Raw genomic sequence first — 81468 nt, forward strand, 5'->3', positions numbered from 1 at the left:
TCATTACTTGTTATCGCTTTTTCGCTTATCCCGAAGGATTTGCGAGGCAGTTGTTACTCGTTGTTCAGTTTTCAAAGAGCAATCTTTTCTTTCGTGTCGGCCGTGTGTCTCATTGGCGACTTTTATAATATATCACAGCTGCCCAAGTTAATGCAAGTCTTTTTTTAATTTCTTTTTTCAAAGCTTGTTTACTTACTCTTGGCGCGAGAACTAATGTAGCATATAAACGATACGCGAGTCAACCTTTTACTTCAACCTTTTTACAAAGCCATCATATAACGACCCATTGGAGACCTACTATTAAAGCAATCCCAGGTACGCCTAATGTTATTACTGTTCCTATGGTAACCGGATTAAGGGGTATGTAAATACCGGGCAAAAGATCAGAGTAATTAAGCAAATAGAGCAATCCAGCAGCTAAGACAAGATGGAGCGTAAAGCTGCGAAGCAATCTCCACGACAGCTTGTTCTTGAATAATACAATAGCCAATAAAAGAGAAGATGCCACGAACAGAGTCAACCAAATCGCGTTCATATTCTAATTCCTCCCCAACGAGGCCATTTTTCACTTGTTTGTTTCGCCAATCGAAGCAGCATTTCATATCTCTTCTCTGCAGTAATGATACTATAAATAGCGTAATCGATTTGATCCTTTCCAACCGCATACTCAAAAAAACGATTAGCATTCTCCCATTCACGGTGTGCTTCCGATATTTCCTTTCGGATTTCCTCCATTAGCGCCGAATCTTTATGTACAGCTTCTTGCTGCTTTTTAATCAAGCCTATCCCCTCCCGCATATCTTCGTCATCGCAACCCATTACTATATGTATAGGCTTGGACTAAGGAATAGAACGGCAGATTGGACGACTGTGTGTCTGTCGAAACAACAAAAGCGGCGAGCCCAGTAAATACCGGGCCGCCGCTTTCGGAAAGATATATTTAATTAATTTCTCTTCGCCCTTCGAGCGCTTTCGATAACGTAACCTCGTCCGCATACTCAAGATCCCCGCCAACCGGCAATCCATGTGCAATGCGCGTCACACGAATGCCAAATGGCTTAATGAGCCTCGATAGGTACATCGCTGTCGCTTCGCCTTCAATGTTCGGGTTAGTGGCTAGTATAAGCTCCTGCACACGCTCATCGCTGAGTCTGCGCAGCAGCTCGGCAATTCGAATTTCATCCGGTCCAATGCCCTCCATAGGAGAGATCGCACCCTGCAGGACATGATATTGCCCCTCATAGTCTTTCATACGCTCGATGGCTACAAGATCCTTCGAATCCTGAACGACGCAAATGACCGACTGGTCACGCGATTTATCCTGACATATCCTGCATGGATCGGTATCCGTAATGTTGCAGCAAACCGAGCAGTAGAACAAATTACGCTTAACGCTCACTAGCGCCTTAGCGAAATCAATAACATCGTCTTCTTTCATTCGAAGTACGTGAAACGCCAGACGGGCGGCCGTTTTGGGTCCAATACCCGGTAATCGCGTAAAAGCATCAATCAACTTCGCTATCGGTTCGGGGTAATGCAAAACTGGGTACAGCTCCTTTCAAACATAAGCAAGACTGCTGCTCTAGAACAATCCAGGAATTTTCATTCCGCCAGTAAATTTACCCATATCCTTATTCGCAAGCTCATCTACCTTGGTAAGCGCATCGTTCACAGCTGTAAGCACAAGATCCTGCAGCATTTCTACATCTTCCGGATCTACAGCCTCAGGCTTAATGGTAATGTTAAGCAGCTTCTTATGGCCATTAGCCGATACCGTCACGACACCGCCGCCAGCTGTTCCTTCGACTGTTTTCGTTTCAAGTTCTTCTTGAGCCTTCATCATTTGATCCTGCATTTTTTTAACTTGTTTCATCATTTGGTTCATGTTATTCATTTCTATTCACCTCATCATTAGTATTTAATCATTATCCTTCACAACTACCAGGTCTTCGCCAAAAAGCTTAACGGCTTCCTCTACCCACACCGGCCTGCCGGGTGACTGAGGAGCATTGGATGATTCAGCTGACTCATGCTCGAGCTGCAGCGTCTCACTCTTCTGGGAAACCGCCCCCTGTGCGGCAGCCTGCCAGTCTTTCATCATGACTGTAACAATTCGGAACGATCCCCCCAGCACTTCGTGCATCACTTTTTCAATAATATCACGATTCGCTGGTTTTTCGGTCGTTTCCCGGTGCATGGTATTTTTGAATGCGACAAGGATAGCATCATCTGCTGAAGCAACTGGTTCTCCATCCTTCAACCAGGCATGAACGGTAATCTTGGCATCCTTCACACCTTGAAGGACATCATTCCATTTCATACGGAATTGATTGAACTCAGGGCTGCCTGCATTCGCCAAATACGGATCAAGCTTAACGGTTCTCGCCGCTCCCCCAGATCCGCCAAACGACGTGCGAACCGCGTTCGTTCGCGCTGCTTGCTTGCTTGCCGCCTGATCTGCAGCCGAAGATTGTCCTCCGCCCGCTATTCCATTCTGCATGGCCTGTTCCAGCTTGCGCTCAAGCGCCTCAACCTGCTGCCGCAATCGTCCCACTTCCGCGGCTTGCGCTCCGTTAGAAGCTGCAGACCCCGTACTTGAAGCAGCTGCACCGCCTGCGGATTGCTCATCGCCAAGCGTACACAGCTTCATAAGCGCTACCTCAAACAAGGTTTGGGGCTGGGAAGCGTGCTTTAGCTCGACTTGATAGCGGTTGAGCGTATCGATCATGGCGAACAACCGAGCTGGCGTGAAGGCATCTGCCATCATTTTGAAGCGTTCCGGATCAACAATTCTTTCTGTTACCGCGCCGCCCTGAGGTGCAAGCTTCATTACTAACAGATCTCGGAAGTAATAGATCAAGTTCTCGAGGCATTTGTCAGCACTTTTGCCCGCTTGCATCAAGCTCTCTACCAGAGGCATCACAGCCGAAACATTACGATCCTTGACCGCTTCCGCCAATTGATAGAAGTGATCCGCAGCCATGCCGCCAGTCACATCTACCGCAGCTTCAAGCGTAATACGATTATCAGCAAAAGCAGAGACCTGTTCCAGCAAGCTAATCGCATCTCGCATACCGCCCTCGGATAATCTGGCGATATACGCAATCGCGTCCTTATCCGCCTCGATACCTTCCTCCTGGCAAATCTTAATCAAGTGCTCCGTCTGCTCTTCCAGCGAAACCTGCCTGAAATCAAACCGCTGGCAGCGTGATATAATCGTAGCAGGCAGCTTATGCGGTTCGGTCGTCGCCAAGATAAATATCACATGCCCCGGCGGCTCCTCCAATGTCTTGAGCAAGGCATTGAACGCCTCAGCCGTAAGCATATGTACTTCATCTATAATATAAACCTTGAACCGCACTTCCGAGGGTGCATATCGCACTTTGTCACGGATATCGCGAATTTCATCAATTCCACGATTAGAAGCAGCATCGATCTCGATTACATCCATAATATGACCAGCGGTAATCCCTATGCAAGCATCACATTCATTACAAGGTTCCTCAGCCGGACCACGTTCGCAGTTAACCGCTTTCGCTAGTATTTTGGCAGCGCTGGTTTTGCCTGTTCCCCTTGGCCCGTTAAAGAGATAAGCATGTGACACTCGTTGTTCACGAATGGAATTCTGCAGCGTTTGGATAATGTGCTGTTGTCCAACCATGTCCTGAAACGTCTGCGGACGCCAGGCACGGTATAAAGCGATATGTGACACGCAGACCTTTCCTTTCGTGTTGCCTTTTATTGCAATAAAAATTGCCGCATTCCTATTATACAACAACTGTGTAGCAAGCAAAACTTTCTTTTACCTGCCAAATCCATATTCTATTACAAGAAGAAACGGCTTCGCAGTCCTCTGCAAGAGGAGGGTATCCGTTTCTCGTAGAAATAGAAGAATACGTTATCGCGTGAAACATATAAAGTCTTATATTTAAACAAAAACACCTGCTTCCGCTAATTCCGACTAGAGCATCGAACAGCGTAACCAGGTGTTGCTTCTGTTATTGATATTCAAGGTTTAAAAATGGTTAGTACCGTGCACCTACTCCTGATAAATGCGACCCAGGCGACATCCTTGCACTACAGCTCGAGTCAGGCACTCCCCCGGCACATGAACTAATTTGCTTATGGCTGCTTCCTTCCGGACCTGACCGGGTTCACAAACGTCCATTGCGGAGGACCCAACTGTCAACACTGCTCGCAAGTGCCAAGACCCTACATCAGCATAACCTCAAATAGGAATTCAACCTCGCTACAGCGGATTGCGAGTTACAGGGCACCGCTACCTCCCCATCTAGCACGGCAAAAATAAGTATAGCCGATTCGAGCACAAAGCGCAACTCGTACCGTAAATTGGAACCATATGGCGATTCTTATCGTTTGGCTTCCACATGAACGTTATAGCGCGGCATATTATGTTGCACAACCGACTGAGCCTTCGCCCGCAGCTGCTCAACTTGCCCGTCCGACAAAGAACTTGCCACATCCAAGTTTACATGCAAGTCCGTACCGTTGAAATAAATTCTCGTATGCTCTATGCCGTTAATAGGCTTAAGCACCTGCTCGATCATATCGCCATCTGCATTATAATTCAGATATTGAAGGCGGTTCGGCAAGTTTGGGTTGCTGTTCGAATATCCCATATAACCGTCATGACCATATGTTTTCATTTTGTCCTGCTTGCTGCTGCCGCATGCCGTAAGCGTTATGGCTAACAACAGCACGAGTAGCAGCATTAACGATATTCGATATGAAGCCAATCGATCCGTAAGAACCGTTCGTTTCTTTTCCAATCAAAAAACCTCCCTTCTAACCAATAGGATGGCTGAGGGAGGCTCTTGTATTCTGCCAAATAAAGGCGGAACGATTGAATGGATTAAATACCGTATTTCTTCTTGAAACGATCGACGCGGCCGCCAGCATCCAGGAACTTTTGCTTACCCGTGTAGAATGGGTGGCATTGGGAACAAACCTCTACGCGAAGGCTCGGTTTAATCGAACCAGTCTCGAAGGAATTTCCACAAGCGCAAGTTGCTGTAATGATGTGGTATGTCGGATGAATAGCTTGTTTCATCTCGTTCACCTCTTTCTGCCCTGAGTCGCATGCGGACCCAGAGTTAAATCACACATCTCGGATTATAGCATGAACTCTTTTACAGTTGCAATGAATAATCGCTCATATGTTAATATTAGCTAAAATTACCGAATAAGGAACTCTTATCGGCGCAAGGCGGCAGGCGGGACATGTGTATAGGAACCAATCACAACATCCGGCAGCTCCTCGCGAAAAATCTCCAGCATCTGCTTCATCCCATAAATTTCACCCTGGGCCTTTGGAATAATAGCCAAATAACTCTCAGGATCGATATTCAGATTACGCATTTGGATGAGCTTAAGTCCGGTTCGCTTAACGAAGCCGATCATCGCTTCAATTTCTTCCTCGCGGTCGGTAACCCCTGGAAAAATCAAATAGTTAATAGAGGTATATACCCCATTGTCAGACGCATATTTCAGCGACTTCTCCACATTCTTTAAGGTGTAGCCACGCGGCTTGTAATAAGCGTTGTAGTGGTCATCGAGGGCGCTAATCGTACTTACCCGCATCAGGTTTAGCCCAGCATCCACGATAGCACGCATGTAATCCGTTAAACCCGCATTGGTATTGATGTTGATATAGCCAAGCGAGTTCTGACTGCGAACGCGATTCATCGCTTCCACAATAATTCTAGCTTGCGTTGAAGGCTCCCCTTCGCAACCTTGTCCAAAGCTGATAATCGATTCCGGCTCACGAAGATGCTCCAGCATAATCTCCACAACCTCTTCAACGGTCGGTTTAAAGTTCATGCGAGTCTGCGGAGCGACAAAGCCGCTATCGTCAGGCTGCTCCGATATACAGCCAAAACATCCGGCATTGCAAGAATAGGACACCGGAACGGCTCCTTCCCATCTGCCAAGGAAGGTGTTCGAAGAGGTTAGGCATTCGTATCCCAATGCGCAATTGGATAAGTGCTTATACAGCCGATTTTCCGGGTATTTGGCAAGAATACGTTCGACTTGGATGCCTAATTCACCGCGGTCGCAATTGAGCGGATCCCATCTTTCCGGATCATCGCATTGCTCCGCCGTAACATAAAAGCCTCCATCCTTCCACACCACTGCCGTATATCCGAACAATGGCAGCTTCTCATTCTTATCGGCCTTCACGTACCCCGGCAGACATAGACGGGTAAAGCCTTGGGGCAGCAGCGCGCCAACCGCTTGCGCGCCGCCAGGCAGCATTTGCATTTCGCCGGAGTCCGGATTAAGACCAATCGGCCTAGTAAAAGGCAGGCTTACTAAAGTCGCGCCATTAGGAAGAGGAATCAATTCCTCCTCCATAATCTCGACAATCATATCGCCGCTTCTTCCAAGTGCTATAAAATCGGGATGGTCAAAAACATTGCCGTTCTCATCCGCATATACGAGATTCATGTTGTTCTCCCTCCTGCGGCCTTACGATCCGTGCGTCGTTCTAGGCGTTGGCCGCCTGCTGGTCGCTGTCGTGCTGCTTTTGATACCGGACCGCTCCGGCTTCGCTTCTACCGTTGTATCAAGAGACATGAGGAACTGTTCGTTGTTCTCGCTGTCTTTTAGTTTTTTCAAAAAGTTATCGACATAGTCAGGCGTATCCGTCATGCCCCTGCGGATGGCCCAAACCTTCTCAAGCTCTTCCTTTGTAAGGAGCATTTCTTCCCGTCTTGTGCCTGATCTGCGTAAATCGAGCGCAGGGAAAATACGTCGTTCGGAAAGCTTCCTGTCGAGATGGAGCTCCATATTGCCCGTACCTTTAAATTCTTCATAAATAATATCATCCATACGCGAGCCCGTTTCGATTAGGGCAGTAGCGAGAATCGTCAAGCTGCCGCCTTCCTCAACGTTTCGGGCCGAACCGAAGAACCGCTTCGGACGGTGGAACGCCGCCGGGTCGATACCACCGCTAAGCGTACGTCCAGATGGAGGAATAACTAGGTTGTAGGCTCTCGCTAGACGAGTAATACTATCCATTAAGATGACTACATCCTTCTTATGCTCAACCAAGCGAAGAGCTCTCTCGAGAACAAGCTCCGCTACTTTAATATGATTCTCCGGCAGTTCATCAAAGGTCGATGCAATAACCTCGCCCTTCACCGAGCGCTGCATATCAGTTACTTCCTCGGGACGTTCATCAATAAGCAGGACAAACAATTTGATATCAGGGCGGTTCTCTGAAATGCTGTGGGCAATTTCTTTGAGCAGCAATGTTTTACCCGTCTTCGGAGGAGCAACAATCAAGCCGCGTTGCCCAAGCCCAACAGGAGCGAGTAAATCCATCATGCGTGTGGATAGCTTCGACGATGTCGTCTCCAGAACCAGTTTCTTTTCTGGATAAAGAGGAGTAAGCGCAGGAAAATGCAGCCGTTCCGATGCTGTCTCCGGGTTCTCGCCATTTACAGCATTCACCTGGAGAAGACCGAAGTAACGCTCGTTTTCTTTAGGCGGACGACACTTTCCGGATACAAGATCGCCGCTCCGCAGATCGAATCTGCGGATCTGTGACGCCGAAATATAGATATCTTCCTTGCTCGGCAAATAGTTGATAGGCCGTAAAAATCCGAAGCCCTCTGGCAATATATCGAGCACGCCTTCCATGAACATGAGGCCGCTCTTTTCCGCTTGGGCACGCAAAATGGCAAAAATCAGTTCCTTTTTCTTGAGCGTTCCATAATAGGGAACCTGAAACTGCTTCGCTAATTTGTATAAATCAGTTAACTTCATCTCTTCTAGATCCGCGATCTGAAGGTCTGTCATGTTCTCACCACTTTATTCAATTTTCATTATGATTTCGTATATCTAGTAAAATCATAGAACTGATTAATCATCATTGCCGAATTAGACGCCGTCTATTCCACAGCGTCCGCATCATCTTATTCCTTAGGAGATGGCTTCTGTCTCACGCCACACTTCAGCACCTAATCGGCATAGATTTTCTACTAGATTATCATAACCTCGGTCAATATATTCAACGCCTGTAATTTCAGTAACACCCTCATCTACTGTCAATGCAGCAACAACTAACGCAGCGCCTGCACGCAAGTCTGCAGCCTTTACTTTAGCTGCATTCAGCTTGCCGCCCTCAATAACGGCGGAACGGCCTTCAACACGGATATTAGCGCCCATGCGAGATAGCTCCGGCACATGCTTGAATCTTGTGCCGTACACGTAATCCGTTAGAATACTGACACCTGTCGCTTGAGTAAGCAGCGTGGTCATGGGAGATTGAAGATCGGTTGGAAAGCCAGGATACACGAGCGCTTTTACATCAATAGATGAATATTCCGGTCCACCAATAATGCGGATAGACTCATCCATCTCAATAACCTGAACGCCCATTTCTTCCAGCTTCGCTGTCATTGCTTCTAAGTGCTTCGGGATAACATTATCAATAAGGACATCGCCGCGAGTAGCCGCAGCAGCTATCATGTACGTACCAGCTTGGATTCGGTCAGGAATAATGGAATGGCGGCAACCGTGAAGCCGATCGACCCCTTCAATCCGGATCGTCTCAGTTCCCGCGCCTTTGATTTTTGCGCCCATAGCATTGAGGAGAGTAGCTACATCTATAATTTCAGGCTCTTTTGCCGCATTCTCAATAACGGTTAGCCCTTTTGCCCTGGATGCAGCAAGCATAATGTTAATCGTAGCACCAACACTTGACACATCGAGGTAGATCTTCGCGCCGCGCAGCTCTTTCGCTGAGATTCGTATTGAACCGTGGTCATTGGTAACCGTTGCTCCAAGCGCTTCAAAACCTTTGATGTGCTGATCGATCGGTCTTGGCTCAAAGTTGCAGCCTCCAGGCATGCCAATCGTTGCTTCTCCGAATCTTCCGAGCATAGCCCCCATTAAATAATAAGAAGCGCGCAGCAGCTTTACCTTCCCATTAGGCATTGCCTTCGAAACAAGCTGAGATGGATCAATGCGCATCATATCCCCGTCGCGTTTCACAACTGCGCCAAGCTCCTGCAAAATTTCTCCGTAAACAGCTACATCACTTATTATGGGCAAATTGTCGAGCACAACTTCCGATTCTGCCAGAATCGCTGCAGGCACGAGTGCAACCGCGCTATTCTTTGCCCCGCTGATCTGGACAGTTCCTCGAAGCGGCCGTCCGCCTCGTATCATTAATTTCTCCATCTAATTATATTTCCTCCCGTAGATTGGAAGAGAATAAAGGAAGAACCGCCAAAGCAAGCGAGTGTTCTACCACTGGCCGGTTTGAGGCGGTTTGATTCCTTTACTCCTGTTATTGCGCTTGAATATGACTTATAAGACAAGCGTATGGCTTCATTGAATACCAGCCTACTTCGCATCGCGCAAGGGCTGAACATATATGCATCGTATAAGTACTTTGCCTTTGAGCATAAAAAAATCAAGGGTGCAGCTTGTCATTCTGAGCCATTATACCATACTGGAACTTGAAATAGTAACGCTTGTTTTCACGCTTCCAAAAAATGAAAAAAACGACATCGCCCCAAGCAAGCGACGATGCCGTTTTTATTGTATGAATTTAGGAGCCTATTGCAAAGCGGCTTGTGGAGTTTCCTCCGCGCAGCTGCATATTAACCGCAATCCGCATCTCGTCGATGTCGAAAGGCTTCGTAAAATGCATCAATGCGCCGAGATCTGTCGCTTCTTTAATCATATCAAGTTCACCGTATGCCGTCATCATGATGACTTTAATGTTCCGGTCAATCGTTTTCACATGCTTTAAAATTTCCAGACCATCCATGCCAGGAATTTTCATATCCAGCAGTACAAGATCGGGAGACTCGTTCTTCACGATTTCCAAAGCCAGCTTGCCATTAGACGCTTGGAACGTATTGTAGCCTTCGCTGCTGAACACTTCCATTAGCAATACGCGAATACCGTTCTGATCATCAACGATCAACACTTTCTTCTTATCCAACTCCAAATCCCCCCGCGACTGAGTTTACCTACAAAAATGGCCAACTCTTCCATAATCGTTAATATATTCGCTAGGTGGGGTATATAATCCTTCTCACTCCGAGAAAAAGTTATCAGTTGTTGTTATGGAATATGTCATAAGCAGAAGTGACGGTTAATTATTCGGAATAGCCAAGCGCTGCCTGTACGAATCCGCGGAATAAAGGCTGCGGACGGTTCGGCCTAGACGTGAATTCCGGGTGGAATTGAACAGCCAAAAACCATGGATGGTCAGCCATTTCCACCATTTCGACAAGACGTCCGTCAGGTGAAGTGCCCGAAATCGTCAAGCCCGCTTTCTCAATCATCTCGCGGTATTCATTATTGAACTCATACCGGTGACGGTGACGCTCATAAACAAGCTCATCGCCATACTCGCGTGCCGCAAGCGTGTCCGCTTTCAGCTTGCACGGATATAGTCCAAGGCGCATTGTGCCGCCCATATCTTCAATGTCCTTCTGATCCGGCAGCAAGTCGATAACCGGATACGGCGTGGACGAGTTAATCTCGGAGCTGTTCGCATTAGCTAGTCCAGCTACGTTGCGAGCATATTCGATTACAGCAACTTGCATGCCTAAGCAAATACCGAAGAACGGAATTTGTTTTTCGCGCGCATACTTGATCGCCGTAATTTTGCCTTCGATACCGCGATCGCCGAAGCCGCCAGGCACAAGAATACCGTGAACGCCTTGCAGCTGTTCCCCAACGTTCTCTTCCGTAAGCTCATCGGCGTGCAGCCAACGAATCTTCACTTCTGAATCGGAAGCAATGCCCGCATGCTCAAGCGACTCCACAATGCTCAAATAAGCGTCATGCAGCGCAACATATTTGCCGACAATCGCGATTTCCGTTTTCTTGTGAAGCGATTTGACACGCTTAACAAGCTCTTCCCACTCGCGCATATCCGGTGGATCGGTTTTCAGCTTCAGATGGTTCACGACGATCTCGTCAAGACCTTCCTCGCGAAGCATTAACGGAACCTCATACAATGTCGAAGCATCACGGCATTCCACTACGGCATTAGCGTCGATGTCGCAGAACAAGCCAATCTTGCGTTTCAAATCATCGGCCAGCGGATGCTCAGTACGGCATACGATTACGTTAGGCTGAATGCCGATGCTGCGCAATTCCTTAACGCTGTGCTGTGTAGGTTTGGTTTTCACTTCGCCTGCAGCCTTGATGTAAGGGATAAGCGTGACGTGGATATACATCACGTTGTCACGGCCGATATCGCTTTTAATTTGGCGAATCGCCTCAAGGAATGGCAAGCTCTCGATATCCCCTACCGTGCCGCCGATTTCTGTAATGACAACATCGGAGCCCGCTTCTTTGCCCGCGCGGAATACACGATCCTTGATTTCATTCGTTATATGCGGGATAACCTGAACCGTTCCACCCAAATAGTCGCCTCGGCGTTCTTTGGTAATGACGTTGGAATAAATTTTGCCCGACGTTACGTTATTGTTTTTGGAAAGATTAATATCGATGAAACGCTCATAATGCCCGAGGTCCAAATCCGTTTCTGCGCCATCGTCGGTAACGAAAACTTCTCCGTGCTGGTATGGACTCATCGTTCCCGGGTCCACGTTGATATAAGGATCGAATTTCTGAATCGTTACTTTGAGGCCCCTATTCTTCAGCAATCTGCCGAGCGAGGCTGCCGTAATCCCTTTGCCCAAGGACGACACTACGCCGCCGGTTACAAATATATATTTGGTCACTGTGATGATACCCTCCAAGCTCCTATGGTTAATGTTTAGGTTTGCCCATTTACTCGATAAACATGGATGCGAATAAGCTCCGCTCGTCCATCCAGTTTGTGGGAATGCATCCTACAGACCCATCCCTCACAAACAAAAAAAGTGACACCCGTAGTAACGGGGCACTTTTCCATTTTGGCATTTATAAAAATATAAGGAGCATTGTATAGCATGCTGCTGCGCTTATATTTCACCGCGCTGCGAGCTGGCTGCCTCAATTGAACGGCTCCAGTCGCCTGCGCTTGTATGCATTATTAGTTAACCGAATCTTTAGCCCATGAGATAGTTTACTCTGCGCTTGCAGCACCTGTCAAGCTAAACCGACAGGATGCAACGCGTATCCGTGTTAATTGCTAGAGGCAAAGCTCGTACGAACAAAAAGGATAGACATGCGCGAGCTGATTACGCCGACATGGCAGCCTTCAGCTTACTTCTCGTCGCTATCGTCTTCTTCGAAATCCTCATCGTCGGAATCCTCGTCATCCGCATCCAATTCGCCGTCGACCTCTTCCTCGTCAAGCTCCTCGTCATCGATGCCGACTTCCTCGTCCACTTCCGCTTCCTCTTCCGCTTCTTCGAAGTCCTCGCGGTCTTCGTCAAATACGTCGTAGTCCTCTTCGGCTTCAGCGTAAGTATCCTCTTCCTCGTCTGCGAACACATCATCGTCCTCAAGATCATCGTCATCGTTAATGATCCGGGTACGCTTCGCATTACCTACAGGATCTTCGGAACGCTCAACAGGATACCAGCGTTTCAGTCCCCACATATTGCTGCCGACACAAGCAAAACGTCCGTCAATGTTGATCTCCGTATAAACCTGTGCGATGAACTGGTTGATTCCCTCCGCGTTAAGACCGCGTATTTTAGCGATCTCCATCATGAGATCGCGATAGTAATAAGGTGTATTAGCCGCTTTCAGCACTTCAAAGGCCAAATCGACCATAGGCATTTCCTTCATACGTTCAGGATCCAGCTTTAACGTAAAATTGCTGCTGCTCATATGGACACATCCTCTCTTGCCAATCAAATTATGTACGCGTTCATTCCATTAGAAATGCAAGGACCGTGTACGTTTTCCTCGTATACACCGCTCACATATCATTGCGCGACGAGCGGTTGCTGCCAGTAGATGGCACCCGTCGATTACGCTAGTCAAAGTATAGTAAAACCTATTTCCTCTAAAAAAGCAAGCGGCCCTTGCCGCACCCGTACAGCTTGGACTTAAATGCAAAAAGCGAAAGGATCATCCTTCCGCTTTGACTGTATCCATCCGGCCATGACACGAGGTAACGCACCTTGGACGTAAGAGCTCCTGAGAACCCTTTGTTCATGGTATGTCACCAAGCGGATTTTGACACGGATTGTTGCCTAATTATGTGAAAAAAGGCAAGTGGCTCATGCGATATGGAGCGCTCGGTCATACAATAGTGCAGCACGGTCCGTCGGGAGGGGAAGCCAAGTTTGGACACCGCCGCTTTTATCCGCTTGTTGCAGGATACAACGGCTTGCACGGACAGATCAACTGTGAAACGAATCATTCGTTTCCAGCGTGCGAGCGACTACCGAAACTTCCTGGAACAATTGCCGCAGGTCGCTTCGTCATCATCGCCACATAAAAGCATAAGACAAATGCCAAGCATTCGCGGAATTGCATGCCGATTGCATCCCGAGGAGACGCTGGAGCGTTTCGCTGGCCGGGTGTGGATCGAAAAAGATTGCAAAATCAGCGTTCATTCTTCATCGCAAAAATCGATTACTGTAGATAAAGGCATTCCCTGGGGCGTTAATCAGATCAAGGCCCCGCAGGCGTGGGGCACAACAACCGGCCATCGCATCAAGATAGGCGTCATCGACACGGGGGCTGATTTCAGTCATCCCGATCTTCGCCATTCGCTCTCGCGGGGCATTAACCTATTGAACCGCAGCATGCTTCCGCATGATGATAACGGACATGGCACGCATATCGCAGGCACGATCGCAGCTGCCAATCAGCTTCAAGGCATGATCGGCGTTGCGCCGCGTGCTTTGATTTCGCCCGTGAAGGCATTCGACCATAACGGGAGCGCCTTCGTCTCCGATATCATTCTCGGAATCGAGTGGTGCATCCGCAATCGCGTAAACGTAATCAACATGAGTTTCGGCATGAAAACTAGAAGCAAGGCCTTGCTCGGCGCGGTTAACAATGCCCATAATGCAGGCATCATTATCGTAGCCTCCTCCGGCAATGACGGAAAACGGCGGTCGGTCGACTATCCGGCTCGCTACCCGCAAACCATTGCGGTTGGCGCAACCAACAAGCTGCGCCGCGTGGCAGCGTTCAGCAACAGAGGCGCCTACATTGATGTCTATGCGCCAGGCGATAAAATCGTTTCAGCTTGGCTTCGCGGCAAATACAATGAAATGAGCGGCACATCAATGGCTACCTCGCATGTCAGCGGAGCGATCGCGCTGCTGCTTGCGCATAAGCCAGGGCTTTCTCCAACTGAAATTAAGGCGATCATCAAACGCTCCGTACAGCCCCTTAGAGGCAACAAAGCCCGCCGAACGATCGGCGAGCTCGATGTGATGCGTATGATGCAGGCCGTGGACAAATCATAAGTCCATGGCTTGTTTTATTTGGATCATGCTACATCCGCTCCGGCGCGGATACGCCAACAAGGCGCAAAACGTTAGCAAGAGAGATGCGTACGGCAGCCAGCAAGGCAAGGCGTGCATGAGACTGCTCGGCATCCTCTGTGATGACGCGCTCTGCTCTGTAGTAGCTGTGGAACTGGGAGGCCAGCTCATATACGTAACGGATGAGGCGATGCGGCGCATATTGCGCGGCAGCTTCCGTAATTTCCTGAGGAAGCTCGCCGATTTTGCGCAGGAGATCGAACTCGCCTTCCGCTGTCAGTTTGCTGAACTGAATCTCGTCGGCCGATTTCAGCGTCAAGCCCTGCTCCTCGGCTTGTCTGAAGATGCTGCAAATACGGGCATGCGCGTATTGTACATAAAACACCGGATTCTCATTGGAAGTCGAGATGGCAAGGTCCATATCGAAATCAAGATGCGAATCCATGCTCCGCATGGAGAAGAAATAACGAATCGCATCAATGCCGACCTCGTCCATCAGATCCTGCATCGTGACGGCTTTCCCCGTACGCTTGGACATCTTCATTTTCTCGCCGTTCTGGAACAGGCTCACCATCTGAGCGATTAAGACAGTCAGCTTCTTCGGATCATTGCCGAGCGCCTCCATGGCCGCCTTCACGCGCGGAATGTAGCCATGGTGATCGGCTCCCCATATGTTGATCATTTGATCGAATCCACGGCCGTACTTGTCCCGGTGATAAGCAATATCCGGCGTCAAATACGTATATGAGCCGTCATTTTTCACGAGCACGCGGTTTTTGTCGTCACCGAAGGTCATTGTCGAAAGCCAGGTTGCGCCTTCTTCCTCATAAACATGCCCTGTCGCTTTCAATGCTTCAAGGCCTTGCTCGACTTGACCGCTTTCGTAAAGCGCGGTCTCGCTGTACCATACATCGAAGCCTACGCGGAACCTTCCTAGATCCCGTTTGATCTTGTCGAGCTCACGCTCCAGTCCGAATTGACGGAAAAACGCAAACCGCTCTTGATCAGGCAGCTCCAGCAGCTTGTCGCCTTCTTGCTCAACCAGCAGCTTTGCAAAACCAATAATATCTTCGCCGTAATATCCGTCCTCCGGCATGTCCGCTGTTTGTCCCAGAGCTTGGCGATAACGCGCCTCAATCGAGATTGCGAGATTCTCGACCTGTTTGCCGGCGTCGTTGATATAGTATTCCCGCGTCACATCGTATCCTGCATAATCGAGTACATTGCATAGCGCATCGCCTACAGCAGCACCGCGTGCGTGACCGAGGTGCAGGCTGCCTGTTGGGTTCGCGCTCACGAATTCAACCTGTACGCGTTTGCCGTTGCCTACCAACGTCCGGCCGTAGTTTTCGCCTGCTTCAATTGCCGCGGCTACTACGGGATAAAGATAGCTGTTATCCATGCGGAAGTTGATAAAGCCTGGTCCTGCAATCTCAGCGGACTGAATCGATGCTTCCTTCATATTCAAATGCTCGATAATCGCCTCTGCGATTTGTCGAGGATTTTTCTTCGCCAGCTTCGTTAGCTGCATCGCTGCGTTTGTCGCCAAATCGCCGTGCGTTTTGTCCTTCGGCACTTCGATTACGAACGCGGGAAGCTCTTCCCGCAACGCAAGTCCTGCCGCTACCGCTGCATCCGCGATAGCTGCCTTAACCTGCTCGTACATGTTTTCCAATACATTTGCGCTCATTGATTTTTATCCTCCTGTATATGGAGCCTGATATGGAAACGGCCCGACTTTTGTTGTCCTACATGCATCTCATATTCCCACTCCAGCGTGAAAGGCAGCCGATCCGGAAGCGATTCATCGTTCTTTCCCGAATTGTCAGGCTCCTTCAGCGATAGCTGCAGCGTATCCGTTTCAAGCGTAAACGAAGTCATCGAAGAATGATATTTCCCCGTTCTTCGGAGACCGGGCACGAACAGCTGCTCCGACTCAATCACGCCGCGCCTCGTAATAGACAGCTCGCCCTGCCTATATTTCACGAGTGTTCGCACCTCGCCGGCGTTCGGATCGCCTTCGACGGCAGGCTCGATGTATCGGATAAAGATGGAGCGTTCCTTCCGGAACCATTCGCCTTCATAAACGTGGATGTGCGAGCTTCCATCCTGTATGCTCTCTAATGTAATTCGCACTTTCCTGTTCTCTGCCATTATCTTGCTCCTGTTATCAGTCTAATCTTATGTAACTACTATATACAGGTAGACTCTTAATTTCAACGATAGAACGCGGTTAGTTTGTCGCATAAGGCACGATGGCGCTCCATGCGCCTACGCGGTCCTCCAGCGTTCGCATTTTTGGAGTAGGAATCGGACTGGAAGAAGGAAGCTTCAACAGCGTGATTTGCTTAAAGCTTTCATGCCCCCGGTAAAACTTGTGAAAGGTGTCATATGCCTTCGCTCCGTTAAAAGCAAAACAGCGCAGCTCCGGATAATCAGCAACAAGCTCCGGCAATTTCTGCGGCACTTCCGCGCGTATATTCACGTCCAAGCTGCCTTCGCGCTCGCAGGACTCAATGACGTCCCAAAGCGCCAAACGGTGCTCCTTTAGAAAAGCGAGCCGGTTTTCATACACGGGATCCATGTCCGAATTGTTGAATAATCGATATATAATCCGCCACATAAAGTTTTGAGGATGCCCGTAAAACTGCTGGTGCTCAAGTGATTTCACGCTTGGTGCCGTCCCTAAGATAAGCACGCGAGCACGTTCATCAATAACGGGCGGAAACGAATAAATGCGCATAATAATCCCCCTTTATGTCCATTCTTACTAAGATTCATGCAATAGAAATTCATTAAGTCCCTGTTTAGTTTACGCATTGAGGCCTTTCCTTAATCGCATGAACGCCAGACCGGACAGCGAACCTTATCAGATAATATCAAAGAGGCTGTCTTCCTCCGGCATTTCGCCCTTTTGCAATAGCCGTATTGGATCAACTGACGCTACGGCTGAGACTGTCGTGATTCGATCACAAATAGAAACTGTCGTGATTCGATGCTCATATAATTAGCTTGTGTTCTTCAAATAATTATAGCACGTCGACTTCTGCCGCTCTTTAAGCTCAATCGCCGCGAGAACAAACAGAGTGCTTATTACATGATTTCGAAAGTGAATTTCGAATTTTGTCGAACGAACCAAGGAAACGCAAAAAACCGCTCAGCTGCTGCCGGCGGTTTATGATCTTTATCGCTTTTATGAGGTGAGGTACATATATTGAAGCTTCTCCCGATCTGACAGGGTGAGACCCAGCCCCTGCTCCCAGTACTGCTCGAAGCCGCCATAGCGCGCGTCCATTTCATCAAAGGATGCCTGCAGATACGCCGGCCTTGCTTCCATGAGCGCTTGCGCTACTTCAGGCGAGAGCCTGCTTATCATCGACGCATGGGCCTGGCTAGCGCCCTGCATTTGCTCTTTGAAGCGATCGGCGAACATATTCGTCAGTGCATAATCATTCAGCACCGTGCTGCGCGGAACGCCAATCGCTTGCAGGATGACGGCAGACACAAAGCCAGTTCTGTCCTTGCCTGCCGCGCAATGGAATAAGGCTGGAGCACCGCATGCGACGACTCAAACGACTATGGCCTCTTATATTAATTACAAGTTGACCCCTCATATTAAGCACTATTCGGCCAATAAGCTGAACAAATCGATTTACGATGCCCTAATGGCGGGCAACGATGATGAGGCTAAGCATATAGCAAAGAGTGCTTATGTATACGCGCGCAGCCGCATGTTCGACAACGGTCGTTTCTAACGACAGCAGCAACCCAAGCGTAAACGGCTGAAGCCGTCCTCTGGCGGCTAAGCTTACGTTTCGCGTAGTAATATAGAGAAAGTTGGCGAAAAGATATACTTTCCTATATTTTAAAAAAGGCTTCGCCTCCAAGCGGAATGTTTACCGCTGGCGGCGAAGCCTTTTCTGAATATATGGTGTGAAGCGAATGGCTATTTCAAAAAGCCGAGCAGCATCTCGCGGATAATCTTAGCCGCTACGATCTGCGTTTGCTCCGTCGGATCATAGGCAGGCGCTACCTCAACGAGGTCGAACCCGACAATGTTCACGCCGGAACGGGCAATCGCATGAACCGATTCGATCAGCTCTTTCGACGTAATGCCGCCTGCTTCTGCCGTGCCTGTACCAGGCGCTGCAGAAGGATCAAGCACATCGATATCGATGGTCAGGTAAACGGGACGGCCTTCAAGTTCTGGAAGCACCTTTTTCAAAGGCTCCAAAACCTCGAATGGATGGAAATTAATGTTCTCGCGCGCATATTGCCATTCTTCGCGTGAGCCTGAACGGATACCGAATTGGTAAATGTTCTGGCCGCCCATTAGGCCAGCTGCTTTGCGAAGCGGCGTAGAGTGCGACAACGGCTCACCTTCGTACGATTCGCGCAGATCCGCGTGCGCGTCGAAGTGGATGATCGCAAGATCGGGGTACTTCTTGTACACCTCTTGGAAAATCGGCCAAGAAACGAGGTGCTCGCCGCCGAGTCCAACGGGGATTTTGCCATCGTCCAAGACGCCGCGTACGAATTCACCGATAATTTCAAGGCTGCGTGCTGCGTTGCCGAAAGGAAGCAGCAGATCGCCAGCGTCGAAATATTCAATATCCTCCAGGCTGCGGTCTAGGTAAGGACTGTACTCTTCAAGCCCGATGGACACTTCGCGAATGCGCGGAGGCCCAAAACGGGAGCCTGGGCGGAAGCTGACCGTGAAATCCATCGGCATGCCATAGATGACTGCTTTGGAGGCTTCATAGTTGTCCGAGCTCAGAATGAAGACATTGCCGGAATATTTTTGATCCAATTTCATGAGGGCTTGTCCTCTCTTTCGTATAGCGTAGCCGCTGGTTACTTAATCAGGTCTTCAACGAATTTCGGCAGCACGAATGCTGCTTTGTGAAGGCGCGGCGTGTAGTATTTGGTATCGATTTCCGGAATTGCTGTCTCGTCAACAGCTGTCGGATCGTACTTCTTGCTTCCCATCGTGAACGTCCAAAGGCCGCTTGGGTAAGTTGGAATATTAGCGCCGTATACGCGAACGATCGGGAATACTTCCTTCACGTCTTTGTTTACGCTTTGGATCAGGTCAGCCTTGAACCAAGGGTTGTCCGTTTGCGCTACGAAAATGCCGTCTTCCTTCAACGACTCGTAGATGCCTTGGTAGAAGCCTTTCGTAAACAGGTTGGCAGCAGGGCCAACTGGCTCTGTGGAATCAACCATGATGACGTCATACGTATTTTTATGATCATGAATATGCATAAAGCCGTCGTTCACAAGCACTTCAACGCGCGGGTTGTCGAGCTCGCCAGCGATGGATGGCAAGTATTTTTTGGAGTACTCGATTACTTTACCGTCGATGTCGACCAGAACAGCCTTCTTCACCTTCGGGTGCTTCATTACCTCACGAATGACGCCGCCATCGCCGCCGCCTACTACAAGCACGTTCTCCGGGTTCGGGTGCGTGAAAAGAACAGGATGCGCAACCATCTCGTGGTATACGAACTCATCCTTAACTGTAGTCATAACCATGCCGTCAAGCACGAGCATCGTTCCGAACTCTTCCGTTTCGATCATATCCAGCTGTTGAAAATCCGTTTGTTCATTTACATAAGTTTTCGTAATCTTCGCCGTAATGCCGAAGCTATCTGTTTGTTTTTCCGTATACCACAATTCCATGTCGTAAAATCCCTTCTTTCCTTCAATCGTTCAACCTGTATTATATGCAAATTATTCATTCACTACAAGTATTCCTTGGCACGCTTTTTATTAAGGTTTTCCGAACGTTTTAATGGTTGTTGGATTGGTAATTGCGGTATGCCGGCTTTAAAAGTACTGCCTCAAGGCAAAAAAAACGTTAGATTTAAACGTTGGCCGTTTGTAGCTGCTATGTAGCTAATATTCTCGACGATGCCTGCTTCTCTAGCAGCGATCTGCTTCACCTTGATCTCGGCAAATCGATCCCGCACAAGCTTTCGCAAAGCCTCCATAGGCGTGTGTCCGCTCGCTTTGCAACCTTCCTCGAACTACGTTTATGAAGACCATGACATGGACTTCTCATCAACCGCATCCCCCTGTCCCCCGTCTTTACACGGATCGGGTTATGAATTAGCTAAGCGCAAACGATTGGGTTTCTCTTTCGGCACTCCTATTTTCCAACTTCATCTAACAAATATTTGCACGAATACGCGTGGCGTATGAATAGGGAGCCCCCCCTTTTTCCATACTAAGGAAAAGCGAAGCATTGCATTGAAGGGAGTCCGCTCCATGACCAAATCATCCAAACGGCAGCGCAAGACATGGCGTCGGCCTGCTTTTCCCATGTTATCCGAAAGGTTCCTTCCCCAAATGCTGCATATGAAAAAATGGCTTCGATGGTCGATTGCCGCAGTCTGCCTGCTGATCCTCCTTATGGCTGGCACGCTGATTTACCTTCGCACGCAATCGCTGCCGGTCACTGCCATTAGCCAAACCTCGCAAATAGTTGATCTGCAAGGCAACGTCATCGATACTTTCCATGCGGGCGAGAACCGCCGTTCCGTTCAGCTCTCGGACATCAACCACTATGTCCTTGACGCGACGCTCGCCATTGAGGATAAGCGTTTCTATGAGCATCGCGGTTTCGATATGAAAGGCATGGCGCGTGCGGTTGTCGTCAATGTCCAAAGCCTCTCTAAACGGCAAGGTGCCAGCACGCTCACCCAGCAGCTTGCGCGCAACCTGTATTTGACGCATGAGAGAACGTGGCAGCGCAAAATGAAAGAGGCCATGTATACGGTACAGCTCGAAATGAGCTACTCCAAGGATGAGATTCTTGGCATGTATTTGAATCAAATTTATTACGGGCACGGCTCTTATGGCATTGAAGCAGCGTCCATGATGTACTTCAACAAGCATGCCTCCGAGCTGTCGCTGGCGGAAAGCGCTATGCTGGCAGGAATTCCGAAAGGGCCCAAATATTATTCTCCTTATTTGAATATGAAAAACGCCAAGGATCGCCAGCTGACCATTCTGCAGGCGATGCTCGAGGGCGGATCCATTACATCCGAGCAAGCGGATGCCGCTTATGCCGAGGTTCTCGCTTTTCAGCCGCTCGGAACGGGCTCCCATGAAGGGTTCGCACCGTATTTCCGCGATTACATCCGATATATTGCCGTCGACAAGCTTGGGATCAATGAGCAGCTGCTGAACGAAGGCGGCATTACGATCTATACGACGCTGGATCCCGGGGCTCAGTCAACCGCCGAGGAGGTTATCGCCGAGGGTATTCCCGAGAGTTCCGAGCAGCAGGCAGCCCTCATCGCGATCGATCCGCGGAATGGGTACATTAAAGCCATGGTTGGCGGCAGAGACTACAAGCAGAACCAATATAACCGCGTATTCGCCAAAACAAGGCAGCCGGGCTCTTCCTTTAAGCCTTTTCTATATCTCACTGCGCTGCAAAGCGGCTATATGTCGCCCATTACCAAATATAAAAGCGAGCCGACGATCTTTACTTACGATGAAGGCCGCAAAACCTATGAACCCCGCAACTACGGCGATAAATATGTCAATGAGCTGATTGATATGCGCAAGGCGATGGCAAGCTCAGACAACATTTATGCCGTCAATACGATCATGACCGTAGGCGCTGACAAGGTTATTGAAACGGCGAGAAAGCTCGGCATTGACAGCCCCATGAAGCCCGTGCCTTCCCTTGCATTAGGCACATTTCCAGTCAGTCCCTTCGAAATGGCCTCTGCCTTTGGGACCTTTGCCAGCGGCGGCCTTCGGATTGAGCCTACTGCGATTATTCGCATCGAGGATCGCAAAGGACAGGTATTATATGAAGCGGAATCACAGACCGAGCAAGCCATTACGCCTGCAGAGGCCTATGTGATGACCAGCTTGCTCGAGAGTGTGTTTGACGAAGGAGGTACCGCGCATCGTGTATCTTCTATTATTAAGCGTCCAGTCGCAGGCAAGACAGGCACTACGTCTACGGACGCGTGGCTGGTTGGCTATACGCCTGAGCTTGCCACAGCCGTATGGGTCGGTTACGACAAGGACCGCAAGCTTACCGTTGCTGAGGCGTACCGCGCAGCACCGATCTTCGCCAAATTTACGGAGCAGGCGCTAGCCAGCGTTCCGCCGAAAATCTTTCCGATTCCTGATGGCGTCGTGAATCTATTCATCGAGCCCGCCAGCGGCAAGCTTGCTATCGGCGATTGTCCGGATAAGCGGCTGGAGAGCTTTTTAATCGGAACGGAGCCTACCGAGGTTTGCGGCAAGCCCGCCTCAGCAAGCGAGAGCGGCGGCGATGGCGAAGGCAGCAAAGGCGCCGGAGGACATTCCTGGTGGACTGATTTGAAGCGGTGGTGGACAGACTAATGAAGCAGAAGCCTGTTGCGCGATTGTAAGGCTGGCTTCTGCCTGCCCGATCATGCTGCCGATTCTGCTGCCTGCCGTGACCTTTGCACATTTTTGTCCGATTTATGATCAAAAAGTGAATTTTCTTTGAACAAAAGCATAATGTTGTGGTATAGTAAACATAAGAAAACACTTACAATTGACCGGGAGTGTTCAATATGACAACAAAAACAGCAACTATTAGCCAAGTTCAACATTCAAAATCAGATGTCAAGCGTCTTGTCAAGGCAATGACCGCCATTGCATGGGTCGTTCTAGCTGTTGGCGTTTTGCTTAGCCTCGTTAATCTAAGCCATTTCAGCGATCGAAATGTTGGGCTCATGGTCGGCATCGGGTTCCTCATCGGCAGCGTTCATATTTATGTCATTGGTACTGCGATTGGACTCGTTCATGCTCGTCTGAACCAAGAACAACCGTCGAATCATTCGGACATGGAGTAACATTAAACTTCAATTGAAAAATGTCTTCATTAAATAGACAGCTCCGCTCGGCTAACGCCAAGCGGAGCTGTCTATTTATATGTAAGGAACAGGACAGGCTTCTCCATTCCTTTCCTAAACCTCGACTTTTATATCCGTCATGAGACAATTCTCCGCCTTTTGGGTAATGATAGGTAAGAGGATACTTGGATGGGTAAGCCCTAAATCTAACAGTTGTCTAAGCCGTGAACTTTGTATTACAGAATAAAGACGAATTATTGACGTAATTGTTAACCCCGCAGTTATTCGCTTGAAGATCTGTTATTGTAGTCGTAAGCAGTAATTTTGAGGAGTTGAACTGATGATGAGACCGTTTCTTCGTGTGCTGACACCCGTATTTATTATGCTAATGGCCGTATTGCTTTCCGGCTGCGGCGAGCAGTTTATTGTGCTCGATCCCAAGGGGCCAATCGGCGAGTCTCAAAAAGATTTGATTTATTTCTCAACCATATTATGCGCGGTCATCATTGTGCCCGTACTCATCCTGACAGCTGTTATCGTCTGGCGCTATCGCGATAAGCCCGGCAGCAAGGCTTCCTATAAGCCGAACTGGGAACACAGCACGAAGCTTGAGATTACTTGGTGGAGTATTCCGATTGTAGCGATTCTCATTCTTGCGATCGTTACCGTTAAATACACGTACGCGCTCGAGCCTTCCAAACCGATCGAATCGGCCAAGGCGCCTATTACGATTCAAGTAACGTCACTGGATTGGAAATGGTTGTTCAAGTATCCCGAAGAGGATATCGCGACCATCAATTATATTAAAATACCGGAAGACGTGCCGATTAAGTTCCAGCTTACCTCCGATACGGCAATGAACTCCTTCTGGGTACCACAGCTTGGCGGCCAAATCTATTCCATGTCCGGTATGGCGATGACGCTCTTCCTGCAAGCCGATGAGCAAGGCAGCTATTACGGTTCAGGCGCCAACTTCACGGGCAAGGATTTCGCGAAAATGACGTTTAAAGTCGACGCGACGTCCGAGGAAGACTATAAAGCCTGGGTCGATGAGGTGAAAGCAACTTCGCCTGCCCTAACCATGGAAGGCTTCGAGAAATTGACGGAGCCAAGCACATCTGACGTGCAGCTGTTCTCCAGCTTCCCTGAAGGCTTGTTCCAAAAAGTAGTCATGCAGTATGTAAATGGCGGCGGCGGAGCTCATCAGCATCATGGCAGCAGCGAGGCAGAAGCCACCGGAACGACAGATACAGAGGCCGCTCCTGCGGATACGACTGAGTCCCATGACCACAATGCCAGTAATACGGATTCAAATACTCATGCGGGCCATTAACCCGCTAACAAGCGAATGCTTAAGAAGCGAGTTTGTTCCACAAACTTTTAGGAGGACCCCTCATGTTAGACAAAATTAAAGAATTCGCATCCGAATTTTTCGTCACTGGCGATCCGCTTATTCTAGGGGCTCAAGTGTCCATCGGCTTGTCGCTCGTCGCGATCATATTCGTGCTTACGTTCTTCAAAAAATGGCGCTGGCTTTGGACCGAATGGCTAACCAGCGTCGATCATAAGAAAATCGGCATCATGTATATCATTGCATCTATCCTTATGCTGTTCCGCGGCGGCGTAGATGCACTGCTCATGCGGGTACAGCTTGCCGCCCCAGAGGTGGAGTTCCTGCAGCCTGAGCATTATAATCAGATATTCACCACGCACGGCGTTATCATGATTTTGTTTATGGCGATGCCGCTTATGTTCGGTTTGTTCAATATCGTCGTTCCGCTCCAGATCGGGGCACGCGACGTTGCCTTTCCGTTCCTGAACTCCCTCAGCTTCTGGATGTTCTTCTTCGGCGCCATGCTGTTCAACGTTTCATTCATTATCGGCGGATCGCCGGATGCAGGCTGGCTGGCTTACCCGCCGTTGTCAGAGCTTTCGGGAAGTCCGGGTCTCGGTCAGGATTTCTATATCTGGGGTATTCAAATCTCGGGTATCGGCTCCTTGGCAACCGGCATTAACTTTGTCGTCACGATTCTCAAAATGCGCGCACCAGGCATGAAGCTTATGCAAATGCCGATGTTCGTATGGTCCGTGCTGTCATCTTGCATTACGATCATGTTCGCCTTTCCGATCTTGACCGTAACTCTATTCCTGCTATTCATTGACCGCTATCTTGGCGCGCATTTCTTCACGCTCGACGGCGGAGGGAATCCGATGATGTACATCAACCTCATCTGGATGTGGGGACATCCCGAGGTATATATTGTCATCTTGCCAGCGTTCGGTATATTCTCCGAGATCGTATCGGCTTTCTCTAAGAAAAAATTGTTCGGCTACAAATCGATGGTATTCGCCCTCATGTCCATCAGCTTCTTTTCCTTCTTTACTTGGGCGCATCACTTCTTCACCATGGGCTCCGGGGCCAACGTTAATGCGTTCTTCGCTTTGACGACGATGCTCATTGCCATCCCTACCGGGGTCAAAATATTCAACTGGCTGTTCACGATGTACCGCGGCCGAATTACGTTTACGACGCCGATGATGTGGACGATAGCCTTTATACCGTGCTTTGTAGTAGGCGGTATGACCGGCGTGCTATTATCCGTGGCGCCAGCAGACTTTCAGTTCCATAACAGCTACTTTCTAATCGCGCATTTCCATCAGGTGCTGATCGGCGGCGTCGTGTTCGGATACTTCGCGGGCCTTTATTACTGGTGGCCAAAAATGTTCGGTTTCCGCCTTCATGAAGGCCTTGGCAAATGGGCTTTCTGGTTCTGGAACATCGGCTTCTACGTCTGCTTCATGCCACAGTACGCACTTGGTCTAATGGGAATGACACGCCGCTTCAACGCCTATGACTTCGATATGGGCTGGCAGCCGCTTAACGTCGTATCCACTGTCGGCGCATTCTTGATGGGTATCGCATTTATATTCCAAGTGTGGCAGATTGCCCATAGCATTCGTTTCTTCAAAAAAGAAAAAGACGGCGACGCATGGGATGGCCGCACGCTTGAATGGTCTATTCCGTCACCTGCGCCGCTTTATAACTTCGCCCGCTTGCCGCAGGTTACAAGCCAAGACGAGTGGTGGGAAGAGAAGCAGCGCATTGCGAACGGCCAGCCTGCCAAGCCATTGGCACCGCTTGAGCCGATTCATATGCCGAAAAACTCCGGTATCCCGTTCATCATGTCGCTCTGCTGGTTTACGGCTGGCTTCGGCTTCGTATGGGATTGGCTGTGGATGGCCATACCAGGCCTGATCGGCGTAGCCATATGCATGCTCGCCCGTTCGTTCTCCTACGATACCGATTATTATATTCCGGTAGATGAGATTGAACGTACGGAAGCCGCATTAAGGGGGACAAAATAATGGCACATGCAGTATCCAACCCGGCAGGAGCACATGGCGGACACGGCAACGGCCACCATGAGGAGCATCACGATCAAGAATCGATGAAAATGTTCGGCTTCTGGCTGTTTCTCATAACAGACGTTATTCTATTTGGTACCTTATTCGCTACCTTCGTCGTCCTCCGTCTCAATACAGACGGAGGCCCGACAGGCGCAGAGCTGCTTGAGATGAACGGGATTATTATCTCGACCTTCATCCTGCTGACCAGCAGCTTCACGAGCGGAATTGCGGTGCTTGAGATGAACAAAGGCAATAAGCGCGGTCTAATTCTGTGGCTTGCCATCACCGCTTTGCTCGGTGCTTCCTTTATTTTTCTTGAGGTTAACGAGTTCATCCATTTGGTGCACGAAGGTGCGAATATCGGCACCAGCGCTTACTGGTCCGCGTTCTTTGTTCTAGTTGGTACGCACGGACTTCACGTTTCGGTCGGCCTTGTGTGGATGATTGCGCTTATGCTTCAGCTTAGCCGCCGCGGAATTACTCCCGTTACGAAGCGCAAGGTCGGCATCATCAGCTTGTACTGGCATTTCTTGGACGTCGTTTGGATTTTCGTATTCACAATCGTTTATCTGATGGGGGTGATGTAGGATGTCGAACCATAACTCGCATGGTCATGATGCGCAGCACGAAGCTCATGGCGGCTCGATGAAGTCCTATGTTATCGGCTTCCTGTTCTCCATCATTCTGACGATTATCCCGCTCGTCGTCGTCATGAATGATATGCTCGGCAAAACAGCGACTACCGTGCTCATTCTCATTATGGCCATTTTGCAGTTCGCCGTTCAGCTTATCTTCTTCATGCATATCCGCGATGAAGAGAAGCCTCGCTTTAACCTAATGGCGCTCATTTTCGGACTCGTGATTCTGCTCACGATCGTAGCCGGCTCCATTTGGATTATGACCTACAATGCTGTTGGCTAACGCCGACTGCGCTTAATAAGACCGTACCGAAGTCGTTGCGACTGGTACGGTCTTTTTCGTGCATTACAACAAGGCCTCCCACTGTTCTTTATTGGATATAGCCAAACTCTCCCTAGCATCTTCCGCAATAAATATGCCACAATCTCCCTATAAACGAGTTTACTAAAATCATGAGGTGATCAAGATAACCATTACTCTTCGGCCCTTGCAGCTCCCAGGCGACTACGAGCAGCTAGCCCAGTTACTGAATCAAGTGTGGTCGGAGCCGACCACCGCGCAGCGCCTTCTAGAAGACGATCAGAAGCTGTATGAAGTAGGACACACGTGGATGGACGAAAATGGTCTGCTTGGCGGGTATGACCGAGAGCGCCAGGCAGCCGTTAACGAGCACGGAGAAATCGTAGGTTTTGCATGGTCTTGGCGGGCGCCATGGACAGAGCCCGGCTACTTGTGCAACACCCTCATTGTGGATGAGGCTTACCGCAACCGTGGTATAGGCAGCTTGCTGCTGCGTCATATCACACAATGGGCATCGAAGCTCGGTGCAGCCGCGCTGCTCGCAGAAGTGTGGGACGACCATGCCGAGGCTAGACAATTCGCGACCAAACGCGGCTTTGCGATCGAACGCCATGCCTTTCAATCGCTGCTTCAGCTCGATTCCGGAGAATGCCGGCACGCAGCTCTTGCGCCTGAACAGCCCGACCTGCGCTTTCTCACGCTTTCCGATGAGCCCGGCGAAGTAAGCGATCATAAACTTTATGCGCTGTACAAGGAGTCGTTAGTTGATATTCCCGGATTTATGGGCGAGGTGCCTGCCTATGAAGAATGGCTCAAATGGTACTTGAAGGTCGATGGCTTCGCACCCGAACGGGTGATCATAGCAGCCGATGGAGATACATTTGTCGGTGTAACCAACGTGCTGCATAATCTTCAGACGAACGGCATGTATCACGAATATACGGGCGTAAGTCGCAGCTATAGAGGCAGAAAAGTCGCTCTAGCCTTGAAGATAAAAGCGATTGAGCTTGCCCTCGAGCATGGGGCTTCCTACATTCGTACCGATAACGATTCGCTGAATGTACCCATCCTATCCATTAATCGCAAGCTGGGCTATGTGCCTCTGCGAGGCTCTTACCGCCTCCTCGCTCCTCTTGAGACCGTAATAGCAAGTCTGAACCAGCAAAGCCCACTTCATAAGAGCGTATAATGACCAGTCCTACAAAAGATCGTGTAATGAACAATCCTACAAAACGGTCAGTTTTCACACACCTACACGAATAAAAGGTTGCAGGCCAGTTACTCAGTGACCGGTAAAGCAAAAAGACCTTGGGGAGAATGAGAATTCTCCAAGGTCTTTTTACGAGCTATTAAGTCAGCATTAACGTCCTTTTTCCACTACCTCAACGCCCTTCGGCACAATCAGGGTCAGCCTAGTATCAACCGAATCAGAGATGAGCCCGCTATCACGCCGATCGACTGCACCGACCATAACATACATGGTTGAGCCAATGATCTCGGTCTGCATGATCTTGCTGTCCAGCCGGTCCAGCTTCTCCGAAGAGCGATAACGAACTTGGCCAATGAGCTGCAGCTCCCGAGCATCCGTTTGGTCCAATTCAATCCCATCCCATGCTTGCACGACGATCTTATTGATGCTCGCAGGCACCTTTACCGTTTTGGTCTCGACGAAAGCCGTACGCTGCGTCATATTCAGTCCTCTTTGCAGCTCATCGAATAATCCCGTAGACATGAGAAGGGCAAGCCCTAAGCTCACCGTTCCGATTGCGCCAACAAAAAACACGCTCATCCAATCGTAGCGAACGACCGTGCGATTGCTATTCGAAAACTTCAAATAAAGCAGCAGCTCAGCCCCGAGCATAATAAATACAACGGGAGCAACCCACAAGAGCACCTCGAATGCCTCCATGTCCTGCCACAGCGATACCGCGAGCGCCGTACCGATGAGCATCAGCGTTACCCCCATGGAAAGGGAGCCTACGCGCCATGTCCGGATATTTATCGGCTCATGAACGACTGCTTGAGCTGCATGCGGCGGGATTACCGTGTTCAATGCGACTCCTCCTCACGTTTTGGAATACGCGACTTTGGCAGCTCAGGCGGCTTTCCTCTGAATATATCAGTAGATGGCCGATTGCCGAAGGCTAGGCGCAATCCCACAATAATCATTATAAAAGCAACGACAGCAGTCGGAATCATGTATTTGACCTGCATATATTGATTGTACAGCTGACTCGAGAAATGAGACGTAACCTCGGCAGCGACACGGTCCATTAAATAATAAACGCCGAATCCGAGCAGCCCGATCCCAAACCATCTTTGATAAGGAACCAGCTGCGTAAGGACAGGCTCGTCCGTAAGGTCCTCCCGCTCATAACGCGAAGCCTGCTGCAGCGCATCAAAGAACGCATAACACCAGAACAGCGGGAGCAGGAAGAAGAACAGCGACAGCCGCAGATTGTCCATAATGAATATGGTCAGTAGAAAACCGCCCATCAACTGCAGCCCTCGTTTTTGCAAGCCCAAATAAAGATGTCCCGCTCCTGGGAAAATAGATAATGCGATCGCCAGCACCTTGCTCTTGCGTCCGGAGGCGATATACGATTCCATATCCTCGAATATAGCCCGATCCATAAGAAGCTCGCCGCGATGCTTGGCATTCAGCTGGCTTATCGCATCGAACATGCTGTAGATCCAAATCACGGGCAAAGCAAGCAGAAATACGAGCAGCTCTCCCCTATGAATAATCGCACTCAGAAATACGATGATCGCAAACCATCCGATAAACGAAATAAGTATCGTGATGCCGCGCTGCATAAGACCCATATTCATATGGCCCAGTCCAGGTATGAAGGAGAACAGGATCGTTCTCGTTTTCTCTCGCTGCTGCTCAAGCGCAAGCGGTACAAAGCCGGGACCGAAGTGATCGCCGGGGTGTTCGAAAGGATGCTGAACCACATGCGGCGATACGCCTTTGCCAACAAGCAGCGTAAACAGCATATCGACCATGTTCACGATCCATGTGATGAGCGCCACGAACACCAAGAAAAACATAAACCCGTCATCCATGCTAGCGCCGGTAATCGCAATAAGCAGCATCAGGCCAAGTGAGCCAAAAAAACCTCCGCCGTACAGCACTGCGCGTACGGGACGATTGATATATCCATGCCCGACACCGGGCAGGAATGCGAGTAAAAATGCCAATAAGGGGCTTTTGTTCATGCTGTATCATTCCTTTCTATTATGGTTTTATGGTTTAAAACGGGTAGCCTTCAAGCTGTCCAACCATGACCCGGTTTGGTTAACGATCTGATCCGACCATGATTCCGAATATTTGTTGTCGTCCTCATCAGGCTTCGGCTCCACGATCGGCTGGCGATTCTCATTCAGATCATGTTGAACCAGTTTCTGCGAGAAGGAGGCGAATGTTCCGCTTATAAGCAGCAGCAGCGTAATGGAGGCTGCAATCGTATAGTGTGTGATTGGATGCTGCAGCCAGGTGCGCAGGCGCGGCGCCTTTTCCAGCTTGGATTCGGACACATGCCGCTTAGATGCAACGGCTTCTTGCCGAAGCTCTTCCATTAGCTGTCCTACCACACGCTGCTCAAGCAAAGCCATGTCAGGAAGGATTAAGCGAGAAGAGCTATTCTCGGCGAATGAGGCTGAAAGCTCCTCTTCCTCCGACCATGCAATGGCATCCATCAAAAGCTGCAAACACAAATCGCAGCCGGCCAAATGCCGTTCTGCCTCTGACCGTTCAACACCCGTCAACTTGTCCTTCACGTACAGAATCATTCGATCCTGCGCGATATGCTCATCTCTCATTCGAAATCCTCCTTCCGCCAGTGGCGCCTCATCCAGCTTCTAGCCCGGTACAGCCTTGACTCTACGCTCTTAAGCTCCAGTCCCGTTTCAGCGGCTATCTGCTCGTACGACTTATCTTCCATATAATAAGCCATGACGACCTCGCGATAATTATTCGGCATCTCGTCTACCCGGTCTCGGATATGCTTCCGATCCGCTTGTTCCATCGCAACCACCTCGGCAGCGGGCATAACCGCGTTATCCTCCTGCTGTTTTTCCGATAGGGTGTCGCTGTCCCCAAGCTCTTCCGGCCTTCGCGCCCTGCTTCGTTTGAAATCAATCGATCGGTTAACGGCAATGCGCGTTATCCAGGTTTTCAATCCATCTAATCGGCAATCCGGAAGGGAGCGATAGATTTGCAGCAGCACTTCCTGCGTAACATCCTCCGCATCATGCGGAGAATGAAGCACTGCGAAGACTGTTCTATATATATAAGGACCATATGCTTGCACAAAAGGGCCATAATGCTCGGGCCCGCCCTTCTGCACCGCCTTGATCCAATCTTCATCTTGAATGTCGCTCCACTCCTTCCCAATCCAATAGACGCCAGCCAGTCCCTCTTCCCCTGCACTGCCGTCAAAAATAATTTCAGCTCTTGCGCAAATGCATCCGCTCACGCAAAAACCTCATCATTCGTAAGGGCGTGCCCCTGCGAACGATGAGGTTCTTATCCTTTATTGCCGCAAGCGCACACCTTGCTTCTTTGCCGCTGCTGCGTTTTCCTACCCGCCAAGCGACTGCTTAAGCTCTTCGGGCGAGCGGTCCCACCATTCTTGGTTGTGTTCGACCAGAAGCTTCCGCAGCGCCGCTCTCTCTACCTCGCCAAGCTCGGTCAGGTTATAGCGGCGTTTGATGGAATGATCCAGCTTATTAACGTGGTCGGCTAGAATCTTCCAGCCCCGGCGCGCCTCGGAATCAATCAGCATTTCGCATGCCGTTGCGCCGGCGTAATATGACCCTTCCTCGTTGCGGTCAACGGCTACCCAGACGATCCAGCACTGGCGCCCGTTCGGCGTGTCCTCTTTGTTTGGCGTGAACTTGATGCCGCGCTCCACCTTGCTTTTGGCATGCATGGCCCCAACATCGATATAAGCGACTCCGTCATCGATAATGACACAGGATACGGCGCTTAGATCGATTGTCCCTGCACCAAAGCCTTTATGTTGTTTGCTGCTCACTACGTTGAGCGACAGTGATTTCTTTTCCTTTTTTTCCGGCTGAGCCGGCTGTCCTTGTTCTTCCGTCATGCGTATTCACACCTTCCCCATACAATAATTCCATTTTAGCTAATAATCATCGAAAAGCAAACATATACATGCTGTAGATGCTTGTCAACGGGAGGGAAACGTTCAATGACTCCACGCTATTTCAAACGAATTTTACTCGTAATACTCGCAGTCGTCATGCTCGGCTTATCGGTGCACTACGGCTTCGGGAATGCTTGGCAATCCCAATATACGTATGCTTTTGCCCCCGCCGCCAAAGCCAAGCAAGCACCTGCTCCTGCGCCGAAATCGGCCAAGCCGCCAACCGTGCAGGAACCAAACACCGTCATGACGCCAAAGCCGGAGGAGCTCAGCAATCGTGTTGTTGAGTACCATATTAGCGTGCATTTGGTTGATGATGCCAAGGGATTGAACGGGGACCAAACGGTCACTTGGAATAACCCTGGGAAAAAAGAGGTGTCCGAGCTCTACTTCCATCTATACCCGAATGCCTTCCAGTCCGATGAATCCACTTTCATGAAGGAATCGGGAGGCAAGCTGCGGCAGGATGAGGCAACGCTGAACAGCAAGGGCTACATGAAGCTGCTTACGCTGGAGACGCTTGATGGCGAAAGCCTGCTGCCGCGCCTGCAATACGTTCAGCCTGATGACGGCAACGATAATGACTTCACCTTGGCCAAAATCCGGCTGCCTGAGCCTGTAGCCCCGGGGAAGTCGGTTACGCTTCGCATGGGCTATGAAGTAAAGCTGCCCGAGGTGTTCGCAAGAATGGGCTATTCCGGTGATTTTGTGATGGCGGGGCAATGGTTTCCCAAAATTGCGGTCTATGAGCCGACTGGAACACGCGGACGAACAGCCGAGGGCTGGAATGTTCACCAGTATCACGGAAATTCCGAATTTTACAGCGACTTCGGCATCTACAGCGTAAGAATTAAAGTGCCGGAAGCTTACACCGTGGCCGCTACCGGCTTTCAAACCAAGCCTATCGAAATCAAGGATCAAATGAAGGTCTACCAGTTTTATGCAGATGATGTGCACGACTTTGCATGGTCGGCCTCTCCCGACTTCGTCTATGAAGAGACGGCCTATTCCGATAAGGGCATACCAGGCGTTCGTATAAAGCTCTATCTAGACCCGTCGCACGCCGCCTTGAAGGACCGCTACATGCATGCTGCCAAATCAGCACTCTCGAGCTACGCCAAATGGTATGGGGAGTACCCCTATAGCACGCTATCGATTGTCGTACCGCCTAAAGGAGCAAACGGCGCCGGCGGAATGGAATACCCTACCCTCATCACGGCCTTCGCTGCGGAGAAGCAGAATCCAGGCTACGATCTGGAACGTACGGTCGTTCATGAGATCGGACACCAGTATTGGTACGGAATGGTCGCCTCCAACGAATTCGAAGAAGCGTGGCTGGATGAAGGCTTTACGTCTTATGCGGAGGATAAGGTGATGGAGACGACGTATGGCGTAGAATCCAATCTGCGCGTGGAGGCCAGCTACATGACCGATCCTGCCCCTTTGAAGCAGCCTTCGTGGGCGTATGGCAGCCATTCGCAATATGCCGAAAACGTCTATATGCGCGCCAAGCTTGTGCTAATCGGCATCGAGAATCAGGTCGGCTCCCGAACGATGCAGAAAATTCTGCGCACTTACTTCCAGAAGTTCAAATTTAAGCACCCTACTTCATCCGACTTCCAGCGGGTTGTGGAGCAGGTGACCAAGACCAAATGGCATGATTATTTCAGCCAATACGTATATGACGATCAAATGGCAGACTTCTCGATCGAATCCATTCATGTCCGTCCTGTCACGCAGGATGGCGCCAACATGTACGAGTCCATCGTCCTTGTCAAAAAGAACGGCGGCACCAATGGCGACATAAAAATTCTCATGCGCTTTAAAGACGGCTCAGAGGTCACAAAGCTATGGCATGCGGAAGAATCGCATATGCAATATAAGCTCCTGCACTCCACTCCGCTCGAATGGGCGATGGTTGACCCCAAATACAGCAATGTGCTCGATAACAAGCTCATCAACAACTATATGCAGGCCCAGCTGCCCGAAGACACGCGAACGAGATGGAGCCTCGGTACGGTCAAGCTGATTGAAGGTCTGCTCGGGTCGCTGAGCTGGTAAGTAACTGCGTTCAAGGAGCGATAAACGATGAAGATACATGTCAAGCAAGGCTGGCAACTGGCAGTCAAGCATTTCTACCTTGTCATCTTATTATTTCTATACCAGCTGCTGTGGGGATTTTTCCTCTACCGCTTTATTGATTCGGTCGTGTCGCCTTTGCTGCGAAGATATCCGGGCTCTTATCCGTCCGACACGGCAGCCCAGGTCTTCATGACCGAGGCGCAGTTCCAGCTGTTCAAGACCGATATTATCTCTCCTTATGTATGGATGCTAGGAGGCCTTTTGGCGGCAAGAATGCTGCTCACCCCATTATTCAACGCCGGGCTATTCTATTCGTTCAATCAAGCACGCTCAGACGGCAGCACGCGCTTCCTGGAGGGCATTAAAAAAACGTGGAAGCCGGTCGTCCTGCTTTACTGGATAGAAGCCGTACTTTCCATTGCACCTGCTTGGTATGTGCTGCCGCGTTCATTAGACGCTCTCCTTGAGAGCGGCTCCACGACTGAGCTGCTGCAGGCCGTTCTTCCAGGGGCCGCACTGTGGCTGCTCTGGGGCACTGTGCTGCATTTGATGTTTCTCGCCATGCAGTTCGGGGCCACATCGGGAGAAGGCGTATTCCGTTCCCTGTGGCGCGCACTCCGCAACTTCCTCTCTTATGCGGCTATCTCGCTCATAATGTGGGGAATCGGCGCTGCGGCCGGGCTCGTGGTCACAAGCTTATCCATGCTGTGGGCTGGGCTGTTCGCGCTCATATTGCATCAGGGCTACCACCTCATTCGCACGCTAATGAAGGTGTGGACGATAGCCGCTCAGTACGATTGCCTTCAAACGAAACAGCTTTAGCGCGAGTAGGCCTTCAACTCCACGAATGATGTGGAAATGAAGGCTTTTTTTTGTAATTCCAGCGCAACTAAACGATGTCATTTCTGTATAAATAGTTGTATGAAATTAAAAGTTGGAGGATACACGCAAATGATGCGTAAAAAACTAGTCATTTTATCAATGGCCCTGCTACTCGCCGGCGGTTCAATCGTTGCAGCAGACAAATTAATGCAGAAGGTTACGCTGCTTTACAATAATAAGCAATCGTCGGAAGACGGACTTCTTGTCGACGACAAAGTGTATATCAACATTCGCTCGTTATCCGACTCCTTGCAGGCTTTTATCCAATGGAAAGGCAGCGAAAAGAAGCTTGTCATCCAAAAACCGAACGTCCACATGTTTATGATGAACGAGAAAAGAACCATGTTCGGTCAGGTGGAAAAGGGAAGCGTCCAGAAGTTCTTGGTACAAGCGCAAATCGACAATTTGAATGTAGCGATAACGGAATTCAAGGTCACGCTTACGGATCCTAACGACAAAGAAATAACAATTGATAGGCGCAGCCAAGCGGATGATGATTTCAAGGAATTTGTCGAGAAGGACACCTTCTGGTTCAGCTCCAAGCTTGTCTCTTATGATTTCAAATACGCCGGAAGATACAAGCTGCGCTTCTGGATGGAGCAGAAGAATGCCGAGCCTCAGTTGATATCAGAGAAAATCATCACGGCCAAATAGGACACTGTATTCAAGCGGAGATATACAAATCACAACAAAACCTCTGTTCATTCAGAGGTTTTTTGCATGAAAATTTTCTAATCTTTTTCTCGCAAATCATTCATTTACCGCCAACTGCGGGACTTTAGACTTGTCTATGCCATTCACAGCCAGCGGACGAATCGGTATATTTTACAAGGTATTCACATAATTAATGAAATTGAGTTAACTCATTTAGTAAGAAAGAACTACTAATGATCGTTTATCTTACACAAAAAACGGTTAAACGAAGGAAATAGTCAAAAGGTTACATGAGAATTATTAGAATTTGCAATTAAAGGCAGGAGATCAATGAAAATAATCGAATAATTCTCAAGAGCAATAAAAAACGGCCTAATTCCCTATCGGGAAACGGGGGAACCACTCTGGGTGAATTGATTCCGACGTCTGATTTATCGCAGCGCGCCTGAGGAATCATAGGGAACCTTCAACCGAACCCCACAGCTAACCTCGTCGGCATTGGAAGGAGTTTCACAATTGAAAAAGATTACAGCACTACTCCTGGGTCTCGTTCTCGTGCTCGCTTTCCAAGCGGGAAGCGCTTTCGCAGACTCAAAACTGAACGGATTCATCAATGATGTTATTGGTAGTCCGTACAAAAGCGGCGGAACCACGTCGAGAGGGTTCGATTGCTCCGGTTTTACGAGCTATGTGTTCGATAAAATGGGCATTGAACTTCCACGTACTTCCGGTTCGCAAGCAAAATCAGGTTCGAAGGTCGCTAAGGCTGACCTAATTCCGGGAGATCTTGTGTTCTTCGACACAGTCGGTGGCAATAACAGCACCGTATCCCATGTTGGCATTTACATCGGAGACGGCAAGTTTGCACATTCTTCCTCCAGCCGAGGCGTTGTGACAGACAAACTTAGCTCCTCTTATTATGAAGACCGTTATGTGACTGCACGTCGTGTCATGGACGCGGATTCTTTCCAATCGTATGCCGACGCACAATAGAGCAACCTATCCCCTCTCTTAGAGAGCTGCTAAGGTAGACTCAATCAGCAAAGCCGCAGTTTTTTGTCCTCTGACGACAAACGACTTGCGGCTTTGCTGTTTCATTACAAGCTGATTGCAGTGTGCATGCTGCCGCATTCAGGGAAGGAGAAATACCCGATGTATTTGTTTATTCACCGCAAGGACCTGCGTACCTCGGATATGCGCGCTTTTGATTATATAAACAGAAAACATACACAAGGCATACATTTGTTGATCATAGATCCCATTCTTATTGGGGAGGGCCGGCTGACAAGCCATAGCGGCCGCAACTTTATGGCGCAGGCCGCTTCCTTGCTCTTCAGCTATGCTAGCGCAGGAAAAGAGCTTCATGTGCTTTATGGCGATCCTGCTGCGATAACGGAGTCGCTTCTGCTTGCCCACCCTATCGAGGAGGTTATCGTCCACTCGGACTATACCCCTTATTCTAGGCAACGAGATGACCAAATCGGACAAGCCGTTCGACGTATAGGTCGCCGCTGGATGCCAATTGCCGATGCGCCGCTTGCCGATCTTGAAGCCTTCCCTGCATACGCAAGGAGAGCGGAGCCATACAAAGTATTTACGCCATTCTACCGAATGTGGGGCAGCTTTATGCTGGAGTCGTACAGCCCTATGGGCAGCACCACAATCGACGACCTCTCCACCGTGCAAGAAATAGACCAGAGCGCTTGCCATGCATTCGCGCTTCCGGAGGCCGTATCCTGTGCGCTTGGAGGCACGAATGTGGAGGGCTCACCCAAATCGCTTGCTAGGCTGGATCGCTTTGTACGGGAACGCCTCGCTTCTTACGGGGATGCCCGCGACGCGTATGCCAATGATCAAACGAGCGGACTTGCACGCTTTCTGAATACAGGAGCCATATCGGCACGCAGTGCCTATGAGCTTACGCAAGGCTTGCATGGATCCGAGGCTTGGATACGCCAGCTTGCATGGCGTGACTTCTACTTGTACCAGGCGATGTATCATGAAGACTTTTTCAAATATGAACAGCTTGCCGATCTGAGCCCGCTAACAGACACGAATTTCAAAGCATGGTCGACGGCTGCAACAGGCATTCCGATTATAGACGCAGCCTTGACGCAATTGAACCGGACGGGTGAAATGCCGAACCGCTTGCGAATGGTTACCGCCATGTTTTTGACCAAAAACCTGCTCTGTCCCTTTACTCTCGGCGAGCAATATTTCCGGCTCCACCTAAGCGACTACGACAACACCCTTAACCGCGGAGGCTGGCTCTGGTGCTCCTCGCTTGGCTACGACGCCGCACCTTATTTCCGCATTATGAATCCCGCGATTCAATCCCGGACGCATGATCCGAGCGGAAGCTATATCCGGCGCTGGCTTCCTCATTTGGACCATTTGTCCGATAAAGAGATTCACCTGCCGCAAAGCGGCGCAATCGTGGACTTAAAGGCTTCGCGCGCCAGGGCGATTGAAGTTTATAAAACGATTCTTAAATAGACAACCAGCATCTTCGTCCAAATATTGGACAAGTAAGGAAACCATTTCTTGTATTTACTAATAAATAAACCTCCGCATTTGCTTTGAAACAGCAAATGCGGAGGTTTTTTGACTTTTTTAAAAGCTAAAAGCTAATTCCATTTCAACCTTCGGCGTTTATTGCCCGCATCTGCTTCCTGCCCAGAATGAGCATGACCGAAAGCAGCAGCAGCATACTTACCACTAAAGAGGTGATGTACCATAAAGTAGATTGCACATCGAATTGGTCCATGAACCAGCCTGTTACACGCGGGAATATCGCTCCCCCAAGGCCGCCGCAAGCTACAAGCAGGCTCGTCGTTCTTTCAGTCATCCCTGGAATGAGCTCGTTCGCGTACACGAGGGCGATTCCGAAGATGCCGGAGAAAAACAATCCACTAAGCGCAACGAGAGCCAGCATCCAGCTCAACTCGCCCATTACTGCCATGAGAACAAAAATAACGGATGCCCCTGCCGTAGCGATCAACAAATATTTTGAATAGCCCATTCGATCGGCCAGCACGCCTGCGAACAGCCTTCCAAGCACCATAGTGCCCCAGAATAAGCTGAGTGCCGCTGCAGCACTGGACTCTCCCACTTCCGAGCGTACGATTAGGACGGACGGCAGATAGTTAGAGAAGCTCATTTCCATGCCAACATAAATCATAAAGAACAACGCGGATAACAACAGAAACGGAAGAGCCTTGCGCGGATAGCCGAAAAAGAACGATGCGCCTGCCGTACGCGCATTTCTGTTCGCTTGCTTGTCTGCATGGGCTGCACTCTCTTCCTTATTTTGCGGAATATAGCCTAATTGATCGTCTATTTCTCCAAATGACATCGTCAGCCATAGAACAAAGGTAATGCCCGACATTGCGGCTAGTATCGGAAACGATACCTGCCAAATGCTTTGCTGAATCAGATACGCCGCTGCAATGGGAATCAATAGCGCACCTACGCCGAAAAAGGTTTCGAGGCGACTCATCGCCGATGCCTTGCCATTCTTCGCCATGTCAATGATCATAGCGCCAACTACCGCTTCGGTCATTCCGAAGCCCAGCCCAGCGAGCGGAGCAATCGCAAGCATCCATCCCCACGGAAGCAGAAGGCTGTAAGCCGCTTCACTCAGCGTAAGCACTCCCATTGCGATAAGCACCGCGCCACGTTTGCCTACTCTCGCCGTAATGGACGGCGCAAGCAAAACGCCAACCAAAAACCCAAGAAATTGGTTCATGATCCATTGCCCGCCATCTTTATATTCGAGATGATAATGCGCGATAAGCTGCTCTAATATTGAACCGCCCACAACATGGGCAACCCCGATAATGAGGTAGGACAGACAACCAAGCCATATTAATTTCTTCATATTCTTGTTTCTCCTTATGTACGCACGATCTTCTTGCGCCTATCTGATATAATAAACCTATTTGAAGCCTTTTACCCATTAAATCAGGCCATTCAGCCAGACGGAGGTGCCGGGTCCATGACCAGTAATCAAAGCTCCCACCATTATAATCGAGAAATACTCGATATGACCATACACCCGCTCGAGATCTCTCATGCGATGGAAATATGCAGTTGGCGTTATGAGGCTCCATTTCATTGTTATAATTGGCCGGCCTGGGAGCATATGAAAAAAGACGAAATCGAATTTGGCGATTCCGTCCTTCGTGCTTCTCAATATGCAGCTGTATTGGATAATCAGCTTGGGCTGATGGGCTTCGCGCAGTTCTTCCCTATTGCCGGCGTCACCCGCCTTGGGCTTGGGCTTCGCCCTGATCTCTGCAGCCGCGGACTAGGGCCTGCCTTTACCAAGCTGATTGTCTCGGAAGCAATGCGCCGCACCCCGAACAATGAAATTGATTTGGAGGTCATTGCCAGGAATACGCGTGCCATACGCGCCTATCAGCAAGCTGGTTTCCGGATAACAGACACGTACTCGCGCGCTACCCCAGCCGGCTTCGCTGAATGCCATTGCATGGTTTACGGAATTGCGGGGACTTGAATTCGCTTGGCAGCTCGCTCCGTATCCTTCAAATCCATAAATAATATAAGTCCAGGCGCAACCAGCACGGACACAGTCCGAATCCAGGCATGAGAGTCGAGATCCGTGTAGGCGCGCGATACAATTGCCCTTCTCGTTTCATTTAACTGCACCAAGTTAGGCACAAAATAAGGACGCCAGCTCCAGTTCGCTCCTCTGTACTGCTCTTCACGATGCCATTCTTGATCCGAGTCGCGCCCATAATTCGCTGAAAGCTGGATACCATCCTCATTGCACAAATAGACCCTTATACAGTGTCCGTACAACTTTGGAAGCAGATCCTCTATCCAGTCATCCTTCTGGCCCCGATACTCCGCTTCCTTCACGAGCTCAACTAGTTGCTCGGCAAGCTGCTCCGATTGCCTCTGCCAATAGCGCTCCGATCCCAAATAATGCATCAGATGCCGTTCAAGCTCAGCCTCTATTACTGCCGAAAAACATGCAGGATCACGGAATTCAGGCTCAGCTCTGGCAAACATAAAGCCCTGTATGTACCTTGCCCCAGCTTGTATTGAACGAGCCAAATCCTCTCGCGTTTCAACTCCCTCTACCAGCAGCGATGCTCCAATCTGTTCCGCGAGATCTGAGTAGGAGCGCAGCACGCCGAAATAACCGTCATGCGTCGCGCTCTTTTTGATCATATGGATATCGATCTTAAGCAAATTCGGTTGAATATGAGCAATGCGATCCGTACTGCTGAATCCGCTGCCAACATCATCAATGGCAATCAAGCACCCTTTTTGGCGATAAATATCGACAACGGAGCGCAGCCTCTCCATGGAACCTTGAAAGCTTTCTTCCGTTATTTCGATTACAATCCGCTTAGGATCAATACCGTACTTATCAAGCAAAGACAATGTATAAAGCTCGCCGTTGTCCTCGTAGCGGTAAATCCAAGAAGGCTTCAAATTTATGAAAAGCATTGGCGGCTCTTCCATTGAAGATAGCTTTGAGAATGCTTGCTCGCGGAGCAGCCGGTCCACAAGGATGTGATCCTCCTCTGCAATCTCAGCATTGCAGAAAAAAGGACCCAGGCTGCGTACCGAATCATCCTTTACCGCTCGGCCAAGCACCTCATAGCCCATAATTCGTCGTGTATCCATTGCAATAACGGGCTGATAAAATGCGGCTAACGTTTCACCGTCTAACCCAAGCGCCTTCGGCAGCAGCGATGATGAGCACTCCTTCATAGCGATCTCCTCTATGTTATATCTGTGTTAAATTATCTATCATGCTTCGATGAATAACATTGTAATAGAGTCGACAATAAATGTAAAGATCCGACAGAAATCTTCGCCCATACGCTGAATAGTTGTCGAATATTATATCAATCTAATAATTTGGGTAACTTTATCATCTTGGGAAACCTCGATTACGTGATGCTTATTATTGTAGGTAATCACGCCTGTGCCCACTTCAATGACCGGATTTTCACCTAAACCAAAGAATACGTCATCTGCTAGTGCTTCCATAACCTCATGTCGATCCTCCACCGGCAGCACCGCCCATTCATCCGCTTCCATCTCAAAAAAAGTATAGCTGCTCTCTATTTCGGCTACCGCTGCTGTCAAATCCTTCAATATATCCGCATATTCCCTTGCATGTCTTACGCCCATTTGTGTTTACCACCTTTATCATTGTTCATTTTTGTGTGCATCTCTCTACTATTCTACCGCATTTTAGAAATTTTAACGTGTATGTCATCAAAACGTTTCATTTACTCTAACTTCAGAATGCCCATTTGACGATAATATAAGAAGTAGAGAAATGTCGAAAATGATTTGGACGGGGTGTATGATGAAAAATTCAACAATTATCGGTCTTGTACTAGGGTTAGTCGCTGTGCTCGGAGGGATGGTTTTAAAAGGAGCGCATCTATCGTCTCTTTTAAACCCAGCTGCCTATATGATTATTATATTGGGAACCGTGGCATCGGTTATGATCGCCTTCCCAATGTCCGAGCTCTCCAAGGTCGGTAAGCTGTTCAAAATGGTTTTCTCCGAGCAAAAGCTGCCGCAGCGTGATGAGCTTATCCAACGATTCATGGAATGGGCATCTATTACCCGCCGAGAAGGCTTGCTCGCTCTTGAAGCTAAAGTCGATGAAATTGAAGATACATTCCTTCGGAACGGCATGCGCATGATTATTGACGGCAACGATCAGGACTTCGTTCGCGATGTATTGCTTGAGGATATTGCCGCAACGGAAGACCGCCACAAAGCAGGAGCACTTATCTTCACGCAAGCCGGTACATACGCGCCAACGCTCGGGGTACTCGGAGCGGTTGTCGGGCTGATCGCAGCACTAGCCGATATGAGTGATATGGCTAAGCTCGCTCATGCGATTGCAGGTGCATTCATTGCGACGCTGCTCGGTATTTTTACAGGTTATGTACTATGGCATCCAATTGCGAACAAATTGAAGCGCATGTCTAAAAAAGAAATTCAAATTCGCTTGATGATGGTAGAAGGACTTCTCTCCATTCAATCCGGCGTTTCAACCATTGCTATCAATCAGAAGCTATCTGTATTCCTTACACCTACGGAAAGAATTAAGATGAGGGAGAAGGAGGAAGGCGCCGTTGAGCAGAAAGCATAGGCATGAAGAACATGAGGAGCATGTAGACGAATCCTGGCTCATTCCTTACGCCGATTTGCTCACTCTACTGCTCGCGCTCTTTATCGTGTTGTACTCCATGAACTCAGTCGATGTAAAGAAGTTCGAAGAAATGTCCAAAGCGTTTAGCGTTGCCCTTAGTACGGGGAGCGGTATATTAACGGAAACAGCTATCGTAGAATCGGGTGATGACGACGGCAAGAAACAAGATGAGGCCGGCGGCGTTATCGACTCGAAAGATGAAAGCAAAGAAAACAATGAAGATAAAGACCAGACCGCTGAAGAAAAAGCCCGCGAGGCCATTATGGAGCAAGAACAGAAGGATCTGGAAGATTTAAAAAAGAAGATTGACGCTTATATTGAGAAAAACGGTCTCACGACTGATTTGGAAACCAAGCTTAATCTCTCTCAGCTCATGATCACGATTAGCGACAATGCTTTATTTCCTCCGGCACAAGCAACGGTTAAGACTGAATCGAGAGAGCTGGCCGTTGCGATCGGCAAAATGCTTCAACAATATCCGGACTATGAGGTTATTGTATCCGGTCATACCGACACGACTCCTATATCGACCGTGTTTTTCAAATCGAACTGGGATTTAAGCTCCATGCGTGCTATTCGATTCATGGATATCCTGCTTGAGAACAAACAGCTAAAGCCTGAGCGCTTCAGTGCGATCGGCTATGGCGAGTATCGCCCCGTTGCCGATAATAAGACGGCAACAGGCAAATCCAAAAACCGTCGTGTAGAAGTATCGATTATGCATTCCTATTCCAATGAGGCCAACGCTCAGAAGCTGACCGTTGCCAAGTAATACAACAAAAGCCTTGAATCCACTCTTAATCAAGAGTGACATTCAAGGCTTTTGTATATAATGGTCATCTTTAGACCGGTTTATAATTCAACGTTTCGAATAAAGCGGCCTTCTCGGCATCCGTCAAATCTCTCCACTTCCCAACATGCAGACCGGCAAGCTGGACGTTCATAATGCGCTGCCGCTGCAATCTTCTTACATGATAGCCAAAAGCCTCGCACATTCTGCGAATCTGACGGTTGCGGCCTTCTGTTAGAATAATGCGGAACACACGGTCCGTCACTCTTGTAACCACACAAGGCAGCGTCATACTGCCTAGAATATGAACGCCGCTCGCCATTCCTTTCAAGAAGGAATCTGTTACCGGCTTGTCTACCGTCACCAAATATTCCTTCTCATGTTTGCCTTCCGACCTCAGAATAGGATTCACGATATCGCCGTCATTCGTGAGAAGAATTAAGCCCTCTGAGTCCTTATCCAGCCTTCCAATCGGGAATATACGCTCCGAATGCCCGACAAAATCCACAATGTTTCCTTTAATATGAAGCTCAGTTGTGCTTGTAATGCCAACTGGCTTGTTGAGTGCGATATAGACATGGTTTTTTTGCTCTCCGATCTTCTGACCGTCAACGCGTACATCGTCGCCCAGCTCTGCTTGGCTGCCCAGCTGTGCCGTAGCTCCGTTAATCGTAACGCGGCCGCTGTCAACCAGCTTATCTGCCTCGCGTCTAGAGCAGTATCCCGTTTCACTAATGAACTTATTGATTCTCAAAACTGATTCACCCCGTTGTATGTACTGCCAAATCGGCAATCTGGTCCGATGTAAAATACTGCATGGCTGCTTGCCTACCGTCTAGAGGGCTTGCCGCGTCTCTGTCCAATACCTCTTCTGCTGCCTTTACCATTGCCCGGGCAACATCTTCGCCTTTAATGGGACGATACTTGCGCAATGGACCGATCATTGCAAATGCAAGCCCTTTGGAGGCAATCGCCCCAAAGGCTTCACCCGGCCGTACGTCATGTCGCTCACCAAGCAGCAGGGAAGGCTGAAAAACATGAATGTTTGGCAGGCGCAGCCCCGCAAGCGCATCTTGCAGCTCCCCCTTCACGCGACTATAAAAGATACGCGAACCTGAATCTGCCCCCATTGACGTAACGACAGAGAACACCGAAGCACTAATGTGCTGAGCACACTCCGCCAGCATAAACGGATACTCGTAATCGACCCTTCGGAAAGCCTCCCTCGTTTTGGCTATCTTTATGGTCGTGCCTAGCGTACAAAATACAACATCCGCCTCTACCTGCGCTAATGCTTCGTTCATGCTCGCAAGATCAGCCACGATCATATGAAGCTTCGCCTTTTCGCTTGCCGAGACTGTGCGATCCATATCGAATGATCGCCTAGAGAGTACCGTTACCTTCCTAACCAGAGGATTGCGAAGCAGTTGAACAAGCAAAGCATTCCCAATCAAGCCGGTAGCTCCTGCCAACACGACACTATACCCGGTTAATGCGTTGCCAGAGGACCGGCTTTGTGAATCCCTAGTTGATTCAAGCTTCAATGAAATCCGTACCGTAACTCATGCTTCCAGTATACCGTTCTCTCTCGCTTCTTTCAAAGCCGGAAGCATTAAATTTATCGTCGTTCCCACATTGACCTGACTTTTGATCTCCATCGTTCCTCGGTGGCTATTAATGATACGCTGGGTAACCATAATTCCTAAACCGGTACCCGTCTCTTTGCCCGTAAAAAACGGATCTCCAATCTTCGAAATCATTTCCTCCGGTATCCCCATGCCTTCATCCGTAATCGCTATCGTGATATGCTCGCGTTTATGCGTAATGTGGATATGAATCCTCCCGCCGCTTGGCATCGCTTCAATTGCATTCTTAATGAGGTTGATAAAGACCTGCTTCAGCTGATTCTCCTCACACGAAATCAAGCAACCTTCTTCAGTCAGGGAGACGCGAAACTCAATGTTGTGAAGAAGCGCTTCGCTATTCATTAGAGCAATGACATCCTGCAGCACATCTCTCAAATCCTTGGTGACGAATCTTGTTGCCTGCGGTTTGGCCAAAATGAGAAACTCCCCGACAATTAAATTGATACGGTCGAGCTCTGACAGCATCAGTGCGACATGCGAGAGAGCAAGCTTCTTGCTCTCCTGCTGCAGCTGAAGAAACCCACGAAGCGTTGTGAGCGGATTACGTATCTCATGAGCTACGCCAGCCGCAAGCTGCCCGACCGTCGTCAGCTTCTCCGACCTGCGCAGCAACTCCTCCATTTTATTGCGGCTTCTCATATCCCTTGATATGCTGGCAAATGCGCGTATGGTTCCGTCCGAATCACGGATAGGTGATATGGTCACGCTAACGGGAATCAACTCGCCAAGCTTGGTCATGCGCATCGTTTCCTGTGTGGGAAGCACCTTCCCCGATAAAATTTGATTCAACATTTGTCTAAGCTCAGCTTCATGCGAGATCGGAAGAATGGGATGAACGAGCCCGATGGCTTCCTCCTCTTCATAGCCGAACAGCAGCTCGAATGCTCGGTTAACCTGAATCACTTTGCCATCTAAATCAATCAAGTGGATCGCATCGCTTGTATGGTTAATAAATGATTCCAAGTGTTCCTTCATGCGCCTGTTTTCTTCAAATGCTTTGCGCAGCTTGTTCATATAGATGCTAAGATTCTGCGACATGGCATTGACCTTGAGAGCGAGCAAGCCAAATTCGTCCTTCCGCTTTATTCGAATTGGCTGTTGAAACCTGGCCGAGGATACCTCATTAACCTTCCATAAGATATCCTTCAGCGGCCTGATCATGACGCCAACCAATGAATAGCTGATGACGAATACAAGCACCATCATTATCCCCGTATACATTAAAGTATCGCCGCGCTTTTTATTGATAATCTGTTTAATACCCACACCATCATAAACAACGCTAATTATATAATTGCCAGTTGGTTTTGTATAATAAAAGCTTCTATAGTAAGGCTTCCCGTTGATTACCATTTTTCTCAACTCGAAGCCGCTCTTCCTTGCTTTGGTTATAATGGACTGATCGCCTATCGCATCTACATAAGTATACGAGCCATAGGGAACGGAAAGGGTGTCTTGCTCAAATACCGTTATTTCATTTATATTTGGATTTATTGTTTTCACTATTTCAAAGATATGCTCGGGTGTTGACGGGTTTCCTTCTTGAAATAGCGTGCCGGGTCCAGGCTTCTGCTCATATGCAGAAAATGACTGGGCAATGTGCATGGATGTATCCTGCATGGTTTGGCGCGCTTGTTCCCTCATACCCTGCATCATGGAGTACTCGCCTAGAATGTGGTGTATGATGAAAAAGGTAAATACAATAAGCGTAATCAAGACGGAAAATTTCATCTTAATCGACAATGACCGACACATCCTTTTACACTAAAACGTGTTTATTAACAACTTATACACACTATCAACAGTTACTGTACACATCCCTGAATAAAATGTGAGTATTTATGTGCATATCGTCACACTTATCCACAATGTTATCCACTACATGTTAACAACAGAATATTTGTTCGTTGTATAATGATTAATTTGTAAAGGAGCTTTAATTCATGCTGAGAGAACAAGAGGACGAAAAATGGATGCAAGAAGCGATTGTAGAAGCAAAAAAAGCCGAGCAAATTGGTGAGGTGCCTATCGGAGCGATAATTGTCAGAAACAATGAAATCATAGGGAGAGGCTACAATTTGCGAGAAACGCAGTTTGATCCAACCGCGCATGCCGAGATGGTAGCTATCCGTGACGCCTGCGATCGCATCGGCGCTTGGAGATTATTGGATTGTACATTATATGTCACGCTGGAGCCTTGTCCAATGTGCGCGGGCGCCATCGTCCAGTCCCGTGTCAAACGTGTGGTGTACGGTACTGCTGATCCAAAAGCAGGATGCGCGGGCACGCTTATGAACTTACTGCAAGAGCCCCGTTTCAACCATGAAACGGAGCTCACTAGTGGTATTCTGCAGCCTGAATGCGCGTTATTGCTCAAACAATTCTTCCGCCGACTTCGGGAAAAGTAATATAGCCTACTAGTCGTTGCGGCTTATCGTAATGTGGGTTAGCTCATCTCTTTGTATATACTGTAACGCAACAATAAGCTGATCGGCCTCTTCGCTAATTGCTAGAACATCCGGATCTGTCAAGCTGCCGCGTGCTTCGGCTATTTCATGAAGCTTTAGCCGCAGCGACTGCAATTGTTTAAGCAAGTGTTTTTTGTCCATAGCTCGCTTCGGGGCACGCTCCTTATTTAGCACTCGTGTGGTAATGCTTCTATTATACTCGTAGCATAATAAGGAGTTTGTAAAATCTTGTCGACGAAGGTAGACAATTTTCGGGCATTATTCGACAAAATGAAGTTATTTATTCCAAATTATAGTTCTTTGTAACTAATGGAATCAATTATTTTTTGGAAATTAAATCGGTTGCAGTTAGCGCCTAGTTATATATGCACAGCGATTAATTGATATTGATAATCATAATCAATTGGTATATAATTAACCTAATTACTTTTTTATAGCGGAGTGTATGCCAAATGAGTTCTGCCGATAAGCTTCAAACCTTTTTGACGCTCGTTGAATGCCGCTCGTTTACCGAAACAGCAAAGCGGTTGTATACATCCCAGCCTACTGTAAGCAACCATATTCAACAGCTCGAGAATCAGTATGGTGCTGCTTTGTTTCATCGATCCGGTAAAAGTGTCGTGCTAACGAATAAGGGTAAAATTCTTTACGATTATGCTCAAAGAATTATGTCTCTCTACCAGGAAGCTGCTTCCGAGCTTCAGAATGATACGCAGCAAGGCTTACATATATACATTTGCAAGGATTTAAATACCTATTTACTGTCCGATGTGATCAAACGTTTTATCGACAAATATCCCGACAAATCGTCCACATTGCAGGTCGTCGAAAATGTCGAAATTCAGAAAAAGCTTCAGCTAAAGAAAACAAACCTTGCCATTATGCCGTTGACTGAAACCAATGATTATAGCGAGTACGGTTACGATAGCGAGACCTTGTTCGCAGAAGACTTGCTGCTGGTCGCATCGCCGGAGCATCCATGGAGCAAGCGAAAAATGCTTTATTTAAGAGATCTAAGCCATCAGAAGCTGCTCGTTCCTAAGAACGAGCAGCTTCAAGCTGTGATACTTAAAGCGCTAAACCGGAGTCAAATCCCCATAGAAATCATCTACATGAAGAACTTTGATGAGATTAGCGAAGAGCTCAAAAACAGACCTGTCCTTTCATTTCTACCCTATTATGCAGTCAATAAGAGCATTTCGAGCGGCGAGTTGATTACACGGCCGGTAGCAGGCATGCAAATCAAACGGAGAAATGGCTTCGTTATTCGGAAGAACACCATTCTGACCGAGCTTGAACAAGCCTTCTATTCCTTTGCTATAGAAGCTTTCTAGTCCCTATCCCCCATGACTGTCTCCTTCTGTCCGAACGATTCCTCCCCACAGGTTCTATAGGCCAACTCGAATACATATGCAAACAGAGCAGGTACATCCCATGTACCTGCTCTTGCCTTTCGTAGGCCTAGTTTTTGAGTTTAAATCCGTCATCCTGCCGCTATTTATGAGGATAAATCCATTTGTATTATAAGAATGTATGAAGTAAAATTATTAAAAACTGAATATAACTACGGATGTCGGGATGCGCCTTTTTTGAATAATAAAGCAGTAATCTTGTTGTAATTATTATATTGGGTTGAGCACGATTCGTTGCTTGGGCATTAACGGCGTCCATACGGTCGCTGTTGATCATTCAACAAAAGTTAATTATGGCGCGGATTCGAAATACACGTCGGAGAGATTGATTTCTCCTCACTATAAGGAAGACACTGCAGCATTCATACGCTTTTTGAATGACTATGCGAGCAAGCAGAGCGCCCCTCACGTTCTAATTCCTTGCCATGACGCCTGTCTGGGAGTCATCGATGAGTATTGGAGGAGCTGAGAGCATTACCTTATCCCGCAAAACATACCTGGCATATATTCGGATATGATGAATAAAGAAGTACTACAGCGGTTGTCGCTCGAACACGGTGTTTCCGTTACGGAAACGGTCCGTGTGAACGAAGTCGGTTACAGGTGACTAGAATGGAGCTGAACGTATGTTTTTGAATGCCTTACTTACCGATCTGGAATACACGCTCGTGAAAGGTGATTTACATAAAGAAGCCGCCGCTATCGCCTATGACTCCCGAGAAGCTTCAGCAAATGGTGTATTTGTTGCGGTTTCCGGCTTCTCGGTAGACGGCCACCAATACATTGATAAGGCGATTGCGCTTGGTGCAACAACCATTATCCTAGAGAAGGATATTGCTGTCCCAGAGGACGTAACCGTTCTAAGGGTTGCGAACACGCGCGAGGCGCTCGCCCGAGTGTCTGCCAATTTCTATCATCGTCCTACGGAGCAAATGAATCTCCTAGGCATCACCGGGACAAATGGAAAAACATCAACAACTTATTTTCTCCAATCCATATTTGAACAAACGGGAACCTCGCTCGGGATCATCGGTACGATTGGGACAGTGATTGGCGATAAAGTGTTCCAGAACAAAAACACAACGCCTGAATCACTGAATCTTCAGCAGATTTTCGCGGAGATGATTCAGTCCGACATGAAGCACTGCGTCATGGAGGTCTCCTCGCATGCGCTTAATTTAAGCCGTGTAGCTCATTCCAGCTTCAAAACGGGCATCTTCACAAACCTTACGCCCGATCATCTCGAGCTGCATCATACGATGGAGGAATATTTCGAGGCTAAGGCAAAGCTATTTGACATGACAACGGACTATAATATTATTAATGCTGACGACCCTTACGGCCGTAGGCTAATCGACCGCTTGCGAGACAGAGCGCCAAAGCTGCTCACCTACGGCATCGAACAGGATACAGATATCCACGCGGCTGATATTCACTATTTTGCAGACTACACCATTTATACCGTTAATACGCCAAAAGGCAGCGCGACCGTTAAAGTGAATCTCCCAGGAACCATCTATGTGTACAATAGCTTGGCCGCAGTCGCTACCGCGTATGCCAATCAGTTCAGTCTTCAGCAAATCGTCCAAGGCATAGCAGCTGTAGAAGGCATTAAAGGCCGCTTGGAAGTCGTTTATCAGGATGAAGACAGCAAGATCATTGTCGACTTTGCACATACCGAGGACAGCTTGGAGAAGGCATTGAAGACGATTAGACCATTTGCCAAGGGCAGAATTATACTCGTATTCGGCGTATATGCTTCTGACGGAGAGTCCGGTACGGAGAAACGCAGGGCAATGGCCAAGGTCGCTGCTGCATGTGCCGACTTTTCCGTCATTACTTCAGATAATCCGAAAATGCAGGACAACAATCTTATTATCCGTGAAATCGTAGAAGGCATGGAAGCCTGCAAGGGGGACTACGAAGCGGTCGTCGATCGGCGGGATGCCATTGCTTTTGCCATTAACATCAGTCAAAAGGGCGATGTGATTCTCATTGCGGGCAAAGGCCATGAAACTTCGCAAATTATCGGAAAGACCGAGTACCCTTTTAACGAAGCGGAGATTGTTAGGGAAATCAAATTAAAGGCGAAATGACCTTCAACAACCACAATAAGCCTTTTAAAGGGCAGGCAGCGCCTGTGATCAGGATTACCTTTTTTATCAGCTATGATGAAATTAGAAGCCATGTTATGATGGTCGGTACTTCAATGTTTTCAGTTATATAATTCAATAAAAGTAGGTTGAACAATGGAAGCTAAAAGCTTAGGCGTCATAGGCGGGATGGGACCGAAAGCAACATCCGTTTTTTTCGACATGATTATCGAGCAGACCGAGGCGGACAAGGACCAAGACCATATCGATATGGTCATTCTGAATCATGCTACATTACCCGATCGAACAGGTGTTATTCTAGGCAAGAACGGCGAGCTGTTTCTTAAGGCGGTTGCCAAGGATTTGAAGCTGCTGGAATCCTCTGGTGTATACAATATTGCCATTCCTTGCAACACCTCGCATTATTTCTATGACGACATGCAGCAGATGACCAGCGTTAACATCATCAATATGGTAGATGAAACCTTAAAGGAAATCCACAACAGATTCGGTGAACACTGCAAAGTAGGCATATTGGCTACCAACGGTACGGTGAGCAGCGGTGTTTATCGACAAGGCTGCGAGCAGTATAATATGCAGCTGCATGAGCCCGATGCTGCGGTACAAGAACATGTTATGGATATCATCTACAACAAAGTGAAGCGCAATTTGCCTGTTGAACCCGCTGAATTCGAGGGCATTATCAACCATTTGCTCATTCACGACGAATGCCAATGCGTTATTATTGCCTGTACCGAGCTTTCTTGTATTCCCATTCAGAACGAGGTTGCCAAAAATTGCGTGGATGCAATGTCTGTGCTTGTTCAGAAATCCATTGAGCTATCCGGCAAACGTTCTATATCTTCTTAATAAGATAGCATAAAAAAATCCGGAGAAAGTTCTCCGGATTTTTTTGGCATTATTGGACGTGGCAGTTGCAGCACTTACAGAACATTAAGCTCAACGTTTATATTGCCTCGAGTCGCTCTCGAATACGGACATACCTGATGCGCCGCCTCGGCCAGCTCCTTCGCAACCTCAGGTTCAACGCCTACGATTGAAATATCAAGCTTTGCTTCGAGCTGATAATTCCCGTCCTCTATCTTACCTAACGTTACATGTGCTGTTACCTCGGTTTTTTCTACTTTGATTTTTTTCATGCGGGCCACGACATTAAGTGCACTCTCGAAGCAGGCTGCGTACCCGCCGGCAAATAGCTGCTCCGGGTTTGTAGCGCCCCCTGGTCCTCCGAGCTCCTTCGGCGCTCTCACTTCAACACTTAATATGTCGTCGCTCGATACGATCTTTCCGTCTCTTCCACCCGTTGCCGTTGCTGTTGCTGTGTATAATTTCTGCATGATAAATTCCTCCATTGTTATAGTAGTTTGAATCTGGACTTCATTGTCGGTCCTTGTACATGGCGTTGGCTGGCAACAAAAAAAGCATCCTGATTTCTTATTGCCCAAATGAAGTTATTCTATTCCATTTGCGAAGGGCGACTGTTTTTTTAAATTGTATATAATTTAATTTTATAAAATATAATATACACTTATTGTCGTACGTTGTCAACAAATAAGCAAGCTCCCTTTAACCGCTGCTCAAGGGAGCTTGCTTGTTTGCAAACATTTATTTTATCTAATGAAAAATTACTGCAACGCCTTTTCGTTTTTTTTCTTTCCTAAACGTTGATTCAAATAGGAGCGATTCGCTAATATCCGTTCATCCGTAGGCCTAAATTGTGCTGCTTTCTCGTTATGCTCATGTGCCTTCTCATACTCGCCTATGCGGTCAAAGCAAACGCAGAGCTGAAGATGGGGAAGCCATGTAGAGCAGGCCAGATTCTCAAAACCCCAGTTCTGCTCCGGCTTCTCCGCGCTGAGTGCCAGCTTATACCAGTATACTGCCAATTTAGGCTCATTTTGTTGAAGGAAATGATAACCGAGTCGACAGCAAAATTCCGGTCGCGGCTTATCATAATGAAAGGAACGGAAGATGGAGTCCAGCGTGTTCCTTGCTTCTTGAAGCTCCCCATAACAATCGGCAAGCCTGCTGCAGGCGGCTACATTGTCCTCAATCCATCCTTTTCCCGTTGCCAAAAATTTATCGTAGTACCTTACGGCTGCTTCGTATCTTCCATGGTCTTTAAGCTCATTGGCATAGTAGAATAGGTCGCGTGGGGAAAAAACTTCCCCTTTGGCCAATCGCTGCTCATATATATTTAAATTACGGTCGCTGTCATGGTGAATGCTGCTGTGCGTAACGGCGACATCGCTGTGGAAAATATCCCCGTACACTTCTAGGTATTCGTGAACCGGTCCGATCCACTGAAAGGCCCGCTCCCGCTTCACAATTCGATTGCGCCTTAGCTTCGAGGTGACATTGCCGAATTCATCAAATGCCAGATGATATTCCATCGAGACAGAGTCAACGGCAGGATTCAGCTTTTTCTTTAATGCTTTGAGTTTTCTTCGGTCAGGCTCCTTCAATATATCATCGGCATCCAGCCACATGACATGCGATTTCGTTGCCAAAGAAAAAGCATAGTTGCGAGCAGCAGCGAAATCATTGACCCACGTAAAGTGTTCAATACGATCTGTAAACTCACTCGCAACCTGTATTGTTGAATCCGTAGAACCTGTATCTACAATAATGATTTCGTCGACGATGTCCTTCACGGATGAAAGACATCGACCGAGCGTTTCTTCCTCATTTTTGACAATGAGGCACAGGCTGATGGAAATCAATTTAACCACACTCCCACGAGTTGATTGCATTGATCCATCATATTCTCGTGCTGCCATCCTGTTACTATTAGGCCATTAGCCTAAGCGAATGATTGTCAATGCTGCGCCTGCGCTTCCAGCAAGCAGTGTTGCGGCACCGAGCAAGCCAAACATTTGAAGCGTAATCGTGCTGCCTGCGGCTAAAGTTACAACAACATCGTTATTGAAATTCGATAAGGTCAGAACTGGCGAGATTGTGGATGCTGTATTCGCTGCACTGTTGATAAGAAGTCTCGTGCTGAGAAGCAATGCGGCAGTCGTGTTAATTTGGTAGCTTATAAAATATCTGCCCGCATTGGCAACCGTGAAGGTATCATTGGCTCCATTGACGGTAATACCCGTACCCAAGTTTTGTGCACTTGGGAGTGCTACGTTTGTTCCTCCAAGAACGACTGCGATAATGGCTCCCGTCGTATTCGCAGCAAACCCTGACTGCTCCGTAGGCGAAGTACCTGTCGCACCTGTTGCACCCGTGCCGCCAGTGGCTCCTGTTGCTCCCGTAGCTCCAGTCGCGCCCGTTACTCCTGTTCCTGTCGCACCTGTAACCCCAGTCGCTCCTGTTGCACCCGTTGCTCCAGTCGCGCCCGTTGCTCCCGTAGCTCCTGTCGAACCTGTAACTCCAGTTTCACCAGTTGTTCCTGCTCCTGTCGCTCCAGTAACCCCAGTCGCCCCAGTTTCTCCTGATCCTGTTGCACCCGTAGCCCCAGTCGCACCAGTTTCTCCTGCTCCTGTCGCTCCCGTAGCCCCAGTCGCACCAGTTTCTCCTGCTCCTGTCGCTCCCGTAGCCCCAGTCGCACCAGTTTCTCCTGCTCCTGTCGCACCTGTAACCCCAGTCGCACCAGTTTCTCCTGCTCCTGTTGCTCCAGTAACCCCAGTCGCACCAGTTTCTCCTGCTCCTGTCGCTCCTGTAACCCCAGTCGCACCGGTTTCACCTACTCCTGTCGCACCTGTAACCCCAGTCGCACCAGTTTCTCCTGCTCCTGTTGCACCCGTAGCCCCAGTCGCACCAGTTTCTCCTGCTCCTGTCGCACCTGTAACCCCAGTCGCACCAGTTTCTCCTGCTCCTGTTGCACCCGTAGCTCCAGTCGCACCCGTAGCTCCAGTCGCACCGGTTTCTCCTGCTCCTGTCGCTCCAGTAACCCCAGTCGCTCCCTGTTCTCCCGTTGCTCCTGTTGCACCCGTTTCTCCTGCTCCTGTTGCTCCAGTAACCCCAGTCGCACCAGTTTCTCCTGCTCCTGTCGCTCCTGTAGCTCCAGTCGCACCAGTTTCTCCTGCTCCTGTTGCACCCGTAGCTCCTGTCGCACCAGTTTCTCCTGCTCCTGTCGCACCCGTAGCTCCAGTCGCACCGGTTTCTCCTGCTCCTGTCGCTCCAGTAACCCCAGTCGCTCCCGGTTCTCCCGTTGCTCCTGTCGCTCCCGTAGCTCCAGTCACGCCGGTTTCTCCTGCTCCTGTCGCTCCAGTAACCCCAGTCGCACCAGTTTCTCCTGCTCCTGTTGCACCTGTAACCCCAGTCGCACCAGTTTCTCCTGCTCCTGTCGCACCCGTAGCTCCAGTCGCACCGGTTTCTCCTGCTCCTGTTGCTCCAGTAACCCCAGTCGCACCAGTTTCTCCTGCTCCTGTTGCACCCGTAGCTCCAGTCGCACCAGTTTCTCCTGCTCCTGTCGCACCCGTAGCTCCAGTCACGCCGGTTTCTCCTGCTCCTGTCGCACCCGTAGCTCCAGTCGCACCAGTTTCTCCTGCTCCCGTAGCACCCGTAGCTCCAGTCACGCCAGTTTCTCCTGCTCCTGTCGCACCCGTAACTCCAGTCGCACCAGTTTCTCCTGCTCCTGTCGCACCCGTAGCTCCAGTCGCGCCAGTTTCTCCTGCTCCCGTAGCACCCGTAGCTCCAGTCACGCCGGTTTCTCCTGCTCCTGTTGCACCTGTAACCCCAGTCGCGCCTGTTACTCCTGCTCCTGTCGCTCCAGTAACCCCAGTCGCACCAGTTTCTCCTGCTCCTGTTGCACCCGTAGCTCCAGTCGCTCCAGTTTCTCCTGCTCCTGTCGCACCCGTAGCTCCAGTCGCTCCCGTTTCTCCTGCCCCTGTCGCACCTGTAACCCCAGTTGCACCCGTTACTCCTGATCCTGTTGCACCTGTTGCTCCTGCTGCTGCAATAAGCGAGTAATCAAGAGAAATGCCTGGCGTACCTACTGGCGACGGCGTGTTTACTACATACGTGCTGCCATTAAACGTTACAACCTGACCTACCTGATAACCAGGTGCCGCAAGCGGATCGTAAGCAACGATACCGTCTAAGCCTGCACCTGTTGCACCAGTTGATCCCGTTGCTCCCGTTGCACCAGCTCCTGTCGCACCAGTCGTTCCCGTTGCACCGGCTCCTGCCAAAAGGGTGTAATCAAGTGAAGAACCAGGCGTACCCACAGGTGAAGGAGTATTCACGACATACGTGCTGCCACTAAATGTAACGACTTGGCCTACCTGATAACTAGGTGCTGCGAGCGGATCGTAAGGAACTACACCATCAAGTCCAGCACCAGTGGCACCCGTTTCGCCTGTTGGTCCAGGCAATCCGGTAGCACCGGTTACACCAGCTCCCGTTGCCCCAGTCGTTCCCGTTGCCCCTGCTCCTGCCAAAAGGGTGTAATCAAGTGAAATGCCAGGAATTCCTACCGGAGAAGGTGTATTTACCATATACGTGCTTCCATTAAGTGTGACGACTTGACCTACCTGATAACTAGGTGCTGCGAGCGGATCGTAAGGAACTACACCATCGAGCCCAGCACCAGTAGCACCCGTTTCCCCCGTAGGGCCTGGCGATCCGGTTGCCCCGGTTACACCTGCACCCGTGGCGCCTGTTGTACCTGCTGTACCTGCAGCTGCAAGCAGCGTATAGTCAAGCGAGCTGCCCGGCGTTCCTACTGGAGAAGGCGTATTCACCACGTACGTGCTTCCGTTAAATGTGACGACTTGACCTGTCTGATACCCAGGTGCTGCAAGCGGATCGTAAGAAACTACACCATCGAGCCCAGCTCCGGCAGCACCTGTCTCTCCCGTAGGGCCAGGCGATCCGGTAGCCCCGGTTGCACCCATGGCACCTGCTGCTGCAAGCATTGTATAGCTAGGCGAGGTATTTGGATCACCGAAAGGTGGAACGCTATTCACAATATATGTGCTGCCATTAAACGTAACCACTTGACCCAATTGGTAGCCTGGCTCCGCCAATGGATCGAACACGACTACACCATCTAAGCCAGCCCCGGTTGCTCCCGTTGGTCCTGAGGCTCCAGCAGATCCTGCTCCCGTTGGGCCAGTGGTCCCTGTTGCACCGGTAGTGCCTCTCGCTGCAAGCAGCGTATAACTAGACGAAATATCCGGGTCTCCGAAAGGAGGCACACTATTCACAACATACGTGCTGCCATTAAACGTAACCACTTGACCCAATTGGTAGCCTGGCTCTGCAATCGGATCAAAGACTACAATACCATTAAGTCCTGTTCCCGTAGCTCCTCTTTGGCCTGCAGCTCCTTGAGCCCCCGCAGGTCCAGCTGCACCTGCAGTCCCTTGCGCACCAGCCTCGCCCGCATATCCTCTATAACCTCTATAGCCTCTAGGACCTCGTTTCGCTTTATGACATGGCTTTGGTTTCGGCTTCGGTTTGGGCTTTTGATGTGGATGAGGACCATTCAGACAACCCAATGCTCGATTCAAAATATGAATCGAATCCTTTACGTCCTTTTGAGCGCTTTTGAGTTTATTTTTGCGTGTAAGCCTTTTTGCTTTCCTCAGCTCAATAATTGCTAAATTTAATTTTCGCAGACAGCCCGCCCGAAAATTCGCCACTCCTGCACACCCCCATTGTTGTTATCCCTTGCGCATCTTTTTTCCTTTTTTATAAACGATATAGCCGCATGAAGCGACTGCATCGTGAATCTGCTGCTTGGCATGCCTTAAGTGTTTTGTCTTGATTAGAGCCCTCGCTGATTGCAGCTTCTGGATCGCTTCATTTAACCTTTGAGCTTGAACCTTCTTGTTCATAGACGGTTACTCTCCTCCCTGCCATGCTCTAAAAAATCCGAAAAAATAGTAGAAATTTACAATAGCTAAATCAGTCTATGTCCAAAACCGATTATGAACACGGTGAATACCCATAAGCGCAACTAAAGTACAAGCAAATCCGAATGATCGCCAAACAAACTGGAGGTGCAATACGATTTCATCACACAAAAAAAAGGCCTCAAGACTTGCTTCTTGAGGCCTTGCTTGATCATTATTCTGTTTCTAACAAATCCTTGTAGAGTACCTTAACATCGAGAATAGAAGGCAGCTGCTCCAGAAAAACATCCACCACTCTCGGGTCGAAATGTCTTCCCCGCTCCTCCTTGACCAAAGCTAGAATCCGCTCCATTGACCACGCTTCTTTATATACCCTGGAGCTGCCCAGCGCATCGAACACATCTGCCAAGGCCGTGATTCTTCCATAGATGTGAATACTCTCGCCCGCAAGACCTTGCGGATACCCTGTCCCATCCCATTTCTCATGATGCTGCCATGCAACGATCGCAGCGGCTTGAAGAAGCTGCCTCTTTGACTTTCGCAGCAATCGATAGCCGATAGTCGCATGCTCTTTCATTTGTTCATATTCCTCAGCGGTAAGCTTCCCTGGCTTTTGCAATATCGCATCCGGAATTGCCACTTTGCCGATATCGTGCATAGGCGACGCGCTTCGCAGCATATCAGCCTCAGACTCGCTCATTCCAAGGCCAATGGCCAAGATATAAGAATACTGCGCGACCCGCTTTACGTGGTTTCCCGTTTCCTTGGAGCGCCCTTCGCCAATGTGGCCCATCGCAAGTATAATTTCTTTTTGCGTTTCTATAATCTCTGCATGCAGCATCGTAGATTCAAGCGATTTTCCGGAATATGCTGCCGCAAGCGACAAATATTCCATATCCATCGCCGAGAATGACTGCTTCTCGGTTAGCTTGTTAATAGCTTGATATGCACCTATGACCTCGCCCTGGTTATTGCGAAAGGGAATCGTCATAATGGACCTTGTCCGATAGCCTGTCTGTTTATCATGATCAGGATTATGTCTAGGGTCTTCATAGGCATCATCAATGAATATAGGCTGGCCGGTACTGATTGCATTCCCCACCAAGCCGCTTCCGTATGGGATTCTAATCTCACCCGCATCAAGCGCTACCACTGTAAAAAGCTCATTACGTGCAGCATCAATGAGCCACACTGTACACCGGTCAGCAACGACCATTTCCCGTCCCAAATTGGCCATTAAGACGAGAACAGTCTCTAATTTTTTTTCGTTCGCTATTTTAGCGGTATATTCAAAGATGATCTTAAGCATTTGTTCCGGCGAAAGATCCAATTTATAAGCGTCAGGTTCAATTTGATTTTCTTCCATGAGAGGGATTCCTCCAGCTTTTCGTGCTCTTATCCTTACAATTATTCGCCTTTCCACTCTCTAATCCTGCTATTCAAGTAGGTTTTAAGAATTATTTCGACAATAATTGCATACTCTTTAAAACAAGGGTCTTCACCTTGCTTCCTGAAAAGCATGCATGCTATAATTAATTTTGCTGCGCGTCCGTAGCTCATCCGGATAGAGCAAACGTTTCCTAAACGTTAGGTGGGAGGTTCGAGCCCTCTCGGGCGCGCCATTTCTTTTATATGCGATCGATATCCATGTATCCTACAATCTTCTGCAATTATATTGCGGAAGATTTTTTTGTTTCATTAATTACGGCAAGCTGTTGACTCAGGAACACTTGTTCCCCTATAATGTGCATGAGGTGATTTACGAATGGCCATGCCGTTATTGAACGTAAACAATTTAAACCATTTCAATCCGCCTGCCGCAGAGGAGATGGGACTCATACAACGCTCTATTCTTCTTCCGCTGGCACTTGCAGCTGTTGAACGGAATCGGCTCGATTTGGATCGGCGAGGCCGCTCCTTGCGTACTATTTTCGCCAAAGCTGCAGACCTTATTATCGTACAGATGAGAACAGACCTAAAGGAAAACACAAAGATGTTGGTTTCCAGGGGCATTGCCGTCTGTGTGAATAGCGGTACGAGTGATAAGCTGAGCTATCGCTATAACTGCCGCGGTTTTGAAGAACAAATCGACTTTACAAGTACATACATACGCAATGAAATTAACATAATGATCTCCACCTATAATGCAGATATTTTCTCCAAGAATATCCGTCCTACTCCGTAGTTAAATGAAACGAGAATCGTTCATCTTCGAAGCCTCGCCGTTCCGGCGAGCCTTTTTTCTTGATTTCGCTCCTATATCCGGCGCTATAATCTTCTATAACAATCTGATATACTACAAATAGTTTCATATCCTTCTACAAAAGAGGCAATTTTCACCAAGTCCTGAAAATGAGGGTTTTCATTTAAATTTGAATGGAGGAGGCAATTCATATGGGTATTGAATTTAATTCAGGAAGACCATCGAATGTACTTGGAGGCCAAGGTGGCATTCAACAAGGCGGTATTCAGCAAGGCGGTATTCAGCAAGGCGGTATTCAGCAAGGCGGCATCCAGGGTGGAATTCAAGGAGGCATTCAAGGCGGACCTGCAAACAATCCTTTTGGCGCAGCTCCCGTTCCTCAGGCCAGTCCTGGCGGAGGACTTGTACTCACCAAGGGACAGAAGCTTGATCTCACAAAAAGCAATGCCGGACTTGATTTTCTGAAAGTTGGTCTGGGCTGGGATACCAATCATCTGCAAGGTCAAAGCTACGATTTGGACGCTGAAGTGTTTCTGCTTGGGCAAACCAATACCGTTCCTACATCGAGCCATATCGTTTTCTACAATAATTTAGTCAGCCCTGATGGCTCAACCAGATACAAGGGAGATAACCGCGACGGTCAAGGAAGCGGCGATGATGAAACAGTAGAAATTCAGCTGTCGAGAGTATCCTTGGATATTCAGAAAATCGTTTTTACGGTAACGATTGATGAGGCTATTCGCAAAAACCAAAACTTTGGACAAGTATCCAATGCCTATATACGTATTGTAAACCAAGCTAACGGCGCTGAAATTTGTAGATTCGATCTCTCCGAGGACTATTCGACCTCTATTTCGATTCTTGCAGGGGAAGTCTATCGTCACGGAAACGAGTGGAAATTCAATGCAGTCGGAACTGGCTTAACACTCGATCTAGCCGGCATTTGCGCTCACTACGGTGCAATGTAACGATTTCTTTGTCAACTTACAATCATTCATTAATTATTCGGAGGTATCACCTACATGCCGTTTCAATTTCAAGTCGAGCGCGAATTGTTCCTGAAAGCAGAAGGACAGGGCCAGTTCTTTGCCAAAAAAGGATCAATGGTAGCCGATCAGGCTTATAACAGCAAGTTTAAATATTCCAAGCGCTTGCTCGGTACGAACTCAGGCAACATTGTGGGTCAAGTCATTAATCATGGCATGCGTAAGGTAACGGGCGAAAACCTGGAAATCATGGAAGTTGAAGGCCAAGGTATTGTATATCTTGCTGATGATAATTCCCATGTTACCATTATTAATTTGGAGCAAGGCGGCGCTTGGCAAAGCGTTAGCGTCGAGAGTGAAGACCTGCTTGCTTTCACAGAGTCTTGCCATTATGGCGTGACTATTATCGGTTCAGGCATTATCTCTCAGCGCGGCTTGTTTACGTCCAAGCTATCCTACAATGGCCATGGCGCACAAGTTGCCATTAAGACAAAAGGCAATCCGCTTGTTCTACAAGGGCCTTGCCGCGTGGACCCGGATGCCATTGTGGCATGGACAGGGCCCTCTCCGAAAGTGAAACTCGACGTTAACTGGAAGACGCTAATCGGCCAAACGTCTGGCGAATCCTACATGTACGAATTTAATGATCCTAACCAAGTTGTCATCCTTCAACCTTACGAGCGCGAAAGCGGCGTTAAATTCGGAATGGATGACAAACGCTATACGCCACAAGAGCAGAGCAGCGCTTTCGGCAACACGTTTGGCGGGAGCCAAGGACATGGACATGGACAAGGGCATGTCCATGACAACAGCGGCGGACTCGGCGGAATTATCGGCAAGTTTCTGAAATAAAACGGATATCTGATTCGAATAGGCCCTGCCGGTCGGCAGGGCCTATTCGAATCATTACTGCTCAACGGAATAACCCGGCTTTAATCGCTGCAACCTAGCCTTATTGTCTGACGTACAAAGTACAAACCAAGTTCACGAAACGCTCCGTCCCCAAGGCCGCAGCTCACTGTAATCATCATTAAAGGAGGTATAGGTATGAAAGCCGCAGGCACCCTGCTACTTGTTACCGCAATTTTTGAGGGGATATTAGGCATTCCCTTACTCGGTGGCACGCTCGTTATGTTATCTGGCTATACGGTACTATTTGTAACGCTGGTTCTACACATCATTACGCTCGTTTTTTGCTCCCAGCATAATAAGCCGATTGTAGGAAGCATTCTAGGCATCGTAACATCCGTTCTTGCTTGGATTCCTGTTCTGGGAATGATTCTTCATTTGACGACAGCTGTCTTCCTCTTTTACGCAGCTTTCAAAAAGGATCATCTTCAACAGCATCCTCCGTATCCACCCGCACCAGGCAGCTTTTAATTAAAGGGGATATCCTTTCGTAGTGACGACTATGAAAGAATATCCCTTTTTGATTAAATATGAAAGGCTCAATCGTTACAACTGAGCTTTCTGATGTAAGCGGCTCACCATGTTTCTCCGCCGGTAAACACTCAGAATCATCCCCATCGCCATTAATTCGATTATGCCGTTCGTTCCCCCATATGAGATGAATGGCATTCCTATCGATAGCATAGGCAACAGACCGACAGACATGAATATGCTCCATACGAATTGAAAACCAATGACGGAGAATAAGCCGATAGTAAGCGCCTTTGCATAGGGATCTTTGAGCTTGCTTGCAACACTTGTTACTTTGCTGATCAGCAGTATGGCTAAAGCGACCATTCCTAAACCAAACACCCAGCCTAAACTATAAATCAAATAGGTAAAGATTGAATCGCTTTGCAAATAAGGAAGCGTATGATTCGGCGTGCCGAAGCCTTGCCCCCACATTCCAGCAGAGCGGATTGCCTCTAAGATGCTTACCCTTAAGTAATCAGTACCTCCCGGATCGTCCATTGTATAAAAGGAATCGGAAAAGTATCTATACGATATAAAAGATCTTAACTGATGGGAAATCAGTACGATGCTTATACCTGCAGCAGCAATTGCCGCTATACAAGCCAATGCCACTTTGTATGCTCTGGCTGCAAAGACTAGTAGTAGGATAAGCCCAACGTTATATATGGCAAAATCATGAAAGTCTGAACCCCGTACATAAAGCAGCATAGGAACCAGCGCATATAAAAGAACCATTTTGCAAAGGTAAATCAGGTTTTTCAGTAATCCTTGACTCTTCGCATCGCCACTCGTCAACAATCCAGCAATAGCAATCAAAAACAAATAGGGAGAGAAGGCATATACATCAATAGAAAACGATGAAAAGGCAAACCAACGCTTCGATCCATTCACCGATATCCCATACTGCGAAACAAGCAGCATGATCATCACCGTTGCGCAGTAAAGATGCCAAGAATATCTCCTTAGCTTCTGATAATTAGTAAAGCAGATAATCGAAAGCAGTAGAATACCAATTACCGTATAGAATGATTTATTGAACAGAAGAACCTCATATATCTCCTCACCGCTGTAAGCGAGCTGTACCGCATACATACCGATTAATCCGATACCGGCCAAAATAGCAACAATAGCAGCTAAGCTCCATTCCATGACCGGCTTGTGGGCCGCATGCAGCTGCCTGCCGATTTGTGACGCATCCCCCATCAGGGCTATCGCTTGGCTGACTGCTTCTTCCTCTTGGACTCCTTGGCTGCGCATATCCGCAATCCGCTCGTCCAAATGGCTGGACATTTCAAGCTCAATATCGGGGTGTACGTCCTTCGCCCCTACATGTTCGCATACTTTCGTTATGTAATTTCTAACCGCTTCCGGCTGGCTGTTTTTTGAATTCATGCTAGCCCCTCCCCAATTACGCGGTCAACCGTCGTGCGAAACAACGCCCATTCCTGCTTCTTCTCCTGAAGCTGTCCTCTTCCGCGCTCCGTAATCCGGTAATATTTGCGTTTGCGGCTTCCTTCCTCATTCCAATACGATTCGACAAGCTCATCGACCTCCAGCGTATGCAGAATCGGATATAACGTTCCTTCTTTGAAGGTAAAAACGCCGCTTGAGCTTTTTTCGATTTCTTTGGTCATCTCATAGCCATACATTTCCTTACGATCAAGCAGCGTCAAAATTAAAATGACCGTGCTGCCTTTCATTAACTCTTTATTGATTTTCATAACGTCCTCCGTTTAAGTATCGATTTTCTATGCATCGAATATCTATGTATGAGTATATAGCTGCCACCAACCGATTACAACTCCTATGATTCCTATTTTTTAAGAAACCTTTAAAATATTGCACATTATTCCATCCAACCGACGTATAAGTACATAAAGAAACTCATTCGATTTAACTACATTAGGAGGAAATCAGAAGATGAACCAGCCTTTTGGGCTTCACAAAGAAGAGAAAACGTACGGTATGCTGGCACATTTGCTCGCATTCAGCGGATTAATCATTCCATTCGGCAATATTATCGGCCCGCTCGTGATCTGGCTTTTGAAAAAAGACCAATCCAGCTACGTTGACATGCACGGCAAGGAATCACTCAATTTCCAAATCAGCAATATGATCTACACCTTTATATCCGGGCTGCTTATATTCGTTGTCATCGGTTTTATTACGACACCGCTATTATTCGTATTCTGGCTCGTATTCACCATTATTGGCTCTATTCGCGCTTCCGAGGGCAACGGCTATCGCTATCCCTTAACAATTCGCTTCTTCAAATAATCAAGCGTAAACGGCTGTCGCCGTCCTCTGTGGCAAAAGCAGTCGTTTCGCGGAGATATATAAGCACATTTATATGTGAAAACATATAAATTCTTATCTATAAATATAAACGCCGGAGCAGACAGCTCCGGCGTCTTTTTTATTTGGGCAGCTGAGAAGCATATTTCTTGCGCAGCGCATGCAACCGGTCCAGCCGCTCAAACGCCGTCTCCCCTAACCGCTTGGTCACAGCTACCGCTATCGCATCTATAAGCGCAACCGGGGCAGCCATCGAATGAAATCCCTCTAGCTCGCCCCGATCCACCTGCAATACAAGATCGCTCTGCTCCAGCATATCGGATACGAGGAGATCTGTAATGAGCAGCGTAGTATAGCCTGCCACAGCAGCATGCTCAAGCAGTACCGTAAGCTCCGGAGCTCGCCTGACAAACCCGAACATGACCACAACATCCCGCTGCCCGGCATGAACAAGCGATTCGAGCAGCTCGCTACCGCTCCCGGCCATCCCCTCTACTTCTACGCCTACCCGGTTTAACCGGAATCGTAGAAGCTCGATCAAGCTAATCGAAGCTCCCGTGCCAAAAACATATACCTTCCGAGCGGCCTGAATCACGTCAACCGCCTTGTAGAAAGAGTCCCGCTCTACCCGCTCCGAAGTAACCTTGATATTGGCTGATGCCATATCCAGCATCTCCTGAACGACATCTGCTTCCTCATGCACCATCTTGTTTAATATTTTTTTCATCTTGTGAGCTGGCGTTGCGTGCTCGTTCTGCAGCAGATGTTTCTTGAAAGCCTTTAAATTCGCGAAGCCTATGGCCTGCCAGAAACGGGATACGGTCGCCGTACTCACATTTACCGCCGTTGCGATATCTTCTTCCGTACAATACGGAATTTGCTGAAGCGAGCCCATTACATAATTCGCAATCTTCTGCTGGCTTTTTGACATGCTGTCGAGATCCATCTCCAACTGGAAAACTGTCATACTATGCCATCTCCTATCTGTTGATGCTCTTTCATTTGTCTAATGGATTATAGCATTTGCTGCATTAAAATGATAATTATATTTCATTTATTATTTTATGTATTTTATTTTACACAATCCATACAATTCGTTGACCATCCGAAAACATTCGCCCCCTAATATTGTAAAAGAATTCATTCCGAAGCAAGTCTTCATCCTGAGACCCGCTTCATAAAACGATTTAGGAGGAATTACAATGGTTTCAGCGCCTAAGCGCCGTTACGAGTTGACGCAATCGCAAAAGCTTATGGTCTTTATCCTATCCATGTCTTTGTACGGTATTTCCAACATGTTCTCTGAGCTCATTCCCGAGCTTAAGCTTGGTCCGATTGAACTGAAAGTAGAGTACTTTGCTTTTATTCCCCTCACCTTATGCATCCTGTTTAATCCTCTATATGCGGCGCTCGGCGCTTCGTTCGGCGAGGTTATATTCGGAGAGCTGCTGCTTGGGCAATTCGGAGGACTCGGCGAGCTTGAGAAGTTTATCGAATTCACCATCGCCATGTACATTGCAGGGCTGCTTGTCAGCGATCCTCGGAATCGCAAGCAGCTGGCGCTGGCTTCCTTCGTTGCGGTCGGCATTGACCAAATGCTCGGCGCGATCGTTGATATCGGCAAGGTCTGGTTTGGCATTGAAGATCTGGAAGCCGTACCTGGCATACCAGAGAGCATTCTGCTTATTGAAGGAGTTGGCTTCCTCAATGCGATGCTCATTACAGGCATTTTCTTCTCCTTGCTGCCTACATTGTTTCTTGTTCCCCGCCTATATGGCAAAATAGAACCGCTGCTCGGCATGAAGCCGCGTGACAGCCGAGTAGCCATCTCATTCGGTCAGCTTTTGACGCCGCGTCTTCTCATTACCGCTATCCTCTTTGTATTTGTTGGTGTCATTGCGGAGTTTTTAGCTGAATCAGACATTAACTTTGCCGTCTGGGAGCCTGAGTTTATTGAACAATACGGAAGCGGCTTCATCTGGGTTAGTGCTATCGCGGCACTTATTGTTCTTATTCTGACTCTGACCGCGGCGTTTCGTGCCAAAGCCAAGTCTGCCCGGGCGTCAGGAAACGTAAAGTTATGAGCGCCGGAAGCAAAGAAGCAAACGAGCAGAGACCGGAGGGGCTGACACCTATAATAGCCATGCAAGATGTGCAGTTCCAATATCCTGGAGCAGAAGGGACCGCACTTCGCAATATTAACCTTATTATCCAACCCGGTGAGTTTATCGCAATTGCAGGAACAAACGGCAGCGGCAAATCCACCTTATGCAAATGCCTTAATGGATTAATTCCTAACTACTACGTAGGCGATTTAAGCGGTTCTGTTCAGGTCGCAGGGCTAACCGCTGCTGAAGAAACGGTTTCCTCGCTGTCGCGCAAGGTTGCATACGTTTTTCAGGATTTCGAGAACCAGCTTGTACGTCCAACCGTTTATGACGAGGCTTGCTTCGCACCGCTTAATTACGGCTATGCCGATTACCGGGAACGCGGACAACGTGCGCTAGCCATGCTAGGCATTGATCATTTGAAGGAGCAGTGGATCTGGCAGCTTAGCGGCGGACAAAAGCATCTTACGGCTTTGGCTGGGGCATTGTCGCTTGATCCGGATATTATTATTGTTGATGAGCCTGTCGCCCAGCTCGATCCTTACCACGCCAAGCTTATTTACGAGAAGCTGAAGCTGCTGAATGAACAATTTGGCAAAACGATAATCGTCATCGAGCATCACACCGAGTTTATTGCCGATTACTGCCATAAGGTTATCCTTATGGATAGTGGAACAATACGCTGGGTCAAGCCCGTTCAGGCCGCGTTATCGGCTGTCGATGAGCTTGCTGCTCTGCATATTTTGCCCCCTCAGGTCACGCTTGCCGTGCGAGATGCAGAGACTGCTGCAGGTCAGGTGCATCTCCGAGACCGGCTATTCCCGATTACAATCGAGGACGCAGCCGCTTATTTCAGTGAAGCAAAGATACTATCTCAGACAAATAATGCCTTGGTCATCAACGAGCCCATTCGCAAGTCCGTTCGCGAGTCCGTTCCAGCATCTAATCCATTAGTCACCTTTACAAACGTTTCCTATGGCTACAAAACCATCACAAGAGAGAGATATCCTGTTATCCAGGATATGTCCATTCGTTTCTACGAGGGCGATCGCATCGCTCTAGTCGGAAATAACGGTGCGGGCAAATCGACGCTGCTGAAACTCATCTCGGGCATCCGCCGGCCTAGTGCAGGCCAGCTTGATGTTTGTGGCTACCTTACCAAACAGGCCTCGCCTGAGCAGCTCGCTGACTTCGTCGCTTATGTGTATCAGAATCCTGAGGAAATGTTCATAGAAGATTCGGTACGCAAGGATGTGGAATATTTCTTGAAATCCCGCAACAGCCCAGATTATAGCTCCTTTGTAGACGAGATTCTCCACCGCATGCGATTAACGGACCTGCAGGACCGCGACGGCAGGCTTCTCAGCGGAGGTCAGCAGCGCAGAGCAACATTAGCGATCGGCCTTGCTATGCGTCCAACCGTCATGCTCCTCGATGAGCCGACTGCGAGCTTGGATGCTTCAAGCCGGCGCGAGATGACCGATATGCTGGCTCAATTGGATGGCCAGGTCAAAACAACTGTCATTGCTACGCACGACATGCAGCTTGTTGCCGAGTGGGCTAACCGCGTTATCGTCATGCATAACGGAGCCGTAGCGCTTGATACCGATCAGCGCTCCCTGTTCAGCCACGTTGCCGTATTGGAGAAAACCGGACTGCTAGCGCCGCAGATTACTCAGCTTAGCCAGCGGCTGGGGATTGATCCGCCTTCCTTGTCGGTAGCTGAATTCATCGCATCGGTCGTCGGAGATCCCTCCTCTCCACATTACGTAAATAGAAGCAAGGAGAGTGCTGCAATTGGAAGCCATTAAGCAGAGCATGCTTGACAAGCTGAGCGTGGAGCAAATAAAAATCGAACTCATGCGTACTGCCTTTGGCAGGCAGTCTACCTTTCTATCCCGGTTTGACCCGCGTATGCTGCTCGTCTGGTATTCTTTTTTCGCGGTAGCTCCTTGGTTCATCCATAATAAAGTCGTTCTGCTGGGCTTGCTTGTTCCGATGCTTGTCCTTACGCTCTCATCGAAAGTAAGCCCGCTTGTGCTCATCATCATGGGGGTTGGCCTTGTCAGCGAGATCAGCTATATCTTGTTAGGCTCCTTGTTGTTCGGGGGAAGCTTAGAGGCTGTCTGGCCGCTCTTAACCTTAACGCTCAAAATATTGCTTATATCGCTCGCCAGCATTGCCGTCTTCTCCAGCATGGATCCCGAGAAGCTCAGTGATGCCCTGCTTAGCATAGGCATGCCAGGGCAGTTCAGCTTCGGCGTATCCTACGGCTATCGGATGCTGCCCATTCTTATCGAAGAGTATCATAATCTCATTCATTCCTTTCGTTTGAGGGGCAGAGCCCCTGCCAAAAAAGGCTTCCTTCGCGTGAACAGTCTGATCTACATGGCAAAAATCGGCGTGCGCGCGTTTTATCCCCTTCTGTTGAATACGGCTAAGCGGACGCGGACAACTGTTGAAGCACTAGAGGTTAGAGGCTTCACGTACGCATTGGTTAGCCCGGAAGCGAAGAAGCTTAAGCTCTCCCATATGCAGGTTCACGCGCTTGATTTCGTCTTTCTTGGCTGTTCCCTCATCTATGTGATCGCACTATTCAGTCTCGGGCACTATTTATCCTTTTCATTTAACTAACAGAATGGAGATTATGGCAGATGATGAACATTGATTTGCACACACACGGAAAGCTCTCGAAAAAAACGCAGTTTTCTCTCGATTATTTCCTTGCTATGGCTCGGGAAGCGAAAGAAAACGGATTGCACGCGGTAGCTCTTACCGAGCACTTTAATACGCTTCATTTTCTGGATATGCTGGATCAGCTAGACCATCATTTTGATTACAAGGATGATTATTATCTCGTTGAAGGCCTAAAGGTGTTCTCCGGCATGGAGGTGGACGTAGCGAACAAAGGCCATATATTAATCATTGGCAATCGTGTCCTGATTCGTGACTTGCGCAGACAGCTTGAACCGCACACCTTAAAGGACAATTTCATTCCCTTAGAGGAGCTGCTTGACCGAACCGATGATCAGCCGCTGCTGCGTATCGGCGCTCATCCCATGAGAGAGAGCACACCTCTTACTCATCACGCCGTCGAGACGCTGCAGCGACTCGATTGCCTTGATATGAATGCTAAGGACCTATTCCAGTATGGACTGGGCATGGCCCACGACGTCAGGCAATTCGCTGATGAGCTCGGATTGCGCGTGAGCGCTGGCAGCGACTCTCACCAGCCGCTGCAATTCGGCAGCGTCATTAACCGCTTCGATGCCCCCTGCAGCACGGCGGAGCAGCTGCGCAGCGAGCTTCTGAATGGCAAGGTCCAGATTGAAATATCCGCCTGCCTGAGCGTTAAAGTAAAAGCTGCTCAGATGATGAAGGAGCTGCTCAAAAAGTCAATGGTTGTCGCTTAATCCTTCCTCCTGATAAGAGGAAACGCCTGACGGCGTCCTTTCAATAGACGCCATCGTTTCGGCGAAACGTACAGAGAAAGGATGAACAAAATCATAACCTTTCCTATACTTCAAGCGTAAACGGCTTTTCCCGTCCTCTGGCGGCTAAGCTTACGTTTCGCGTAGAAATAGAGAGAAAGTTGGCGAAATGATATACTTTCCTATATTACAAGAAGAAACGGCTTCGCCGACCTCTGCAACAGGAGGGTATCCGTTTCGCATAGAAATAGAAGCATGCTTTGTCGCGTTGAACACATATCGTCTTATATACACAAAGAAGCAGCCTCCAAAGTAACTGAGGCTGCTTCTTTTCTCGTATTATTAAAGGCCTGTTGGCAGCTGGAACATTTGAGTCAGCTCATCCAGCGAGATCGCATCCGTCGGGATTTCATTCTCGAACCTAGGCGCTTTGTTGAAATCTGAATATACAACATCATAATGGATTCCAAGCTTCATGCTCTGCCCGCTTTCTTTATCCGATGCAGCAACACTTAATTTTCCTGCTTGGTAAGAGAGATAGCCATCAGAGATAGCAGCCGTTAGCTTGGCAGAATTAATTTTGACATCATTTTTAAGTGTATCTAAAATTTCGGTTTTGTTCGTTTCGAGGTCTGTTTTCAGCTTCTCGATATCAGCCTTCTCCAGCTGCAGCGATTTCAGCGAATCTTCATTCGCAAGCAGAAGGTCCAGCACCTCAGGCAGTACTTGGTTAACGATTGTGTCTACTGTTTTCGGATAGTTGCTCTCGTTAATTTCGAAGGTTATAACCTGATCCGCTTTCAGATCGGCAGGCAAACCTGCATCTGCAGCTTTAGGCTCGCTAAAGTATGTTTTCTCATCAAAATGCTTAAGAACCGCCTCTCCGAGCTCCTTGCCAAGCTTCTGCTGCGTAGTCAAGTCCAGCTCAGCCGCACCCTGTTGCTTAGCGAGCTCCTTCAGGTCTACTTTGATGAACTTGCCTGTAATGGTCTCAGGCAAAGGCAGCATCGGAATTTGCGGCACTTTGACATACAATATTTCTTCTGTCAGAATCATCGGAACCGTCAGCTTCATCTGCATATCGCCAGGAATGACGATTTCCATGTTCAAATCAGTACGCATAGGCTCCTTCTGATAAACCGCATTAACCGTGATGGAAGCATCCTTGATCATGCCTACGATCGCTGCGGTTGCAGCTGCATCTCCTTGAGCGGCCGCATCCTGCGGTACCTCAAGCTCATCTAAACCGAATGACATTTTTACTGCATATGAGTCCGCTTCTGTAATCTTCGTCATAGCCGCTTGCAACGCTTGCTTCGGTGGCTTGCCCGAGCTGCAGCCCGCAATTACGATCAAAATAACGGCAAGCAATAACACCGCCATTTTCTGAACTTTCTTCATGTAACAAGTTCCTCCCCTATCTTTTTATGAGCACCTCCATTCTATACTAAAAAACCTGATTTTAGAAGTTATATCCAAAAAATCCCGTTTCAGATAGCCGAAACGGGACGATTGATCTATTTACGCTAAGGACTATAGACTTGATTTAACCCTGCGGGTTAAGATGGTCAACATGGTTCCGTTGTTTTGTTTTTTTCGAACCGGATAATGGCTCTTGCTGTCCACCGCCACTTTGCTTTTGCTTCTTATGTTGAGGATTGCCTTCCGGAACCGGCACACTGTCTGGCTTTGACAAAAGAATCTCCTCCTTGATTATATTTCGTGTACAAGCAGCAGCTAGACACTAATCCTTCTGATGCTCCAAATCTGTTGGCTGATCATGATTCAATGCATCCTGATGCCTGCGGTCATTTTTATCCTGCTGCAGCTGCTGAGCATGATGGCTATTAACCGCCTCTATATCCAAAGCATCCACCACGTTTGATAAATTTTTATCCGCAGTTCCCTTTGCTTTTGTCATCGGCTGATCGCTCCTCTACACATGCGTCAAGCGCTGCAGCGCTTGAGCACATTCATGCAAATGTCTGGTATAGTCCTGAATGAGCTCTTGAATGATTTCACCGCGTTCATCCACGGATACTTTGTCCTTCTCTACGTCAACAAGCTCTACCCTTACCTCACGGCTGTCTACGTACGTCACTTTGAAATCGAAGGAGTACATTTGGTGACCTGCCGTGTCTATCGTTACACGAAGCGACTTAGAATCCGACTCATCAGGCAGAACCCTGCTCCGGTCAGCGCTGTTCAGCGTCTCCGGCAAGGTTTGCCGCCAAGCGTCCGCCAGGTTTTCCTGGTTCATTTGCAGCTCATCTGATTTACCCATTAATAAAGCACCTCCACACCGTATAACATGCGAAGAGCAGCTTTATTTTATACGAGAACAACATTAACAAAAAAAGCCCAAACGCTTTCGCGTCTGGGCTTGTTCAAATTCAACGTAAGAAAAATATGGAGGAGAGAGTGGGACTCGAACCCACGTGGGCTTGCACCCTAACAGTTTTCAAGACTGCCCCGTTATGACCGCTTCGGTACCTCTCCATGCATTCAATTGTCACAAGAAATATTGTACCACAGGTCAAAACATAGTTGCAACTATATTTTGACGCTGTGGCAAAAAAATTTTAAAGCTTTGCTGCTCCGATCGATTCGATCCCGCCCATATAAGGACGCAGTACTTCTGGAACCGTCACTGAGCCGTCTGCTTGCTGGAAGTTCTCGATGATAGCGGCGAACGTACGCCCAACCGCAAGTCCCGATCCGTTCAATGTATGAACAAATTCCGGTTTGCTCTTCGTGTCTCTGCGGAAACGGATACCAGCGCGGCGAGCCTGGAAATCCTCTACATTCGAGCAAGAGGAAATTTCGCGGTACGTACCTGCGCTTGGAAGCCAAACTTCAAGATCATAGGTTTTCGCTGCTGTGAAGCCCATATCGCCTGTACAAAGCGTCAGAACGCGGTAAGGGAGATTAAGCAGCTGCAGCACCTTCTCTGCGTTTGCTGTCATCTTTTCAAGCTCATCGTAGGAATCTTCAGGCTTTGTCAGCTTGATCAGCTCAACCTTATTGAATTGATGCTGTCTGATCAGGCCGCGCGTATCACGCCCCGCAGAACCTGCCTCTGAACGAAAGCATGAGCTGTATGCCACGTAATATTTGGGAAGCTCGTCCACTGTCAATATTTCTTCACGATGAAGGTTAGTAACGGGAACCTCAGCAGTTGGGATAAGAAAATATTCCGAATCCGAAATTTTGAATAGATCCTCTTCAAACTTCGGAAGCTGGCCAGTACCAATCAAGCTGTCGCGATTGACGATATAAGGGGGCAGTACCTCTTCATAGCCATGCTTGTCGCTGTGCAAGTCCATCATAAAGCTGATCAGAGCACGCTCTAGACGCGCGCCTAAGCCGCGGTAGAACGTAAACCGAGAGCCCGTAACCTTGGCAGCACGCTCAAAGTCCAAAATGCCCAGCGTCTGCGCAACTTCCCAATGAGGCTTCGGCTCAAAGTCAAAGCTAGGCACTTCACCATGCTTGCGGAGCTCTACATTGTCTTCCTCCGATTTGCCAACCGGAACGCTTTCACTAGGAATGTTCGGAATCGCTTGCGTAAGCTCCTCTACCTGTACTTCTAGCAAACGAAGCTCGTCATCCAGCTCCTTTATACGGTCGCCTACTTCTCTCATCTCAAGGATGAGAGCTTCAGCGTCCTCGCCCGATCTTTTGAGCTTGGCAACTTCTTGGGAAACCGTATTGCGACGGCTCTTCAGCGTCTCCGTTTCTTGAATGAGATCCCGGCGCTTCGTATCAAGCACTGGGAAATTCGCAATCAGATCAAGCGAAGCGCCGCGGTTGCGGAGCGCCGTCTCAACCTTTTCAAATTCATTTCTTAACAATTTAACGTCCAGCATGCTTCAAAAGCCCCTCTCTGAAGGGAGTGATTTTATATTATTTTCGCAAAGACTAAGCTTTTCCTGCAGCCGCTTCCTTTACCATATCCACGAAATAAGCATGCAGCCTGTAGTCGTCAGTCAGCTCGGGATGGTAAGATACAGCAAGCAAATGTCCCTGCCTTGCAGTGACGATCTCATCTCTATAAGTAGAGAGAACCTCTACGGAGGAGCCGACCTTTTTAATCAACGGCGCACGGATGAAGACAGCACGGACAGGCTCATCAATGCCTTTCACGTCCAAATCTGTCTCAAAGCTTTCCTGCTGCCTGCCAAAAGCGTTTCTGGCTACGGTCATGTCCATAAGCCGCAAATGTGCATCCTCTTGGCCTTCAATCTGATCAGCCAAAACGATAAGTCCCGCACAAGTTCCGAACAATGGCTTGCCTTGTGCAGAGAAATCAGCGATGGCTTCCATGAAGCCATAATTCCGCATCAGCTTGCCAATCGTCGTACTCTCACCGCCTGGTATAACAAGTCCGTCAAGCTCATCAAGCTGCTCAACCCGCTTAATGGCGACCGCCTCTGCGCCCGCCGATTCTAAGCTTCGTATATGCTCTGCAACTGCGCCTTGAAGCGCTAGTACGCCTATCTTCATCGTTCTATTTCGCCTTCCTTTACGGGCAAGGGCCGGCTGAGCGATATGCGCTAAGCCGGCACCTGCAAATTACATCTATTAGATACCGCGGTCTTGCATACGCTCTGAAGAGTTAAGCTTGGAAATTTCGATCCCCTTCATCGGAGCGCCCAGGTTTTTCGATACTTCAGCAATCAGCTTGTAATCTTGGTAGTGAGTCGTTGCTTCAACGATAGCGCGAGCAAATTTCTCTGGATTCTCGGATGTGAAAATACCTGAGCCAACAAATACGCCGTCTGCTCCAAGATGCATCATCAACGCCGCATCGGATGGTGTAGCTACTCCGCCTGCTGCGAAGTTAACCACGGGAAGCTTGCCCGTCTCATGAACGTTGAGTAGCAAATCATAAGCTACGCCAAGAAGCTTAGCTTCATGATAAAGCTCGTCCTTCGACAAACCTTGAATTTTACGAATTTGACCATTGATCAAGCGAAGGTGACGAACAGCTTCAACGATGTTGCCTGTTCCTGGTTCACCTTTCGTACGAAGCATTGCTGCTCCTTCTTGAATACGACGCAAAGCTTCTCCAAGATCCTTTGCTCCGCATACGAATGGAATTGTAAATTCATGCTTGCTGATGTGGAACACTTCATCTGCCGGCGTAAGCACTTCACTCTCATCGATATAGTCAACGCCCATGGACTCGAGCACTTTAGCTTCTACATAATGACCGATACGAGCCTTAGCCATAACCGGGATAGAAACGACTTTCATTACTTCTTCTACGATGGTCGGATCAGCCATACGAGCTACTCCGCCTGCTGCACGAATTTCAGAAGGAACGCGCTCAAGAGCCATTACCGCTGTTGCTCCTGCTGCTTCTGCTACCTTTGCTTGCTCGGCGCTCATAACGTCCATAATGACGCCGCCCTTTTGCATTTCTGCCATGCCGCGTTTAACGCGCGATGTACCTGTTTCCATGCTTCAAATCCTCCTATTTTCATCCAATAAATTGTATATTACCGCAGTTGTTCTAACCATTGATTTTACAGGAACCAAGATTAATCGACAAGCATTGATTTGCTTTATTTCCTTGTTTCTAACTCGGATTAGAACAAATTGACGATTCCGTTAAACAAACCGGCAAAGAAATCACCGATAGCGCGGAACATAAGGCGGAACCATCCTGCTTTCTGGCCATCCTCAGTCGTTATCAAATTAACGGTTCGCTTCAATTCCTGCTTCGTTTCCGCATCCGTATATTTGTAAGTTACCGTACCGACAACAGTCCCGGACGGAATAGGGGCTACTAGCTCAGACTCTGCCTTCAGGGTGCTGTCAATAACCTCAATCTTAGGGTCAGTGCCCTTTTTCACCATAAAGGTAATGTCTTTATCCGTCACAACGGGAAGAGTTTTCTTCTTGCCCTTCTTAATCTTAACCGTTTGTACCGTTTCTACCACGGATTTCGGAGGAAGCACCGTTTTTTTCTCAAAAGTGCTGAAACCATAATTGTACATCTTTGCCGTCTCATTAAATCGTGCAGACTTCGTAGCGGTATCCATAACCACACTTATAAAGCGCTGCTCGCCTTGCTTGACGGTACCTGTAAAATTGTAGCCAGCCGAGTTAATAAACCCGGTCTTCATGCCATCTACGCCTTCGTAGGCCAAATGCTTGAGTCCAGTTTGGTTCGTGTTAGTACCAAGCATCCAGTTGATATTAATTATCGGATCCTTATCACGTTCACGGAATTTGTATTCCTGCAGTTTGGAATACTCCAGAAATTCAGGGTGCTCGCTCAAAATAATTTGAGCCAGCTTGGCCATTTCAGCGGCGGAAATAACCGTTGTCTCCGATAAACCCGTTGCGCTTGTAAAAATAGCTGTTTTAAGACCTAGCTTATCAGCCATTTCATTCATTTTTACGACAAAGCCTTGCTCGCTGCCTGCAATTTGCGATGCTAATGCAATCGTTGCATCATTCGCAGAGCCAACAGCCATCGCTTTATATAAATCTCTAACCGTATGTTGATCGCCTTGTGCTAGAAATACCGATGAGCCATCCGGAGGAGTTGAAGCAGCTTCCGCGCTTGCCGTTACGACCTCATCCCAAGATAAATGCTCGTTCGAAATTTCCTCAAGTACGATATATTCCGTCATTAATTTGGTCATACTCGCCGCAGGAAGCGGTTCATCCGAATTTACCTCATACAATACTTGACCGGAATCCGCATCAATTAGAATAGCTGCTTTAACTTGTAAGCCTAAAGAATTTTCCGTACTGGGCCTTCCTTGATATCCATCTGCCATAACTACCGCAGAACCAAGCGACAGCATGACCATCCAACTCGCCAAACTTGCAGCGATGACCGACTTTAACCGTACCGGTCTTACCATTTCCTTCAACGTCGTCTCCCCTTTTCCCACTTGGTTTGTCCGTTGTTAATTGTAACATATCGAACCCTAACAATTAAACCTATTCAGGTCCTAAGAAGTATGAGTAATCCTTCATAAAAAAGGCAAGGAAATGCGATTCAATCGCTTTTCCTTGCCTTGTTTCAATTCTATGAAAAAGGTGTAGTTATAAAGAGTAGTTAGGCGCTTCTTTCGTAATTTGCACATCATGCGGATGGCTCTCACGAAGACCAGATCCTGTGATTCGAACAAATTGCGTATCGTTCTTAAGCTCGTCCAGCGATGCTGTACCGCAATAGCCCATGCCTGAACGCAATCCGCCAAGCAGCTGGTGAACCGTATCTGCCAGCGGTCCTTTGTAAGGAACACGGCCTTCGATGCCTTCCGGAACAAGCTTATTCTCGTTCTCCTGGAAGTAACGATCTTTACTGCCTTCCTTCATAGCGCCAAGGGAGCCCATACCGCGGTATACTTTGAAGCTGCGACCTTGGAAAATTTCCGTTTCGCCCGGGCTCTCAGCCGTTCCTGCAAACAAGCTGCCGACCATAATCGCGCTTGCGCCAGATGCAATAGCTTTCGTAATGTCGCCGGAATACTTAATGCCGCCGTCTGCAATAATCGGAATATTGTATTCGCGTGCAACCGATGCGCAATCGTAAATCGCCGTAATCTGTGGAACGCCGATACCAGCAATAATGCGTGTCGTACAAATCGAGCCAGGCCCGATTCCTACTTTAACGACTGATGCGCCAGCTTCGATTAGGTCGCGCGTAGCCTCACCCGTTGCAACGTTGCCTGCAATAATTGTAAGCTCAGGATAGGTAGCACGAATCTTGCGAACCGCGTCCAAAATATTGATGTGATGGCCATGGGCCGAATCTACGACAAGTACATCGATTCCCGATTGAACCAACGCTTCTGCACGATCCATTGTATCCTTCGAAATGCCAACCGCTGCTCCGCAAAGCAAGCGACCATGCTTATCCTTAGCCGCATTAGGGAACTGGATCGCTTTCTCAATATCTTTAATTGTTATAAGTCCTTTAAGCGTGTTCGACTCATCGATAAGCGGAAGCTTCTCAATCTTGTGCTTCTGAAGCAATACTTCTGCTTCTTGCAAGGTTGTACCAACAGGTGCAGTTACCAGATTGTCACGAGTCATAACCTCGTTTATTTTAATGGAATAATCATGAACAAAACGTAGATCACGGTTTGTCAAAATACCGACAAGCTTCTTGTCTTGATCAACAATCGGCACACCCGAAATACGATATTTACCCATTAGCTCTTCTGCGTCGTAAACATGATGATCAGGCGTAAGCGAAAAAGGATTAGTAATTACACCGCTCTCCGAACGTTTAACACGGTCTACTTCCTCCGCTTGCTGTGCAATCGACATATTCTTATGAATGATGCCAATGCCGCCCTCACGAGCTATTGCAATCGCCAAAGCGGCTTCTGTAACGGTGTCCATACTTGCGCTAATGAGCGGAATGTTTAGCTTAATGTTCTCGCTTAATCGAATCGAGATGTCAACTTCCCTAGGCAGCACTTCTGATTTGCGCGGAATAAGCAGGACGTCGTCAAACGTTAGCCCTTCTTTGGCGAATTTCGTTTCCCACACGAGTATGTTCCTCCCTTATTTTAAGTACGTCTCACATATATTATTAGCAATATTAGCAGAGGGGGTATAGGCTGTCAAGGCTGATGAATAGCTTTGTTGCCTTTACATTGTATGTGTTTGGAAAGAGCATTAACGGACCATTTCCTTAGAAAAAGTCAGGTAAATACGTAGTTCGTTCGGGAATTCGAGCTTGTAAGCGTTTAATAAGCTTATCGTCTCCGTCAATCCTCGCTAATTGGGCAAGCTTAGTCGGCCGCAGATACCCTAGCAGCATCGTTGTAAGTGCTCCAATATCCATTTTTATAGGGTTTTCAAGCGTTTCTTTCGCTTCTATTGGCATAAAGACTGCCTTACCCGAACCATCTATATTCAGTAAATATATACCGTTGTTCCATGATGCTTTATCATCTCGCAGTTGAATCGGGATCAAATCCTCTGTTGCTGACGCAATAAAGGCATATTGAGAGATAAATTGCTCTGCATCCACAATTCGTGCCATGAAGTAAGGAATAACTTCTTGCTTGATTCTCGGGTTTGCTAAAAGAAACGGAAGCTGATCGTCCGATGGAACAGTAATCTTCAGCTCATGAATCATTGAATCATGCTGTGATATAAACGACCATAACGCAGCTCTTGCAGGTTCATTTAGATAAATAAGCTCGTGCACGGTTAAGCGGCTATTCTTCACCTCATAAATGATATAGCCTTGCGCCTCAGATGATGCGTCATAATAAAGTGCGATTTGACCTGGCTTCCGTTTGCTGATCCGATATTTCCACCATAGATCGGAGCGCACTAATGAACCGTTATATTGGGATGCATATGCTTCATATAAGTGAGAGAGCAGTTTATAATCACCCTTAAACCTTTCAACATGTCCTTCAAACGGTAACCTTGCAGGCAGCTGTTCCTTTTGTATCGTGTAAGTTTTATTTTCCGTATATGTCTCCCAGCCAAACTTCCGATAAAATCCGAACATAAAAGGATGCAGGTAAGAAATAACTTGTCCTTTCTGCTTCATTTCATGCAGAGCTTGAACTAGTATTTGTGCAACTAATCCTTGTCTTCTGAACTCCGGCCAAGTCGCTACTCCTGCAAGTCCGCCCATCTTAAACACTTTGCCCCCGATATAGGTTTGAAGCTCCAGTACTGTTGCTTGAGCAGCGAACTGTTCATCTACACATGCAGCATATCTGGCTGCCGGTTCCTCTGCGAACTGTTTTTTCGTTTCCACAAGCTCCTCTGCGGATTTCTCGTATTGGAAAGCGAATTGTGATAATAACATACTTTCATCAAAATGCTCATTACCCAATGGTCCGATTACAACTTGCTTTGTCACTCCGTAACGCCTCCTTCATTCAGATATTATTATCATATCGTATATACAACAAAAAAACCTATCGCATCACATGCGATAGGTCTCTCGTGCTTGGCGACGTCCTACTCTCCCAAGACCCTGCGGTCTAAGTACCATTGGCGCTGGAGGGCTTAACGGTCGTGTTCGGTATGGGAACGCGTGGTTCCCCTCCGCCATCGCCACCAAACGTAGCGTGTTGCACGCTGAAAACTGGATACGAAAGATAAGGTTGCTGAACCTTTACTGCTGCTGTCTACCGGATGTATGGGTCCGAGTAAACGTGTTTAGGATAAGCCCT

General features: G+C 48.4%; 79 protein-coding genes, 2 tRNA genes, 1 rRNA gene, 1 other RNA gene, 1 pseudogene and 1 riboswitch. Of the genes and pseudogenes, 31 read left to right on the forward strand and 53 right to left on the reverse strand.

Going from position 1 to position 81468, the window contains the following annotated elements; all coding sequences use genetic code 11:
- Nucleotides 1–271: 271 nt before the first annotated feature.
- From FHS16_RS29590 to rpoE, 14 genes are all read right to left on the reverse strand, one after another.
- The gene (locus FHS16_RS29590) at nucleotides 272–535 is read right to left on the reverse strand and encodes a pro-sigmaK processing inhibitor BofA family protein (protein ID WP_183571044.1); all 264 of its coding nucleotides are present in this window, start codon (nucleotides 533–535) and stop codon (nucleotides 272–274) included.
- A complete protein-coding gene (locus FHS16_RS29595; protein WP_246432043.1) occupies nucleotides 532–780 on the reverse strand; it encodes a DUF2508 family protein in 249 nt (82 codons plus the stop codon). Before FHS16_RS29595 ends, FHS16_RS29590 begins: the two co-directional genes overlap by 4 nt.
- 160 nt (nucleotides 781–940) lie before the next feature.
- Nucleotides 941–1540: a recombination mediator RecR gene (recR, locus tag FHS16_RS29600; protein ID WP_183571048.1), complete on the reverse strand. Its 600-nt coding sequence runs from the start codon at nucleotides 1538–1540 to the stop codon at nucleotides 941–943.
- A 42-nt stretch (nucleotides 1541–1582) separates the two neighbouring features.
- Nucleotides 1583–1894: a YbaB/EbfC family nucleoid-associated protein gene (locus FHS16_RS29605; protein WP_183571050.1), complete on the reverse strand. Its 312-nt coding sequence runs from the start codon at nucleotides 1892–1894 to the stop codon at nucleotides 1583–1585.
- Between the two features lie 24 nt (nucleotides 1895–1918).
- A complete protein-coding gene (dnaX, locus tag FHS16_RS29610; RefSeq protein WP_183571052.1) occupies nucleotides 1919–3712 on the reverse strand; it encodes a DNA polymerase III subunit gamma/tau in 1794 nt (597 codons plus the stop codon).
- A gap of 319 nt (nucleotides 3713–4031) precedes the next feature.
- Nucleotides 4032–4300: signal recognition particle sRNA large type (gene ffs, locus FHS16_RS29615), an RNA gene on the reverse strand.
- Between the two features lie 70 nt (nucleotides 4301–4370).
- Nucleotides 4371–4790 carry a hypothetical protein gene (locus tag FHS16_RS29620; RefSeq protein WP_183571054.1) on the reverse strand — a complete coding sequence of 140 codons (420 nt, stop codon included), beginning with the start codon at nucleotides 4788–4790 and terminating at the stop codon, nucleotides 4371–4373.
- Nucleotides 4791–4873: 83 nt separating this feature from the next.
- A complete protein-coding gene (gene rpmE / locus FHS16_RS29625) occupies nucleotides 4874–5071 on the reverse strand; it encodes a 50S ribosomal protein L31 (RefSeq protein ID WP_053373265.1) in 198 nt (65 codons plus the stop codon).
- 143 nt (nucleotides 5072–5214) lie between these two features.
- Entirely contained in the window at nucleotides 5215–6468 is a 1254-nt protein-coding gene (locus tag FHS16_RS29630; protein WP_183571055.1) for a radical SAM family protein, read from the reverse strand.
- 21 nt (nucleotides 6469–6489) lie between these two features.
- Nucleotides 6490–7824 (reverse strand): transcription termination factor Rho, encoded by a 1335-nt coding sequence (gene rho / locus FHS16_RS29635; RefSeq protein WP_183571057.1) that lies wholly within the window; start codon nucleotides 7822–7824, stop codon nucleotides 6490–6492.
- Between the two features lie 123 nt (nucleotides 7825–7947).
- Nucleotides 7948–9210: a UDP-N-acetylglucosamine 1-carboxyvinyltransferase gene (gene murA / locus FHS16_RS29640; protein WP_183571059.1), complete on the reverse strand. Its 1263-nt coding sequence runs from the start codon at nucleotides 9208–9210 to the stop codon at nucleotides 7948–7950.
- Between the two features lie 373 nt (nucleotides 9211–9583).
- Nucleotides 9584–9982 (reverse strand): response regulator, encoded by a 399-nt coding sequence (locus FHS16_RS29645; protein ID WP_183571061.1) that lies wholly within the window; start codon nucleotides 9980–9982, stop codon nucleotides 9584–9586.
- A 157-nt stretch (nucleotides 9983–10139) separates the two neighbouring features.
- The gene (gene pyrG, locus FHS16_RS29650) at nucleotides 10140–11741 is read right to left on the reverse strand and encodes a CTP synthase (RefSeq protein ID WP_183571063.1); all 1602 of its coding nucleotides are present in this window, start codon (nucleotides 11739–11741) and stop codon (nucleotides 10140–10142) included.
- Between the two features lie 466 nt (nucleotides 11742–12207).
- Nucleotides 12208–12780: a DNA-directed RNA polymerase subunit delta gene (gene rpoE / locus FHS16_RS29655; protein WP_183571065.1), complete on the reverse strand. Its 573-nt coding sequence runs from the start codon at nucleotides 12778–12780 to the stop codon at nucleotides 12208–12210.
- Nucleotides 12781–13241: 461 nt separating this feature from the next.
- On the opposite strand from rpoE, the gene FHS16_RS29660 reads away from it, so the two are divergent.
- On the forward strand, nucleotides 13242–14378 hold the full coding sequence (locus FHS16_RS29660) for a S8 family peptidase (RefSeq protein WP_183571067.1): 1137 nt from the start codon (nucleotides 13242–13244) through the stop codon (nucleotides 14376–14378).
- 28 nt (nucleotides 14379–14406) lie between these two features.
- Here the strand turns inward: FHS16_RS29660 and argS are convergent, their stop codons facing one another.
- The 4 genes from argS to FHS16_RS29680 all read right to left on the reverse strand — a co-directional run bounded on the left by argS (nucleotide 14407) and on the right by FHS16_RS29680 (nucleotide 17901).
- Nucleotides 14407–16086 carry an arginine--tRNA ligase gene (gene argS, locus FHS16_RS29665; protein ID WP_183571069.1) on the reverse strand — a complete coding sequence of 560 codons (1680 nt, stop codon included), beginning with the start codon at nucleotides 16084–16086 and terminating at the stop codon, nucleotides 14407–14409.
- Nucleotides 16083–16550: a YwiB family protein gene (locus FHS16_RS29670; protein WP_183571071.1), complete on the reverse strand. Its 468-nt coding sequence runs from the start codon at nucleotides 16548–16550 to the stop codon at nucleotides 16083–16085. The genes argS and FHS16_RS29670 overlap by 4 nt, the downstream gene beginning before the upstream one ends.
- A 79-nt stretch (nucleotides 16551–16629) precedes the next feature.
- The gene (locus FHS16_RS29675; RefSeq protein WP_183571073.1) at nucleotides 16630–17139 is read right to left on the reverse strand and encodes a DNA-deoxyinosine glycosylase; all 510 of its coding nucleotides are present in this window, start codon (nucleotides 17137–17139) and stop codon (nucleotides 16630–16632) included.
- Nucleotides 17140–17589: 450 nt separating this feature from the next.
- Nucleotides 17590–17901, reverse strand: a complete 312-nt coding sequence (locus tag FHS16_RS29680; RefSeq protein WP_183571174.1) for a tyrosine-protein phosphatase — start codon at nucleotides 17899–17901, stop codon at nucleotides 17590–17592.
- Between FHS16_RS29680 and FHS16_RS29685 the strand changes: the two genes are divergently transcribed.
- On the forward strand, nucleotides 17888–18151 hold the full coding sequence (locus tag FHS16_RS29685; RefSeq protein WP_183571075.1) for a hypothetical protein: 264 nt from the start codon (nucleotides 17888–17890) through the stop codon (nucleotides 18149–18151). The genes FHS16_RS29680 and FHS16_RS29685 overlap by 14 nt on opposite strands.
- A gap of 191 nt (nucleotides 18152–18342) precedes the next feature.
- Here the strand turns inward: FHS16_RS29685 and speB are convergent, their stop codons facing one another.
- From speB to FHS16_RS29700, 3 genes are all read right to left on the reverse strand, one after another.
- Nucleotides 18343–19212: an agmatinase gene (gene speB / locus FHS16_RS29690; protein WP_183571077.1), complete on the reverse strand. Its 870-nt coding sequence runs from the start codon at nucleotides 19210–19212 to the stop codon at nucleotides 18343–18345.
- A 38-nt stretch (nucleotides 19213–19250) separates the two neighbouring features.
- Nucleotides 19251–20078: a polyamine aminopropyltransferase gene (gene speE, locus FHS16_RS29695; protein WP_183571079.1), complete on the reverse strand. Its 828-nt coding sequence runs from the start codon at nucleotides 20076–20078 to the stop codon at nucleotides 19251–19253.
- 161 nt (nucleotides 20079–20239) lie between these two features.
- Nucleotides 20240–20389 carry a hypothetical protein gene (locus tag FHS16_RS29700; RefSeq protein ID WP_183571081.1) on the reverse strand — a complete coding sequence of 50 codons (150 nt, stop codon included), beginning with the start codon at nucleotides 20387–20389 and terminating at the stop codon, nucleotides 20240–20242.
- A gap of 277 nt (nucleotides 20390–20666) precedes the next feature.
- Between FHS16_RS29700 and FHS16_RS29705 the strand changes: the two genes are divergently transcribed.
- The 7 genes from FHS16_RS29705 (at nucleotide 20667) to FHS16_RS29735 (ending at nucleotide 28784) form a co-directional block, all read left to right on the forward strand.
- A complete protein-coding gene (locus FHS16_RS29705; RefSeq protein WP_183571083.1) occupies nucleotides 20667–22769 on the forward strand; it encodes a transglycosylase domain-containing protein in 2103 nt (700 codons plus the stop codon).
- A gap of 197 nt (nucleotides 22770–22966) precedes the next feature.
- Nucleotides 22967–23248 (forward strand): hypothetical protein, encoded by a 282-nt coding sequence (locus tag FHS16_RS29710; RefSeq protein WP_183571085.1) that lies wholly within the window; start codon nucleotides 22967–22969, stop codon nucleotides 23246–23248.
- Between the two features lie 343 nt (nucleotides 23249–23591).
- Nucleotides 23592–24581: a ubiquinol oxidase subunit II gene (cyoA, locus tag FHS16_RS29715; protein WP_183571175.1), complete on the forward strand. Its 990-nt coding sequence runs from the start codon at nucleotides 23592–23594 to the stop codon at nucleotides 24579–24581.
- A 62-nt stretch (nucleotides 24582–24643) separates the two neighbouring features.
- Nucleotides 24644–26614 carry a cbb3-type cytochrome c oxidase subunit I gene (locus FHS16_RS29720; protein ID WP_183571087.1) on the forward strand — a complete coding sequence of 657 codons (1971 nt, stop codon included), beginning with the start codon at nucleotides 24644–24646 and terminating at the stop codon, nucleotides 26612–26614.
- Nucleotides 26614–27243: a cytochrome o ubiquinol oxidase subunit III gene (cyoC, locus tag FHS16_RS29725; RefSeq protein ID WP_183571088.1), complete on the forward strand. Its 630-nt coding sequence runs from the start codon at nucleotides 26614–26616 to the stop codon at nucleotides 27241–27243. Before FHS16_RS29720 ends, cyoC begins: the two co-directional genes overlap by 1 nt.
- A 1-nt stretch (nucleotide 27244) precedes the next feature.
- On the forward strand, nucleotides 27245–27577 hold the full coding sequence (gene cyoD, locus FHS16_RS29730; protein WP_183571090.1) for a cytochrome o ubiquinol oxidase subunit IV: 333 nt from the start codon (nucleotides 27245–27247) through the stop codon (nucleotides 27575–27577).
- 175 nt (nucleotides 27578–27752) lie between these two features.
- Nucleotides 27753–28784 (forward strand): GNAT family N-acetyltransferase, encoded by a 1032-nt coding sequence (locus FHS16_RS29735; protein WP_183571092.1) that lies wholly within the window; start codon nucleotides 27753–27755, stop codon nucleotides 28782–28784.
- 171 nt (nucleotides 28785–28955) lie between these two features.
- Here the strand turns inward: FHS16_RS29735 and FHS16_RS29740 are convergent, their stop codons facing one another.
- The 5 genes from FHS16_RS29740 to FHS16_RS29760 form a co-directional block, all read right to left on the reverse strand.
- Nucleotides 28956–29648, reverse strand: a complete 693-nt coding sequence (locus FHS16_RS29740) for a hypothetical protein (protein WP_183571094.1) — start codon at nucleotides 29646–29648, stop codon at nucleotides 28956–28958.
- Nucleotides 29645–30817, reverse strand: coding sequence for a hypothetical protein (locus FHS16_RS29745; RefSeq protein ID WP_183571096.1), 1173 nt, complete (start codon nucleotides 30815–30817; stop codon nucleotides 29645–29647). The genes FHS16_RS29740 and FHS16_RS29745 overlap by 4 nt, the downstream gene beginning before the upstream one ends.
- A gap of 27 nt (nucleotides 30818–30844) precedes the next feature.
- Nucleotides 30845–31420, reverse strand: a complete 576-nt coding sequence (locus FHS16_RS29750) for a zf-HC2 domain-containing protein (protein WP_183571098.1) — start codon at nucleotides 31418–31420, stop codon at nucleotides 30845–30847.
- Nucleotides 31417–32076, reverse strand: coding sequence for a sigma-70 family RNA polymerase sigma factor (locus FHS16_RS29755; protein ID WP_312891122.1), 660 nt, complete (start codon nucleotides 32074–32076; stop codon nucleotides 31417–31419). Before FHS16_RS29755 ends, FHS16_RS29750 begins: the two co-directional genes overlap by 4 nt.
- Nucleotides 32077–32181: 105 nt before the next feature.
- On the reverse strand, nucleotides 32182–32706 hold the full coding sequence (locus tag FHS16_RS29760; RefSeq protein WP_183571100.1) for a YwhD family protein: 525 nt from the start codon (nucleotides 32704–32706) through the stop codon (nucleotides 32182–32184).
- A gap of 105 nt (nucleotides 32707–32811) precedes the next feature.
- Between FHS16_RS29760 and FHS16_RS29765 the strand changes: the two genes are divergently transcribed.
- The 5 genes from FHS16_RS29765 (at nucleotide 32812) to FHS16_RS29785 (ending at nucleotide 38880) form a co-directional block, all read left to right on the forward strand.
- On the forward strand, nucleotides 32812–34827 hold the full coding sequence (locus FHS16_RS29765; protein WP_183571102.1) for a M1 family metallopeptidase: 2016 nt from the start codon (nucleotides 32812–32814) through the stop codon (nucleotides 34825–34827).
- 27 nt (nucleotides 34828–34854) lie between these two features.
- Nucleotides 34855–35670, forward strand: coding sequence for a hypothetical protein (locus tag FHS16_RS29770; protein ID WP_183571104.1), 816 nt, complete (start codon nucleotides 34855–34857; stop codon nucleotides 35668–35670).
- A 129-nt stretch (nucleotides 35671–35799) separates the two neighbouring features.
- Nucleotides 35800–36384 carry a hypothetical protein gene (locus FHS16_RS29775; RefSeq protein ID WP_183571106.1) on the forward strand — a complete coding sequence of 195 codons (585 nt, stop codon included), beginning with the start codon at nucleotides 35800–35802 and terminating at the stop codon, nucleotides 36382–36384.
- A gap of 359 nt (nucleotides 36385–36743) precedes the next feature.
- A riboswitch (cyclic di-AMP (ydaO/yuaA leader) is annotated at nucleotides 36744–36897 on the forward strand.
- Nucleotides 36898–36900: 3 nt separating this feature from the next.
- Nucleotides 36901–37377: a C40 family peptidase gene (locus FHS16_RS29780; protein ID WP_183571108.1), complete on the forward strand. Its 477-nt coding sequence runs from the start codon at nucleotides 36901–36903 to the stop codon at nucleotides 37375–37377.
- Between the two features lie 159 nt (nucleotides 37378–37536).
- Nucleotides 37537–38880, forward strand: a complete 1344-nt coding sequence (locus FHS16_RS29785) for an FAD-binding domain-containing protein (protein WP_183571110.1) — start codon at nucleotides 37537–37539, stop codon at nucleotides 38878–38880.
- 142 nt (nucleotides 38881–39022) lie between these two features.
- Here FHS16_RS29785 and FHS16_RS29790 read toward each other — a convergent pair whose 3' ends face one another.
- Nucleotides 39023–40264, reverse strand: a complete 1242-nt coding sequence (locus FHS16_RS29790) for an MFS transporter (protein WP_183571112.1) — start codon at nucleotides 40262–40264, stop codon at nucleotides 39023–39025.
- A 117-nt stretch (nucleotides 40265–40381) separates the two neighbouring features.
- On the opposite strand from FHS16_RS29790, the gene FHS16_RS29795 reads away from it, so the two are divergent.
- Complete coding sequence (locus FHS16_RS29795) at nucleotides 40382–40903, forward strand: GNAT family N-acetyltransferase (RefSeq protein ID WP_246432044.1); 522 nt, start codon at nucleotides 40382–40384, stop codon at nucleotides 40901–40903.
- On the opposite strand, the gene FHS16_RS29800 is transcribed toward FHS16_RS29795, so the two are convergent.
- A complete protein-coding gene (locus tag FHS16_RS29800) occupies nucleotides 40882–42132 on the reverse strand; it encodes an EAL domain-containing protein (protein WP_183571114.1) in 1251 nt (416 codons plus the stop codon). The genes FHS16_RS29795 and FHS16_RS29800 overlap by 22 nt on opposite strands.
- A 132-nt stretch (nucleotides 42133–42264) precedes the next feature.
- Nucleotides 42265–42558, reverse strand: coding sequence for a hypothetical protein (locus FHS16_RS29805; protein WP_183571116.1), 294 nt, complete (start codon nucleotides 42556–42558; stop codon nucleotides 42265–42267).
- Between the two features lie 181 nt (nucleotides 42559–42739).
- Between FHS16_RS29805 and motA the strand changes: the two genes are divergently transcribed.
- The gene (gene motA / locus FHS16_RS29810) at nucleotides 42740–43540 is read left to right on the forward strand and encodes a flagellar motor stator protein MotA (protein WP_183571181.1); all 801 of its coding nucleotides are present in this window, start codon (nucleotides 42740–42742) and stop codon (nucleotides 43538–43540) included.
- A complete protein-coding gene (locus tag FHS16_RS29815) occupies nucleotides 43524–44372 on the forward strand; it encodes a flagellar motor protein MotB (RefSeq protein ID WP_183571118.1) in 849 nt (282 codons plus the stop codon). Before motA ends, FHS16_RS29815 begins: the two co-directional genes overlap by 17 nt.
- Before the next feature lie 70 nt (nucleotides 44373–44442).
- On the opposite strand, the gene rluF is transcribed toward FHS16_RS29815, so the two are convergent.
- From rluF to FHS16_RS29830, 3 genes are all read right to left on the reverse strand, one after another.
- Nucleotides 44443–45144 (reverse strand): 23S rRNA pseudouridine(2604) synthase RluF, encoded by a 702-nt coding sequence (gene rluF / locus FHS16_RS29820; protein WP_183571120.1) that lies wholly within the window; start codon nucleotides 45142–45144, stop codon nucleotides 44443–44445.
- Nucleotides 45145–45151: 7 nt separating this feature from the next.
- Nucleotides 45152–45865: an NAD-dependent epimerase/dehydratase family protein gene (locus tag FHS16_RS29825; RefSeq protein WP_312891125.1), complete on the reverse strand. Its 714-nt coding sequence runs from the start codon at nucleotides 45863–45865 to the stop codon at nucleotides 45152–45154.
- Nucleotides 45866–45952: 87 nt separating this feature from the next.
- Nucleotides 45953–47779, reverse strand: a complete 1827-nt coding sequence (locus tag FHS16_RS29830) for an ATP-binding protein (protein WP_246432045.1) — start codon at nucleotides 47777–47779, stop codon at nucleotides 45953–45955.
- 200 nt (nucleotides 47780–47979) lie between these two features.
- Between FHS16_RS29830 and tadA the strand changes: the two genes are divergently transcribed.
- A complete protein-coding gene (tadA, locus tag FHS16_RS29835) occupies nucleotides 47980–48444 on the forward strand; it encodes a tRNA adenosine(34) deaminase TadA (RefSeq protein ID WP_183571124.1) in 465 nt (154 codons plus the stop codon).
- A 9-nt stretch (nucleotides 48445–48453) separates the two neighbouring features.
- On the opposite strand, the gene FHS16_RS29840 is transcribed toward tadA, so the two are convergent.
- Nucleotides 48454–48630, reverse strand: a complete 177-nt coding sequence (locus FHS16_RS29840; protein ID WP_246432046.1) for an aspartyl-phosphate phosphatase Spo0E family protein — start codon at nucleotides 48628–48630, stop codon at nucleotides 48454–48456.
- 326 nt (nucleotides 48631–48956) lie between these two features.
- Here FHS16_RS29840 and FHS16_RS29845 point away from each other — a divergent pair, with 326 nt between their 5' ends.
- The 3 genes from FHS16_RS29845 (at nucleotide 48957) to FHS16_RS29855 (ending at nucleotide 52879) form a co-directional block, all read left to right on the forward strand.
- Nucleotides 48957–49838, forward strand: coding sequence for a LysR family transcriptional regulator (locus tag FHS16_RS29845; RefSeq protein WP_183571128.1), 882 nt, complete (start codon nucleotides 48957–48959; stop codon nucleotides 49836–49838).
- A 704-nt stretch (nucleotides 49839–50542) separates the two neighbouring features.
- Nucleotides 50543–52012 (forward strand): UDP-N-acetylmuramoyl-L-alanyl-D-glutamate--2,6-diaminopimelate ligase, encoded by a 1470-nt coding sequence (locus FHS16_RS29850; protein ID WP_183571130.1) that lies wholly within the window; start codon nucleotides 50543–50545, stop codon nucleotides 52010–52012.
- 153 nt (nucleotides 52013–52165) lie between these two features.
- Nucleotides 52166–52879, forward strand: a complete 714-nt coding sequence (locus FHS16_RS29855) for an aspartate/glutamate racemase family protein (RefSeq protein ID WP_183571132.1) — start codon at nucleotides 52166–52168, stop codon at nucleotides 52877–52879.
- Nucleotides 52880–52953: 74 nt separating this feature from the next.
- Here the strand turns inward: FHS16_RS29855 and FHS16_RS29860 are convergent, their stop codons facing one another.
- From FHS16_RS29860 to FHS16_RS29880, 5 genes are all read right to left on the reverse strand, one after another.
- Entirely contained in the window at nucleotides 52954–53367 is a 414-nt protein-coding gene (locus tag FHS16_RS29860; RefSeq protein ID WP_183571134.1) for an organic hydroperoxide resistance protein, read from the reverse strand.
- A 288-nt stretch (nucleotides 53368–53655) separates the two neighbouring features.
- Complete coding sequence (locus FHS16_RS29865) at nucleotides 53656–54753, reverse strand: tetratricopeptide repeat-containing glycosyltransferase family 2 protein (RefSeq protein ID WP_183571136.1); 1098 nt, start codon at nucleotides 54751–54753, stop codon at nucleotides 53656–53658.
- Between the two features lie 75 nt (nucleotides 54754–54828).
- Entirely contained in the window at nucleotides 54829–58497 is a 3669-nt protein-coding gene (locus FHS16_RS32350; RefSeq protein ID WP_376769719.1) for a BclA C-terminal domain-containing protein, read from the reverse strand.
- Nucleotides 58498–58650: 153 nt separating this feature from the next.
- Complete coding sequence (locus tag FHS16_RS29875; RefSeq protein ID WP_183571140.1) at nucleotides 58651–58824, reverse strand: hypothetical protein; 174 nt, start codon at nucleotides 58822–58824, stop codon at nucleotides 58651–58653.
- Between the two features lie 232 nt (nucleotides 58825–59056).
- Complete coding sequence (locus FHS16_RS29880) at nucleotides 59057–60208, reverse strand: HD domain-containing phosphohydrolase (RefSeq protein WP_183571142.1); 1152 nt, start codon at nucleotides 60206–60208, stop codon at nucleotides 59057–59059.
- Between the two features lie 179 nt (nucleotides 60209–60387).
- On the opposite strand from FHS16_RS29880, the gene FHS16_RS29885 reads away from it, so the two are divergent.
- The 5 genes and pseudogenes from FHS16_RS29885 to FHS16_RS29905 all read left to right on the forward strand — a co-directional run bounded on the left by FHS16_RS29885 (nucleotide 60388) and on the right by FHS16_RS29905 (nucleotide 63411).
- Nucleotides 60388–60464 (forward strand) — tRNA-Arg (locus FHS16_RS29885).
- 143 nt (nucleotides 60465–60607) lie between these two features.
- Nucleotides 60608–61027 carry a YhjD family protein gene (locus FHS16_RS29890; RefSeq protein WP_183571144.1) on the forward strand — a complete coding sequence of 140 codons (420 nt, stop codon included), beginning with the start codon at nucleotides 60608–60610 and terminating at the stop codon, nucleotides 61025–61027.
- A gap of 425 nt (nucleotides 61028–61452) precedes the next feature.
- A pseudogene (locus FHS16_RS29895) lies at nucleotides 61453–62013 on the forward strand (TerD family protein); the annotation flags it as partial.
- A 54-nt stretch (nucleotides 62014–62067) separates the two neighbouring features.
- The gene (locus tag FHS16_RS29900) at nucleotides 62068–62883 is read left to right on the forward strand and encodes an AIM24 family protein (RefSeq protein WP_183571148.1); all 816 of its coding nucleotides are present in this window, start codon (nucleotides 62068–62070) and stop codon (nucleotides 62881–62883) included.
- Nucleotides 62884–63078: 195 nt separating this feature from the next.
- Nucleotides 63079–63411, forward strand: coding sequence for a hypothetical protein (locus tag FHS16_RS29905; protein WP_183571150.1), 333 nt, complete (start codon nucleotides 63079–63081; stop codon nucleotides 63409–63411).
- Nucleotides 63412–63486: 75 nt separating this feature from the next.
- Here FHS16_RS29905 and FHS16_RS29910 read toward each other — a convergent pair whose 3' ends face one another.
- Nucleotides 63487–64845, reverse strand: a complete 1359-nt coding sequence (locus FHS16_RS29910; RefSeq protein WP_183571152.1) for an FtsW/RodA/SpoVE family cell cycle protein — start codon at nucleotides 64843–64845, stop codon at nucleotides 63487–63489.
- Nucleotides 64842–65174, reverse strand: coding sequence for a PadR family transcriptional regulator (locus FHS16_RS29915; protein WP_183571153.1), 333 nt, complete (start codon nucleotides 65172–65174; stop codon nucleotides 64842–64844). Before FHS16_RS29915 ends, FHS16_RS29910 begins: the two co-directional genes overlap by 4 nt.
- Nucleotides 65175–65373: 199 nt before the next feature.
- On the opposite strand from FHS16_RS29915, the gene FHS16_RS29920 reads away from it, so the two are divergent.
- Nucleotides 65374–65730 carry a DUF4870 domain-containing protein gene (locus FHS16_RS29920; RefSeq protein ID WP_183571155.1) on the forward strand — a complete coding sequence of 119 codons (357 nt, stop codon included), beginning with the start codon at nucleotides 65374–65376 and terminating at the stop codon, nucleotides 65728–65730.
- 139 nt (nucleotides 65731–65869) lie between these two features.
- Here FHS16_RS29920 and FHS16_RS29925 read toward each other — a convergent pair whose 3' ends face one another.
- Nucleotides 65870–66715 carry a MurR/RpiR family transcriptional regulator gene (locus FHS16_RS29925; RefSeq protein WP_183571157.1) on the reverse strand — a complete coding sequence of 282 codons (846 nt, stop codon included), beginning with the start codon at nucleotides 66713–66715 and terminating at the stop codon, nucleotides 65870–65872.
- Nucleotides 66716–66950: 235 nt separating this feature from the next.
- On the opposite strand from FHS16_RS29925, the gene FHS16_RS29930 reads away from it, so the two are divergent.
- Genes FHS16_RS29930 through FHS16_RS29945 form a run of 4 tightly spaced genes read left to right on the forward strand, consistent with a single transcriptional unit; the run spans nucleotide 66951 to nucleotide 71269 of the window.
- A complete protein-coding gene (locus FHS16_RS29930; RefSeq protein ID WP_183571159.1) occupies nucleotides 66951–67832 on the forward strand; it encodes a DUF8171 family membrane protein in 882 nt (293 codons plus the stop codon).
- Nucleotides 67829–69667, forward strand: a complete 1839-nt coding sequence (locus FHS16_RS29935) for an ABC transporter ATP-binding protein (protein WP_221226514.1) — start codon at nucleotides 67829–67831, stop codon at nucleotides 69665–69667. The genes FHS16_RS29930 and FHS16_RS29935 overlap by 4 nt, the downstream gene beginning before the upstream one ends.
- Entirely contained in the window at nucleotides 69654–70490 is an 837-nt protein-coding gene (locus FHS16_RS29940) for an energy-coupling factor transporter transmembrane component T family protein (protein WP_246432047.1), read from the forward strand. Before FHS16_RS29935 ends, FHS16_RS29940 begins: the two co-directional genes overlap by 14 nt.
- Before the next feature lie 20 nt (nucleotides 70491–70510).
- The gene (locus FHS16_RS29945) at nucleotides 70511–71269 is read left to right on the forward strand and encodes a PHP-associated domain-containing protein (protein WP_246432048.1); all 759 of its coding nucleotides are present in this window, start codon (nucleotides 70511–70513) and stop codon (nucleotides 71267–71269) included.
- 360 nt (nucleotides 71270–71629) lie between these two features.
- On the opposite strand, the gene FHS16_RS29950 is transcribed toward FHS16_RS29945, so the two are convergent.
- The 12 genes from FHS16_RS29950 to rrf all read right to left on the reverse strand — a co-directional run bounded on the left by FHS16_RS29950 (nucleotide 71630) and on the right by rrf (nucleotide 81357).
- The gene (locus FHS16_RS29950; protein WP_183571161.1) at nucleotides 71630–72688 is read right to left on the reverse strand and encodes a hypothetical protein; all 1059 of its coding nucleotides are present in this window, start codon (nucleotides 72686–72688) and stop codon (nucleotides 71630–71632) included.
- 145 nt (nucleotides 72689–72833) lie between these two features.
- Nucleotides 72834–72983: a small acid-soluble spore protein P gene (locus FHS16_RS29955; RefSeq protein ID WP_183571162.1), complete on the reverse strand. Its 150-nt coding sequence runs from the start codon at nucleotides 72981–72983 to the stop codon at nucleotides 72834–72836.
- Between the two features lie 48 nt (nucleotides 72984–73031).
- Complete coding sequence (locus FHS16_RS29960; protein ID WP_183571164.1) at nucleotides 73032–73208, reverse strand: hypothetical protein; 177 nt, start codon at nucleotides 73206–73208, stop codon at nucleotides 73032–73034.
- Nucleotides 73209–73223: 15 nt separating this feature from the next.
- Nucleotides 73224–73571, reverse strand: a complete 348-nt coding sequence (locus FHS16_RS29965; RefSeq protein ID WP_183571166.1) for a hypothetical protein — start codon at nucleotides 73569–73571, stop codon at nucleotides 73224–73226.
- 126 nt (nucleotides 73572–73697) lie between these two features.
- A tRNA-Ser gene (locus FHS16_RS29970) sits at nucleotides 73698–73786 on the reverse strand.
- 83 nt (nucleotides 73787–73869) lie between these two features.
- Complete coding sequence (gene serS / locus FHS16_RS29975; protein WP_183571168.1) at nucleotides 73870–75156, reverse strand: serine--tRNA ligase; 1287 nt, start codon at nucleotides 75154–75156, stop codon at nucleotides 73870–73872.
- Between the two features lie 52 nt (nucleotides 75157–75208).
- Nucleotides 75209–75793 (reverse strand): pyridoxal 5'-phosphate synthase glutaminase subunit PdxT, encoded by a 585-nt coding sequence (gene pdxT, locus FHS16_RS29980; RefSeq protein ID WP_183571170.1) that lies wholly within the window; start codon nucleotides 75791–75793, stop codon nucleotides 75209–75211.
- A 78-nt stretch (nucleotides 75794–75871) separates the two neighbouring features.
- Nucleotides 75872–76753, reverse strand: coding sequence for a pyridoxal 5'-phosphate synthase lyase subunit PdxS (gene pdxS / locus FHS16_RS29985; RefSeq protein ID WP_054025851.1), 882 nt, complete (start codon nucleotides 76751–76753; stop codon nucleotides 75872–75874).
- 128 nt (nucleotides 76754–76881) lie between these two features.
- Nucleotides 76882–78171: a D-alanyl-D-alanine carboxypeptidase family protein gene (locus tag FHS16_RS29990; RefSeq protein ID WP_183571191.1), complete on the reverse strand. Its 1290-nt coding sequence runs from the start codon at nucleotides 78169–78171 to the stop codon at nucleotides 76882–76884.
- A 184-nt stretch (nucleotides 78172–78355) separates the two neighbouring features.
- Entirely contained in the window at nucleotides 78356–79813 is a 1458-nt protein-coding gene (guaB, locus tag FHS16_RS29995; protein ID WP_183571172.1) for an IMP dehydrogenase, read from the reverse strand.
- A gap of 145 nt (nucleotides 79814–79958) precedes the next feature.
- Nucleotides 79959–81152: a GNAT family N-acetyltransferase gene (locus tag FHS16_RS30000; protein ID WP_312891124.1), complete on the reverse strand. Its 1194-nt coding sequence runs from the start codon at nucleotides 81150–81152 to the stop codon at nucleotides 79959–79961.
- An 88-nt stretch (nucleotides 81153–81240) separates the two neighbouring features.
- Nucleotides 81241–81357: ribosomal RNA gene (gene rrf / locus FHS16_RS30005) — 5S ribosomal RNA — on the reverse strand.
- Between the last annotated feature and the right edge of the window lie 111 nt (nucleotides 81358–81468).

The sequence above is a fragment of the Paenibacillus endophyticus genome, assembly GCF_014192395.1.
GTDB lineage: Bacteria > Bacillota > Bacilli > Paenibacillales > Paenibacillaceae > Pristimantibacillus > Pristimantibacillus endophyticus.

Coding starts and splice junctions, on each gene's coding strand:
- FHS16_RS29960 (WP_183571164.1), bottom strand. CDS start 73,208: ATGACAAAAGCAAAGGGAACTGCGGATAAAAATTTATCAAACGTGGTG.
- FHS16_RS29930 (WP_183571159.1), top strand. CDS start 66,951: ATGGTTTCAGCGCCTAAGCGCCGTTACGAGTTGACGCAATCGCAAAAG.
- pdxT (WP_183571170.1), bottom strand. CDS start 75,793: ATGAAGATAGGCGTACTAGCGCTTCAAGGCGCAGTTGCAGAGCATATA.
- FHS16_RS29965 (WP_183571166.1), bottom strand. CDS start 73,571: ATGGGTAAATCAGATGAGCTGCAAATGAACCAGGAAAACCTGGCGGAC.
- FHS16_RS29950 (WP_183571161.1), bottom strand. CDS start 72,688: ATGAAGAAAGTTCAGAAAATGGCGGTGTTATTGCTTGCCGTTATTTTG.
- serS (WP_183571168.1), bottom strand. CDS start 75,156: ATGCTGGACGTTAAATTGTTAAGAAATGAATTTGAAAAGGTTGAGACG.
- FHS16_RS29855 (WP_183571132.1), top strand. CDS start 52,166: ATGGAAGCTAAAAGCTTAGGCGTCATAGGCGGGATGGGACCGAAAGCA.
- FHS16_RS29905 (WP_183571150.1), top strand. CDS start 63,079: ATGAAAGCCGCAGGCACCCTGCTACTTGTTACCGCAATTTTTGAGGGG.
- FHS16_RS29990 (WP_183571191.1), bottom strand. CDS start 78,171: ATGGTAAGACCGGTACGGTTAAAGTCGGTCATCGCTGCAAGTTTGGCG.
- FHS16_RS29795 (WP_246432044.1), top strand. CDS start 40,382: ATGACCAGTAATCAAAGCTCCCACCATTATAATCGAGAAATACTCGAT.
- FHS16_RS29860 (WP_183571134.1), bottom strand. CDS start 53,367: ATGCAGAAATTATACACAGCAACAGCAACGGCAACGGGTGGAAGAGAC.
- FHS16_RS29910 (WP_183571152.1), bottom strand. CDS start 64,845: ATGAATTCAAAAAACAGCCAGCCGGAAGCGGTTAGAAATTACATAACG.
- FHS16_RS29765 (WP_183571102.1), top strand. CDS start 32,812: ATGACTCCACGCTATTTCAAACGAATTTTACTCGTAATACTCGCAGTC.
- FHS16_RS29920 (WP_183571155.1), top strand. CDS start 65,374: ATGAACCAGCCTTTTGGGCTTCACAAAGAAGAGAAAACGTACGGTATG.
- FHS16_RS29710 (WP_183571085.1), top strand. CDS start 22,967: ATGACAACAAAAACAGCAACTATTAGCCAAGTTCAACATTCAAAATCA.
- cyoA (WP_183571175.1), top strand. CDS start 23,592: ATGAGACCGTTTCTTCGTGTGCTGACACCCGTATTTATTATGCTAATG.
- FHS16_RS29700 (WP_183571081.1), bottom strand. CDS start 20,389: ATGGAGGCTTTGCGAAAGCTTGTGCGGGATCGATTTGCCGAGATCAAG.
- FHS16_RS29630 (WP_183571055.1), bottom strand. CDS start 6,468: ATGAATCTCGTATATGCGGATGAGAACGGCAATGTTTTTGACCATCCC.
- motA (WP_183571181.1), top strand. CDS start 42,740: ATGAAAAATTCAACAATTATCGGTCTTGTACTAGGGTTAGTCGCTGTG.
- FHS16_RS29760 (WP_183571100.1), bottom strand. CDS start 32,706: ATGACGGAAGAACAAGGACAGCCGGCTCAGCCGGAAAAAAAGGAAAAG.
- FHS16_RS29890 (WP_183571144.1), top strand. CDS start 60,608: ATGGCCATGCCGTTATTGAACGTAAACAATTTAAACCATTTCAATCCG.
- rpmE (WP_053373265.1), bottom strand. CDS start 5,071: ATGAAACAAGCTATTCATCCGACATACCACATCATTACAGCAACTTGC.
- FHS16_RS29675 (WP_183571073.1), bottom strand. CDS start 17,139: ATGCGCATTTATTCGTTTCCGCCCGTTATTGATGAACGTGCTCGCGTG.
- FHS16_RS29775 (WP_183571106.1), top strand. CDS start 35,800: ATGATGCGTAAAAAACTAGTCATTTTATCAATGGCCCTGCTACTCGCC.
- FHS16_RS29935 (WP_221226514.1), top strand. CDS start 67,829: ATGAGCGCCGGAAGCAAAGAAGCAAACGAGCAGAGACCGGAGGGGCTG.
- cyoC (WP_183571088.1), top strand. CDS start 26,614: ATGGCACATGCAGTATCCAACCCGGCAGGAGCACATGGCGGACACGGC.
- FHS16_RS29845 (WP_183571128.1), top strand. CDS start 48,957: ATGAGTTCTGCCGATAAGCTTCAAACCTTTTTGACGCTCGTTGAATGC.
- FHS16_RS29785 (WP_183571110.1), top strand. CDS start 37,537: ATGTATTTGTTTATTCACCGCAAGGACCTGCGTACCTCGGATATGCGC.
- rpoE (WP_183571065.1), bottom strand. CDS start 12,780: ATGAGCAGCAGCAATTTTACGTTAAAGCTGGATCCTGAACGTATGAAG.
- FHS16_RS29590 (WP_183571044.1), bottom strand. CDS start 535: ATGAACGCGATTTGGTTGACTCTGTTCGTGGCATCTTCTCTTTTATTG.
- FHS16_RS29880 (WP_183571142.1), bottom strand. CDS start 60,208: ATGGAAGAAAATCAAATTGAACCTGACGCTTATAAATTGGATCTTTCG.
- FHS16_RS29685 (WP_183571075.1), top strand. CDS start 17,888: ATGACGGCAGACACAAAGCCAGTTCTGTCCTTGCCTGCCGCGCAATGG.
- FHS16_RS29925 (WP_183571157.1), bottom strand. CDS start 66,715: ATGACAGTTTTCCAGTTGGAGATGGATCTCGACAGCATGTCAAAAAGC.
- FHS16_RS29705 (WP_183571083.1), top strand. CDS start 20,667: ATGACCAAATCATCCAAACGGCAGCGCAAGACATGGCGTCGGCCTGCT.
- tadA (WP_183571124.1), top strand. CDS start 47,980: ATGCTGAGAGAACAAGAGGACGAAAAATGGATGCAAGAAGCGATTGTA.
- FHS16_RS29805 (WP_183571116.1), bottom strand. CDS start 42,558: ATGGGCGTAAGACATGCAAGGGAATATGCGGATATATTGAAGGATTTG.
- FHS16_RS29800 (WP_183571114.1), bottom strand. CDS start 42,132: ATGAAGGAGTGCTCATCATCGCTGCTGCCGAAGGCGCTTGGGTTAGAC.
- FHS16_RS29670 (WP_183571071.1), bottom strand. CDS start 16,550: ATGGCAGAGAACAGGAAAGTGCGAATTACATTAGAGAGCATACAGGAT.
- FHS16_RS29770 (WP_183571104.1), top strand. CDS start 34,855: ATGAAGATACATGTCAAGCAAGGCTGGCAACTGGCAGTCAAGCATTTC.
- murA (WP_183571059.1), bottom strand. CDS start 9,210: ATGGAGAAATTAATGATACGAGGCGGACGGCCGCTTCGAGGAACTGTC.
- FHS16_RS29605 (WP_183571050.1), bottom strand. CDS start 1,894: ATGAATAACATGAACCAAATGATGAAACAAGTTAAAAAAATGCAGGAT.
- rho (WP_183571057.1), bottom strand. CDS start 7,824: ATGACAGACCTTCAGATCGCGGATCTAGAAGAGATGAAGTTAACTGAT.
- FHS16_RS29745 (WP_183571096.1), bottom strand. CDS start 30,817: ATGAACAAAAGCCCCTTATTGGCATTTTTACTCGCATTCCTGCCCGGT.
- FHS16_RS29875 (WP_183571140.1), bottom strand. CDS start 58,824: ATGAACAAGAAGGTTCAAGCTCAAAGGTTAAATGAAGCGATCCAGAAG.
- pdxS (WP_054025851.1), bottom strand. CDS start 76,753: ATGGAAACAGGTACATCGCGCGTTAAACGCGGCATGGCAGAAATGCAA.
- FHS16_RS29790 (WP_183571112.1), bottom strand. CDS start 40,264: ATGAAGAAATTAATATGGCTTGGTTGTCTGTCCTACCTCATTATCGGG.
- FHS16_RS29915 (WP_183571153.1), bottom strand. CDS start 65,174: ATGAAAATCAATAAAGAGTTAATGAAAGGCAGCACGGTCATTTTAATT.
- FHS16_RS29720 (WP_183571087.1), top strand. CDS start 24,644: ATGTTAGACAAAATTAAAGAATTCGCATCCGAATTTTTCGTCACTGGC.
- FHS16_RS29945 (WP_246432048.1), top strand. CDS start 70,511: ATGATGAACATTGATTTGCACACACACGGAAAGCTCTCGAAAAAAACG.
- FHS16_RS29850 (WP_183571130.1), top strand. CDS start 50,543: ATGTTTTTGAATGCCTTACTTACCGATCTGGAATACACGCTCGTGAAA.
- argS (WP_183571069.1), bottom strand. CDS start 16,086: ATGAGCGCAAATGTATTGGAAAACATGTACGAGCAGGTTAAGGCAGCT.
- speE (WP_183571079.1), bottom strand. CDS start 20,078: ATGGAATTGTGGTATACGGAAAAACAAACAGATAGCTTCGGCATTACG.
- FHS16_RS29750 (WP_183571098.1), bottom strand. CDS start 31,420: ATGAGAGATGAGCATATCGCGCAGGATCGAATGATTCTGTACGTGAAG.
- FHS16_RS29900 (WP_183571148.1), top strand. CDS start 62,068: ATGCCGTTTCAATTTCAAGTCGAGCGCGAATTGTTCCTGAAAGCAGAA.
- speB (WP_183571077.1), bottom strand. CDS start 19,212: ATGAAATTGGATCAAAAATATTCCGGCAATGTCTTCATTCTGAGCTCG.
- cyoD (WP_183571090.1), top strand. CDS start 27,245: ATGTCGAACCATAACTCGCATGGTCATGATGCGCAGCACGAAGCTCAT.